This is a genomic window from Sphingobacterium anhuiense (genome assembly GCF_042686355.1).
GTDB classification, from domain to species: domain Bacteria; phylum Bacteroidota; class Bacteroidia; order Sphingobacteriales; family Sphingobacteriaceae; genus Sphingobacterium; species Sphingobacterium anhuiense.
Map to the genome: position 1 here is coordinate 115343 of NZ_JBHUPE010000002.1, position 115343 is coordinate 230685.

General features: G+C 36.9%; 91 protein-coding genes and 1 tRNA gene (2 of these 92 running past the window's edge). 41 read left to right on the plus strand and 51 right to left on the minus strand.

The window, feature by feature from the left end:
- Positions 1-622, plus strand: partial view of an MBL fold metallo-hydrolase gene (locus tag ACFS6I_RS03745; RefSeq protein ID WP_380918272.1) — the end only. It extends 776 nt beyond the left edge of the window; the window shows 622 of its 1398 coding nt (coding positions 777-1398); the start codon falls outside the window, past its left edge; it ends in the stop codon at positions 620-622.
- Positions 623-652: 30 nt separating this feature from the next.
- Here ACFS6I_RS03745 and ACFS6I_RS03750 read toward each other — a convergent pair whose 3' ends face one another.
- On the minus strand, positions 653-1513 hold the full coding sequence (locus ACFS6I_RS03750) for a hypothetical protein (RefSeq protein ID WP_183916313.1): 861 nt from the start codon (positions 1511-1513) through the stop codon (positions 653-655).
- 131 nt (positions 1514-1644) lie between these two features.
- On the opposite strand from ACFS6I_RS03750, the gene ACFS6I_RS03755 reads away from it, so the two are divergent.
- The gene (locus tag ACFS6I_RS03755) at positions 1645-3516 is read left to right on the plus strand and encodes a M1 family metallopeptidase (protein ID WP_208700475.1); all 1872 of its coding nucleotides are present in this window, start codon (positions 1645-1647) and stop codon (positions 3514-3516) included.
- A gap of 46 nt (positions 3517-3562) precedes the next feature.
- On the opposite strand, the gene ACFS6I_RS03760 is transcribed toward ACFS6I_RS03755, so the two are convergent.
- Both ACFS6I_RS03760 and ACFS6I_RS03765 read right to left on the minus strand, forming a co-directional pair.
- Positions 3563-4984: an RtcB family protein gene (locus ACFS6I_RS03760; protein ID WP_197086419.1), complete on the minus strand. Its 1422-nt coding sequence runs from the start codon at positions 4982-4984 to the stop codon at positions 3563-3565.
- Between the two features lie 167 nt (positions 4985-5151).
- Positions 5152-6246 (minus strand): slipin family protein, encoded by a 1095-nt coding sequence (locus tag ACFS6I_RS03765; RefSeq protein WP_021187999.1) that lies wholly within the window; start codon positions 6244-6246, stop codon positions 5152-5154.
- Positions 6247-7166: 920 nt separating this feature from the next.
- On the opposite strand from ACFS6I_RS03765, the gene ACFS6I_RS03770 reads away from it, so the two are divergent.
- Together ACFS6I_RS03770 and hemW are read left to right on the plus strand one after the other, a co-directional pair.
- Complete coding sequence (locus ACFS6I_RS03770; protein ID WP_132771601.1) at positions 7167-8192, plus strand: helix-turn-helix transcriptional regulator; 1026 nt, start codon at positions 7167-7169, stop codon at positions 8190-8192.
- A gap of 53 nt (positions 8193-8245) precedes the next feature.
- Positions 8246-9370 carry a radical SAM family heme chaperone HemW gene (gene hemW, locus ACFS6I_RS03775; protein WP_208700478.1) on the plus strand — a complete coding sequence of 375 codons (1125 nt, stop codon included), beginning with the start codon at positions 8246-8248 and terminating at the stop codon, positions 9368-9370.
- A gap of 35 nt (positions 9371-9405) precedes the next feature.
- On the opposite strand, the gene ACFS6I_RS03780 is transcribed toward hemW, so the two are convergent.
- Positions 9406-10650: a 3-deoxy-D-manno-octulosonic acid transferase gene (locus ACFS6I_RS03780; protein ID WP_208700480.1), complete on the minus strand. Its 1245-nt coding sequence runs from the start codon at positions 10648-10650 to the stop codon at positions 9406-9408.
- A 193-nt stretch (positions 10651-10843) separates the two neighbouring features.
- On the opposite strand from ACFS6I_RS03780, the gene galE reads away from it, so the two are divergent.
- Positions 10844-11872, plus strand: a complete 1029-nt coding sequence (gene galE / locus ACFS6I_RS03785; protein WP_021187996.1) for a UDP-glucose 4-epimerase GalE — start codon at positions 10844-10846, stop codon at positions 11870-11872.
- 96 nt (positions 11873-11968) lie between these two features.
- Here galE and ACFS6I_RS03790 read toward each other — a convergent pair whose 3' ends face one another.
- On the minus strand, positions 11969-13705 hold the full coding sequence (locus ACFS6I_RS03790) for a hypothetical protein (protein ID WP_208700482.1): 1737 nt from the start codon (positions 13703-13705) through the stop codon (positions 11969-11971).
- A 212-nt stretch (positions 13706-13917) separates the two neighbouring features.
- Here ACFS6I_RS03790 and ACFS6I_RS03795 point away from each other — a divergent pair, with 212 nt between their 5' ends.
- The gene (locus tag ACFS6I_RS03795; RefSeq protein ID WP_021187994.1) at positions 13918-14499 is read left to right on the plus strand and encodes a hypothetical protein; all 582 of its coding nucleotides are present in this window, start codon (positions 13918-13920) and stop codon (positions 14497-14499) included.
- 141 nt (positions 14500-14640) lie between these two features.
- Positions 14641-17976: a transcription-repair coupling factor gene (mfd, locus tag ACFS6I_RS03800; protein WP_380918277.1), complete on the plus strand. Its 3336-nt coding sequence runs from the start codon at positions 14641-14643 to the stop codon at positions 17974-17976.
- Positions 17977-18052: 76 nt separating this feature from the next.
- Here mfd and galK read toward each other — a convergent pair whose 3' ends face one another.
- The 5 genes from galK to ACFS6I_RS03825 all read right to left on the minus strand — a co-directional run bounded on the left by galK (position 18053) and on the right by ACFS6I_RS03825 (position 23688).
- Complete coding sequence (gene galK, locus ACFS6I_RS03805) at positions 18053-19204, minus strand: galactokinase (protein WP_232789363.1); 1152 nt, start codon at positions 19202-19204, stop codon at positions 18053-18055.
- A 3-nt stretch (positions 19205-19207) separates the two neighbouring features.
- Positions 19208-20257: a UDP-glucose--hexose-1-phosphate uridylyltransferase gene (locus tag ACFS6I_RS03810; protein WP_183916324.1), complete on the minus strand. Its 1050-nt coding sequence runs from the start codon at positions 20255-20257 to the stop codon at positions 19208-19210.
- Positions 20258-20436: 179 nt separating this feature from the next.
- On the minus strand, positions 20437-21711 hold the full coding sequence (locus ACFS6I_RS03815; RefSeq protein ID WP_132843503.1) for a metallophosphoesterase: 1275 nt from the start codon (positions 21709-21711) through the stop codon (positions 20437-20439).
- 18 nt (positions 21712-21729) lie between these two features.
- Positions 21730-22758, minus strand: a complete 1029-nt coding sequence (gene hemH / locus ACFS6I_RS03820) for a ferrochelatase (protein WP_208700484.1) — start codon at positions 22756-22758, stop codon at positions 21730-21732.
- An 81-nt stretch (positions 22759-22839) separates the two neighbouring features.
- Positions 22840-23688 carry a 4-hydroxy-3-methylbut-2-enyl diphosphate reductase gene (locus ACFS6I_RS03825; RefSeq protein WP_168127916.1) on the minus strand — a complete coding sequence of 283 codons (849 nt, stop codon included), beginning with the start codon at positions 23686-23688 and terminating at the stop codon, positions 22840-22842.
- A 150-nt stretch (positions 23689-23838) separates the two neighbouring features.
- Between ACFS6I_RS03825 and ACFS6I_RS03830 the strand changes: the two genes are divergently transcribed.
- Positions 23839-24258: a nucleoside-diphosphate kinase gene (locus ACFS6I_RS03830; RefSeq protein ID WP_132771610.1), complete on the plus strand. Its 420-nt coding sequence runs from the start codon at positions 23839-23841 to the stop codon at positions 24256-24258.
- A gap of 59 nt (positions 24259-24317) precedes the next feature.
- Here the strand turns inward: ACFS6I_RS03830 and ybeY are convergent, their stop codons facing one another.
- On the minus strand, positions 24318-24752 hold the full coding sequence (ybeY, locus tag ACFS6I_RS03835; RefSeq protein WP_021187988.1) for an rRNA maturation RNase YbeY: 435 nt from the start codon (positions 24750-24752) through the stop codon (positions 24318-24320).
- A gap of 1 nt (position 24753) precedes the next feature.
- Positions 24754-25167, minus strand: coding sequence for a Holliday junction resolvase RuvX (ruvX, locus tag ACFS6I_RS03840; protein WP_208700486.1), 414 nt, complete (start codon positions 25165-25167; stop codon positions 24754-24756).
- A gap of 111 nt (positions 25168-25278) precedes the next feature.
- On the opposite strand from ruvX, the gene def reads away from it, so the two are divergent.
- Positions 25279-26505, plus strand: a complete 1227-nt coding sequence (gene def, locus ACFS6I_RS03845) for a peptide deformylase (protein WP_165902449.1) — start codon at positions 25279-25281, stop codon at positions 26503-26505.
- A gap of 639 nt (positions 26506-27144) precedes the next feature.
- Here the strand turns inward: def and ACFS6I_RS03850 are convergent.
- The 3 genes from ACFS6I_RS03850 to dnaG are packed head-to-tail and all read right to left on the minus strand — an operon-like array spanning position 27145 to position 30556.
- Positions 27145-28182 carry a glutaminyl-peptide cyclotransferase gene (locus ACFS6I_RS03850; protein WP_183916328.1) on the minus strand — a complete coding sequence of 346 codons (1038 nt, stop codon included), beginning with the start codon at positions 28180-28182 and terminating at the stop codon, positions 27145-27147.
- Positions 28183-28195: 13 nt separating this feature from the next.
- On the minus strand, positions 28196-28558 hold the full coding sequence (locus ACFS6I_RS03855) for a YraN family protein (RefSeq protein WP_132771615.1): 363 nt from the start codon (positions 28556-28558) through the stop codon (positions 28196-28198).
- A 3-nt stretch (positions 28559-28561) separates the two neighbouring features.
- The gene (dnaG, locus tag ACFS6I_RS03860) at positions 28562-30556 is read right to left on the minus strand and encodes a DNA primase (RefSeq protein ID WP_208700488.1); all 1995 of its coding nucleotides are present in this window, start codon (positions 30554-30556) and stop codon (positions 28562-28564) included.
- Positions 30557-30692: 136 nt separating this feature from the next.
- Here dnaG and ACFS6I_RS03865 point away from each other — a divergent pair, with 136 nt between their 5' ends.
- The gene (locus ACFS6I_RS03865; protein WP_380918283.1) at positions 30693-32078 is read left to right on the plus strand and encodes a nucleotide sugar dehydrogenase; all 1386 of its coding nucleotides are present in this window, start codon (positions 30693-30695) and stop codon (positions 32076-32078) included.
- 205 nt (positions 32079-32283) lie between these two features.
- On the opposite strand, the gene ACFS6I_RS03870 is transcribed toward ACFS6I_RS03865, so the two are convergent.
- Complete coding sequence (locus tag ACFS6I_RS03870) at positions 32284-32604, minus strand: hypothetical protein (RefSeq protein ID WP_031286983.1); 321 nt, start codon at positions 32602-32604, stop codon at positions 32284-32286.
- Between the two features lie 155 nt (positions 32605-32759).
- A complete protein-coding gene (locus tag ACFS6I_RS03875; protein WP_380918286.1) occupies positions 32760-34871 on the minus strand; it encodes a M3 family metallopeptidase in 2112 nt (703 codons plus the stop codon).
- A 173-nt stretch (positions 34872-35044) separates the two neighbouring features.
- Between ACFS6I_RS03875 and ACFS6I_RS03880 the strand changes: the two genes are divergently transcribed.
- Complete coding sequence (locus ACFS6I_RS03880) at positions 35045-36145, plus strand: DUF4407 domain-containing protein (protein WP_380918288.1); 1101 nt, start codon at positions 35045-35047, stop codon at positions 36143-36145.
- Here the strand turns inward: ACFS6I_RS03880 and rmuC are convergent.
- Both rmuC and ACFS6I_RS03890 read right to left on the minus strand, forming a co-directional pair.
- Positions 36142-37476, minus strand: a complete 1335-nt coding sequence (rmuC, locus tag ACFS6I_RS03885; protein ID WP_380918290.1) for a DNA recombination protein RmuC — start codon at positions 37474-37476, stop codon at positions 36142-36144. The genes ACFS6I_RS03880 and rmuC overlap by 4 nt on opposite strands.
- Positions 37477-37522: 46 nt before the next feature.
- Complete coding sequence (locus ACFS6I_RS03890; RefSeq protein WP_132843498.1) at positions 37523-38707, minus strand: formimidoylglutamase; 1185 nt, start codon at positions 38705-38707, stop codon at positions 37523-37525.
- A 108-nt stretch (positions 38708-38815) separates the two neighbouring features.
- Here ACFS6I_RS03890 and ACFS6I_RS03895 point away from each other — a divergent pair, with 108 nt between their 5' ends.
- Positions 38816-39781, plus strand: a complete 966-nt coding sequence (locus tag ACFS6I_RS03895) for an NAD-dependent epimerase/dehydratase family protein (RefSeq protein ID WP_380918293.1) — start codon at positions 38816-38818, stop codon at positions 39779-39781.
- A 35-nt stretch (positions 39782-39816) separates the two neighbouring features.
- Positions 39817-41109: an HAD-IB family phosphatase gene (locus ACFS6I_RS03900; protein ID WP_021191862.1), complete on the plus strand. Its 1293-nt coding sequence runs from the start codon at positions 39817-39819 to the stop codon at positions 41107-41109.
- 35 nt (positions 41110-41144) lie between these two features.
- Here ACFS6I_RS03900 and ACFS6I_RS03905 read toward each other — a convergent pair whose 3' ends face one another.
- The 7 genes from ACFS6I_RS03905 to ACFS6I_RS03935 form a co-directional block, all read right to left on the minus strand.
- The gene (locus tag ACFS6I_RS03905) at positions 41145-41717 is read right to left on the minus strand and encodes a 5-formyltetrahydrofolate cyclo-ligase (protein WP_380918295.1); all 573 of its coding nucleotides are present in this window, start codon (positions 41715-41717) and stop codon (positions 41145-41147) included.
- 73 nt (positions 41718-41790) lie between these two features.
- Positions 41791-42351, minus strand: a complete 561-nt coding sequence (efp, locus tag ACFS6I_RS03910) for an elongation factor P (RefSeq protein ID WP_380918297.1) — start codon at positions 42349-42351, stop codon at positions 41791-41793.
- Positions 42352-42426: 75 nt separating this feature from the next.
- Positions 42427-43050: an ABC transporter ATP-binding protein gene (locus ACFS6I_RS03915; RefSeq protein ID WP_380918299.1), complete on the minus strand. Its 624-nt coding sequence runs from the start codon at positions 43048-43050 to the stop codon at positions 42427-42429.
- 11 nt (positions 43051-43061) lie between these two features.
- Complete coding sequence (gene lpxA / locus ACFS6I_RS03920) at positions 43062-43850, minus strand: acyl-ACP--UDP-N-acetylglucosamine O-acyltransferase (RefSeq protein ID WP_021191865.1); 789 nt, start codon at positions 43848-43850, stop codon at positions 43062-43064.
- 8 nt (positions 43851-43858) lie between these two features.
- Positions 43859-45253 carry a bifunctional UDP-3-O-[3-hydroxymyristoyl] N-acetylglucosamine deacetylase/3-hydroxyacyl-ACP dehydratase gene (locus tag ACFS6I_RS03925; protein ID WP_183916341.1) on the minus strand — a complete coding sequence of 465 codons (1395 nt, stop codon included), beginning with the start codon at positions 45251-45253 and terminating at the stop codon, positions 43859-43861.
- A gap of 40 nt (positions 45254-45293) precedes the next feature.
- Positions 45294-46337, minus strand: a complete 1044-nt coding sequence (lpxD, locus tag ACFS6I_RS03930; RefSeq protein WP_021191866.1) for a UDP-3-O-(3-hydroxymyristoyl)glucosamine N-acyltransferase — start codon at positions 46335-46337, stop codon at positions 45294-45296.
- 33 nt (positions 46338-46370) lie between these two features.
- Positions 46371-47621 (minus strand): HD domain-containing protein, encoded by a 1251-nt coding sequence (locus ACFS6I_RS03935; RefSeq protein WP_380918302.1) that lies wholly within the window; start codon positions 47619-47621, stop codon positions 46371-46373.
- A 295-nt stretch (positions 47622-47916) separates the two neighbouring features.
- On the opposite strand from ACFS6I_RS03935, the gene porX reads away from it, so the two are divergent.
- The 6 genes from porX (at position 47917) to ACFS6I_RS03965 (ending at position 53163) form a co-directional block, all read left to right on the plus strand.
- Positions 47917-49470, plus strand: a complete 1554-nt coding sequence (gene porX / locus ACFS6I_RS03940; protein ID WP_021191867.1) for a T9SS response regulator signal transducer PorX — start codon at positions 47917-47919, stop codon at positions 49468-49470.
- 13 nt (positions 49471-49483) lie between these two features.
- Positions 49484-49894, plus strand: a complete 411-nt coding sequence (gene tsaE / locus ACFS6I_RS03945; RefSeq protein ID WP_208700504.1) for a tRNA (adenosine(37)-N6)-threonylcarbamoyltransferase complex ATPase subunit type 1 TsaE — start codon at positions 49484-49486, stop codon at positions 49892-49894.
- Between the two features lie 154 nt (positions 49895-50048).
- Entirely contained in the window at positions 50049-50501 is a 453-nt protein-coding gene (locus ACFS6I_RS03950; RefSeq protein ID WP_232789365.1) for an RNA polymerase sigma factor, read from the plus strand.
- Positions 50498-51235, plus strand: coding sequence for a hypothetical protein (locus ACFS6I_RS03955; protein ID WP_380918308.1), 738 nt, complete (start codon positions 50498-50500; stop codon positions 51233-51235). Before ACFS6I_RS03950 ends, ACFS6I_RS03955 begins: the two co-directional genes overlap by 4 nt.
- Before the next feature lie 22 nt (positions 51236-51257).
- Positions 51258-52052 (plus strand): outer membrane beta-barrel protein, encoded by a 795-nt coding sequence (locus tag ACFS6I_RS03960; protein WP_021191871.1) that lies wholly within the window; start codon positions 51258-51260, stop codon positions 52050-52052.
- A 70-nt stretch (positions 52053-52122) separates the two neighbouring features.
- Positions 52123-53163 carry an ABC transporter ATP-binding protein gene (locus ACFS6I_RS03965; RefSeq protein ID WP_380918310.1) on the plus strand — a complete coding sequence of 347 codons (1041 nt, stop codon included), beginning with the start codon at positions 52123-52125 and terminating at the stop codon, positions 53161-53163.
- On the opposite strand, the gene ACFS6I_RS03970 is transcribed toward ACFS6I_RS03965, so the two are convergent.
- From ACFS6I_RS03970 to ACFS6I_RS03980, 3 genes are read right to left on the minus strand one after another with little or no spacing between them, the layout of a single operon-like run.
- Positions 53153-53668 carry a TlpA family protein disulfide reductase gene (locus tag ACFS6I_RS03970; RefSeq protein ID WP_168127923.1) on the minus strand — a complete coding sequence of 172 codons (516 nt, stop codon included), beginning with the start codon at positions 53666-53668 and terminating at the stop codon, positions 53153-53155. The genes ACFS6I_RS03965 and ACFS6I_RS03970 overlap by 11 nt on opposite strands.
- 12 nt (positions 53669-53680) lie before the next feature.
- Positions 53681-54532, minus strand: coding sequence for an alpha/beta hydrolase (locus ACFS6I_RS03975; RefSeq protein ID WP_380918312.1), 852 nt, complete (start codon positions 54530-54532; stop codon positions 53681-53683).
- 3 nt (positions 54533-54535) lie between these two features.
- On the minus strand, positions 54536-55747 hold the full coding sequence (locus ACFS6I_RS03980; RefSeq protein ID WP_021191874.1) for an alanine dehydrogenase: 1212 nt from the start codon (positions 55745-55747) through the stop codon (positions 54536-54538).
- Between the two features lie 128 nt (positions 55748-55875).
- On the opposite strand from ACFS6I_RS03980, the gene ACFS6I_RS03985 reads away from it, so the two are divergent.
- The 5 genes from ACFS6I_RS03985 (at position 55876) to ytxJ (ending at position 60560) form a co-directional block, all read left to right on the plus strand.
- On the plus strand, positions 55876-57801 hold the full coding sequence (locus ACFS6I_RS03985; protein WP_168127925.1) for a polysaccharide biosynthesis protein: 1926 nt from the start codon (positions 55876-55878) through the stop codon (positions 57799-57801).
- 79 nt (positions 57802-57880) lie between these two features.
- Entirely contained in the window at positions 57881-58558 is a 678-nt protein-coding gene (locus ACFS6I_RS03990; RefSeq protein WP_132843478.1) for a tetratricopeptide repeat protein, read from the plus strand.
- Between the two features lie 235 nt (positions 58559-58793).
- The gene (gene ribH, locus ACFS6I_RS03995; protein WP_021191877.1) at positions 58794-59282 is read left to right on the plus strand and encodes a 6,7-dimethyl-8-ribityllumazine synthase; all 489 of its coding nucleotides are present in this window, start codon (positions 58794-58796) and stop codon (positions 59280-59282) included.
- Between the two features lie 200 nt (positions 59283-59482).
- Positions 59483-60226, plus strand: coding sequence for a hypothetical protein (locus ACFS6I_RS04000; protein ID WP_380918315.1), 744 nt, complete (start codon positions 59483-59485; stop codon positions 60224-60226).
- Position 60227: 1 nt separating this feature from the next.
- Positions 60228-60560 (plus strand): bacillithiol system redox-active protein YtxJ, encoded by a 333-nt coding sequence (gene ytxJ, locus ACFS6I_RS04005; RefSeq protein WP_132771630.1) that lies wholly within the window; start codon positions 60228-60230, stop codon positions 60558-60560.
- 38 nt (positions 60561-60598) lie between these two features.
- On the opposite strand, the gene ACFS6I_RS04010 is transcribed toward ytxJ, so the two are convergent.
- Positions 60599-61012 (minus strand): RNA-binding S4 domain-containing protein, encoded by a 414-nt coding sequence (locus tag ACFS6I_RS04010; RefSeq protein WP_021191880.1) that lies wholly within the window; start codon positions 61010-61012, stop codon positions 60599-60601.
- Between the two features lie 115 nt (positions 61013-61127).
- Here ACFS6I_RS04010 and ACFS6I_RS04015 point away from each other — a divergent pair, with 115 nt between their 5' ends.
- From ACFS6I_RS04015 to folP, 4 genes are all read left to right on the plus strand, one after another.
- Complete coding sequence (locus tag ACFS6I_RS04015; RefSeq protein ID WP_132771631.1) at positions 61128-61946, plus strand: 2,3,4,5-tetrahydropyridine-2,6-dicarboxylate N-succinyltransferase; 819 nt, start codon at positions 61128-61130, stop codon at positions 61944-61946.
- Positions 61947-61966: 20 nt separating this feature from the next.
- Entirely contained in the window at positions 61967-62545 is a 579-nt protein-coding gene (locus tag ACFS6I_RS04020) for an L-threonylcarbamoyladenylate synthase (protein WP_132771632.1), read from the plus strand.
- A 7-nt stretch (positions 62546-62552) separates the two neighbouring features.
- Positions 62553-62960 (plus strand): DUF4920 domain-containing protein, encoded by a 408-nt coding sequence (locus tag ACFS6I_RS04025; protein ID WP_132771633.1) that lies wholly within the window; start codon positions 62553-62555, stop codon positions 62958-62960.
- A 97-nt stretch (positions 62961-63057) separates the two neighbouring features.
- A complete protein-coding gene (gene folP / locus ACFS6I_RS04030) occupies positions 63058-63903 on the plus strand; it encodes a dihydropteroate synthase (RefSeq protein ID WP_380918319.1) in 846 nt (281 codons plus the stop codon).
- A 67-nt stretch (positions 63904-63970) separates the two neighbouring features.
- Here the strand turns inward: folP and ACFS6I_RS04035 are convergent, their stop codons facing one another.
- Positions 63971-65272, minus strand: coding sequence for a UDP-N-acetylmuramoyl-tripeptide--D-alanyl-D-alanine ligase (locus ACFS6I_RS04035; protein ID WP_380918321.1), 1302 nt, complete (start codon positions 65270-65272; stop codon positions 63971-63973).
- 599 nt (positions 65273-65871) lie between these two features.
- Here ACFS6I_RS04035 and ACFS6I_RS04040 point away from each other — a divergent pair.
- Positions 65872-67308, plus strand: a complete 1437-nt coding sequence (locus ACFS6I_RS04040) for an MFS transporter (RefSeq protein WP_380918323.1) — start codon at positions 65872-65874, stop codon at positions 67306-67308.
- A 369-nt stretch (positions 67309-67677) separates the two neighbouring features.
- Here the strand turns inward: ACFS6I_RS04040 and ACFS6I_RS04045 are convergent, their stop codons facing one another.
- The 3 genes from ACFS6I_RS04045 to ACFS6I_RS04055 form a co-directional block, all read right to left on the minus strand.
- On the minus strand, positions 67678-70077 hold the full coding sequence (locus ACFS6I_RS04045) for a TonB-dependent receptor domain-containing protein (protein WP_380918325.1): 2400 nt from the start codon (positions 70075-70077) through the stop codon (positions 67678-67680).
- 123 nt (positions 70078-70200) lie between these two features.
- Positions 70201-71886 (minus strand): PspC domain-containing protein, encoded by a 1686-nt coding sequence (locus ACFS6I_RS04050; protein ID WP_380918327.1) that lies wholly within the window; start codon positions 71884-71886, stop codon positions 70201-70203.
- Between the two features lie 12 nt (positions 71887-71898).
- Positions 71899-72252, minus strand: a complete 354-nt coding sequence (locus ACFS6I_RS04055; protein ID WP_132771639.1) for a PadR family transcriptional regulator — start codon at positions 72250-72252, stop codon at positions 71899-71901.
- Positions 72253-72432: 180 nt separating this feature from the next.
- Between ACFS6I_RS04055 and ACFS6I_RS04060 the strand changes: the two genes are divergently transcribed.
- Positions 72433-72816: a VanZ family protein gene (locus ACFS6I_RS04060; RefSeq protein ID WP_132771640.1), complete on the plus strand. Its 384-nt coding sequence runs from the start codon at positions 72433-72435 to the stop codon at positions 72814-72816.
- A gap of 72 nt (positions 72817-72888) precedes the next feature.
- Here the strand turns inward: ACFS6I_RS04060 and ACFS6I_RS04065 are convergent, their stop codons facing one another.
- On the minus strand, positions 72889-73584 hold the full coding sequence (locus ACFS6I_RS04065; RefSeq protein WP_208700529.1) for a ComF family protein: 696 nt from the start codon (positions 73582-73584) through the stop codon (positions 72889-72891).
- 131 nt (positions 73585-73715) lie between these two features.
- Entirely contained in the window at positions 73716-74780 is a 1065-nt protein-coding gene (gene rlmN / locus ACFS6I_RS04070; RefSeq protein WP_021189386.1) for a 23S rRNA (adenine(2503)-C(2))-methyltransferase RlmN, read from the minus strand.
- Positions 74781-75103: 323 nt separating this feature from the next.
- On the opposite strand from rlmN, the gene ACFS6I_RS04075 reads away from it, so the two are divergent.
- Positions 75104-75586, plus strand: a complete 483-nt coding sequence (locus ACFS6I_RS04075) for a GNAT family N-acetyltransferase (RefSeq protein WP_380918330.1) — start codon at positions 75104-75106, stop codon at positions 75584-75586.
- Between the two features lie 58 nt (positions 75587-75644).
- Here ACFS6I_RS04075 and miaE read toward each other — a convergent pair whose 3' ends face one another.
- From miaE to ACFS6I_RS04095, 4 genes are all read right to left on the minus strand, one after another.
- The gene (miaE, locus tag ACFS6I_RS04080) at positions 75645-76226 is read right to left on the minus strand and encodes a tRNA-(ms[2]io[6]A)-hydroxylase (RefSeq protein WP_021189384.1); all 582 of its coding nucleotides are present in this window, start codon (positions 76224-76226) and stop codon (positions 75645-75647) included.
- Between the two features lie 84 nt (positions 76227-76310).
- Positions 76311-77348 carry an LLM class flavin-dependent oxidoreductase gene (locus ACFS6I_RS04085; protein WP_208700533.1) on the minus strand — a complete coding sequence of 346 codons (1038 nt, stop codon included), beginning with the start codon at positions 77346-77348 and terminating at the stop codon, positions 76311-76313.
- Between the two features lie 299 nt (positions 77349-77647).
- A complete protein-coding gene (locus ACFS6I_RS04090; RefSeq protein ID WP_380918333.1) occupies positions 77648-78274 on the minus strand; it encodes an AcvB/VirJ family lysyl-phosphatidylglycerol hydrolase in 627 nt (208 codons plus the stop codon).
- A 64-nt stretch (positions 78275-78338) separates the two neighbouring features.
- Positions 78339-80933 carry a phosphatidylglycerol lysyltransferase domain-containing protein gene (locus tag ACFS6I_RS04095; RefSeq protein WP_380918335.1) on the minus strand — a complete coding sequence of 865 codons (2595 nt, stop codon included), beginning with the start codon at positions 80931-80933 and terminating at the stop codon, positions 78339-78341.
- Positions 80934-81215: 282 nt separating this feature from the next.
- On the opposite strand from ACFS6I_RS04095, the gene ACFS6I_RS04100 reads away from it, so the two are divergent.
- Complete coding sequence (locus ACFS6I_RS04100; RefSeq protein WP_380918337.1) at positions 81216-82454, plus strand: glycosyltransferase; 1239 nt, start codon at positions 81216-81218, stop codon at positions 82452-82454.
- Between the two features lie 2 nt (positions 82455-82456).
- On the opposite strand, the gene ACFS6I_RS04105 is transcribed toward ACFS6I_RS04100, so the two are convergent.
- Positions 82457-83569, minus strand: a complete 1113-nt coding sequence (locus tag ACFS6I_RS04105; RefSeq protein ID WP_380918339.1) for an MBL fold metallo-hydrolase — start codon at positions 83567-83569, stop codon at positions 82457-82459.
- A 337-nt stretch (positions 83570-83906) separates the two neighbouring features.
- Between ACFS6I_RS04105 and ACFS6I_RS04110 the strand changes: the two genes are divergently transcribed.
- From ACFS6I_RS04110 to ACFS6I_RS04140, 7 genes are all read left to right on the plus strand, one after another.
- Complete coding sequence (locus ACFS6I_RS04110) at positions 83907-84302, plus strand: hypothetical protein (protein WP_380918341.1); 396 nt, start codon at positions 83907-83909, stop codon at positions 84300-84302.
- 166 nt (positions 84303-84468) lie between these two features.
- Positions 84469-85557 carry an efflux RND transporter periplasmic adaptor subunit gene (locus ACFS6I_RS04115; RefSeq protein WP_380918343.1) on the plus strand — a complete coding sequence of 363 codons (1089 nt, stop codon included), beginning with the start codon at positions 84469-84471 and terminating at the stop codon, positions 85555-85557.
- A 21-nt stretch (positions 85558-85578) separates the two neighbouring features.
- Positions 85579-88746 (plus strand): efflux RND transporter permease subunit, encoded by a 3168-nt coding sequence (locus ACFS6I_RS04120; protein ID WP_380918345.1) that lies wholly within the window; start codon positions 85579-85581, stop codon positions 88744-88746.
- Positions 88739-90184 (plus strand): TolC family protein, encoded by a 1446-nt coding sequence (locus tag ACFS6I_RS04125; protein ID WP_380918347.1) that lies wholly within the window; start codon positions 88739-88741, stop codon positions 90182-90184. The genes ACFS6I_RS04120 and ACFS6I_RS04125 overlap by 8 nt, the downstream gene beginning before the upstream one ends.
- Positions 90185-90425: 241 nt before the next feature.
- Positions 90426-92150 carry an amidohydrolase gene (locus ACFS6I_RS04130; RefSeq protein ID WP_380918349.1) on the plus strand — a complete coding sequence of 575 codons (1725 nt, stop codon included), beginning with the start codon at positions 90426-90428 and terminating at the stop codon, positions 92148-92150.
- A gap of 253 nt (positions 92151-92403) precedes the next feature.
- On the plus strand, positions 92404-93765 hold the full coding sequence (locus tag ACFS6I_RS04135) for a Gfo/Idh/MocA family protein (protein ID WP_380918351.1): 1362 nt from the start codon (positions 92404-92406) through the stop codon (positions 93763-93765).
- 466 nt (positions 93766-94231) lie between these two features.
- Positions 94232-95470: a thioredoxin family protein gene (locus ACFS6I_RS04140; RefSeq protein WP_380918353.1), complete on the plus strand. Its 1239-nt coding sequence runs from the start codon at positions 94232-94234 to the stop codon at positions 95468-95470.
- A 1280-nt stretch (positions 95471-96750) separates the two neighbouring features.
- Here the strand turns inward: ACFS6I_RS04140 and ACFS6I_RS04145 are convergent.
- Together ACFS6I_RS04145 and ACFS6I_RS04150 are read right to left on the minus strand one after the other, a co-directional pair.
- Positions 96751-98721, minus strand: coding sequence for a beta-N-acetylhexosaminidase family protein (locus ACFS6I_RS04145; RefSeq protein WP_380918355.1), 1971 nt, complete (start codon positions 98719-98721; stop codon positions 96751-96753).
- Positions 98722-99052: 331 nt separating this feature from the next.
- A tRNA-Glu gene (locus ACFS6I_RS04150) sits at positions 99053-99124 on the minus strand.
- A 126-nt stretch (positions 99125-99250) separates the two neighbouring features.
- Here ACFS6I_RS04150 and ACFS6I_RS04155 point away from each other — a divergent pair.
- Positions 99251-101761 carry a family 20 glycosylhydrolase gene (locus tag ACFS6I_RS04155; RefSeq protein ID WP_380918357.1) on the plus strand — a complete coding sequence of 837 codons (2511 nt, stop codon included), beginning with the start codon at positions 99251-99253 and terminating at the stop codon, positions 101759-101761.
- Positions 101762-101844: 83 nt separating this feature from the next.
- Here the strand turns inward: ACFS6I_RS04155 and ACFS6I_RS04160 are convergent, their stop codons facing one another.
- Both ACFS6I_RS04160 and ACFS6I_RS04165 read right to left on the minus strand, forming a co-directional pair.
- Positions 101845-102252, minus strand: a complete 408-nt coding sequence (locus ACFS6I_RS04160) for a DoxX family protein (RefSeq protein ID WP_315400086.1) — start codon at positions 102250-102252, stop codon at positions 101845-101847.
- A gap of 5 nt (positions 102253-102257) precedes the next feature.
- Positions 102258-103163, minus strand: a complete 906-nt coding sequence (locus tag ACFS6I_RS04165) for a S66 peptidase family protein (protein WP_380918359.1) — start codon at positions 103161-103163, stop codon at positions 102258-102260.
- Between the two features lie 99 nt (positions 103164-103262).
- Here ACFS6I_RS04165 and metG point away from each other — a divergent pair, with 99 nt between their 5' ends.
- Positions 103263-105332, plus strand: a complete 2070-nt coding sequence (gene metG / locus ACFS6I_RS04170; protein ID WP_380918361.1) for a methionine--tRNA ligase — start codon at positions 103263-103265, stop codon at positions 105330-105332.
- Between the two features lie 47 nt (positions 105333-105379).
- Here metG and ACFS6I_RS04175 read toward each other — a convergent pair whose 3' ends face one another.
- The 6 genes from ACFS6I_RS04175 to ACFS6I_RS04200 form a co-directional block, all read right to left on the minus strand.
- Positions 105380-106171, minus strand: a complete 792-nt coding sequence (locus ACFS6I_RS04175) for a GLPGLI family protein (protein WP_380918363.1) — start codon at positions 106169-106171, stop codon at positions 105380-105382.
- A 1-nt stretch (position 106172) separates the two neighbouring features.
- Positions 106173-108953, minus strand: coding sequence for an outer membrane beta-barrel protein (locus ACFS6I_RS04180; RefSeq protein ID WP_380918365.1), 2781 nt, complete (start codon positions 108951-108953; stop codon positions 106173-106175).
- 145 nt (positions 108954-109098) lie between these two features.
- Positions 109099-109548: an RrF2 family transcriptional regulator gene (locus tag ACFS6I_RS04185; RefSeq protein WP_021190852.1), complete on the minus strand. Its 450-nt coding sequence runs from the start codon at positions 109546-109548 to the stop codon at positions 109099-109101.
- Positions 109549-109712: 164 nt separating this feature from the next.
- Complete coding sequence (gene pafA, locus ACFS6I_RS04190) at positions 109713-111353, minus strand: alkaline phosphatase PafA (RefSeq protein ID WP_380918367.1); 1641 nt, start codon at positions 111351-111353, stop codon at positions 109713-109715.
- 33 nt (positions 111354-111386) lie between these two features.
- Entirely contained in the window at positions 111387-114188 is a 2802-nt protein-coding gene (uvrA, locus tag ACFS6I_RS04195; protein WP_380918369.1) for an excinuclease ABC subunit UvrA, read from the minus strand.
- A 143-nt stretch (positions 114189-114331) separates the two neighbouring features.
- Positions 114332-115343 carry the 3' portion of a M20/M25/M40 family metallo-hydrolase gene (locus ACFS6I_RS04200; protein WP_380918371.1) on the minus strand. 593 nt of this gene lie beyond the right edge of the window, so only the last 1012 of its 1605 coding nucleotides appear in the window; the start codon falls outside the window, past its right edge; its stop codon occupies positions 114332-114334.

Below are 115343 nucleotides of genomic sequence, written 5' to 3' on the forward strand. Positions count from 1 at the left end.
CGTACCCAATTACAAAGAATTAGAGACGAATGAATTTGTATCGCATTATCAAAATAATGTAACAGTTATTGATACACGCCATAAAATAGAGTTTGCAAAAGGATTTATCCCAAATAGCATTAACATTCAAAATAACAAAGCATTCAGCAATTGGGCTGGCTGGATATTAGATTATAATAACCCTTTTATACTCATTGTTTCAAAAGACCAATTAGAAGACGTTACACGAAAACTAATGCGCATAGGTATTGATCAGGCGATTGGTTTTATCACTCCCGAAACAATAACGACACTTGGCTTACCTCTTGAAAAGCAGAAAATTATTGATTTCGAAGAAATGAATAATGCTTTAAATAATCCTAATGCACAAATTCTAGATGTTCGCAATGAGAATGAATTTAAAACTGCACATCTTCCAAATGCAACACATTTATTCGTGGGAACGTTAACCGAAAATCTTCATAAAATTGACACCAACAAAGAACTTTATTTACACTGTCAGTCAGGAGATCGTGCTACTATAGCCACTTCACTCCTTTATAGAGCAGGGATAAAAAAGATTAAAAATTATAGTGGTTCCATGAAAGATTGGAAAGAAAAGAATGGCCAGCTTATTAAATAGAAAAAGCGGATTAATCCGCTTTTTCTATTTTTAAAGACTACGTTCAGGAATCTTGAAGTATGTGAGGACATTCGTCTTATTATCAACAATATCGCCCTTTTTATTTGTGCCCAATTTATGATTAACCACTGAAATATATTGATAATTATCAGCGTCAGATTCATAAATCGTGACAGTTGCAAACGTAGCACCCAAATCATCACTTTGAAGATACGTTTGTAGGCTTGTAAAATCTTTTTTTTGCAAATTCTGTTCGAGTATCTGCTTATCTTGGATATAAGCAATTTGTTTTTCCAGTTCCCTTTTTCTCATCCATTCATTACCCCTCTCAGAAAAAGGTTCAGTTGTCTTACCCGAAAAGGCTAATACCATAGGATAGATAATAATGGTAGCCGCCTCAATACCCCATAAAATCCACAAAGGCCAGCCACTCACAACATTTTTCTGTAGAGAAAAAGTTCCAACTGCATTTAATTCTTGAATCCCGCTAAAGGTATCCGTTGGGTGAAATAGAAAGTATAAAAAACCATCCAAATTAAAGGAAGACTTCACCCATATATCACCTCCCATTGTACCTTCCGCATTAAACATCAAAGAAACAAATAAGCACCATTGCGCATAACAGGCAACCAAAGTACAGATCAAAGTAAGCAAAAGTGCAATCATCCTGTTCCTAACTTTTCCTATCTTTAGAAGAACATCAATGACATAAAATAAACCATATGCTAATCCAAATGTGATTAAAAAATTGAAATACACAAGTGGTATAAACCATTGCAAAGCAATATAAACAATTGCTAAAATAACAGAAGCACATAATCCAGCAACAATAGCAAATAGGACTCCCCCAATCGGAGCTTTTCCTGAAGATTTATAATAGGTTTCCTCCATATAAATTTGATTAGATATATATCTAAAATAACAATTGAAAGATGTAAAAACAACCCTTTATCAAACAAATATTACAAAACAGCACTTCTTTAAGTTCCACAAATTCCTAATCATTTTTGTAAATTTGGACCATGAATTTGAAATACCTCTACACATTAATCGTAGGATTGTTCGTCTTTCAGACAGCAACAGCACAACGAAAAGGCTATTGGCAACAGACCGTAGATTATAAAATGAACATTGATGTGAATGAGAAGACATATCAATATGACGGAAATATGCAATTGAAATACAGTAATAATTCAGGACAATCACTCAAAAAAGTGTATTTCCACCTGTATTTCAACGCCTTTCAACCAGGATCAATGATGGACAACAGACTGGCAAACATTGCCGATCCAGACAAAAGAATGACCACCAATCTTGGAACAAAAGATAAACCCAAATACCAGAGCCGTATTGCTACATTAACAGCAAAACAAATTGGTTATCAAAAAATAAAATCATTAACGATGAATGGTAACAACACCAATTTCAAAGTTGATGGTACCATTTTAGAAGTGACCCTTCCTAATGAAATTGAAGACGGCGAAACCGCAATATTTGAGATGAACTGGGAAGCCCAAGTCCCTGAACAAATCAGAAGATCGGGACGCAATTCTAAAGAAGGAGTCGCCTTATCCATGGCGCAATGGTATCCTAAAATGGCACATTTTGATGAATTTGGATGGCACTTAGATGAGTATATTGGACGCGAATTTATCGCCCCATTTGGAGACTTTGATATCACCATCAATATCAACAAAAATTATATTCTAGGCGCATCCGGTGTTTTACAAAACCCTACAGAAGTAAAAGGCTATGTTGGAAAACCAAGGATTAAAGCAAAAGATAATAAAGTCCAATGGCACTATGTTGCTAAAAACATCCATGACTTTGTTTGGGCTGCAGATCCAAAATTTGTTGTTGACTCCGCGAAGAGCAACCAAGGAGTGCATGTTTATACAGTATATATTCCAGAAAGCGATTCTGTCAAAACAAATTGGAAAACAGCACTTGGATTAGCAACAGAGTTTTTTGATTTCAATTCTAAGACATTTGGAGCTTACCCTTGGCCAAATTATACCATTATCCAAGGAGGAGATGGAGGAATGGAATATGGAACTGCAACGTTGGTTACAGGTGGCCGTAATTTAAAAAGCCTAGTTGGTGTCATCTTCCACGAAGCAGCCCACTCGTGGTACCAGCACTTATTTGGCATTAATGAAACCGTAGACGAATGGTTTGACGAAGGTTTCACTTCTTATGTAGAAGAACTTGCCATGCAAAATCTATTTGAAAAACGTGGAGCCATTGAAGCTAACCCATCAATAGAAGCTTATCGTGCATATTACAAACTAGCTTTATCAGGAAAAGAAGAACCTGCAAGCCTACTTGCCGATTATTACAACACCAACTATGCATACAGTAATGAAGCTTACAACAAAGGCCAGGTACTAGCAGTACAGTTGGGTTATATTATCGGTAAAGATAACTTGGACAAAACATTTTTAGAATTCTATAAACAATGGAAATTCAAACATCCAACACCGAATGATTTTAAAAGAATTGCAGAAAATATATCAGGAATCAATCTGAAATGGTACTTCAACCTCTTTATAAACACAACTCGTAAGATTGATTATGCAATCAAAACGGTTACCGATAAAGAAATTATCTTACAGAACAAATCCGACTTTGCAATGCCTATTGATCTATTAGTAACCTATGAAGATGGCACAAAAGAACTTTTCTATATCCCATTACGTGAAATGAGAGGCGAAAAGCCATCGGAAAACTTCAAGATATACGAAGGTATTAAAAGAACAACATTGGAAGACTGGAACTGGACACAGCCATCCTATGAGATCAATTTAACAAAAAAACCAGCAAAAGTAATCATTGATCCATCGCTACGCTTAGCAGATATTGAATCCAACGACAATATCTGGGAAAAGAAATAACATAAAAATAAGAGGCCGGTTAATAAACCGGCCTCTTATTTTTATGTTAATCTTCCCGACTTCCATCATCAGCCATGCGCACAATCTTCGGAGAGAAACTCGCGATAATATCTACCAGATCTTCTTGCGCAGCCATCACCTCGTGAATATTTTTATAAGCCATTGGTGCTTCATCCAATCCGGCACCGATTAAAGTGATACCATTATCCGACAACATGGATTTTAGATCTTTACGGGCTATGGTTTTTATAGCTTTCGTACGACTCATCAAACGTCCAGCACCATGAGAAGCCGAATGAATTGCCTCCTCTTTTCCTTTCCCTCGTACTAAGAAACCTGGAGTGGCCATCGATCCAGGAATAATACCCAGCACCCCTTTCGCGGCAGGAGTTGCTCCCTTCCGATGTACAATCACCTCCTCGCCTTGGTGTAACTCCTTCCATGCAAAATTATGATGATTTTCGATCATCGCCAATCGCTCTGCACCTAATGCCCTACCGATTTTCTCATGTATTACCTCGTGGCAAGCCGAAGCATAATCACCAGCAAGATTCATCGCTAACCAATACTCTTGCCCTTCCGCAGTATCTAAACTCATATAAGCCAAATTCTGAGCTTCATAAGGTAAAGAACAAAGCTTTTTAGCCAATTTAGTATAATGATCGGCAATAGTTGCGCCCAATCCCCTAGATCCCGAGTGCGTCAATAAAGCCACATATCGACCTTTCTCAATACCAAGTGTACGATCTGTTTCTTTAAACTCCATGACCCCAAATTCAACAAAGTGATTTCCCCCACCAGAAGAGCCTAACTGCGTCCAAGCCTTATCCTTTAATTGACGAATAAAATCATTCGCTTCAAAAGCTTTATTCGCTAATACAGCGTGGTCAACACGTTCATGTTTTAAATAACCATGTCCAGCACCAAATTTGGTATTATCCATAATCACTTTCTTATATAAATCATGATGCAGATAAAGATGCTCTTCGGGTACATCAAAAATTGACAATGCCATTCGACAACCGATATCAACACCCACACCATAAGGAATGACAGCATGATGAGTAGCCAATACCCCACCAATTGGCAAACCATATCCTTGATGCGCATCGGGCATTAATGCTCCTGCAACTGCAACAGGAAGCTTCATCGCTAGATCCATCTGGCGCAATGCCCCCTCTTCAATCTGTGACTCACCATAAATAGTGTATTGTTGTTTCCCCTCCTTTAAAGAAATCGTAGCTTTAGCTACTTCATCAACATTTAAAAGTGCTGACGCTAGCGACTTGAATAGCCCATCCTCCAAATAGCTATCCGGAGTGGCCAATACTTCTGCAAACTTCAACAACATCTCTTCACGGGTAAACCCTAATCTCTTTTTATTAATTTTCAATGCTTCACCTAAAGCAAAATTCTCTTCATAGCCTAAAGCAATTAAGTCATTGCCATTTATTCTTTTATTTTCCATCATGATCTTACTCAAATCCATTGTACTGAAACCATTGCTTACAGATTGACAATCTTTCACATCGGTTATTCATTTCTCTTAAGCAAGGAACAGCACCTCTTTACCGCTGTCCCCTGCACCTCTTTATTTATACCTCCGTTTTACGCTAAAATAAAACGATAACTCTATCATTTCACAAACAGCTGCTTCAGCTGATCCACAATCTGACCATTACCCGAAACCGAAATATTGTTTATTTTTTCTGCAATCTTCTCCACATATTCCATCTCTTTCAATTTAAACAACATCGCGTTATCTTCCATTAATTTCGCTGTATTCAACAAGCTTCTTGTAGAAGCAGTTTCTTCACGCCGCGTGATGATATTGGCTTGAGCTTTTTTTTCCGCGACCAGTACCTGATTCATTATCTCTCGGATATCGCCTGGCAAGATGATATCTTTAACACCGGCATGAAATACCTTGACACCCAGCAATTCAACCTGTGAAGCAGTCTCCTCTAGCACATGTGCGTTGATTGCAGATTTATTGTCCATCAGTTCATCCAAAGTCATTCGACCTATATAAGAACGTAATGCCAATTGCATCAACATATACAACTGCTTCTCAAAATCTTTGTTTTCAAGCATTGCTTTCAGTACATCCACAACTTGGTACTGTATCGAAAAATTAATCCTAATCTGCGCCTTGTCTTTAGTCAAAATCTCTTGACCAGCAATATCCATAGTCGTCAATCGTATATCTACTTTTGAAATACTGATGGATGTCGCATTTTTCCACCAGTAATATGTACCCGCTTCCAATATCTTTGAAAATGCTCCATTAAGAAATAGTAAACCTTTTTCCGAAGGCTCCAACTTAAACTGCCGTACGTAGTAAGCCAGCGTCTGCTTCTCCAACAGTTGCTTATGTACTGTCGTTCCTATTTCTATATCAGTAATATCCTCCTTTTGAAAATGATAGGTTAATAAACCCTTCCAGAAAACATGCCTGCCCGCTGCTAGTACCTGCTTATAGTTGTTGTTAACAAAAACCAGACAGATCTCATTATCGGAAACTTCCACCAATTCCACATGCTCCGAAAAACCTGCAAGCTGCATCAATACATCGACATCCAAGCTACCTGGAAAAGGCTTCGACAAATCATATAATTCCAGTTTTTCACCAAAACCTAGCCAGTATTTTCCAGCAGGCACTACGCGGATATAACGATTTTTTTTAACAACTAATCCCAATTGATTGATATCTATACTTACTCTTTTCATTTCTAATTTTATTTTTTATTATACTCTTCCCCAACACAAAACACTGTGTTTTATCAGAATATACTATTGTTCTAACATTTTCTCGCGATCAAAAAGATCATCCTATTATTTATAAACGCTTCGATTCCTGTTTATTGAATATGACCGGAATATAAAAGTGGGCTAAAAGAAAAATAAAATGATGACAGCTTATCCCTAAATAAAATACAGCCCATTCCTGTATTACTTTTAAGTATTCCACTATCCTCAACCCTATTGTTGCCTTTAGAACCTATTTTATACTACAAAGACCCCATTCAATTGTCTGCCCTTTTCACAAAAAGAGAAAACCAAACGAGAGACGAAGCGCTTATTAAGTGGAAACTTTTTTAAAGAAAGTTTAAACTTGAACATGGAACTTTCGTTCCTCCAACCGATGGACACACTTTTGAGATGTGCGTGGGATTCGAACCCACCTTTTTGTTGTACTCTACCCCCTGAGTTACTCCGTTCGAGACGGAGGTAGGATTCGAACCTACGACCCCAACATGAGACAATAGTAGTTTTTTAAGTCAGCATATTATTTTCAACTGAAATAATACTACCCTGCTATACAGAAACAGGAGACGAGGACTTTAAAATAATCCACTATGTCATACACCTTTTCAGGTATATATCTTAAAAGCTATTCGCTTAATTTCTCAAAGAACTATTTGTCTTGATCGACATTACAAATGTGCACACCTAATCACGCAACCTTACTGCGTAGCAAAAAATACTTTTAAAAAACAATACAAAAAATACATATATAACTGAAAATCAAATTTATAAATTTGAATATATATAAAAAAAATCTTAACAAAAAACTTCATGCGCAAATACATTGCGCAGTAAAAATGAATTTTGTACATTTAACTTTGTAAAATTTCATCAAAAAGAAGATGTCCACCAATAAACTTGCATTAATACGCTACAAAACCATAGACAGTTGTTTATGTCAACGTCATCGCAAATGGACGTTAGAAGATCTCATTGAAAAAGTATCCAATGCCCTTTACGAACTGGAAGGTATCCATAATGGGATAAGTAAAAGAACGATTCAAGGAGACATACAGCTTATGCGTAGCAATAAGTTAGGATATAATGCTCCAATCATTGTGACAGATCGGAAATTTTACAGCTATAGTGATCCAAAATATAGCATCAGTAATTCACCCATCACCTCCTTAGATATGAAGAAGATGAAAGAAGCCGTGGATTTACTCAAGCATCTTAATGGATTTTCTTATTTTGACGAGATGAGTGATATGATCTTACGTTTAGAAAATACACTCATTAAATCCGTAGGAATTCAAAAACCTGTCGTGCAAATGGAAAGTAATAAGCTACTGAAAGGTTTGAACTGGATCAGTACCTTACATCATGCCATCCTCGAAGAAATACCTTTACTTATCACCTACAAATCATTTAAGTCGCTTGCACCAACGCAAGATGTTTATTACCCATACCTTTTAAAAGAATACCGAAATAGGTGGTTTTTAATCTGTAAACCAAAAAAAGGAAAATTATTACTCAACCTTGCCCTTGATCGTATTGTAGATATTGATGAAATGGCAAAAAATGGTTTCATAGCCTATGATGGAATTGATTTCGATCGTTACTTTGCCGATACAATCGGCGTAACAAAAAGCCACAAAGACCGAGGGCAAAAAGTAATTTTAAAAATTGACAGTTTCAATGCTCCTTATGTAGAGACCAAACCATTACACAGCTCTCAACAGATCATCGATAAAAATAATGATGGTAGTATCATGATTCGTCTTGATGTCGTTTTAAACTTTGAACTGGAACGAGAAATATTGGGCTTTGGCGAGAATATAGAGGTTATTGCTCCCCGTAATCTACGCGATCGGATCAAAAGAAGAGTTCATAAAAACATGCAACAGTATACCAAAGAAATAGAATAAATCCATTTAAATATGGATTTTCCTTTACCTTTGCCTTCATATAAAACGTACCCATGATCTACTTTCACATTCCATTCTGTAAGCAAGCCTGTCATTACTGTGACTTTCACTTCAGCACGTCACTGAAATATAAAGACGAAATGCTCAGCATGCTATACAAGGAAGTGGAACTTAGAGCTGATTATCTGGAATACAAAAATATTCAGTCCATTTACTTTGGCGGTGGCACCCCCTCTATACTAGAAGCGGAAGATATCTCCAGACTGATTGACAAAGTATCGCAGCATTTCGAGATTGACACCAATGTTGAGATTACCTTAGAAGCTAATCCCGACGATCTTAAGCGAGAAAAAGTAGCGAAACTGCGGCAAACAGAAATCAATCGTTTTAGTATCGGCATTCAATCATTTTTTGAAGAAGATCTAAGATGGATGAACCGGGCACACAATCAAGAAGAAGCCGAATCCTGTATTATGCGGGTTCAAGATGCTGGATTCGAAAATATAACCTGTGACCTGATCTATGGCTTTCCATTATTAACCGATGAAAAGTGGAAAATGAATATGCAAAAGCTACTGGATTTTCAGATTCCACATATCTCATCCTACTCGATGACTGTAGAAAAGAAAACAGCGCTCGATCATATGATCAAAACAGGAAAAGCAACAGCAATAGATAGCGATCAAGCGGCTGATCAAATGTTGATGCTGATTGATCGATTAACAACTGCAGGATTTGAACAATATGAAATTTCCAATTTTGCTAAAAATGGGATGTATGCAAAGCATAATACGAACTATTGGAAAGGAAAGCATTATTTAGGTATAGGTCCATCTGCACATTCATTTAATGGTACATCACGTTCATGGAATATCGCGAATAATGCCAAATATATACACGATATCTCCCAAGGAGTACTTCCTTTGGAAACTGAAGAATTATCAGCCTTAGATCGTATCAATGAATATACGATGACCTCACTAAGGACGATGTGGGGTATTAATCTCACAATAGTGGAAGATAAATTCGGAGCAGAGGTCAAAAAACAATTATTGAACAATGCTGAAGAGTTCATCTACAACAAGCAGTTAACTCAAGTGGAAAATCAACTGACCCTTACAGATACAGGAAAACTCATGGCCGATCACATTATGTCAGAACTGTTTATTGTAGACTAGATGATCAAAGTTCGATCATATTTCTCATAATCACCTTACTTCAATAATTTAGAAGAATAAAGATATTTCATAATAATTGCAGTAGCACCAGCATGCTGCTGCACAAAACATTTTGCTTGTTTCCCGGAATATTCTCTTTTTACACTATCCTGCAGACATGTAAACACTTTATACAGTTCTTCCCGATTTTGAATTGAAAACCCAGCGCCTTGCTCAATCAGATCTTTAGCCTCTTGAAATTTATGATATTTAGGACCAAATATAACGGGAATACCATAAGTAGCAGCCTCTAATGTATTATGAATACCAATTCCAAAGCCTCCGCCGATATAACTCATCTTTCCATAACCATATAGCGACGACAACATGCCAATATTATCAATAATCAACACTTGAGCATGTGCTACTCTTTCATCAGCATACGAAACATATTTAGAGAATTGTAAAGCATCAGGAAATAACGCTAAAATTGCCCTTATATGAGTATCATGAATTTCATGTGGAGCCAATATCAGCTTCCACTTCGGAAATTCCAACATTAAATCTTTTAATAACTGCTCATCTTCTTGCCAAGTACTACCCGCAACCAAAACTGGATATTCTGCGACAAATTGCGTAACCTCATCGATCTGTTTTCTCTGCTTAGGCAATTCAACTACACGATCAAATCGCGTATCCCCTGTTAACCCAACATTTCTAAATCCATGCTCTTTCAATAAATGAACACTTTCTTCATTCTGCATGAAAAAATAAGTCACAGCACTCAATATCTCTCGAAAAAAACCGCCATAAGGCTGGAAGAAAATTTGATCAGGCCTGAAAATGGCAGAAATCATCAATAATGGTATCTGTCTATTTTTCAGCTCAGAAAAATAATGATACCAATACTCATATTTTGTAAAAACTACAAACTCAGGATTAATCAGATCAATAAACAGTTTTGCATTTTTTGCTATATCCTCAGGTAAATAAAAAACGTAATCTGCTAAATTTGTATTTTTACGAACTTCATATCCCGAGGGAGAATAAAAAGTAATAACAATTTTTTTTAAGGGGAAATCTTTTTTTATCCCTTCCAAAACAGCCCTTCCCTGCTCAAATTCACCCAAAGAAGCAAAATGAAACCAGATGTGATTTTGACCCGTTTCAACCGTTTGATTCATGCGTGCATACCAGTCCCTACGCCCCTCTACCCAAAGCTTTGCTTTCGGATGAAAAGGCGCTATTAAGCGTAATAAAAGCCCATAAAGATGGATTCCTAAAGAATAAAGAAGACGCATGTTCGTAAAATAATACTTATATTCGTCAAAGATATTAAACCCTTTTCTAATTGTTGGAAATAAGTAGAAAATAAGGCTGGGAAACGAATTTTAATAACCGAAGTGGTGAGATTAAAAAAACGATGACATATTATCGATAGGTATCAACTGAGCATTTAGATCACAAAGACTTTACATATTATAACTATAAACAATGAGCAAAATACTTGTAACAGGCGGAACAGGATATATTGGTTCGCATACAGTTGTTGAATTACATAATGCAGGCTATACACCGGTTATCGTTGACAACTTATCTAATTCTAGCATCAAAATGTTAGATCAAATTGAAAAAATCATCGGTATAAAGCCTGAGTTTCATCAGTTTGATCTATGTGATGACACCAAAGTTTTAGAATTTGTTAAAAACAATCCAGATATCAACGGTATCATTCATTTTGCGGCATCTAAAGCAGTAGGTGAGTCCGTTCAGAATCCATTAAAATATTATCACAACAACTTCTTTTCCCTAATCAATCTTTTAGAAGCTTATCGTGAAAAGCCGATAAACTTTGTCTTCTCTTCCAGTTGTACAGTTTATGGAGAACCTGATTACTTACCTGTTGACGAGGCTGCCCCAGTAAAAAAAGCAACTTCTCCATATGGTAACACCAAACAGATTGCAGAAGAAATATTAGAAGAAACTGCAAATGCATATGACAATTTTAATATTATTGCATTACGTTATTTCAATCCTGTAGGAGCACATGAGTCAGCATTAATTGGCGAATTACCATTAGGAGTTCCTCAAAATCTTCTCCCATTCATTACCCAAACAGCTATAGGAAAACGCGATAAATTGACTGTTTTTGGAAATGACTTCGATACAAAGGACGGTTTCTGTGTACGTGACTTTATCCATGTTGTAGATTTAGCAAAAGCACACGTTGCAGCAATCAAATTATTGGAAAAAGGAAATCCTAAAGGAAAGTACGATGTATTTAATGTAGGCACAGGAAATGGATATTCTGTTTTAGAAGCTATAAAAGCTTTTGAAGAAGCTTCAGGCCAAAAACTAAACTATGTCGTAGGACCACGTCGTGAAGGCGATATCGTCAAGGTATATGGCGATGTCACAAAATCAACCAATGAGTTAAACTGGAAAGCACAATTAGGCATCTTCGAAATGATGGATAGCGCTTGGAAGTGGGAGAAATACCTGCAGGAAAATCCAATCGATTAAAAAAATAAAAGGAGTTAACGTTTAGTGTTAACTCCTTTTATTTTTTATCCATAAACAGATATTTGACTTTGAAAGTGGAGATCACCTATGACAGCGCTACGATTTTAAATTCGAAGACAATACGGTGTAACGGTCTTCCCCTATTTTCTTCTTCAATCTCTGTTTAGCTTTCTTCACAGCATCCTCAGTCACGCCCAATAAATTAGATATCTCGTTATTTTTTAAGCCTAACTTACCTAAAAATATGAATCTCAGATTTGATTCAGTCAATTCTGGAAATTTTCTAAGGATATCATTGTAAAAAAGCGGATACTCCTTCACAAAAGCTTCCTTAAATAAACTCCATTTATCTTCAGTCATTAAATGGGATTCCAACAATGCTTGTAGTTGCCCCCTTTCATTCTCAATAACAGAAAAAGAAGTTTGTTTTACAGTTTCTATTTCATCTTTCAAATTAGCGATATACTCATTCTTCTCTTTTAGATATATAGTAAAAGAAGATAAATTATTATTTGCTTCCATTAGCTTTTGGTCAGACAAATACTTTTCCATCTGCAGGCCTAATACACGCCTCTCATAGATAATTCTACGCACCTTCAGTTTTCTGTTAAAAAGAAAATACAAACTTATCGATAACGCCAATAATAATACAACAACAATACTGTACGCTCTCTTTTTAAACAATTCTTTCTCGAATTGTTCTTTGCCCAGTTCTATTCTATGAATATATTTCTGTTTATCCGCCAGCCATTTTAATTGTTGCAGTTTCTCATCGCTATTCCACAGCTGTAAGCTATCATTAATCTGAATCAGTCTCCTCCTGGCTAAAAGTTCGCTATGGTCATCCTGCCGCTTTACAGCAATTTGTAAACTAACTTCCGTAATCTCCTTTTCAGATTTTTTCAGATACACTTTTTGAGTAGCGTAATTACTAGCTCGCTTGATCGCGTTCTCAGCGAGGTCTAATTTACCCTGATCGACATAAATCCGAGCCAATAAGATATAAGCGTACATGGTATTCTGATTACTACTATTGCGCTCAGAATAAACAAGGTCTTCCAATACTAAATCGACTGCTTTTCCGAAATCCCCTTTCCCCCGATAAATGAGTGCCTGATTACCAAGTGCCTTACCCAATCGAACTTCGTCACCATTAAGTTTAGACAGTGACTCCACTTCTTTAAAATAACGAAATGCTGTTACAGTATCTGCCAATTTCAGATATGCCGTACCTAATGCATCAAGGATACTTCCCATTTCTCTGGATTGAGGTGCTGCATGTTTACGGGCAAGATTTAGATATTCCATATTAGCCTCAGCATCACCGATACTACCAAAAAAATAAGCCATATTACGTAGGGAAATATCAGGATTAGGAAGTTTTTTCAGAGATATCTGAGGCAGTAAGTCGCGTAGACCTAAGAAAACTGGAAATGCGTCCGTATAATTATGCAAATCATACAGATAAAACCCATAATTGACTTTTGTCCAAAATTCAAGTTCTTTATCTTTGCTATTTTTTGCTTTTTTTATCGCAGTTAAATACAGATTTGTACTTCTAGCATTGGCCGAATCATAAACATTGGCAAATCCTCTTGCAAGCATATTATCGTATGCAATGAGCAAGGACTCATCATCATATATCTTCGAATAAGAAATGATAGGCTTTAAAAAATTTTTTAAAGCAATAGTATCAGTCCCAAAATCCCGCTCTTGTTTGATTAAATATTCAATCCGACTCTTACTGGAAAACAAATCCTCAAGCTTAATAGAATCCGCAAAAGCCGTATTCGCAAAAACTAACGTACAGAAAAATATATTTAGCAGTTTCAAATCAATGGAAGATTATTAGGATGTAGGTATTTATCTACAAATATAAATAATTTTAGATGTAGTACGTCAAGAAGGTCTATTAAAATAATGTTATTAAAATTTTGATTTTATAGTAACATCAGGATGAACAATTAACCAACCGCTTTTTAAGGAAGGGCATACATCGTCGTTACTAATTTTAAAAATCATTAATTTTCACCTATCTTTAAATCATGTCAATTCATCAAGATCCCGAATTAAAAAAAGCTGTACTTAACCTTCCCTTAAAGGAAAAAGACAAGTTATTACTCCGATTGATTAGTAAAGATAAAATGCTAATCAAACAACTACATTTTCAGCTTTTAGAAGATGAATCTGACTTAGAACAGCGCATTGAACATCTGAGAAAACAGCTACAGAAACTTTTTGACATAGGTGAATCACAAGTGTACAATACGCCAAGTATGAGTAATTTCGTAGGATTAAGCAAATTGGTAAAACAAGCCAGCGGCATGGTTAACGAGCACGAAAAAATTACAAAAGATAAATTGAGTGAAGTAGAATTTCGTATTTACATTTTAGAAAGAGCCATCATGATGTACCCATCGTTATTTGGTTCATCTTACCAATCTGCCGCACATAAACTTCAAAAATATATAGCTGGCAGAATAAAACATGCTGTGTCAAAATATGAAAAAATTCATGAGGACCATCAGTTTGACTATAGAGAGCATTTCCAAGAAATACTTGATGCAGCAAATGCTACAGCATTAAAAGACTATATAAAAGTATTAAATGTAAATACAAACTTATAATACAGTTTTACAACACCGTCCAGTACCAATGACAATGTGACCTTACTAATTTTTTTGGTTATTTATAGCAGATAGCAAAAGCTTATTTTGTAACAACCCATCATTTTAACTAAATTCGCAATATTCCAAATTAGTGAACGCGTGGGAATTAAAGAAATTATAGAAAAATACGGTCAAAGTGAGTTGACACAAACTTTGACAAAAGCGATACAAGCTAAAAATCCAAAAGTCCATTTAAGAGGCCTTATCGGTTCATCTGATGCCGTTGTTGCAGTAGCGAGTTATACCCTACAAGAACGCCCCTACCTCTTTATCCTTCCAACACATGAAGATGCATCTTATTTCTTAAGTGATCTGGAAAGCCTTCTGGATAAACAGGTATTATTTTTTCCCGCCTCCTACCGTAAACCTTTTGATTTTACACAACTTGATGCAACACATGTTTTACAACGCGCAGAAACATTAAATGTACTAAATCATACTTCCGAATTACCAAAAATGGTTGTTACATACCCAGAAGCAATTGCTGAAAAGGTAATTAATAGAAGTGATCTGGAGAAAAACACGTTAGAAATAACCGAAAACACCAAATTAAGTATAGACTTTATCAATGAGTTTCTATTTGAATACGATTTCGACCGTGTAGATTTTGTTTACGAGCCTGGACAGTACGCCATTCGAGGAGGAATTGTCGATATATTCTCTTTCTCTAATGATCTTCCCTACCGAATAGAATTTTTTGGAGATGACATTGAAAGCATTCGAACATTTGAGATTGAATCCCAACTGTCTGTATCAAAAATTCATAAAGTAACCATCGTCCCCAATGTGCAGGCTAAATTCTTAAGTGCGCAAAATATTTCCCTTTTGGAGTATATTGACAAAGATGCAGTTGTTTGGATAAAAGATGTTCAGTTCACATTGGATACGATAAAAGATGGAAATAAAAAAGCAACCGAGTTTTGGAATGCTTTATCAGAAAAAGAAAAGAAAGACAATTCAGAGTGGATAAATCCCGCCTATGGATTCTCTGACGAAAAGAATTTCAATGCACTCCTTTTTGATTTCCCAATCGTCGAATTCGGAAAACAATTCTTCTATAAAGCCGAAACGACAATCAAATTTGATATCCACCCACAACCCTCATTCAATAAAGATTTCAATCTATTGATCCATAATTTTAAAGAGAATGAGAAAAATAAAATCGAAAATTTAATCTTCTCAGATTCGCCTAAACAAATAGAGCGGATATATAAAATCTTAGAAGATCTCGACAAAACAGTTACCTTTATTCCTGTCCATAAAGGATTCAGAGAAGGATTTAGGGACGATGATGTCAAATTAGCCTGCTATACAGATCATCAAATTTTTGATCGATATTATAAGTACAAGCGAAAAAAAGGTTATGAAAAAAGTCAGGCCATCACGTTAAAAGATCTGCGAGATCTTAAACCAGGTGATTATATTACCCATATCGACCATGGTGTCGGAAAGTATGCTGGACTTGAGAAAGTGGAAGTCAATGGCAAATCTCAGGAAATGATCCGATTGAGTTATGCTGACAATGACCTTCTGTACGTAAACATCAACTCCTTAAATCGGATTTCCAAGTATTCAGGAAAAGAAGGTTCTATTCCAAAAATGAATAAACTGGGAACAGATGTATGGGACAAGCTAAAGAAAACCACAAAGAAAAAAGTCAAGGACATTGCCCGAGACTTGATCATGCTCTATGCGAAACGTAAAGCACAGACCGGTACGGCCTTTAGTCCGGATTCTTATTTACAGAATGAGCTGGAAGCTTCTTTTATTTATGAAGACACACCAGATCAAGAAAAAGCTACTGCAGATGTAAAACGTGATATGGAATCGCCACATCCGATGGACCGTCTAGTATGTGGTGATGTTGGTTTTGGAAAAACGGAAATTGCTATACGAGCAGCATTTAAAGCTGTTGCAGACAGCAAGCAGGTTGCAGTACTTGTACCAACAACGATTCTTGCACATCAGCATTACCGAACTTTTACTGAACGCCTCAAAGATCTACCGTGTACCATAGATTATATCAATAGATTTAAAACAGCAAAACAAATTAAAGAAACATTGGCAAAATTAGCTGAGGGGAAAATTGATATTATCATCGGTACTCATCGCCTAGTAAGTAAGGATGTTAAATTTAAAGATCTGGGCTTGATGATCATTGATGAAGAACAAAAATTTGGAGTCTCCGTTAAAGAAAAATTAAAACTATTACGTGCCAATGTCGATTCACTGACATTAACCGCAACCCCTATACCCCGTACATTACACTTTTCGCTGATGGGGGCGCGAGATTTGAGTTTAATCAACACGCCACCCCCCAATCGTCAACCTGTTCAAACAGAATTGCATGTATTCAATGAAAAATTGATACAGGAAGCAGTATCCTTTGAACTGGAACGCGGTGGACAAGTGTTCTTTATTCACAACCGTGTTGCCGATCTTAAGCAACTAGGTGCTATGATTCAAAAATTAGTCCCTAATGCACGCGTAGGTATAGCGCATGGACAGCTTGAAGGTGATGATCTCGAAGATGTTATGCTTAAGTTTATCAATCACGATTTTGATGTATTGGTTGCCACAACCATTATCGAAGCCGGATTGGATATTCCCAATGCCAATACCATCATCATTAACCATGCGCATATGTTTGGTCTAAGCGATCTTCATCAGATGCGTGGACGTGTAGGTCGCTCAAATAAAAAATCATTCTGTTACCTACTTAGCCCTCCATTATCGACACTTACTCCAGAGGCTTATAAACGATTATCAGCAATCGAAGAGTTTTCAGAATTAGGGGCAGGATTTAATGTCGCTATGCGCGATCTTGATATTCGTGGCTCAGGAAATTTATTAGGTGGAGAACAATCTGGGTTTATTGCCGAAATTGGTTTTGAGATGTATCATAAAATTCTTGATGAAGCAATTCAGGAATTAAAAGAAGACGAATTCTCAGATGTCTTTGCCGATGATAAAGACCACAAATATGTCTCCTTTACGCAGATCGACACCGATATGGAAGTATTGATACCTGATGAATATGTAACCAATATTAGTGAGCGATATAACCTATATACGGAAATATCGAAACTCGAAAATGAAGACCAACTGACAGATTTCGCAGTATCATTAGAAGACCGATTCGGTCCGATACCACATGAAGTCTTTGAATTGTTTAATACTTTACGCCTACAATGGTTTGGAAAGCAGATTGGATTTGAAAAAATATCCTACAAGAAAAACACTTTAAAAGGATATTTCGTTAACAATCCAAAATCAACTTATTTCGAATCGGATCAATTTGGAAGAGTGCTTGCTTTTGTTCAGCAGCACCCAGAGATTAGTAATTTAAAAGAAATCAAAAAGCAACTTAGGCTGGCTTTAAGTAATGTGAATAGTATTAGTTATGCTTTAAAGCTTTTAAAAGAAATGGTATAATAGCATTTGCCATATGAGTACACGATCTAAAAAAAGGTATCTATCATTAAATAGAAACCTTTTTTTTGATTATTGATTACAAAACAGATGTACCATCATCTGTTTTCACCTGTATTACGGTCAATTCCTTACCAAATTTCGCGAAATATTCTGGTGAGATCTTCTCGATAAGTGCGGCAACAAAATTATTTTTCACAAGATTAATCGTGCAGCCACCAAAACCACCCCCCATTTGTCTTGCCCCCAGCACCTCAGGAAACTGTTTGATAAAATCCACCAAATAATCTGACTCAGCACAGCTCACTTCATATTCTTGACTCAAACCATGATGTGACTCCAATAGATTTTGTCCTAATGCTTTTAAATTACCAGCTTTCAGATGCTCACATGCCTCATGCACGCGTTCGCTTTCTTCAACGACAAAACGTGTTTTTGTATATACTTCAGCATCTCTATCTTTCACCATTTCATCCAACATCGAAACCGACACATCACGCATATTGACAACCTCAGGATATTTTTCCTTAACCCAATCAATAGCTTGCTTGCATTGTTCCACACGCTTGTTATACGCAGTATCTCCTAATGCATGTTTTACATTTGTATTCAGTAAAATGATTGTATAACCATCCAATATCAGAGGAACATATTCATATTCTAAAGAACGGCAATCGAGCTTTAATACCTGATCCTTTTTACCAAACGTAGAAGCAAACTGATCCATAATACCGCATTTTACTCCTGCATAAGTATGCTCGGCTAATTGTCCAATTTTTGGAATCTCCAAACGTGGAATATTTAACTCAAAAAGCTCACTTAAAGCTAAAGTCGTAGCACATTCTACAGCGGCAGAAGAAGATAGACCTGCTCCTAAGGGAACATCACCATCGATATAAAGATTAAATCCACCAACCAATAAACCCCTTTTCTGGATTTGATCAACAACCCCCAAGATATAGTTGGGCCAATGTAAATCTGTTGGTGCAATAGCATTTAAACTGATCTCGTAGACGGCCTTGTAATCTTCGGCATATAAAGAGATCAACTCATCATCTCTTTTAGATACAGCAATATATACCGCTTTATCGATAGCCGCTGGCAGCACAAACCCGTCATTATAATCGGTATGCTCTCCTATGATATTAATTCTACCTGGGGACCGTACAATAATAGGCTCAGCTTGAAAAATGGATGTAAATTTATTCTGTATAGATTCTTTAGTAATCATAAATTAAACGTTTTTATAATGAGTCGTTGAGCAGTTTCTTAATTGTTGAGCTGCAAATTCAGGCGTAATATCACGCTGTGGATTTGCCAGCATTTCATAACCTACCATAAATTTCTTAACCGTAGCAGAACGTAACAATGGTGGGTAAAAATGCATATGCCAGTGCCATTCCGGAAAGTCTCCACTATTCACCGGAGCTTGATGCATACCCGCAGAATAAGGAAATGATGTATTAAATAAGTTGTCGTAGCGTGTTGTCAACAATTTCAAAATTGAGGCCAGCTGTTCTTTCTCCTGATCTGTGAAAGCTAATATATTCTGTACAGGTCTTTTACTTACGATCATCGTCTCATACGGCCATGATGCCCAAAATGGAACTAACGCAACAAAACTGTCATTCTCTTCTATAATACGTTCATTTTTTCTCAATTCTGCTTGAACATATGCACTTAGCATGGTAACACCATGATTGTCAAAATATGTCTTTTGATTTTTCGACTCCTTCTGAAGTTCCACAGGAACATGATTTTGTGACCATATCTGACCATGTGGATGCGGGTTGCTACACCCCATTATAGCACCCTTATTTTCAAATATTTGAATATACTTTATCCACTCATGTTCAGCCAAAGCAGCAAACTCCTTTTGCCAAACATCTACTACCGCTTTGATTGCCGGAACTGACATTTCTGGAAGTGTCAGATCATGTCGTGGAGAAAAGGCGATAACTTTACAAATACCTTTTTCAGATTCCGCAATAAAAAGCTCATCTTCATTGATATCTGCCGTAGGCGTATCCTTCAAAAGTGCAGAAAAATCATTTACAAATACAAAACTCTCTTTATAATCGGGATTAACATCTCCATCAGCCCGTTCGTTCGTCGGACACAAATAACACTTCGGGTCGTATGATGGTCGTTGTTCTTGATTGTCATCTTCGACTTGTCCTTGCCATGGCCTTTTACTTCGATGTGGAGAAACGAGCACACGTTCACCAGTAAGTATATTCAACCGGGTATGAGGATCCGAATTAATTTCGAATGTTTGTTGCATGGTCTAATTTTTATTTCATAATTTTTGATCGTTAAAGATAGTAATTAGACTGTTAAGAAAATGACAATGACAATAAAAAAATAAGCACTCGATTGAGTGCTTATTTTTTTATTGTCATCAGCTAACATGTAGGAGAAGCATATTTAAATACCACATCCCTTATAAATGTTATTCTTTAATTATACGCGTGCTTTCGGATCATTCCCTTTTATAAGTTCAAAAATGGTGATCTCAGGCAATATTCCTACTCGACCCGGGTAACCTAAGAATCCATAGCCCACATTTACATAAAGTTGCTTATTGTTTTTTTCTCTATATAACCCGGCCCATTCTTTATACACATACTTTGCAGGACTCCATTGAACATTCTTAAGCCGAACACCAAACTGCATACCGTGTGTGTGCCCCGCGAACATGACGTCGATATCTGTATCTAGCACCTGAGCCCGCCAGTGCGAAGGATCGTGGGAAAGAAGTAATTTAACAGACTGTTCTTCTGTACCCAACAAAGCTTTTTGCAAATCGCCGTGCTTAGGGAATCGGCCGGTACCCCAGTTCTGTACACCAACAATAGCCAATTCTTCATTGTTAACTTTCAAAATCCGATTCTCATCATTCAAAAGATCCCAGCCCATTACTTTATGTGTCTCAATCAAGTCCTGAAGATTTTTTCTTTTAGCCGCTGAATCCTCTTTCCCAAAATAATAATCACCATAATCATGATTTCCTAAACTTGAGAACACACCTAAATCAGCCTTTACCCTTGAAAATATATCTTGATAATCGCGCATTTCTGAAGCGACATTATTAACTAAATCACCAGTAAAAAAAATAGCATCTGGTTTTTCATTCAGTAATAAGTCAACTCCACCATTTACGGCTTTTCTATTATAAAAAGAACCCGAATGCACATCAGAAATTTGTCCAATCTTCATCCCGTGAAAAGCTGCCGGCAAATTTGGCAAGTATAACTTTTGACGACGCACACGATAATCATACGCTCCCGAAATAATTCCCCAGCTTAAAGGCACCAATGGCGACGCACCAACCAAAATCCCCGCCTTTGTTAAGAAATCTGACCTTGTGATCCCTTTAACTGGCTCTTCAGCTATTGGCATTTCCAACACATTGACCGCTTGTTTGATCGTTTTTTTCGGGGTCAACAGTCTCGTTAGCCAAAGTCCTCCTCTCCTCAAATCATCCAGAATGAGAACAAAGAAAAAGAAGAATTTAGAAGCTGCTGTGAGAAAAAAAGCTACTAAAAAAACGGAACGAACTAGTAGTGGAATATTAAATTTAAAGGAAATGATAACTCCTAGAGAAAGCAAAATTGAATAACCCCACCAAAGAATCCCAAAAGTTTTAGTCTTTGCAAACTTGATCTTTGTTGCCTTTAATGCAAAAAAGATATAAAAGTCCAATAGAAGAAGTACAATTACATTTACTATTAACATCGTATTTTTAAGTTAGTATTAAGCATTCAAAGCCAAGTGCTTCAATGCTTCAATCCACTTAGGATCACCGTTTAGACTTTCAACCAATTGAACCTCTTCACCTCCCAAATGCTTAAACTCATTAGCATATTCCACGCCAATTTCATCTATTGTTTCAATACAATCGGCAACAAATGCTGGACTAAATACCAATAATTTCTTCTTGCCTTTTTGTGCCAAGTCCTCTAATAAACTTGACGTATAAGGTTGAATCCAAGGTTCTTTGCCTAATCTCGATTGAAAACAGATGCTATATTGTTCCTTTTCAAGACCTAATTCTTGCGCAATTGCTCTTGTAGTTGCATGACATTGTGACAGATAACAAAAAGAATTGACCGTATTTTTACACGAATCACAACCATCTTCCGGACAACTTAACTGCCTGGTTGGATCAACTTTCCCCAATTGACGTACAGGAAGCCCGTGATAACTAAATACAATATGGTCAAAATGAGCAATATCATGCTGTCTTGCATGATCTGCAAAGGTTTCAATCATGAGTGGCTCTTGACAATAACTACTTACAAAACTCATATTCGGTAAATAATTCCATTTACGAATCAGTTCCATCACGCGGTCAATAACAGATCCACTGGTCGCAGATGCATATTGCGGAAATAAAGGAATAACACGAATCGAATCCAGAAGCATTCCCTCCATATTTTTCAAAGCATTTTCAATAGAAGGATTCTGGTAACGCATGGCCAATTCGACATGATAATCCTCCCCTAAAGACTTCTGCAAGAGATCACGCTGTATAATGCTGTAATGCATCAAAGGAGAACCTGTTTCCTTATCCCAGATTGTTTCATAAATTTTAGCAGACTTCGGAGCGCGCGTAGGAGCTATGATTCCCCTAACTAAAAGTGTTCTATTGATATATGGAATATCAATTACCCTTCCGTCCATTAAAAATTCTGTTAAATATTTTCTTACATCTGATGTGGCAGGACTATCCGGAGTCCCCAGTTGAACTAATAAAATTCCTTTGGTAGCTTTCTTACTCATTTGAAACAAAAGTATGAAAATTAGATCGTAGATATTGCTATCTACGACAATATGAAATATTTATGACGCGTAATTGTGAGGTTATATTGCTTCTAAGTAAGCTTTGACTTCTTTCATCAGCCACATAGGTGTTGAGGTCGCTCCACAAATACCCACACGATCGCCTTCTTTGAAAACTGTTACATCAATCTCTCCAACTTCTGAAACAAAATAAGTATCAGGATTTTCTTTTAAGCAAACTTCAAAAAGAACTTTACCATTGGAAGATTTTTTACCCGAAACAAAAACAATTTTGTCATACATCTTGGCGAAGTGTACCAGATCTTCGTAACGATTAGAAACTTGGCGACAAATTGTATCGTTTGCTTTTACTTCATAGCCTCTCTTAATCAACTCATCTTTGATCTGATAAAACTTATCTACACTCTTCGTCGTTTGGCTATAAAGTGTAAAGGATGCTGGCAAGTCGGCATCATCCAGCTCAGCAATATCCTGAAAAACTAAAGCTTCATCATTAGTTTGTCCCTGCAAACCAACAACCTCAGCATGGCCATGCTTCCCAAAGATGAGGATCTTCTCATCCTGATCAAAAGAAGTTTTAATTCTATTTTGCAACTTAAGAACAACGGGGCACGATGCATCAATTAGCGTAATATTATTCTCTAGAGCGATCTTATAAGTTTCTGGAGCTTCACCATGTGCACGGATAAGGACTTTTTCATGTTGTAAAGTGGGAAGAACATCATGAGCAATGATCCGCAAACCCTTTGCTTTTAGTCGAGCAACTTCTTCATCATTATGTACAATATCGCCTAGACAGTACAAATAACCATCTTCCTCAAGAATTTCCTCAGCCATGTCTATTGCATAGACTACACCAAAGCAAAAACCGGAATCCTTATCAATATCAACTGTTAGATTTAATGCCATAATAGTACAAAGTTAATCATTTCTAGACACGCAAAGAAAATACTTTTTATCAAAGAAAAAGTTACATAAAAATAGTCGTAATGATAATATAATATGCTTATCTTTCAGTTATTGGTGGAAATCATTACTTTTGCAAAAAAAATAACATTAATGGCAACTAACAGAACTTTTACGATGATCAAACCAGATGCAGTAGCAAATGGTCACATCGGCGCTATTTTGAATGATATTATTGCTGGTGGTTTCAAAATCGTAGCAATGAAATATATTCAATTGACTACAGAAACAGCGGGTGCTTTTTACGCAGTACACAGCGCGCGTCCTTTCTACGGAGAATTAGTAAACTTTATGACTTCAGGTCCTATTGTTGCTGTTATCTTGGAGAAAGAAAATGCAATTGAAGATTTCCGTACTTTAATCGGTGCTACTAACCCTGCTGAAGCTGCAGAAGGTACCATCCGTAACAAATATGCAAAATCTATCGATGCTAATGCGGTTCATGGTTCTGATTCAGATGAAAACGCTCAAATCGAAGGTGCATTTTTCTTTTCTCAATTCGAGAGATTTTAGTCTTAATCAAATCATATAAAAAAGGCTTGCAATAGTATTATTGCAAGCCTTTTTTATATCTAAAAATCTCGTTTCCCAAGATACTCATTCTCTTTAGCCGTCATCAAGGTTTTATCTTCGGGTTTTTTATCATGGTATCCACATAAATGTAATACGCCATGCATAATCACGCGCTGTAACTCATCTCTACTATCAACTTTAAATTTAGCAGCATTTTCTGTAATACGCTCAACACTGATAAATATATCACCAGCAATCACATCATCATCTTCCGAGGAGTCAAAAGTAACAACATCTGTATAAGTATCATGATTCAAATACTGCTTATTAATTTCCAATAAATAAGCATCTGAACATAAGATAAAGCTTAGTTCACCAACACGCTTAAATCCTTCAGCCTTGATTGTATCCACAATCCACTGACGAATTTTTGCCTTTTCCTTTAATTTAAAATCAATATCTTCTACAAAGAATAGAATATCTTTTAATGCCATATTAAAATGCTTTAGTTTCCATATATGTCTGCAAGATCAAGGTTGCTGATATGGTATCCACAATACCCTTTTCTTGTCTTTTATTTTTTTTCTTACAGCTTTGAGCGATAACAGCAGCGGCCATTTTTGACGTAAACCGTTCGTCTATTTCAATAATAGGGATCAAAGGGTATGTTTTCTTTAACCGTCTTGCAAATCCTAAAATATGAATCGCAGACTCCGAATTCGTCCCGTCCATTTGCAAAGGCTTGCCCAATACAAACGTCTCCACCTGCTCTGTTTTAAAATAATCTTCTAAGAACTCCCAAATTTTATCCGGATGCACCGTCGTTAATGCTGTTGCAATTATTTGCATCGGATCTGTCACTGCAATACCGATCCTTTTTGTTCCATAATCAAAAGCCATTAATCTCATAACGATGCCTATTTTAAATATTTTGACAAAAATACGATTCTGTTTCTGTAAAATAGATTCCCTATTGATCAAAAAAAATCTATAAATTTGCTAGACTTTAAATTAAAATGAATGAAATACACCATATTAATTGGGCTTTTCTTAATTACTGTAAGTATAAAAGCAAATGCTCAAGATTACCAGGCGCTTATTCTAAAAGATCGCCAAGAAAAAGCTTTGAGTCTCTCCAAGTCAAAATTCGGTCCTTTACCGGCAGACCAGGTACAGTTTTTAGATTATTTCCCAGTAGATAAAGCATACCAAGTGACGGCGGACGTTACCTTATTAATAGGAGAAGAAACGTTCAAAATGCCCACTTACGATGGAACTAGCAACCCCTATAAACGTTATGCTATTTTAAATTTCACTTTAAACAATAAACCCTATCAACTGACAGTTTATCAAAGTGCGGCGCTATTTCAAAATCCACAATACAAAAACCACCTCTTTCTACCCTTTTTAGATTTAACAAACGGTCAGGAAAGCTATAGTGGTGGACGTTATATTGATTTATCAACGGAGGACATCATAAATGGCAAAGCAACTATAGATTTTAATACCGCTTACAACCCTTACTGTGCGTACAGCAATGGCTATCGCTGCCCTGTACCACCTCAAGAAAACATTTTAGAGACAAAGATTATGGCAGGAGAAAAAGCTTTTCATAAACAAAAAAACGAAAGACCAGTAGATATTCAGGCAGGACAAAATTTTAGCGCAGATGATCTTAAGATCATCAATAATGGTACAGAAACAGAAAAATTACGTGTGCTACAAATTACAAATGAGAAAGATCTGACTGTATTAACGACCACTTCTGTTGACCTTAAATTTGATGACCCATCGATCGCAATCTTAGAAAAAAGAATGTTTAGCACAGTCCAAGATCCAGAGCATGCTGGCGTTGGCATCGCGGCCCCGCAAATAGGAATAAATAAAAACTTAATTGTTGTACAACGATTTGATAAAGTAGGTGAACCTTTTGAAAGTTACATTAACCCTAAAATTATTTGGCGATCAAAATTCATCAGAAAGGGAGTTGAAGGATGCTTATCAATACCTGATCGTCGGGAAGAGGTACTTCGCAGTAATACCATCCGCTTACAATATATTAGTAAAGAAGGCAAAATAAAGGAGGAAAATATTGAGGGGTTTACTGCCGTTATTTTTCAGCATGAAGTAGACCATTTATATGGAATACTTTACCCAGACCGTGTGGAAGAGGCTCAAAAAGAAGAATTTGAACCCCTAAGTGATAAAATGCAGTTTTATATTAAGCCAAATACGTTACGCCCTTAATAAAAAAATGGATCGCTATGGATGTTATTAAAAATATCCATAGCGATCCATTGTTACTTGAGCATCACCGATTGGCATACAATCATAAATTTCTCCTTTACCATCGAGATCTGCTTGATAAAAGAAAAATATTTTGCAAAATGAATTAATTCAATAGCTATGACTTATTATCCCTAGCTATTAATTCAAACGATCTAAGTCCTGTTAGAAAAGGCAATGACCCTATAGCAACAAATACATTTCCTACCACCTGTATTTGGTAAAGCGTAAACAAATGACCTCCCTTCATGGCAGTTGAAACAACTTACTATCTAATAGGGATCATCTTATAATTTCCTTAAGTTTTTATAGTGTGATAATAGAGGGTTTGTAGAGGGTTCATAGAGGTAAAGCTCTATAAATCCTCTACAAACCCTGCCTTTAGGCTATTAAATATTCCTACTAAAATCTAACAAGATTCAAAGGTGTCTCTCATAAGATTCCCAGCAAATCTATATGTCTATCTAAGGGAGGTAATGCGTCCAAAACTTAAGACAAAAAAAAAGAGCATAAAATCTATTTATGCTCTTTTTTCAATCTTCATCGCATCAAAGCTACTGATTGAAAATAGATATTTTTTAATGTGACAAGGTAGGTAGCCTAACGGGCGATCATCTTGATTTCAAATAAAGTATTCCAAAGTTTTCCAGTGACAAACAATCTTTTACCTGCTTGATCATAGGCGATACCATTCAACTCATTATCGTATTGTGCATGCTGATAGATCCCAACTAAATTAATTCGACCTTCTACGATTCCAGTTTCAGGATTTATAATAGCAATAATATCCTTTTCATATACATTCGCATACACTTTACCATCAATATACTCCAGTTCATTTAGAAAATTCACCTGACCATTTTCGTCATAAACATCAACAGAACTCATTTCTTGCTGTGTATTCGGATCTAAAAAATATAATTTATTGGATCCATCAGACTTAATTAATCTTTTGCCATCGTAGGTTAAGCCCCAACCTTCTTTACTATCCTTATAAGGAAAAGTTTTCTCCAGTTCAAAACTTGATTTATTAAGAACAAAACCTTCCATATTTTTCCATGTCAACATCACGATTTTATCTCCCATGATGGTCATTCCTTCACCAAAATATTTTTCTGAATCAAACTCTTTTTTCTGTAGCACTTTACCCGTTTTTAAGTCAACGCGTCTCAAGGAGGTAAGTGTACCTCCGCCACTACCTGTTGACTCATACAAAAACCCATTTTCATATTGTAACCCTTGGGTAAATGCTGTCGTATCATGTGGAAATTTATTGACAATTTCGAACCCATATTCTTTTGGAGCTGGTGGTACAATAGTGATGTATGCGTTTGCACTATCAATACTTGTTCCTTGATATACCTTTGCAGAAATATTGCGTGTACCCAAGGCTAAGTTCTTACTGTCTACCTGCACTGCAGAAGTATCTTTTCCAGAAGCAACCATCTTATCATCGATATAATATACAACCGAGTCCAGATCAGGTGAATTAAATTTGAGCTGAAATTGAATTGGATCACCTAGCTGAATTGATTGGCTAGCATCGGGTTTAGCAAACTCCAGTTTACCTGACTTCTTCGTTTTACAGGCACTTAAACCAAGTACTAAACCTAAGAGGATATAGGTTGTTTTTTTCATATTAAATCTACTTTTATTCATTCCAAAACGCATCTTTGATGTGTTCTAATTGTATGTTATCTTTATCTGTGATGAGAACTGATATAATGTCAAAGCGAATTTCTCCAGTCACATCATATTTTTTCAAATATACATCTGCAGCTCTTGTCAATTTTCGTTTCTTCTGCCAGTCAACAAACTCAAACGGTTCTCCGTAATCAAGCTTACGACGAGTTTTTACCTCAACAAAAACTAAAATACCGGCATCTCTGACTATCAAATCTACTTCTAAATTCTTATATCGCCAATTTCTTAACAAAATTTCACACCCTAAATCCTGCAGAAATTTTTCCGCATAAGACTCTCCTAATTTGCCGAATTCAAGATGCTTGGCCATACTTTACTTGACTACGGTATTTCCGAGTAATCCTCCTAACATCTTCTCGGCATCTTTAAGTTTTTGATATTTGAAAATTAAAACTTCGACATTCGCGTCATCCTTTTCCGTCTTTAGCTCTTCACGGATCTTGACCATTTCACGGGTTATTTTACGTTTTTTGATACGGTAAATCGAAGTGACAACAAGCACTTTTAAATGCTCATATTCTTGAGTTACATAGATTTTACGTTTATCATCATTCCAGTTTTCACTCAGATTGTACTTGGACGCAACACAGTTAATAGCAAGCTCAGCAACAGCAGCGTCTTGATTAGAGTAAAACTGCTTAGCCTCCGGTATTTCAAATTTTTCAACCGCCTCACGATAAACATTTAAGATAAAAGCTGCGGCCTTGTCCTCAAAATTGACATCAGCGATATTACTTAGTAAAACCCCTGCTACTGGTATATCTCCGTCCCCTTCCCAGGTCGCCAGATAGTCGCCATAATTGATAAGAATCCGTATAATTTCACGTTCTTGAAGTATTTCTGAAGTAATCTGCTGCGCAGATGTCTCTGGTGCCAGCGGCGCGGCACCACCTCTTTCTTCATCGGTCATGAAAAAATCTGCAGGAGGTCCATCCATTGGTGGAGCCCCTGCCCCCATAACCGGAGTACTCTTCTTACCGAAATCCTTATCTGCTTTCTTAGATTTTGAAATTCGGATCTTATTTAATTCTGAAAGTAAGATTCGCTCTTCAATATCCAATAAATTACTGCACTCCCGTATAAAAACTGAAACTTTAATTTCATCCGGAATCAATGCGATACTCTCAACGACATCACGGATCACCTCTGCCCTTTTTATCGGATCATTATTGGTATCGCGAAGTAAAATTCTAGTTTTATAAAAAATAAAATCTTGTTGATTCTCTTTGATATAGGACTTAAATACGGAAGAACCATAAGTCTTTACATACGAATCGGGATCATTACCATCTGGGAAAAGCAAAATCTTAACATTCAAACCTTCCTCCAGCAACATATCCGTTCCCCGAAGAGAAGCTTTAATTCCAGCTTCATCTCCATCATAAAGAATTGTTACATTTTTTGTGAAGCGCGCAATAAGTCGAATCTGTGCTGTCGTCAATGATGTACCTGATGAAGATACCACATTTTCTACACCTGCTTGATGGGTAGATATTACATCTGCATATCCTTCTACCAAATAGCAGTTATCCTCCTCCATGATTGCTTTTTTCGCAAAATTGAGTCCATAAAGCACATCTGACTTATGGTAGATATCACTCTCTGGTGAGTTTACATATTTGGGAACTTTCTTATCTGTCTTTAATGTCCTTCCTCCGAAACCGATTACTCTTCCAGTCAAATTATGGATAGGAAACATAACACGTCCGCGGAAACGATCGTATAAGCTTTTATCATCGCGCTCGATCGCGAGCCCAATTTCCTTCAGATAGTCAGGATGAAAACCCGCTTTGGTCGCTGCATCAACAAGTGCAGTCCAATTATCGGGGGAATAGCCCAATTCAAATTTTTTAATGATATCTTCCCGATAGCCACGTTCCTTAAAGTAGTGCAGGCCAATAACCTGCCCCATCTCTGTGGTCCACATTTCATCTTTGAAAAATTTACTGGCCCATGCACTCAACACATATAAACTTTCTCTCTTATCTTGAGCCGCTAACTGTGCTGGCGAGCGTTCAACCTCTTCAACCTCTATACTGTATTTATTAGCGAGGTATTTAATGCCTTCCGGATAAGAAAATTTCTCCAGTTCCATCACGAACTTCAACGAATCTCCTCCAACCCCGCATCCAAAACATTTATAGATTCCTTTGGAAACAGAAACGTGAAAAGATGGCGTCTTCTCATGATGAAAAGGACAGTTACCAATAAGCGATGTACCCCTCTTTTTCAAGTCTACAAAATCACCTACAACCTCCTCTATTCGAGCAGCATCCAACACCTTATCTATTATCTCTTGCTTGATCAATTTCGTATCCTTTTATAATCAGTAAATTTAATAAATATATAAGCAATTACAACATCAAATTCATCGGCATTCCTGCTATCCAAACTAAATATTTTACTATTTTTGCAATACCATAAGAATGCTGAAATAGAAAGCTATGTCATTTAATATCAAAAAAATCTGTTGTATCGGTGCTGGATATGTAGGCGGACCGACGATGTCTGTTGTTGCTCAACAATGTCCTCATATCCAAATCACCATTGTTGATGTCAATGTCGAACGTATTGCGGCCTGGAATGACGAAAATTTGGATAACCTTCCGGTCTACGAACCAGGGCTAACACAGATTGTCGCTGAGGCAAGAGGTCGTAATCTATTTTTCTCTACTGATGTCGATAAAGCTGTAGATGAAGCAGATATGATTTTTATTTCTGTCAATACCCCTACCAAAAACTACGGAAAAGGAAAAGGGATGGCTGCTGATCTCAAATACATTGAATTATGTGCGAGACAAATTGCTTCTGTTGCAAAAACAGATAAGATTATTGTCGAAAAATCTACTTTACCTGTGCGTACTGCAGCAGCATTAAAAAGTATTCTCGACCATACAGGCAATGGTGTTAATTTTCATATCCTATCCAATCCAGAATTTTTAGCCGAAGGTACTGCTATTCAAGACTTATTAGCCCCGGACCGCGTGTTAATTGGTGGAGAAAATCAAGAAGCAATTGATACGCTCGTAAAAATTTACCAAAATTGGGTTCCTGACACTAACATTTTGACGACTAACTTATGGTCTTCGGAATTATCTAAATTGACGGCAAATGCCTTTTTGGCACAACGCGTTTCATCGATAAATTCGATCTCTGAACTCTGCGAAAAAACAGGTGCCAATGTAGATGAAGTTTCTAAAGCAATTGGCATGGATACCCGTATTGGTTCAAAATTTTTAAAGGCATCTGTTGGGTTTGGCGGTTCCTGTTTTCAAAAGGATATTTTAAACCTTGTGTATATTGCAAGAAGTTATGGTCTGAATGAAGTCGCAGATTATTGGGATCAGGTCATCATCATGAATGATCACCAAAAACAGCGCTTTGCAGATAATATCATCCAAACTTTGTACAATACAGTATCAGGAAAGAAAATTACATTCTTGGGATGGGCTTTTAAAAAGGATACAAATGACACTAGAGAATCTGCAGCTATTTACGTTGCTGATTACTTATTAAGTGAACAAGCTGAAATCACGATATACGACCCTAAAGTCACAGCCGAACGTATCTACGCTGATCTCGATTATTTAAATACAAGAAGTCCTGAAGAAAATAGAGCACTTGTAAAGGTCGTAAATGATCCCATTCAGGCATGCCAAGACGCCCATGCTATTGCTGTGTTAACGGAATGGGATGAGTTTAAAAACTATGACTGGTACACCATAAAACACCAAATGAAACGACCCGCTTTTATATTTGATGGCAGAAAACTGTTAAACAGAAAGTACCTGGAAGATCTAGGATTTAAATATTATGCTATCGGCGAATAAGTCTATGCATTTCTGTAATAAAAAAAGGGTTGTTTTCAAACAACCCTTTTTTATTTACCAATTTTTTATGTATTGGGTTCGAGAGAAGTCCGAATATTATTTATTTGATTCGTATATAAATGAACATCGGACTTTAATAGTGCCTGTAAAGCCTTTTAAAAGAATAGAAGAAGAAAGTGGAAAAGGCCTACAGGACTTTTTATCTTTAGCTGGACATCATCTGATATATTTCGCTCATGTAAGTGGATTCTGACAGTGCATCCGAAAAATCATTCCATTCGGTTTCATTAAAAACAAAAACAATTTCTGGACAAGGTGTATCAATCAATACGCGCATATCACCATCAGGAAAGCTAAAATAGTTTCCTTTCACATTACTTCTCATCGTTGCGGAAACAAAGGACTCAAACTGAAGATAACCTAAACTTAATAGGAAAGAGTCTTGCCAGATATAAAATGTTTTACACTTCGTGCAATAACTGATATGAGATTTGCCTTTATGGCTGAGAACGACTGATTGACACATATGATTCGCTTTTATTTAAAACATGATACCTTGTGTGTATTTAGACTAATTATAAATAATAATCAAATGTAAAGATTAATTCCGAATCTGACGAATAAAAAAACAAAAAAAGGAGCAAAAATAATTTTGCTCCTTTTTTTTGTTTTTTTATGTGTTTAATTCAAGCCACGCTTAATTAACAAATATTTCGCATCTGGCTCCGCTCCTCTGAATATTTTGTACATCTGAGCAGGATCTCCTGTACCACCTTTTTCTAAGATATTACGGCGGAATGAATCTGCTGTTGGCTGATCATACAATGACTTTTCTTTAAAAGCTGCAAAAGCATCCGAATCCAATACTTCGGACCAGATATACGCATAATATCCTGCAGAATATCCTCCTTCAAAAATATGTTTAAAATAAGTACTTCTATAACGCGGAATAATAGCATCAATCAAACCTATTTTCTTCATTGATTCCTTTTCAAAGGCATTGATATCACCTTTTATAGGAGTAGTCGCAGCATGATAATTCATATCTAACAAAGAAGCTGCAAGGTATTCAACAGTTGCAAAGCCTTGATTAAACGTACCTGCTTTCTCCATTTTAGCAATTAAAGAATCTGGAATTGCTTCTTTAGTTTTATAATGCTTAGCATATTCTTTCAATACCGCGGCGTCTGCTGCCCAGTTTTCCATAATCTGAGATGGAAGCTCTACAAAATCTCTAGAAACGGACGTTCCGGCTAAGCTTTTATATTTTACATTTGATAATAAACCATGTAAGGCATGTCCAAATTCATGAAACAAAGTACTCGCTTCATCAAAAGTTAATAATGCCGGTTGGTCACCAACAGGTTTTGTGAAATTACAAACGATCGAGATTACAGGTGCATTACGTTTTCCCTCTTTCTTACTTTGATTACGGTAAGATGTCATCCAAGCACCGCTACTTTTCGAAGCGCGAGGAAAGAAATCGGCATATAATAATCCTAAGTGAGAGCCATCTTTGTCCTTAACTTCATATACCTCAACATCCTTATGGTATACTGGCACATTATTTAAAGCAACAAAAGTTAATCCATATAATTTATTAGCAACAGCAAATGCGCCTTCTCGCACAGTCGGTAAACTAAAGTACGGTTTGATTTCATCCTCGTTTAATGCAAATCTATTCTTACGGATAATTTCAGTATAGTAACTCCAGTCATAAGGCGCTACTTCAAAATTTCCACCTTCAGCTTTAATTTCTTTATTAATATCAGTCGCTTCGCCTTTTGCTTTATTAAGAGCAGGTGTCCATAGTTTGTTTAATAATGCATATACATTAGTAGGATTTTTGGCCATTGACTCTTCCAATACATAAGCTGCGTATGACGGATATCCTAGTAACTTAGCTTTTTCTAAACGTAGGTTAGCTATTTTTCTAAGGACTTCCTTATTATCATTTGCGTTATCGTTATTACCACGCATTTGATATGCTTCCCAAATTTGCTTTCTTAAATCTCTGTTTTTAGCATATTGCAAGAATGGCATAACAGAAGGATTCTGCAAAGTAAATAACCATTTCCCATCTTTTCCTTTAGCTTTTGCTTCTTCCGCGGCCGCAGATTTCAATGATTCTGGTAAACCATCTAATTGGTTTGCACTATCAATAATCAATTCAAATGCGTTAGTTTCGGCCAATACATTCTGTCCAAAATCAACAGTTAACCCTGCTAATTCGGAATTGATTTTTTTTAATTTAGTTTTATCAACATCTTTTAAATTTGCCCCTGAACGCACAAAATTCTTATAAGTATCCTCTAATAGTTTAAGATCCTCAGCATCCAATCCCAATGATGATTTCTTATCCCAAACTGTTTTAATACGATTGAATAATTTGCTATTCATTGAGATCTCATCGTAATGACCCGTTAATATAGGAGCCATTTCTTTATCTAATGCATTAATACTATCATTTGTATTAGCCTTGCTTAAATTATCAAATACACGCGAAACGTTACCTAGTAAACTTCCTGCATTTTCGATTGCTAAAATTGTATTCTCAAAAGTAGGTTCTTCTGTATTATTTACAATTGTATCAATTTCTAAATTATGAACTTTAATAGCTTCTTCATAAGCTGGTTTGAAATGTTCGTCTTTGATTTTATCAAATGGAGGAACATTAAATGGAGTATCATATGCTAATAATAGCGGATTATCTGTCATTTGTTTCTTTTCCTCGCAACCAACAAAGGCAGTTGCCACAATTAAAAAAAATGGCAAAAGTCGTTTTTTCTTCATTATATATCTTTTTATTCTCGCAATAATTTGGGCAAAGTTACAAATATTTGTGTAAGTAATACTTTTTAGAAAGATCAAAATAAGTATTGTATATTTATCACAATATTGTAATAACCAGAAAAGTACTGAAACTATTTTATAATTTTGTTGTCTCATAGCATAAATCTTCATTAATGAATAATATCAATCATTTTTTCTTGTACTGCGCAGGTGTACATGAAGAGACATTAAAAAAATATCCGCAAGAACATAATAAGTATGTGGCTATTGCTGCTACTATTTTCTTCACGGGTCTTTTTGCCTCCCTTTCTGGTGGCTATGCTATGTATTTTGTTTTTAGTGGAACCTATCTGGATTGGCTTTTAGCAATTGTATTTGGTATCATATGGGGTCTAATGATCTTCAATATGGACCGTTATATTGTATTGAGTATTAATAAATCGAAAACAGGTGGCTTTCAATTCTTACAGGCTTTACCGCGGATATTACTTGCCATATTAATTGGTATCGTTATTTCAAGACCTTTGGAGCTTAAAATTTTCGACAAAGAAATAAGAGAAAATTTAAAGACAACCTATATTGCCAATGAACGGGCTAAGATAGACAGTCTAAATATTATTTTTAACAAAAAATATACCCTTGATCTTACTCAACTTAAATCACTTACCACAGAAAGGGATTCCCTTGATGCAAGAATCAAAGCCGATCGACAAAAGCTCAACTTTGAAATCTTCGGTAATAAAACAACCGAAACATCTGGTGTAGTAGGATACGGACCGTATGCAAAACGAAAAGAACTTGAATTAGAAAAATCAACGGTATATCTTGACAGCTTACGTAGCTCAATTATAGCTAAGGAGCGCTTAATACTTGACAAACAAAAAGCGGAAGGTATATTAAATCAAAAAGGGCTTTCAAATGCGAGTTTGGATAGTGCTGTTAATTTGGCTGGATTTGCTGACCGAAATTCAGCACTTGGAAACCTTAAGTTTAAAGCTAACGGACAAGTGGATGAAGCAACTGCAAATGCGGTTACTTTCATCGGATTACTTTTTATTTTCCTTGAGTGTTTACCGGTATTCGTTAAGCTTCTTTCAGGAAGAGATGCTTATGATAAGGCGATCTACAATCAACGCATAATCGATGAATATGAATCGGATGCTTATACTGTTACGGAGAAAGCTGCTATAGACCATTTAAAGGATGCTTCTATCGATATATCGATCAATAAAAGGCTTAAGAAAATGAACGAAGAAATAGAAGAAGAGGTTTAATCCTCTTCTTCTATTTCTTCATCTAAATATTTGGAATCAATTTGCTTATTTGCCTTAGCACCTAATTTCTTCAGATTCTCCACTCGCTTAATTACATTACCAGCGCCGAAAGATAGTTTTTTAGAGGCATCTTCATGGCTTTTCAATGCTTTTTGCAATTGTGCCTGTACTTGATCCATATCTGTTAAAAATCCGTGGAATTTGTCATAAAGTGCTCCGGCTTCCTTGGCAATTTCAATAACATTACGTGTCTGTCTTTCTTGTTTCCAGATACTAGCTATGGTACGTAAGGTTGCTAAAAGCGTAGATGGGCTTACAATAACGACCTTTCTATCCCATGCATCACTAAAAAGATCTGGTTTTTCGGAAACCGACATACTCAAAGCAGATTCTATCGGCATAAAGAGTAAGACAAAATCTGGAGATTCAATACCATACAATTCATGATAATTTTTTGCAGAAAGGTCTTTGACATGATTTTCCACAGATAAAATATGCTGTCTTGCGAACACTGCACGATCGATATCATCTTCTGCATTTACCCAACGCTCGTAAGCTATCAAAGAAACTTTTGAATCGACAATTAGATGTTTATTTTCGGGCAAATCAATAATGGCATCGGGTTGCATTCGTCTCCCATCAATATCTGTAAATGATGCCTGCAATCTAAATTCACGATCCTTCACAAGCCCCGAGCGTTCCAGAACACGTTCTAAGATTACCTCGCCCCAATTTCCCTGTTTCTTTGCGTCACCTTTAAGAGCACGCGTCAAGTTGGTCGCTTCATCCTTAATCCGCAAACTTTGCTCCATCAGCTGTTGCACCACACCTTTCAAAGAGTTTCTTTCTGCGGCTTCCTGCGAATAAGTTTTATCCACTTTCTCTTCAAAAAGTTTGATTTTTTCTTTTAAAGGATCTAAAATCAATCCAATGGACTTCGAATTGGTTTCTGTAAATCGAAGTGTCTTTTCTTCTAAAATTTTATTGGCAATGACCTGAAACTCGGTATTAAATTGGCTTTTAATAGCAGCAATCTCCACTTTCTGCTCCTGAAACTTATCTTGCTGCGCCTCATAAAAAGAACGTGTGCTCTCTAAAGAACGTTCAACGATCAGTACATGCTCCCGTTCTTTTTCCAGTTCATCACGCAACATCGCCCGCTCTTGCAATAAACTCTGTTCACGTTGCTGCACTTTTGCCAGTTCTATTGCCATTAATTCCTTCTCCTGTCTCCACTGATTATCATCTAGATGTGAATCCTTCTTTTTCAAAGAAATTACAATTAGAACAACTAATAAAATGATAACGATAATAATATACACTGTTTCCATAAATTCACTTAACTAAATAAAAAATGGTCTTTTCAGACCATTAAAACTACTGTAACTTTTGATGAGTTCGCCACCAAAGGTCAGGCATTTCACCTGTAACAGCCATCTGATAGTCCTCATATCGACAAGGAACTAGATGATACCTTTCATTAACAGAACGTGACCCAAAATATGGAACTTGCATCCACCAGCGATCTGATTTTTTACTTTTAACAAATACCAATTCATGTTCCTCATTTTCCAGGGTCGTTCTATAGATAATATAAGACGATTTTGGTAATAAAGGGGTATCTTGCTTACGGTTATAAAAGCCATCTATAAAGCACCAGATCATCTGGGATACCAACATGGCTGTTTGCTGCATGGGATCATAAGATGGGTTAAATTCATAGAACCCGATTGAAGAACATTTATCTGACATCCCTGCGTAACGTGCAATCTGGCAGGCTTCATCGCCAAATAAACCATTTGGCATTGCATTCGCATTGCCCGAAGCTTCAGAAGCACGGATAGCTCCAATATCAAAACTAACCATATCAGCGGCTCGCACCAGCGGTTCAGATTGATCCATTCGACCGGCTATTGCCCCGAGCCTAGTAGCATTGAAGAATAACTTATCGTACATATTCAGCGATTCTTTACTTACCAAATAGGTCTGATATGCAATATTATTTAAATTAAATAAGTAATCGGGTTCGTGCAGAATAATATGGTTCAAATATGATCTTGAATCCAGTGCAACCTGTTCACCACTTTCCTGGTTCAGATCAAATCGACCATCTATTACGGCCACTTCCACCTTTTGCCCCAGATTTTGATAGCCTAAGTATTGTGCGTAGGTCAGATCCTGACCACCACCAATTATTATAGGAAGGATATCATCGGCTAATAATTCTTCAACAACTGCTCTAAGTGCTGCGTAAGTATCTTTTATCGTTGCCCCCTCTTTAATATTACCGAGATCAACAGCGTTGATTGCATAATCCCCTTGGTAAAGCTGATACAAATGTTTTCTTATCGCATCAGGAGATTTTGCACAGCCCTGATTATTAACAGCAGCACGATCTTCTTCTACGCCAATTATAGCCAATTGTGGCTTATCGTCTTTATCCCAAGTCGGAAATTGATTGTCATAAAAACGAACAACATTGCCAAGTTGCGAACGAAAAAATCCTTCTTCAGGAAATAGCTTTTGGGTAACAATCGGACTAAAAAAAACGGATAATGACATATGATGAATTTGTATTGACGGTAATCAAAAATTAAAACCTTGCCTTAGACAAATATCCATTTATTAACTTACTTTTGAAAACATTATTTTTAACGTTATCTTTAACATGTGATATTAATAACAGGAGGAACCGGATTTTTAGGGGCTACATTGATCAAGCAATTGATCGATTTAGGAATTGATGTGATAGCTACGAAACGCTCAAACTCGATAATTCCAGAACAGCTATTATCATCGTCTTTAATCCAATGGATTGACGCTGATATTTGTAACTACTTTGATCTTGAAGAAGCATTCCAAAATATCACTGAGGTGTACCACTGTGCCGCTGTCGTATCTTACCAAAAACAAGATGCGGCGAACATGAAAAAAGTAAATGTTGAAGGGACCGCTTATGTTGTCAACCTTTGTCTAGCACATCAGGCCAGACTTGTTCATGTCAGTTCTGTTGCTGCATTAGGATCCAGTAAAAATCAAGCTCCTGTTAGTGAAAAAGACTATTGGGAATATGAGTCTTCGTTATCCAACTACGCAATTTCAAAATATGAAAGTGAAATGGAAGTTTGGAGAGGTATTGCAGAAGGTTTAAATGCTGTTATCGTAAATCCATCTGTTATCATTGGAGCTTCCTCTGGTGCAAAAGGTTCCGGTGCGATATTTTCATTAATCAAAAAAGGATTAAAATATTACCCAACAGGTACAGTTGGTGTGGTTGATGTCGAAGATGTGGCTTCCATTATGCGCAATCTAATGGCACTAAAAAATATATCAGGAGAACGTTTTATTATCAATAATGTGAACCTCAGCAATAAAGAACTACTGGAGAAGGCAAGTGCCTTGATGGGTAAAGCAGCTCCTAAAATAGCAGTCCCCCCTGCTGTACTCATGATCGCAGCTACGCTAGCGACTGCAGTTGCATCAATAAAAAAGGAAAAATCGACACTTACAAAAGATAGTGCTAGGGCGTCTAGCGAGAAGCTAGCCTATACAGATGCAAAATTACAACAAGCATTAGCTTTTGAATATAAACCTTTAGAAACGACCTTAAAAGAGATAGCTGTACGCTATAATTGACAATAAATAATCTAATCCTAAACTCAAACTAAACCGTGAAAAATTATTACATCATTGATTTTGACAGTACCTTTACGCAAGTAGAGGCTTTGGACGAATTAGCAAAAATTTCGCTAGAACATCATCCTGACAGGGAAAAGATATATCTTGAAATTGAACGCTACACCAATCTTGCAATGGAGGGTAAACTTTCATTTCGTGAAGCATTAGCTGGTCGTGTCCAATTACTACAAGCAAATAAAAGTCATCTCGACAAACTTATTACACACCTGAAAAAGAAAGTCTCTACTTCATTCTCAAGAAATAGAGAGTTTTTCAAAAAAAATTCGGACACCGCTTGGATTGTATCTGGAGGATTTAAAGAGTTCATTACGCCAGTTGTTATTCCTTACAATATCAAAAAGGAAAATATCTACGCGAACACCTTTATATTTGATGAACATGATAATATCATCGGATTTGACGAATCAAATCCTTTATCGGATGAAGGCGGTAAAGTAAAATTACTACAGGAATTAAAAATAGATGGTACTATTTACGGTATTGGTGATGGGTATTCTGATTTTCAATTAAAAGAATCTGGGCTTATTGAGAAATTCTTTGCATTTACTGAAAATATTTCCAGAAAAACAGTCACTGAAAAAGCGGATTTTATTACACCTAGTTTTGATGAATTTCTATATGTCAATAATTTACCCCGCGCTATTTCCTACCCTAAAAATCGGATTCTTTGTCTGATCGTCGGAGAGGTTCCTGAAATTGCTTCTCATATATTAAAAAGAGATGGATTTTCTGTGCGCACGAAAGACACTTTTGAAGAAAAGTATACAAAAGACGTCGGCATGCTTTTACTTGGAAAAGATATCTCTGTTTCTGAAGATCAATTATCCCGTGCCGATAAGCTCAAAACGATTGGCGTTTTAGGTGATGCAAAAAATCATCTTAACAAAGATATTTGCAATGCAAAAGGCATTGTTGTTTTTGATGACAAAAAAGACAAAAAGAGAAACGCCGAATTTATTCCGAGAAGAATGGCCGACTTCATTAATAATGGAGATACCTACATGAGTCGCAATTTTCCAAATCTATTGCTTCCTAAAGTAAAAGATGTTACACGTTTACTTCATATCCATAAAAATGTACCTGGCATCATGGCGCAGATTAATCTTGTCTATGCTCAAAATGATATCAATATCATTTCTCAATTTCTGATGACTAAGGCTGATATAGGGTATGCTGTCACGGATATCAAAGGTGAATATGACCGGGATTTAATCAAACAACTTAAAAAAGTTCAGAATACCATAAAATTTCGAATTTTATATTAAAATAAAAGCGGGAACTTATAGTTCCCGCTTTTATTTTAATAATAATATATTGTTTTTGGTGTCACACAGACATCCAAAGGAATATCGTGCGGATCGATATCCTCGATTATCGCTATAGGTTCAAAAAATGAAAGACCGACCTTTTGAACATCAGGTCTGCATAAAGATAAAAAGCGATCGTAATACCCTTTTCCATATCCAATCCGATTCCCAGCCTTATCTGAAATTAATAAGGGAACCAGCACCATGTCAATACTCTTTTCATCAACATAAACTCCTTCTACAGGTTCGAGTATGCCCCATTGATTATGGGCTAATGCCAACTTATCATCATAAAGATAATGACTCATCACATTAGACTGTAAATTCGATTTGGAGATAACAATTTGAATCTCCGGAAACTTATCCTGCAAATATGAAATGAGTAGCAGCGTATTAGGTTCATGAAATTTCAGTATTGGCAAAAAGACATGACAAAATTTCACGTTTTGCCATTCCAAACGCTTTAAATTTTCTAACAGACCCAAATTTAGATCACTCTCTTCCGACGGAGCTAATTGCGATCTTAAATGCCGATAATATGTCCTGAGTTCATTTTTGGTCATCATAATACAAAAAAAAACGGCCTTGCAGCTGGGTGCTAACAAGACCGAATAATCAACCTAAACCTAAATCTTAATATTATTTAACACGCTCGATGTAATCACCTGTTTGCGTATCAATTCTTACTTTATCTCCTTGATTAATAAAAAGAGGTACTTTAATTTCAACTCCAGTTTCCACTGTTGCATTTTTTAATGCATTTGTTGAAGTATCTCCCTTTACTGCAGGCTCTGTGTATATTATTTCTAATTCAACACTTTTAGGAGCATGCGCCATAATTGCTTCATCACTTTCAAATGCTACAATTACGTTCATACCCTCTTTCAAGAATCGTGCCGAAGTTCCAAACAAGAACTTAGGGATATTAAACTGTTCGTAAGTGGTATTGTCCATTACAACGAAAAAGTCTCCCTCCTCATATAAATATTGATAATCGTTTGTTTCAACACGAGCAATCTCAACACTTTCGTCAACTCGAAAACGGTATTCTACTAATTTACCAGTTTTCACATTACGCATTCTCGCTTGATAGAAAGCACGTAAATTACCTGGTGTACGATGTATAAATTCCTCAACAGCGACTAACTCACCGTTGAATCTTAAAACATTTCCTGACTTAACGTCTGATGCTTTTGCCATGATTTAAACTTTTATAATTATTTTCTGAGTCACAAAACTACAAAATCTAATCTTTTAATAAAAATCTAATAATTATCAACTTTTATAATCTGAAATAGACAGGGTCTGGTCACAAAAATTATATTCCTTCTCTTGGTTGGAGCAAATGATAAACAATCGATCTGCACGCTTTGTTTTATCAACCAATTCTAAGTACCATCCTTCACCAGCGGTATCCAAATTACTAGTTGGTTCATCCAATAACACGAAAGCAGAATCACTGCAACAAGCTAAAGCCAATTTGACACGTTGCTTCATTCCTGATGAAAAAAATTTCAGTTCTTTGTCTATTGCATTTTCCAGACCTAATAATTGTACAACCTCAGGTTCACTATATCCGCTTAGATAATTCTTAAATTTAAAATGAAATTGTATTTGCTCTCGTAACGTAAATTCTTCTATTAATTCTACATAGGGCGTAGCGAGCGAAAGATATTGAAAAACAGACTCAACATCCACTGCTTTATCACTCATTTCATAATAAATACTTCCAGCAGAAGGCGCTAAACTTCCCGAAAGCACTTTTAACAAAGTGGACTTTCCTGAACCATTAGGTCCAAGTATGGCGTATGACTTTCCGGATTCAAACTCATATGTAATGTGTTTAAAAATCCATTCCCGATTATAACGCCGACCGACATCTGTTAAAATAATTTTCAAATGATCTAAAATTAGACAGCCCTTTGATTAAATCCTTTAATAACACCTCGATTAGAGTTGCGGATAAAACCTAATATCTCGTCACGAATTTCAGTTGCCTGAAATTCAGCCTCAATGATCGCCGCCGCTTTTGTTAAATTTCTATTTTGAACAAATAGAACACGATAAATATTTTGAATTTCAGCAATCTGCTCTTCTGAGAAGCCTCTTCTCCTTAATCCAACAGAGTTTATACCTGCATAAGAAATAGGCTCACGTGCCGCTTTGATAAACGGAGGTACATCTTTTCTTACTAATGTACCACCTGTCACGAAAGCATGCGATCCAATGGTACAGAATTGATGAACTGCTACCATACCTGCCAAAACTACATAATCTCCTACGGTAATATGTCCCGCTAGTGTACTGCTATTTGAAAATATGCAGTAATCACCGATTGTACAATCGTGTGCAATATGACTATACGCCTGAATAAGGCAATTTTTTCCAATTACTGTTTTAAATTTATCTTTTGTTCCTCTATTGATAGTAACGCATTCGCGAATAGTAGTATTATCCCCAATCTCAGCAGTTGTAATTTCACCGTCGAACTTCAAATCTTGAGGTTCACCTGAAATAACTGCTCCTGGATAAATTTTACAATTTTTACCAATACGTGCCCCATCCATAATTGTCACATTGGAACCGATCCACGTTCCCTCCCCAATAACTACATCCCTATGGATAGTAGCAAATGGTTCTACAACAACATTTTGAGCAATCTTTGCTTCTGGATGTATATAAGCTAACGGCTGTATCATCTCTACTATTATTTTACTTTCACAATCTGAGCCATTAACTCAGCTTCGCAAACAACTTTTTCACCTACCATAGCTACACCTTTCATTTTAGCAATACCTCTGCGGATAGGTTCCGTCAAATCGCATCTAAAAATAATCGTGTCACCTGGACTTACCTGCACTTTAAATCGTGCGTTTTCAATTTTTAAAAATAACGTCAACCAGTTCTCCGGGTCAGGAACAGTATTCAATACTAGAATACCTCCGGTCTGTGCCATCGCTTCAATTTGCAATACCCCTGGAAAAATTGGCGCACCAGGAAAATGCCCCATGAACAAGTCTTCATTCATTGTAACATTTTTCAGGCCAACTACATGATTTTCTGTTAATTCTAATATTTTATCAACCATTAACATCGGTTGACGGTGAGGTAAAATCTTCATAATCTGCACTGTATCATACACAGGAGTCATATTCGGATCGTACACCTTAATCTTTTTTGTATTTTTATCCTTGCGGATTTGCTCTTTGATTTTCTTTGCAAAAGCAACGTTAGCGGCATGACCTGGTCTTGCTGCCATAACATGTCCTTTCAGTGGTCGACCTACTAAAGCTAAGTCACCAACCATATCTAATAACTTGTGACGTGCAGGCTCATTTTGATGACGAAGCTGAATATTGCTCAAGATACCTTCTTTTGCAACAGTAACATCATCACGGTTGAACAAATGTGATAATTTCTTCAATTCCTCAGGAGATGTTTCTTTATCAACGATAACGATCGCATTGCTTAAATCGCCACCTTTGATCAAACCATTATCAACCAACATTTCTAATTCATGTAAAAAACAGAAAGTTCTTGACGAAGATATTTCTTTTGAAAAATCTTCAATGGTATTAATAGCAGCATGCTGACTTCCTAATACAGGCGAATTAAAATCAATCATACACGTTAAACGGTAACCATCTAGTGGCATTGCCATGATTTCTACCTTACGTTCAGACTCTATATAATGTATGGCATGCTGAATTTCAAAATAATCACGATCAGCTTCTAACTCTTCGAAACCAGCTTCCTCAAATTTATCAATAAATATTGCTGAACTACCATCTAAAATAGGTACTTCGGGTCCATCAATTTCAATTAATACGTTATCAATCTGTAAACCTACCAGAGCAGCCATTAAGTGTTCAATAGTACTCACACTTGCCCCATTTTGAGAAATCGTTGTACCTCTCGATGTATCTGTGACATTATCAGCATCAACCAGTATTTCTGGCTGACCTTCCAAATCAATTCTTTTAAACTTATACCAATGATTTTCAGGAGCTTGCTTTATTGTCATAGATACAGTTTTACCTGTATGTAAACCGACTCCAGATATGACCACATCTTGCTTGATGGTTCTTTGTTTTACATTCATTTCTAACATATATTTAATCAAAAACGACCAAAAGGTTCTTTTAAGATTTCAAATTTTCCTTTAATAATCGCTCCAACTCCCTGACACGTTTTTCAAGATCAGGTAATTTCGCATAAATGACTTGCGATCTCATATTGGATTGAAAACCCAATACAGGGCTCCCCGCCCACTTTTTATTCGCTTCGGTAATCGATCTATTGATTCCGGCTTGAGCCTGTACCTGACTTTTGTCAGCAACAGTAATATGGCCTACAATACCAACCTGGCCACCCAAAATTACGTTTTCACCGATCTTACTACTTCCAGAAACACCCGTTTGAGCGGCAATTACAGTATTCTTTCCTAATTCTACATTATGGGCTATTTGAATCAAGTTGTCCAGTTTAACACCTTTATGTAATATTGTAGATCCCATTGTAGCACGGTCAATAACCGTATTGGCACCAATTTCGATATCGTCTTCAATAATCACATTACCAATTTGAGGAACCTTAGCATAGGTACCATCATCCTGCGGAGCAAATCCAAAACCATCAGAACCAATTACAGTTCCTGAATGCACAGTAACATTATTTCCCAGCACACAATCTTGGTATATCTTAACGCCAGGAAATAAGGTCGTATTGTCACCGATAATCACATTATCACCAATATAAACCTGCGGGTAAATTTTAACATTTTTACCGATTTTTCCACCTTTGCCAATATAGACAAAAGCTCCGATATAACCATCCTCACCGATGGTAGTAGTATCATGTATATATGACGGTTCTTCTCTGCCTTTTCTATCCAGGCGAACTTCATTATAGATGTTCAATAATGTAGAAAATGCCGTATAAGCATTTTTTACGCGGATCAACGTTAAAGTTGATTTGGGGGCTGATAATAATTGTTGATCTTCATTAACAATTACAATAGAGGCATTAGTCTCATATAAAAATTGCTCATATTTAGGGTTCGATAGAAATGAAAGATCCCCTAAAGAAGCTTCTTCTATTTTCGCTAAATTTGAAACTTCTACATCAGGATTCCCCTCTATCGATCCATTTAATAAGGATGCTATTTGTTGAGCAGTAAATTGCATGCTACAAAGCTATGTTTTTTTATTATATTTTAATTATTTTTTAGCTGGAATTGCTATATATCCAAGCTCTTTGGGATAACACAGTACAAACTTCTGCACTTTTTTTGCTAACGCCTCTAAATTCGACAAATCTGATGCTTCAGCAATATCGCTAATCTCACATGTCTTCATCAATATCTTAATCGGGTCATTGTGGCTATCATAAGCACTGTTCTGAATCTCCTGGGTGAAAACGTAATATTGCAATTCGTCATCACTTACCTGAAAATATTCTTTAACGCGACGATAAACCTCATCCATCAATTCTTTTGAGAAAGGCATATTACTCATAATAGTCCGATACAATTCACGGCTCATCAATTTCTGACACATCATACGCAAAATAGAATCTTCATGATGGGCCCATGTCTTAATACCAGACATAATATCAGTATCATCCAAAAGTGTAAACCAGTCCAAGTGTAAAGCATCTTCTAAAAAATTGTTCTTATCAATTTTTTGAGTCAAAAACCAGTTAAATGCTGGTGTCGCAAACAATGTGTTGCCACTACTTGCTAATTGCTTTGCCCGTTGCAGTATTTTGATTAATAACTGTTCTGCGCCCACTACGGTTTTATGGAGATATACCTGCCAGTACATTAATCGACGCGCTATTAAAAACTTTTCAACCGAGTAAATTCCTTTTTCTTCTATAACGATCTGATCATCAACCACAGCTAACATAGCTATAATTCGATCATATGAAATAACGCCTTCTGATACTCCTGTGAAAAAGCTGTCTCTATTTAGATAATCCATTCTGTCAGCATCCAATTGACTGGAAACTAACTGATGGAAAAATTTTCGGTGATATTTATTATTAAAAATAGTAATGGCCAGATCAAGCTTTCCTCCGAACTCATTATTGATACGGTCCATTAAAAGAGAAGATAGTAATTCATGCGAAACCCCATCTATAATCGTATGTTCTAAAGAATGAGAAAAGGGACCATGGCCAATATCATGCAGCAAAATAGCCGCAAGTGCCGCCTCTTTCTCTTCCTCACTGATATCGACACCTTTACCTTTTAGCGTATCAATCGCCAACGACATCAAGTGCATAGCCCCTATCGCATGTTGAAAGCGGGTATGCAGCGCTCCAGGATACACCAAATGGGTCATACTGACTTGCTTAATATAGCGAAGTCGTTGCAGATAAGGATGCTGTATAAGCTCAAAAATCAATCCCGATGGAATGGAAACAAATCCATAGACAGGATCATTTAATATTTTTTTCTTATTCAATTTATGAATGCATTTCTTCTAACATATAGCGCTAAAACAATAGCTAACTTTAATTGTTCATCAAATGAGTTAAAGATGAGCCAGTTTATTTTCCTGTCCTAGGAGTTAAATTATAAATACAAATATAATTAGTTTAAGTGGTTAACAAGTGTTAAAAATAATAGGTAAAGCTCCTTTTTTATTTAAGTTCGTATAGTTTAAATGAAAATATCAAAAAAAGTGATTATTACTCCAGCTACCTAAACACTAAAACAATTGGAATTTAATCGATTTTGATTATAGCAAATATTACAATATGCAAAAAACACATATACTTTGGGCTGATGATGAAATTGATTTTTTAAAACCTCATATACTCTTATTAGAAGAAAGAGGCTATAAAGTCAAAACAGTAAATAATGGAAATGATGCGGTGGATGCTTTTAAAGAAGGTGTTTTCGACCTAGTATTTTTAGATGAAAATATGCCGGGTTTAACAGGTTTAGAGACATTAGCAATCTTAAAATCCATTAATCCTACCGTACCTACTGTACTGGTCACAAAAAATGAAGAAGAACATGTCATGGAGGATGCCATAGGCTCTAAAATTGACGATTATCTTATAAAACCCGTTAACCCGAAGCAAATTCTCCTGACTATCAAAAAACTGACGGAAAACAAGAGACTTGTTAACGAGAAAACATCGATGGCATATCAACAGGACTTTAGAAACCTTGGTATGGTATTAAATGATGATCTGAATTATCAACAATGGTCCGAGGCATATAAAAAGCTGATCTATTGGGAGCTTTCGCTCGAGAAACTCGAAGATGCGGGCATGCATGAAATCTTGACAATGCAAAAATCGGAAGCAAATGTTCAATTCTGCAAATTTATCGAAAAGAATTACTTGAATTGGATGAAAGCTCCAGATCAAGCTCCAATACTTTCGCATCAATTATTTAAGAAAAAGGTATTTCCGCAATTAACGGAAGATAAACCTACATTTTTCTTTTTAATTGACAATTTGCGTTACGATCAATGGAAAGTGATCAACGAAGTAATCACCGATTATTTTAGACTAGAGGAAGAAGATACTTACTACAGTATTTTACCGACCGCGACTCAATATGCCCGAAATGCGATTTTCAGTGGACTGACGCCTTTAGAAATGGAAAAGCGATTTCCAAAAATGTGGCAGAACGATGAAGATGAAGGTGGTAAAAATTTATATGAAGACAAATTTTTAGAAGACCAAATCCAGCGTGTCTACCGGAAGCCTATAAAACACTCCTACACAAAGGTCTTAACCTTAGATCAGGGGAAAGATGTCGTGGACAATCTGAGCAATTTAATCCAGAACAATCTGAATATATTAGTCTACAACTTTGTCGATATGCTTTCGCATGCAAGAACAGATATGGCTATGATTCGCGAGTTGGCAAACAATGAAGCGGCTTATCGTTCTTTAACCCTTTCTTGGTTTGAACACTCGCCCTTATTTGAAGCCTTGAAATGGCTGTCCCAGCGTAATGTTCGAGTGATCATCACAACAGATCATGGAACAATTAAAGTAAAAAAACCGAGCAAGATTGTTGGTGACCGTAATACAAATACCAATTTACGCTATAAACAGGGTAAGAATCTAAATTTTATTGACAAGGACGTCTTCTTAATTAAGAATCCACATGACGCTCAATTACCAAAGTTGCACATGAGCTCCTGCTTTGTCTTTGCAAAAGAGGATTCATACTTCGTATACCCGAACAATTACAATCAATTTGTCAATTATTTTAATGAAACTTTTCAGCATGGGGGTATTTCATTGGAAGAAATGATTATTCCTTTCGCTACTTATACTTCCAAATAAGTAATTTTGCAGCATGATAATCGAAGTCAATCAACTTTCAGAATTAGATCATGCTGCAGAACTACTTTTAAAGTCTTTTCCTGATGATCGTGTATTTCTCTTTTACGGTCATATGGGTGCGGGAAAAACAACCTTTATAAAAGCACTTTGCAAAGCATTGCAAGTACAAGACAACACCTCAAGTCCCACATTTTCAATTGTAAATGAATATAGCGCACCACAGGGCACAATTTTTCATTTCGACTTTTACAGAATAAAAGAAGAAGAAGAGGCCTATGACTTTGGCTATGAGGATTATTTTTATTCTGGAAATTATTGTTTTATCGAATGGCCGAATAAAATCCCAAACTTACTGCCTGATGATGCAAAAACAATTAAAATTGAGATTACATCACCTACAAGTCGAAAAATAATTATAAAATAGTTGCGCCCCATGCAACCTTTCCTAAATATCTTACGTCTTCCTAATATAAACTGATTAAATTTTGGAAAACGTAAGTATAGATTCAACATGGAAAAAATGTCTCACTGGAGATAGAAAAGCTCAGTACCATCTATATCAATTTTTTTCTAAAAAAATGTTTGTTGTTTGCTTACGCTATGCAAAAGACAGCTTAGAAGCGGAGGATATACTGCAAATCGGATTTGTAAAAGTCTTCACTAAAGGACACCTGTTTTCAGAAAATGGGTCTCTCGAAGGCTGGATACGAAGAATTATGGTCAATACGGCTATTGAAATACAGCGAAAAAACAAAATTGCTTATGTAGAGTCTCTCGATAACGACATTATTCATGAAATTCCGAATAACAACGCTACCGATCAGATACATTACAAAGATTTAATGTCAATCGTTCATCAATTACCCATTGGTTATCGTACAGTCTTTAATCTCTATGCTGTAGAAGGCTATACACACAAAGAAATTGCCGAAATGCTCAATATAAGTGAGGGAAATTCAAAATCGCAGTTATCAAGAGCAAGGCAGTGGCTGAAAACAAGATTATTAAAAATTGAGGCATTTACGTTATGAAAAATGAAGAAATCGACAAATTATTCCGCGATCATATTGACAAACTTGATATACAGCCTAGCGCTGATATCTGGAATAAAATAGAAGCGGATCTTGATGAACAGAAAATTGTACCAATCAAGAAAAAAATAAAGTGGTTAAAACCGCTTGTTAGCATCGCCGCGACCCTCATTTGTATTGGGATTTTTAGTCTATTGGTCATGAAGCAGTCAGCAAGCACCGTGGAAACCACAAACATTGTTAATCGGAAAAAAGATACAGCTACCCAAAAAGAACAAAAGGAGCCAGTAGAAGATTTGATAGAAACTAAAGAAGAGCCTGTCCAATTTGCCGTCAAAACTGTAGCCGAAAAAACTCAGGATACGCAAACTGATTATCAAATAAAATCAATGCCACCGAAAATTGCACAGATCAATGAAGCGGTAGCGCTTAAAAAACTAAAAATAACAGCAGAACAACCGATGCTAGTAGTTGTGGATTCACAAGCACAAATAGCACATGCAATGGAATACATCCCGATCAAACCCATTATTGAAAACCCGGACGAAGAAGAAAGTATGATGGCTTCAACCAGCGAAAGCAAACAGAATGTTGTTACTAAGGTGCTCAACATTTTGAGCAAAACCATCAATCAAGGGAATGGTTCAGAAGTTCAGTTCAGCAATGATGACGAGGGAACATTACAGATTGATCTACTTAATAGTCTCGTTAAAAATAAAAAAAGAAAAAAGTAAAACCTAAATAAACTCTTTCCATATGAAAAAATATTTTCTATCGTTCGCAATCATCGGTATCCTAACATCCTGCCTTCTAGTAAAAGCATATGCACAACAGGACAGCACTAAAAAAATTAATATTTCAACAAGCATTTTAGGCAAAGAAGACAGTGATAAAATTGATGACAAAAACACACCTGCTGTTTCAAAGTATCCAAAAATATTTGGTGGTATTACTTTTTCTCGCATAGATTGGGGATTTTCAAGGTTAATTAATGATGGTAGCTTTACATTAAATGAGAATAACGAATTTTTAGAATATAAAAAAGCCTCAAACTTTGGTTTTGATATTGCTCAATTTGGCCTTAGGTTCAATGATCGATTCAAAACGTATATATCGACAGGTTTTGAATGGAACTATCTGAGATTGAAACATAATGTTTTGCTGGATCAGGACGCTACTCCTTTGGACTATTCCTACCCGGATGACATCACTTACAAGAAGAATGTATTTACATCAACCTACCTACGCGTTCCGTTAACATTTGAATTCAGAAGTAAAAGGTTTAAAAATGGTGAGCGTGCGAAACTTGCTGTCGGCGCAATGACCGGAATTTTAATAAAAGGTAGTCAACGTTTAAAAAGTAATGAACAGGGCAGCCAAAAATTTAAAGATAATTACAATTTGGCCAGCTTCCAGTATGGTGCCTTTGCGCGACTCGGATATGATTCAATGGGCGTTTTTGTCAAATATTATTTCAATGATATGTTCGAAAATAGTCCTGATCAACAGGGTTTAAATAATTTTACTTTTGGCCTGACGCTAGGTTTTTAGGGTAGAATAATATTAAAATGCTTAATTTTAAGCCGAATTATAACATTCGGCTTTTTTTATTTTGCAAAATATGTCACAATCTTCTTGTCAGTATGTTCCCTTTGATAAAGAGGTCCTTGGACTTCCTTACATCCATCTTGAAAATCTTAGTTTTTCATTTTTAGAAAATTCGGAAAGTTTAGCCGTACAGCAAGCAAATATAGGAATCCAAGAAGGTAAAATCACGGCTATTATCGGAGAATCTGGCAGTGGGAAAAGTACATTACTTCGTCTCATCTATGGTCTATTAGAGCCATTAACCGGTGAAGTTCGTTACAAAGGCTGGTTAGTTCCAACAAGAAAAGATAAACTTATCCCAGGGCATCAAGACATGAAGCTGGTTTCCCAGGGTTTTGATGACTTAAACACATTTGCAAATGTTTGGGATAATGTCGCTTCCCAATTGCCAAATACAAATATCGAAGCCAAACAAACTAAAACTGCTGCAATCCTGAAAAGACTGCGGATTGACCATCTTGCAAAGAAAAGAATTGCTGACATCAGCGGTGGAGAAAAACAACGTGTTGCGATCTGCAGAGCATTGGTAAATGATCCACAAGTACTATTGATGGACGAACCCTTCAATCAGGTTGATGCCTCTTTCCGAGACACATTGCAACAAGACATCAAACAAATTGTGGTCGAGACAGGCCTTACGATCATACTTGTTTCCCATGATCCGACAGAAGTATTGGCACTGGCCGACGATCTTATTGTAATGAAAGATGGTAAGATATTGGATCAAGGCCATCCACGGGAACTTTACGAAAGACCAACTAATCCATACACAGCACTTTTATTAGCTAAAAGCAATATTCTGAGTAGCACAGATGCGAAATTGCTTCAAATACAAAGTGATACAACCGTCATCATTCATCAAGAATGGGTATCTATAACGGCATCGGAGACAACGCATGATTTCACATTAACCGATATCCGCTTTAGAGGTTTTTATTATGAATTAGTAATTACAAATCATGCCTTACAACTACATGCCATCAGTACTACTCCTGTTTCAATCCAAGTAGGACAACCTGTAACCGTCAAGATCGCGCAATATATCAGTCTTTAAGTAAAAGACGATCAATAAGAGCAATCAATTGATCAAACTCTTTTTTCTCATACCCAAGGGACTGGTAAATAACATTGCCCTGGGCATCGAGTACGACATTGCGTGGAATACCTTGGTCTGCAAATAAACCAAATACATTTCTTTTCAAGTCCGGATAAAATGGTAGGGAATATTTGTGTTCGGCAACAAAGGGATCAATTTTATTCCAATCCTGCTCACGCGCCAGTACCATTAATTCAAATTTGGGGTTATCTTTATATTTTTCCCATATTTCCTTCTGCAAGCGAGGCAATTCCTCTCGACATGGAGGGCACCAGGTTGCGAAGAAATTAAGCAACACTACTTTTCCTTTCAGATCGGAACTGGCAATAGAAGTTCCATCTTTCTTAGGAACTGCAAATGCAGGACTTGCTGCATTTAGAGGCACTTTCCACCCTCCATCAGAGGTTTGTGCTTCGGCTATTAAAAACAAAAAACTAAAAATAAGTCCTAAAATATGTTTCATTTCAATAATATATTATAAATGATTTACCCAATCTACAAAACTATCTAACCAAGCTACTGAACTTGTCTTATTAATCAAACCAAAACCGTGCCCCCCCTCCTCATAAGTCAATAGCTTATTTTTAACATGAGCTTTATCCAGTGCTTTGATCATCACATAACTGTTTTCAATCGGAACCGCTTTATCATCCTTTGCGTGAACAAAAAATACAGGACAAAGATCTGAGGTCACATGCTGTTCAGATGAAAATTTGGCAATCTGCTCTGGAGATGGATTCTCTCCGAGAAGGTTGATTCTAGAACCATTGTGCGTAATAGCGTCAGTCATGGAGATAACGGGATAAATCAATCCGGCAAAATCGGGCGCTAAAGATAACTGTGACGGATTAGAAATGAAACCACGTTTTGAACTGACAAGCAAAGTAGATGCAAGGTGCCCTCCTGCTGAAAAACCGATAACTCCGACTTTATGCAATAAAGGAAAACCACTGCGGATGAACTGCATAGCACGCTGCGCATCTTGTATTGGTCCAATGCTCTTATCGACCATGATATTGGGCGAAGGTAATCGATATTTAAGAACAAAAGCCGTAAAACCAGCTTTGTTCAACTCTTTTGCAACATCGTGTCCTTCATGATCCATAGCAATATGTGCATAACCACCGCCTGGAATAATCAACACACCCATACTCTTATCTAAAGCTGCATTTGGCTTGTAAACAAATATTTCTGGAATATTTCGATTGTATCTGGCCGTATCTGTATTGATAGAATTTGGGATCTTGTCATTATATAAGGCAAACTTTTCTTGCGCTGTTGCTTGAAAAACAACTGAAAAAAGAATAATCATTAAAGTAAGTTTCATGAATTACAAATTGGTCACTATAATTAAATCCAGATCTTTGGCTGTCATTTCAAATTTTGAAGCAATATCCTTATTGGTCAATATTCCCTGGTATAAGTAGGTTGCACTTCTAATTCCTGCACTTTTCCAAATGACATTTTTGACACCTCCCTGCTCAGCAATATCAAGTAGTATTGGTGTAAAAATATTTGTTAATGCATAGGTTGCAGATCTCGCCACCCGAGAAGCAATATTAGGGACACAATAATGAATGACATCATATTTTCTAAAGGTCGGTGTATCATGTGATGTGATATTTGAAGTTTCAAAACATCCCCCTTGATCAATGCTTACATCTATAATAACAGAATTAGGTTTCATTTCTGAAACCGTTTCTTCAGAAATGACACAAGGAGTTCTCCCATTTTTTGAGCGTAAAGCACCGATGACCACGTCGCAGGTTTTCACAGCTTTGTTCAAAATTGTAGGTTGGATAATAGAAGTGTATACCCGACTTCCTAGATTATTCTGGAGACGTCTTAATTTATAAATGGAATTATCAAAAACTTTCACTTGTGCACCCAGTGCAATAGCTGTCCTTGCCGCATATTCTCCAACTGTTCCGGCACCAATAATGACCATTTCTGTCGGCGGAACACCTGTAATACCTCCCAACATTAAACCTTTACCACCAAAACTATTGCTTAAATATTCAGAAGCGATTAAAGTTGAAGTAGCACCAACAATTTCTCCCATTGCTCGGACTACTGCCAAACAGCCCCCTTCATCGCGCAGATATTCGAAAGATAAAGCAGTAATTTTTTTTTGAATAAGCGCTCTCAGAACAGGTAGCTCTAATAATGAAGGCTGTAGTGAAGACATCAATATCTGATTTTGCTTCATCATTCCAACTTCCTCAAAAGTGGGTGCGCAGATTTTCACAATACAATCCGCTTGATAAACTTCCTCAGCAGATGAGACAATACGAGCACCTTGTTCACTGTAATGATGATCCAAAAAATTAGATCCTAAACCGGCACCGGTTTCCATAATAACTTCATGGCCATTTTCTACCAAAAGACCGACTGACAGTGGTGTCAAACAAATCCTTCTCTCCTGAAATGCAATTTCCTTGGGTATACCAATAAACAATCTTTTTTCCCTAGAAGCAGTCGCTGATAAAGTCTCTTGTGGCTGTATCATTGCTTGACTTGCCAATTTACTTAAGTCACTCATTTATTTTCATGCATTACTTTTTAAATTTACTACTTTTATTTAAGCTAAGCAAAAGAAATTAAGCACTTATATGCCTAGCTGTTTAGAAAAAAAGTTACATTTGTCCAACTAAGCACTAAAACAAAACTATGTTTAATAAACTTAATATTGTTCCACGTTGGATTATTTTTGTATTAGATATCTTTACGGCAATATTTGCCTTTACCTTGGCAAATATCATCTATTACAGTTTTGATTTTGCTTTCATAAATACATCTGAATTTGCGATCAGACTGATTTATGCAATGGGTGTCACAGCAACTTCCTTTTATTTATTTAAGATGCACACTGGCATTATACGCTATACCAGTGCTGTTGATTCCATTCGAATTCTTACAGCAATTGTATTCGCAGTACTTGTTTTCTTCGTTATCAAAACGGTATTACTCGCAACTGGAGATCAACACACTCTACCTGGCTCACTCATTATTTTATATGCCTTATTTTGTTTCTTATTGCTCACGACATACCGAACATTTATTAAAATATTCTTTGTTTATACAAAAAATATAAGAAGTGACAGACGCAATACGTTGATCTACGGCGCTGGCGACCTTGGTATTGCCGTTAAAAGAACGTTAGATCACGATACCCGTTCCAAAAATGCCATTGTCGGTTATCTAGATGACAATGAACAAAAAATCGGAAAAGTAATTGATGGAATTAAAATTTTTGACCCGAAGAAACTAGGACAGGTTATTATCAATCTGAACATTGAAGAGGTCATCATTGCTTCTCACAATATCCCCTTAGAATCTAAAAATGATATCATTGACATCTGCCTTGAGAAGAAGGTGACCATATTGACTTTACCTTCTGTCAAGAAAATCATGAATGGGGAGTTAAACCCAAATCAGATTCAAAAAATAAAAATTGAAGACCTCCTTGAACGAGCTCCAATAAAGATAAGCAATGACAACATTTTAAATCAGTTAAAAGGCAAGCGTGTTCTGGTAACCGGTGCTGCTGGTTCTATTGGAAGTGAAATCGCGAGGCAGTTGGGCAAATTTGAACCACAGATGATTATTTTGTGCGATCAAGCAGAATCACCTTTGCATAACTTACAGCTGGATTTACAGGACGAGTTTCCATTACAGGTTTATCATTCATTTATTGGTGACGTACGTAGTATTGACCGTATGAAGCTCATGTTTGAAACTTTCAAACCGCATTATGTTTATCATGCTGCAGCTTACAAGCATGTTCCGATGATGGAGAACCATCCTTTAGAGGCAGTACACACAAATGTTGTTGGCACTAAAAATATCGCAAATCTTGCTGTTGAATATGGTGCGGAAAAATTCGTGTTTGTGTCAACAGACAAAGCGGTAAACCCGACAAATATTATGGGTGCAACGAAAAGGATTGCTGAGATATATGTCCAATCCTTCAACCACTTTTTACAAAGTAATGAGCAAGTCAATGCTAAAACCAAGTTTATTACGACGCGCTTTGGTAATGTATTAGGCTCAAATGGATCTGTTATACCACGTTTTCGAGATCAAATTGAAAAAGGAGGTCCCGTAACCGTTACACATCCCGAAATAACGAGGTATTTTATGACAATTCCAGAGGCCTGCCAATTGGTATTAGAGGCTGGATCGATGGGAGAAGGTGGTGAGATTTTCGTTTTTGACATGGGCAAATCTGTTAAAATCATCGAATTAGCGAATAAAATGATCAAACTTTCTGGTTTTATTCCAAATCAAGATATCGAAATTAAGTTCACAGGTTTACGTCCCGGAGAAAAACTTTACGAGGAGCTTCTGAATGATTTAGAGAACACAATGCCAACGCATCATAAAAAAATTATGATTGCAAAAGTTCGGGAAAACGATTTTCAACAGGTTAATCATCACCTTGAGAACTTAGTAACCGGTATTAAACAGCAAAATAAGCATAATGTTGTTTTAGAAATGAAAAGGATTGTGCCAGAATTTAAAAGCCAAAATTCAATCTACGAACAGATAGATAAAGAAATTGAGGCAGAGAAAGACTTAATTAATAGAGTTTAACGTTTATTATAATTACAAAAGCTTGCATATTTACCGTAAAATTGTATTTTTGCAATCTATATTTTTTCATTGAATCATAATGTCTAAAAATCAAAACCAAAATAACGCTGGACAAGCGAATAAACCTTCACAAGGTTCATCTTTTCAGGACAATCAAAAAAGCATCACTTTTATCGTCGGTGGTATTTTTGTGTTAATTATATTGTATTTTGGATATCAAAAACTTTATCTACAACCGAGAGCTGAGAAAGCAGCGAACGAAATATTTAAAGCTGAAGAATATGCTGCAATAGATTCATTACAAAATCGTGCTATTGAAGGAGACGGTTCTTTTGCAGGATTTAAAGAAATTGCAGATGAATATTCAAATACAAAATCTGCAAACATTGCAAATGCATACCTAGGTGGCTTATATCTACGTCAAGGAAAGTATAATGAAGCGATCGAAGCTTTAGAAAATTATTCGGCAACCGGAAGTCCAATTCTAGACCCATTGGTTACTGGATTGAAAGGTGACGTACATTCAGAATTGAAAGATTATAAGAAAGCAGCTGGATTTTACAAAGAAGCAGCTGATAAATCGGCGAACTCGTATACGACTCCATTATTTTTGAAAAAATTAGGTTTAGTTTACGAAGCTCAGAATGAGTTCAAGCAAGCTGAAGAAACGTATAAAAAAATAAAGACTGATTTCCCTGAAAGTCAAGAAGCAGCTATGATCGATGGTCTTATTGGTCGTGTTCAAGCGCATTTGTAGAATTGACTCAAATACATATAAAAAAAGGTTGCCCAAAGGCAGCCTTTTTTTATGCTATATATTTCTCATATGAGCTATTATGACAGCTAAAATACGGTGCAATAACGTCACTCCAATTATAATTGAAATAACTACAAAGCATTTCCTGAAAACAATTCCCAATGCATAAATTTACGTTGATATGAGCGCAATTATATTGTGTTTCTAAGCAAATTTATCTAAGTTTGTTCTACATATGGCAAGTAGTATTAAAAATTTATCGGACTTTTCACACATTACAGTTGCAAACGCAAATCCTTTTAAATTTGGAATTGTTGTTGCACAATGGAATGCGGAAATAACTGGGGCTCTTTTAAATGGTGCAATTTCTGGTCTAGAAAAGCATGGAGCACAAGAAGAAAATATAAAAATCATCGAAGTACCGGGTAGTTTTGAATTAATAACGGGTGCAGATATTTTGTTACGCGATGATTCATTTGATGCAATCATTTGCTTAGGCTGTGTGATTCAAGGAGAAACACGTCATTTTGATTTCATCTGTGACGCGGTTGCCAATGGCATCAGTAACGTCGCATTAAAATACAACAAGCCTGTTATTTTTGGAGTATTGACAACTGACAATCAACAGCAAGCATTGGACAGAGCGGGTGGCAAGCATGGGAATAAAGGTGAAGAAGCAGCAATCACTGCTATTCAGATGGCACATATTAGTGCGCAGTATTAATATGTCTTTTTTTTAATTTAAAAAAATAAGAGATCTAAACACGAGAGCCAGACAAAAGCTATTCAGATCAAAACTTGGCTAGCGAAATGCAAACAAGAATAAGATAATATTGTTATCACTATAGTATTTGATCGACTTCAGTGTCTTGTATAAGATATTGAAGTCGATTTTATCTTTTATAAAGATCTATATTTTATATAATGAAGACTATACTAAAAATTGCTTTCTTATACATCATCATGCAAATGAATGCTATCTTGGGAATAGCACAAGAAAGTAATATACAAATGAAGCTGGAATCCTCCATAGGAGGAATTGAAAACTGGCAGAATACTAAATTTCTCTTATTCTCCTGCACAGGGAATGATAATGCGAATCTGCTTAACAGCTCTTCCGACAGATCATTATTATGGAATAGAGAAACTGGAGAATGCCGCTTTGAAGGACAATCAACAAAAAATGAGAAGCTGGTTTATTTATTCAATTTCAAACGCAAGCAGCCCCTCAAACTCTTTGTTAATGCTGTTGAGATTAAAACCATAGAGACGGCTCTGCAACGCGACATTCAGCAACAGGTCAATGAAGACCTAAAGCTCTTGTTATTGCCGCTAATAACAGAATTAAAAGGTATAAACTTTACTGATATAAAAGTAAAACTTTTGAATAATGAGAAATTGTTGAGCACGTTTGTTAGCTATGATGGGAGTTTCTATGACGGTCCTATAAAAGGAAATTTACTCATCAATGAAAATACGGGTGAAATAAAAGCTTTTGAAAACACCATAAGTATGGTCAATTATCAGGTTGATCAATATAAAGATGCAGGTTCTGGCCTAAAGCTTCCAACTTCGTTTATCGCACTAAACAATAAAAAGAAAAGCTGTACATTTACAACTGTTTCTACATTCGAACACGTAGAAGCTTCAAAATTTACTGAATTATAATATGATTAACTGGATTCCTCTTAATAGTTTAGACCAACTACAGGAAATATTGGGTAGTGAGCAGGTCACTGCAATTTTTAAACACAGTACTACCTGTGGCATTAGCGGTATGGCGAAGAAAAACTTTGAACGCTTTGCTAATTTAACAGATAAGTCTTACGATGTTTATTATTTAGATTTATTAGCTTTCCGAGAAATTTCGAATCAGATTGCTTCCATTTGGCATATCGAACATCAGTCGCCGCAGCTCTTGATTATAAAAGGCAAAGCATGCCTTTTCAATGCATCGCACGGAGATATTGATTTCGATGATCTTGTCACTTATATAAAATAGAAAAAGCTACTAAGTAGCTTTTTCTATTTTATATGTATTTATTTACTTTGTCCATCATCTTCCCACCAATCTTCTTTCAAATCATCAATCTCACGACGGTCTCTTTTAGTGGGTCTGCCAGCTCCCCGATCTCGAGTTAAAATTGGAGCATGGAATGCCGATTTATAAGCGGTTGTCTCCTCTTCCGGAGTTTGATCTTCATAAAACTGTACGGCCGTCTTCGCATCAACTCTTCTTTCAAGAAGTCCTAGAACTTTTACGATCTTACGTTCGATTCCTTTTTGAACCTGATAGATATCCCCTACTTTAACAACGTAGGAAGGCTTAATATTCTGCCCGTTCAATTTTACCCGCCCAGCCTTACAGGCCTCGGTAGCCAGACTACGTGTTTTAAAAAGACGTATTGACCACAAATATTTATCGATTCGAAGTTTTTCAGTTTCTGTTGCCATTTGTACAAAAATAGTCATATTGACTTAAAATCTGCTCATTATCCATTATAAATTGAACAAATTTTAACATATTTGTCTTCAATAAAAAGAACTGATAATTTTTGAATTATAAAAGATGCCTGAACAATTAAAAAAACTTATCGAAGATGCCTGGGAGGATAGACAACTTCTAGAATATAAAGAATATGCGGAAGCAATTCGTACTGTGATCTTAAAACTTGATGCTGGTGAATTGAGAGTCGCTGAGCCAATCGGTACGAGATGGCATGTTAATGACTGGATTAAAAAAGCTGTAATCTTATACTTCCCGATCCGTGAAATGAGTGAGTCTTCTGCAGGTCCATTCGTTTACTACGATAAAATGAAATTAAAGACGAACTACAAAGAAATTGGTGTTCGTGTTGTACCTGGAGCATCTGCTCGTTTAGGTGCATATCTAGCTAAAGGTGTAATTTTGATGCCTTCGTATGTCAATATCGGAGCATATGTTGGTGAAGGCACTATGGTCGATACTTGGGCTACTGTGGGTTCTTGTGCACAGATTGGCAAAAATGTTCACTTAAGTGGCGGTGTAGGTATTGGTGGTGTATTAGAGCCGGTACAAGCTGCTCCGGTTATTATCGAAGACAATGTTTTTGTTGGTTCTAGAGCAATCGTTGTAGAAGGTATCCGTGTTGAAACTGAGGCTGTTTTAGGTGCTAATGTGGTATTAACGGCATCCACTAAAATTATTGATGTATCGGGCCCTGAGCCAGTGGAATACAAAGGTTATGTACCTGCTCGTTCGGTTGTTATCCCTGGTTCTTACACCAAAAAATTCCCTGCTGGTGAATATCAAGTTCCTTGTGCACTTATCATTGGTAAACGTAAAGAGTCTACAGACAAGAAAACATCTTTAAATGATGCTTTACGTGATCACAACGTAGCTGTATAATTTCCTAATTAAAATAAAAAATGAGTCAATTTGTAGATAGAAACGATATTAATCAAGCTTTAGAAGTTCTCAAAAATGGCGGTTTGATTTTATACCCAACAGATACGATCTGGGGTATTGGTTGCGATGCCACAAATCCTGAGGCTGTGGAGAAGGTTTTTCAGTTAAAAGGAAGAGCAAAGGAAAAAAGCCTTATTATTCTACTACATAATGACAATCAATTGGCAAGTTACGTTACTGAAATTCCAGAAGTAGCTTACCAATTGATTGAATACACAGAGAAACCATTAACTATCGTGTACTCTGGAGCTAAAAACTTAGCTCCAAATGTTATAGCAGAAGATGGTTCAATCGGAATTCGTATTGTTAATCACGACTTTTGTCAACAGCTTTTACAACGTTTTAGAAAACCGTTGGTATCTACCTCTGCGAATATTAGTGGCGAAGATTCGCCAAAATGTTTTGATGATATCTCTGAAGAGATTAAAAATCAAGTGGATTATGTTGTTCAGTTTGGACAACATACTAAAAGTGACGGGAAGTCATCAAGTGTGATGAAGTTAGATCCTAGCGGGAAGTTTGAATTTCTACGAAAATAAGATCAGTATGAAAAAATTACTATTACTTGTTGCTTTAGCCTTTGGTATTTCTTGGAACGGCCAAGCTCAACAAAAAGAAATTACTCCTGCAGAAATTGGTGTACAATATGGTAAAAAAGTGGATAAGTCTAATGCTATTACAGTTGACAAACTTGAAAAATCATTAGAAAAATCACCTAAATTCACCGGTAAAGTCACTGGAAAAGTTATTCAGGTCTGCACCAAAAAAGGGTGCTTCTTGACACTTCAAAGAACGGGTGACAAAGAGCCTATTACAGTACGCTTTACTGATTACAGTTATTTTGTACCTGCTGATTTAGTTGGTAAAAATGTGATTGTAGATGGTTATGCCAAAGTAAAAGATACGACAAACGAAATCACTTTTGTTGCTGATGGCGTATTAGTTGTTAAATAGATCGTTTAATAAATTAAAGGAGGTCATTTTCATTAACGAAAATTGACCTCTTTTTAATTTTAGCATTTATTAAATAAGCTTGATACATTTGTACAAGATGAAAATGATCAAAACTACCCCTGCGCAATCCATCAATTTAAAAGGTCGCATCATGACATTTGACCGTCCCGTCATCATGGGAATTTTAAATGTTACTCCGGACTCCTTTTTTGATGGTGGGCAAAATAATAAGAATATTGAACAAATACTGATCAAGACTCAGGCCCTTTTAGATGCTGGAGCCGACATCATTGATATCGGTGCATATTCCTCTCGACCTGGAGCCACATTAATTACTTCACAGGAGGAACTAGATCGAGCACTACCTGCTGTCCACGCTATTTCAAACACATTTCCTGACGCGATACTTTCAATAGATACATTCCGTGCCGATGTTGCTGCGGCCTGCGTACATGCCGGCGTACATATGATCAATGACGTCTCGGGAGGTACAATTGATCCGGAAATGTTCCCGACAGTTGCAAAATTGCAAGTGCCTTATATCTTGATGCACATGCGTGGCATTCCCGAAAATATGCAACAATTAACTGTTTATCAGGATATCGTCACAGATGTCGCTACATATTTTGGTGAGAAGATTGCTGCATTAAGAAAATTGGGCGTCAAAGATATTATACTGGATCCGGGTTATGGTTTTGCAAAAACAATTGAACAAAACTACGAGTTGCTTTATCGGGTAGATGAACTTCACTATTATGGGCTTCCTATACTTGGTGGTATATCCCGAAAGTCAATGATCTATAAAAAACTTGGTCTAACTCCACAAGAAGCACTAAACGGAACAACAGTTCTCAATACACTTCTCCTGACTAAGGGTGTACAGTTACTTCGTGTGCATGATGTCAAAGAAGCTAAACAGATTGTCGATCTATTATTTCAATAGTAAATTGATTAGAAAATAAAAAGGAGCCGATCAGCTCCTTTTTATTTTCTAATATCTTTTCAAAAATCTATAAAACATCCATCAGCTTTTCAAAAGCCATTCCACGGGATGCTTTCAGTAATATTGTTGCATGCGAAATCGGATTACTCAATAAAGCGGCTTTCGCATCACTTGTTGTTTCGAAAAATTCTCCACCTACATCTTGATGCTCATAAAATGCTTTACCGACAAAGATCAAACGCGCTCCAGAAATGGTTTTCGCCAATTCCACCACTTTTTTATGCTCATGAGAAGATTCTTCACCTAATTCAAACATATCTCCCAGTATAACAACTTTATGAGTAGCCTCAATGATACGCATATTTGTTAATGCCGCTTCCATACTCGTTGCATTAGCATTATAATAATCACAGATCACTGTATTACGATCTGTCTTTGTTATCTGAGAACGGTTATTTGTTGGTTTATATTCTGAAATAGCGTTATTGATAAGGTTAAGAGGCACATGAAAATAATGTCCAAGAGCTATCGCTGCCAAAAAATTCTCCGTATTATAAGAACCTGCCAACTGCGTATCGGCATGAAAGATCTCTTCAGATTGTTGAAGATGCCATTCAATCTGTAATAATGGATCTGCTTTAATTAGGTTTCCAATAATAGCATTTGACTCGGAAAAACCATATTTAACCACTTTATCAATATGCCGTTGCTCAGCCATTTCTTTAAGAAAAGGATTATCTCCCTGTAGAAATAACGTTCCTTGATTAGCTTCCAACCAGTCATAGAGTTCACCTTTTGTTTTCTTTACCCCTTCGAAGGAACCAAATCCCTCTAAATGTGCTTTACCTACATTGGAAATCAGACCATGAGTGGGTTCGGCAATCCTGCATAAAAAATCAATTTCACCAATATGATTAGCTCCCATTTCGATGATTGCAATTTCAATATCGTGGTCAATAGCCAATAAAGTTAATGGAACACCAATATGGTTATTTAGATTTCCCTTTGTAGCATATGTCTTATATTTTTTGGACAGAACGACATGCAGTAACTCCTTAGTCGTTGTCTTACCATTCGTACCCGTTACACCAATAAAAGGTATATTAAATTGTTTGCGGTGATAATGTGCTAAAGCTTGGAGAGTTTCTAAAACATCATCTACGAGTATAAATCGATCATTTTTTTTATATTTCTCTTCGTCAATGACGACATAAGCGGCTCCCGATATCAAGGCTTGTTCCGCAAATTCATTTCCATTGAAATTTGATCCCTTTAAAGCAAAAAAAAGCGAATCAGGTAGAATATTTCGTGTATCTGTTGATACACTGGGGTGTTGTTTGAATAAGTTATACAGTGCTTGCAGTTCCATTCTTAAAAACTTTTACTTGATTACCTCAATAGTAGCAATCATCAAACAAATATAATAATTTAGAGTTCTATAAATCAGTACAAAAATTTCAAATAATCCTTAATCCCAATCAGCGCAGGTTATTCATTTTATCGCAGTATAGATGTGCTTATACTCAAAAGATGAAGATCCAAATAATTATGTTCATGATCTATTGTGGGAATTCTATGCAGATTAGTTGGACTGCAAACTGATTCCTTATAATTTATGCAGAGATAATATCACATATAAAGGTGTGTGAAATGATCCAGAGTCGATTAACACAATTATGGAACGTAACCGTAAGGCGACAGCTAAATAATGCTTCCAGTTTTTACCATTAAGCACAAAATGCTTGTATAAGCCTAAATAATCTCTGAAAACGTTTGCGTAAAAATAAGATGCTAATTTTGCTCTACCTATTATTATAAGCATTAACTTTAAAATATATCTATTGTAATTCTTCGACACATACAGCACTGATCCGGTTACATAGAGATGATCATATAGATTCATAAAGTTACAGTAACAACAAACTTATATTTCTATTTTCAAAGTAGAAAGAATAGAGTAAACCAAATATGAACAATAATAAACCAACAAAGTACCGCTGGAGTGTTTGTGCTCTCCTATTTTTTGCCACCACTATAAATTATTTAGATAGACAAGTCTTATCCTTAACATGGAAAGATTTTATAAGCCCTGAATTTCATTGGACAAATAATGACTACGGTAATATAACAGCTCTTTTCTCGATCTTTTATGCCATAAGTATGCTTTTTGCAGGTCGGTTTGTCGATTGGATGGACACAAAAAAAGGCTTTCTTTGGGCGATCGGTATTTGGTCAGTTGGTGCTATTATTCACGCTTTTTGTGGTATCGCTACTGCGGGACAGTTAACCGGTAACTGGTTTCTAAATTTTGAGGAGTCTAAAGCAGTAATTGGAACAATTAATGACGTCGGTTTAGTAATCAGTACCAGTGTTACGCTATTTATTTTTGCACGCTTTGTATTAGCAATAGGTGAAGCGGGAAACTTTCCTGCCGCCATAAAAGCAACTGCAGAGTACTTTCCTAAAAAAGATCGCGCCTTAGCGACCAGTATATTTAATGCCGGTGCGACTATTGGCGCACTGGTCGCTCCTATTACAATCCCAACAATTGCAAAGTATTATGGATGGGAAATGTCTTTTATTATTATTGGTGCTTTGGGTTTTGTATGGATGGGATTTTGGGTATTCATGTACAAAAAACCAGAAGAGCACCCTAAGGTTAATGAAAGTGAGCTGCGCTATATTCTGCAAGATTCAGCTCATCATACCGAAGAACAAAAATCTAATGAGAAATTAAAAGTATCTTTTTTGGAGTGCTTTAAACATAAACAAACGTGGGCTTTTGCCTTAGGAAAATTTATGACAGACGGTGTCTGGTGGTTTTTCTTATTTTGGATGCCTGCCTATTTAAGTGCTGTTTATAACATTAAATCATCTGATACAGAAGGACAATTAGCAATTTTTGTTTTATACATCATTACTTTATTCTCAATCTACGGAGGTTATCTTCCAACTCTATTTGTCGAAAAAAAGGGCATGAATCCGTATGAAGGTCGAATGAAAGCGATGTTAATTTTCGCATTTATTCCTTTGATCGTTTTATTTGCACAGCCCTTAGGTTATATCTCCTATTGGGTTCCTGTCATTTTTATTGGAATTGCTGGTGCTGCACACCAATCCTGGTCTGCAAATATCTTTTCTACTGTTGGAGACATGTTTCCGAAAAAAGCTATTGCCACTATTACCGGTATCGGAGGATTAGCAGGAGGCTTAGGAGCCTTTATTATTAATAAAATATCAGGTGTTCTTTTTGACTATGCTAAAGAAACTCAACTGAAATTCATGGGATTTGAAGGTGAACCAGCTGGATATTTCATTATCTTCTCATTTTGTGCGGTCGCTTATCTTATTGCGTGGGCAGGAATGAAAGCATTAGTTCCTAAAATGAAAATTGTAGAATTATAATAAATAACACAAACAGTGGAATCAACATCGAAGGAAACTCCGTAACTTCAACGTTAGAATATTATTTACAGGAGGGATATTCTATCCCTCCTGTATTTTTTTCGGTCTGGAATAAGTCTACGAACACGAACTCCATACAGATCTTAAATTGACCATGTATCAAGCACACAGCTGCTCATTAATTTTCTCTCAAAATAGCAGCAAGCCATCTTATATTTAACCTAACTTATATTTAATAGCGAGATAAAATAGTGAGATTATTCGAATACTGTTGTAAACAAGTATGATCTGAGTGATGATATTGCAAAAAAAACCGCAAGTATTTTCATACTTACGGTCAACATATTACATAAACATTGAAACTATCTATTATTGGGCACGCTGTTTTTCTTCATTATCCGTGCTCTTTTTCTTAGTCACATTTTTCAAATTTCCAAACTTATAAGAGTAGGTTAAACGTGCCACTCTTCGGTCCTGATTCTGTCGGATCTTTGTGTTGAAAGATGAGAAATTCGTTGATAGGTTTTGATTACTGGTATTAAAGACATCGGAGACTGCGAGTTTAAGCGAACTTCTCTTGTCTTTAAAGTTTTTAGTAAAGCCAATTTGTGCATCCCAACGACTTTCCAATTTATAAATGTTATAAGTAAAAGGTGAAAAGTAGCGTAGATTCATCTCTGCAGACAATGAAGGTGACAGCTTAAATGTACTCATTGAATTCACCTGAAAAAGGAAACTTGAATTGTTAACCACCGCTCCTGCAATAGCTCCGTCAAAATTCATGTATACAGCCGTGATATTGTTGTAGGAAGACCAGAACTTTGCAATCTGAACTGGCATACTTAAATTCAAAAATGCCGAATTATTTTTTCCTAGATTTTCACGCGTTACCCAAGTTGTTTTCTTAATTGAATCTTGGCCCATACTTTCCACGATAGCATCGGTCTGCGCATTGTAACCCAATGTAACCGTATATTTCTTATATAAAGTATAATTCAAATTCAACTCATTTGCATACTGTGGATTTAAGTAAGGATTACCACGCTCAGAAGTGTACTTATCGATAAAGTAATCAAAAGGATTGAGTTGTCGATAATTAGGTCTTGTGATCTTACGTGAATATCCCAAAGAGAAAATATGGTTTTCATGCGCATCGTAACTCAAATTAGCTGATGGGAATAGATCAAAGTAATTACGTTTAACCTGTTTATTTTCTGTAATGGAGTGTCCATCAGACAGTGTATATTCCCCTCTTAAACCGGCCTTAATACCCCATTTACCAATCTGGTTATCATAATCAAAGTAACCTGCGGCAATTTGCTCTTTATAAACAAAATGATTTGATCTATTGACGATATTTGTCCAGACATTATCCAGTTGCTCTTCAAACAGAAGATTATTATCAGATTTCACATTTGAATACTTCACGCCGGTTTCTATATTCGAGGTTTTATTCAGCGGTTGATTATAATCCAGTTTTGCGACGTATATATCAATTCCTATTGGCATCTCACTTCGCAATAGTTCTGGATCACGTATCAATTGATCGTTTTGATTAAACAATCTATTATCATAATCAGCCTTTTTACTATTTTTGAATTTACTCCAATCTAAATCCAGTACCAATTTTTTACCTGTCGAGTCGATCTTAAACTCATTATTGAAATTAAGTGAATAACGATTAAAACCCTCTTTGAACTGTGTCATAGAGATCAACGTCGAATCAATTGTCGTTAAAGGTCCAATGAGAGATTTACTATCGTTATCATTAAGCTCCACATTATTGCTTCCGTTAAATTGTAAAGACATCACATTCCGATCGGAAGTTTTCTGCTCTATGCCAAATTTGTATGTATGCGTACGATCTTTAATATGCAGATTTGATTTTTGATCAAATAAAGTCTCGATGCCGTCATTAGAAATGATACGCTCTATATTTAGTCTGTTGACATATTTATCATCACTATAAGAATAAGATCCAAAATAGGTTGTATTATTCTTTTTGTAATTTAAAGATAAGGCCGAATTACCTCTAAACTTCTGTCCTAATCCTGCTGTGGCAGAGAAATTACCATTAAATCCCTCCATCTTATTTTTTTTCATCACGATATTGATCGTTCCCACAGCACCTTCTGCATCGTCCCTCGCGCTACGTGATTTGATTACTTCAACAGATTTGATCTGATTTCCATCAGTACTTTTCAAAAGCGTAGTCAATTGTTCTCCAGTCATATAAGTTTGTCGGCCGTCGATAGTAACCTTTACTCCAGACTGCCCCATTAACTGCAGATTATTGTCGTTGTCCAAACTAACTCCAGGAGCGCGCTGTACGATATCGAGTCCATTATTACCCGCGGCTAAAGGCGAATTCTCGACATTTAAAATCAATTTCCCCTGTTTATTTTCGACCAATGGCCTCTTGCCTTCGATCGTCACCTCAGCTAAGGTATTTGTACTGGGACTCAATTTCAAATCTGCAATCTGTTGCTGTGTTTTATTAAAAGCAATAACTGCAGATCGGGATACACTGTACCCGATCATTCTTGCTTCCACATAATAAGATCCTGCAGCAACATTTTCAAAAGCATATTGCCCATCTTCTTTCGTAATTGCTGTTTTTAAGATAATATCATTAGTACTATTGATCAGATAGGCTGTAACTGCGCCCATGGGTTCATTTTTTTCATTTACGATCTTACCCGATATTCCAATAGCAGCCCAAAGCAGTTGGCTACTGATTGCAAATAAGATTGTTAATAATAGTTTCATTTTCATTGTATTGTTTAGGTTGTTATATTCAAAATAGGTGTAATGAATAATTAGTATGCGGTTATCGTATAATGTTACAGTTTGCGAGTTTTATTAAAATAATAGGTGCTAAGCACCTATTATTTATTTTTTCTTTCCTTTTGTTTCAACCACCACACCAGTAGGAGAAATACTGATAATGGTATCTTTTCTGCTAACTGCAGTATCTACAGTTACCACATTTTCATCCGTCTCATCTTCCGCTTCAGGTGCAAATTCAGATTTTTCAGGTAGAGCACATTTCAAACCCAGATTTGTCATTACCCATTCCGTTTCTTTAATATCATCATTTTCATAACGCTCATAGCATTCCCAGTAAGATATATCTGCATAATTGCGCTCTAAATCCCTGTTCAGCATTACTTTTGCACCAACTGGAAGGTAGATCGTAACATTCACTTTTTGATCTCGATACAATTCTTTCTCACCTAATTTAAAGTGGCTATCAAAAATAATGTTCGCGCTATCCTGAACGGCTTTATAATTGATTGCAGACGCACGTTTAGTTGCCAAATTATAATTAGCTCCTTTTGCCGAATACTCATATTTGATATAAGGCATTTGCGTTGAATCTACCCTTTCAAATCGAATTCGGATATCATCCTGAAGATATTCGAATAAGTTGGTACCGACCTTTAGATTTGAACGGCCGTGATCTCCATTTATTTTGATGACACGCACATCACGGGCATTGATACGATAGATAGATCTTGGAGCCAAAGGTTTTTCTTCTACGATCATACTTTCTTCTCTAAAATCTTTAGCCACCGAACCTGCATAATAGATAATGCTACCTAAAGAAATTAACCATACTAGGAATAAAGAAGTCGTTAAGTAATTATTCATCGGCTTGCGGTCAAACAACAAGCGAATAATGAGGTAAAATAAACCTGCAAATGGAATTGCAATAGCCAAGAATGCTGCCGTTAATGCCCATGGAGCCTGCTGAGGATCGATCAAATTTAATGGTTCAATAATCCCTCGGTCCGTTACGCCTGCTATACCCAAGCTAAAAAAGATCAAGGCAATTAACAGCGATATTAAGCTTAAGCCTATTGAAAAAGCAACGATCAGACCGATCACTTTTGCAAAGATTTTAATGATCTCTCCAAATGCTGTTCCAGCATTTTCTACACCTCTATTGAATGTGTTGCCGGCACCAGAAAAATTCTCTTTTAGACCGCTCAATTCCTCTTCAAAACTTCGTTTAAAATTCTGGATATTAGGCGACTCTCCGCGCATTTCCATACGATCTGCTCTGGTAATTGCGATTGGCATTACAATCCACAAGATAATATACACCAGAAATCCTGAACCGAAGATTACAACGAATAACACAAATAAAAGTCTAATCCATCGAGCCTCTATGCCAAAATAATGTCCCAGACCACTACACACACCACTGATTACCTTATCTTCTGGATCACGCATCAACTTTTTACCCGTACGAAAAGTGCTGTATGCCTGATTTGTTTTTTGATCTGAATACTGTTGATCCGTATCGTTGATCTCAAAATCACTCACACTTCCCATCTGTGCGATGACGGCATTGACATCATCCATATTCAGTACTTCTTTGATTCCGAGTTGAATCTTCTCTGTAAACATCTCTGCAATACGATTTTCGATATCTTCCAAAATCTCTTTGCTGTCTTCCGAACTTCCGAAATGCTTTTTAATATCAATCATATAATTGCGCAACACATCATATGCGTCCTCTTCTATATGAAAAACGATACTATTTATATTGATAATTATAGTCTTGTTCATGGTATTTATAGGTTATATTGATTTGTCAATTGTATTAATTCTGTCCGCTAGAGATGTCTCCACTGCAAAAACCAGTTCTTTCCATGTAACATCCAATCGCTCAAGAACCTGTATTCCTTCTGCTGTGATTTCATAATATTTACGTGGAGGTCCAGAAGTTGATTCCTTCCATATATAACTCAGCAAACCGTTATTTTTAAGCCTAGTCAACAAAGGATATAAAGTTCCCTCTACAACCAAGAGCTGTGCTTTTTTCAGTTCGCTGATGATATCCGATGCATATATTTCCCCTCGGGAAATAATAGAAAGAATACAATATTCCAGTATTCCTTTCCGCATCTGTATTTGTGTATTTTCAGCTATCATAACAATACAAAGATATATGTTTTATTATGTACTATGCAATACATAGTACTATATAAATTTAAAAAATAAAATTAAAACGCTGTAAATCAGCTAAATAATTTTCATATACGTCTAAATACATTATTTCACTTTTCTTATATTTATCACTATTTTAGCACGAAAATTGATTATAAGGAGTGCATGATAAGATTATTATTAGATTATAAGTGGGTAATGCTTTGGGCTGTAGTGGTTATAGCACTGTGTTGTATGCCAGGACAAAGTTTTGAGAAAGTTCCTTCCTATCCGGGGATGGACAAGCTCGTTCACGCAGGTATGTTTTTCGTATTTTGTACGTTAATTTATAATGGTGTATTGGTTCAGTTCAAAGGTCGCCCTACAAAATGGCTTCCCGTTATTGTCGTAAGTATTTTAGGTATCCTTTTCGCCTTACTGACTGAAGCATTGCAATTGTATATATTCACCTATAGATCTGGTGATTGGTGGGATCTCTTTGCAGATAGCGTAGGCATTGGTATGTCGGGTTTTGCTTACTTGCTTTTTTACGTGAGACGTAAAAAGTAACAGATCAAATATTTAACATTCTAGATCAGATACTGTTTAGAAATTAACTGTGAAGTAGTTATCTGAAGTATACTAAGCCCTCGCTAATGTCAGAACAGAAATCCGGCAACCCGCCGCAATAAGTTTTTCCGCGGCGGCGGTTAATGTAGCTCCTGTGGTCAGTACATCATCTACCAAGAGCACATGTTTATCTGCTAAAATAGTTTCATCTGGGCAAAAAAACACATCCTGAACGTTGTCGTATCGTTCCAATCTTGATTTTTTAGTTTGACTTGTCCCTTCGCCAACTCGCGTTAATCCATGTTCCAAAACGGGTTTTGACAATGCAATACCAAGACCTTTTGCTAAATAAAAGGATTGATTATACCCCCTTTTCTTCAACTTCTTTTTATGCAAAGGAACGGGCACAATGACATCAACATCCTGAAAAGTGTGACTGTTAGACAGCGTCTCACCATATTTCCTTCCAAGGAAATATGCAAGTTGAGGTTGATTGGCATATTTGATTTGATAAAGTATCCGCTCTACCCGCGAGTCCTGCCGCAACAGAAATAGAGCCGAGGCATGTTCAAAATGAAATTTTCCCCACAATTGGCGCGCAACTTGATTATTAAGATCTAAATGAAAATCTGTGATAGGTAAATGAAATAGACAAGAAGTACAGATATACCTTTCTTGACTAACTAAAACATGGCCACAGCCTGCACAAATTTTTGGGAAAAATAAGGCTACAAAGTCTGATAAATAAAGAAATAATTGGTTTCTCATTTTTGATTATGCCTATACTAACTTAAGTAAATTTGTTCTATTTACAATTAAAATTATAAATAAAACAAATTTATCACAGTCTCTATCATCAATTAGTATATTGAGAAGAGGTATAGTCTAATCCCTTATTATTAAGCTTCTTGAGCTTCTTTATCTTTAATTGCTAACTGACCACAAGCGGCGTCAATATCTTTACCACGGCTTCTACGAACATTTGTTATAATACCTTGATTTTTCAGATAATTAGCAAATACCTCAATCTTATCGGCATCGGCATTGACAAAACTTGCTAAAGAAATCGGATTGTATTCAATAATATTAACCTTACAAGGAACATTTTTACAAAATCTTGCTAACTCTTTAGCATCCTCGAGCTCATCATTAAAATTATCAAAAACGATGTATTCAAAGGTTATTGGGCTTTTTGTCTTCGCATAAAAATACTTCAATGCATCTGCTAATGCTTCTAATGTATTTTGCTCATTGATGGGCATGATCTCATTACGCTTCTTATCATTTGCGGCATGTAAAGACAATGCTAAATTAAATCGGACTTCGTCATCCCCTAATTTTTTAATCATTTTAGCAATACCAGCGGTAGAAACTGTGATCCGTTTTGCCGCCATATTCAATCCATCTGGCGAGGTAATACGCTCTACCGACTTCATCATATTCGCATAGTTCAAGAGTGGTTCACCCATCCCCATATAAACAATGTTGGTCAATGGTTGCTGATATTTCTCTTCGGCTTGTTTTGCGATCAAAACAACTTGATCATAAATTTCATCTGCATTCAGATTACGTTTACGATCCATATAACCCGTGGCACAAAATTTACAGGTCAAACTACACCCAACTTGAGAGCTCACACAAGCAGTCATACGTTCTGGAGCAGGGATTAATACACCCTCAATCACATTTCCATCATACAAAGTAAAACTACTTTTGATAGTTCTATCAGAACTGACCTGTGATTGTTTGACTTTAACAGCACGAATAACAAAATTCTCTTTTAGCTTTTCCCGTAAAGGTTTACTTAGGTTGCTCATCAAATCAAAATCCACACAGGATTTTGCCCAAATCCATTCGTAAATTTGCTTTGCACGGAACCCTTGCTCACCCATTTCAGTAAGCTTCTCTTTAATCTGATCTATCGACAGACTACGAATATCAATTATTTTACTTTTCTCAGTCACAGCGCAAAGGTAAGGTTATTTCTATAAAAAACTTATTTTTATAATGTCATAAAAATCAGAACTCGCTGAATTATAAATTATTACTTGCGATCAAAGGGATACAAATGTTAACGAAACCAACATCATTCTTGACCAACTTTAAAAAAAAATCTTCTTAACTAAATGAAAAACAAGTTTATAATGCGTTCATACGAGATTTAGATCACAGATAAAATATACATTCCCGCTCGAATGGATGCAAAACTTTTCCTAGTTTTGAATCATCAGTTTTGATCAACTTCAAAAGAAGTATCAGAATATAATACCTTAAGCTCACGCTACAGATGGAAATACAGAAACTCGAACAGAAGCATTATCCTTATGTTGCCCGCATTTACCAGCAGGCAATCGATGCAGGAAACATCACTTTAGCGACAAAAACTAGTTCTTGGAAAGATTGGGATAAAGATCATCTCGAAAATATGCGCTTTGTTGCCATTGAGAACAATACTATAATCGGTTGGGTAGCATTATCTCCTGTACTACAGCGAACAGGTTATCATGGTGTAACCGAATTAAGTATTTATATCGATCAGGATCATCAAGGCAAAGGAATTGGCAAAGTATTGATGCAACATATTATTGACACTTCTGAAAACGCGGGCATTTGGACGATCATGTCCTTTATTTTTCCTGAAAATGATAAAAGTATCTTGTTGCACAAAAAATTCGGATTTAAATTATTAGGCACTCAGCAAAAAGCTGCCCAGCTAAACGGAATTTGGATGGACAACTGCATTTTAGAGCGGCGGTCAGCACTAATATAAACGTAGAGCCCCATTTTTCTAATAAAAATGGGGCTCTTGCACAATAGATTACTATTTATTATCCATGTATGGCTTCTTTCGTTCCATACGATTGGATCAAATTTCCTTCAAATTCTAACCACTCTTTCCAACGCTTATCGACATCGACATCCGTTGAGAATTGACGTGCGAAATTAAGAAACGTTGTATAGTGATTCGCCTCAGAAACCATTAGATCATGATAAAACTTCGCTAATTCCTCATCCTTTATATTTTGAGACAATACTCTAAAGCGTTCACAGCTTCGAGCTTCAATCATGGCCGCAAATAACAAACGATCTATAAAAGCCATGTTACGGGAACCGTCCTTTTTATTGAATTTCATCAGTTGTCCCACGTAATCATCTTTACGTTCTTTACCCAACGTATAGCCTCTTTCTTTAATAATATCAATGACCATTTGGAAATGTTGCATTTCTTCAATAGCAATCGCTGTCAATTCATGCACCAATTCTTCATGTTCCGAATTGTACATAATTAATGAAATAGCATTTGAAGCTGCCTTTTGCTCGCACCAAGCATGATCAGTCAGAATCTCTTCTAAATTTCCTTCTGCAATATTTGCCCACCTCGGATCCGTTAACAATTTCAATCCTAACATTTTGTCCTCTCTATTTTTAAAACACAAAGTTAAGCATATCTCTCCGATATAAAAATGTTGAATACTACTTTAACTAAGGTCTTATTATCCCTTATTAAGGGCAGCTCTAACCTGAGGAGCGATCTTTGTTCCAAAAACCTCAATTGCTTTCATCATATCAATATGATTTGGTGCACCAACATCCATATGTGCAGAAAAGCGCGTCAAACCTAAAGATTCCTGTATTTTTAAGATTTTATCTACAGCATAGTCCGCATCTCCAATAATTAAATGACCATGTGATGAACGTCCAAAGTCATATTGAGTCCGTTGGTATGGTGGCCATCCACGATCGCCGCCTATGCGGTTCATTTGTGCTGCATAAATAGGATAGTAAGCATCTGCAACTTGTTGTGAATGATCACCAAAAAGAGCATGCATATGTACACCTACCTGAAAATTAGCCATATCATGACCATTATCGGCATAAGCTTGTTGGTACATTTCTACCAGTGGCTTAAAAGCTTCGTACGTTCCTCCAATAATAGCAAACATAACGGGTAAACCTAATTTCCCAGCGCGAATAACAGATGAAGTTGTACCTCCTACCGCAACCCAAATTGGTAATTTAGGTTGAACAGGTCTTGGAAAGATCTGTTGATTTACTAATGTAGGACGAAATTTACCCGTCCAATTAATCGTATCCTGATTATTTAGTTTGACCAATAGGTCCAATTTTTCTTCAAATAATGCTCCATAATCATTTAAATTATAACCAAACAAAGGGAATGATTCAATAAATGATCCTCTACCTGCCATAATCTCCGCACGTCCATTTGATAAAACATCAACTGTCGCGAAGTCTTGAAAAAGTTTAACCGGATCTGCAGAACTTAACACGGAAACTGCACTCCCTAATTTTATATTTTTAGTAACAGAAGCGGCTGCCGCTAATATAATTTCTGGAGCTGAAACAGCATAGTCCGGACGGTGATGCTCACCCATTCCAAAAAAATCCAGCCCTACTTCATCCATCAATTTTATTTGTTCAATAATCTGATGTAACTTTTCCTGTGAAGATTGTATTTGCCCTGTTTTGGGATCAATATGCAAATCGCCAAACATTCCTATTCCTAATTCCATATTATTCTTTTTTTAAGATTAAACAAACTTATCAATTTTCTATCTCTTAAAAATTGATCTACAACAAGAAAAAACTAGAAAACACTTTTTTGAAAACATGATGACAGTACAGCCATCAAACTAAAAGAAAATGAGCGTACATGTTCAACAATCAACTTAAAATAAATCCAGAAGCTAACTGAATAATACTACCATGCCTTTAAAGAAGATCGCAGAACAATCTTTGTGGATCCATCTAAGCGACAACACTTAAAAAAATGAATAAGCATAGCCATTTTATTAGTCATTTTTTAGACAGATTACTTGAATGCAAAATGCTTTACTGTTGCTTTTACGACATCTGCCACAAGACCATCAAAATGATGATTTCCCTTCATATAAATAGTTTCTAAATTTTTTAACCGAATATTCTTAATCGGGAAACTCACTCCATCTTCACCAAGCAAAATAGCCGTTCTAACATTGACCATTTTATTGATCTCGGCAACAACATCCATACTTCTTTTAACCTCGCTCCTCCCAAACAGGTCTGAAACATGAATCTCCAAATCTGTAGAAGTTGATGGTTCCAGAAGTGCCACAGCCTGCAATCGCTCCTTCCATTCTGCGGTTAATTTATTAACCAAAAAAGGAATAACATCCGCACCAAAGGAATATCCGACAAAATAAACGAGGTGATTCTTTTTACCAACCAATAATTTTTCAAGCGTGCTGCTTAGTTCCTTCGCAATCTGATCCGCGGATTTCTTATCCCAAAAAAAGCTCTTCGAGTTTACAGCTCCAACTGTATATCCCTGTTTTCCCAAGAGCTCGCAGTAACTCGTTGAAAAACTATTAAGACCTCCATCACCACTTAGATAAAGGACAATAGGGCTATTTGCATTACTGTTCCAAATCTTAAGCGGGATATCTTTCTGCTGTCCCATTACTGTTAATTTTAACAAAAACAAGAGGATAAATAACCCTAATTTATTGCGCACCATCTGTATCCTATTCATTATCTGGCTTCATTACTTTAGACAAAGCTTGAGGCAACTGTAATAGGTCAAAATCATTGCCAAAAATTAAATACTTATTTTCCCAGATCGTCGCATACTTTTCTTTAAAATCTCTCAAACTCTGATAGTGTTTAAAAGAGCCCACTTTGTCGGCCGCAAATTTCATAATCTGCTCTGCAGGGTTATCTGGAGATTCAATACCACTCATCGGTACCATTCCCAGATTGATATATTTAGCACCTTTTTTCCGGGCATAATCAACCAGATTTATAATTAGAGCATCCATACATCCTCCGGGAGCATGCTCCACTTTACGGATAAGATCATACGTACACTCCCCTTCAGTAAAATCTGGTATAATATTCAAAAAGGCGACAATCTTATTTTGATCATCTTTTACCGCTATAACATCTTGTTCAGCAATTGCTGCTGCCTCAAACTGTCCTTGCGAAAAGATCATTTCTTTCTTATCGAACACCGTAAGCCATTCATCAGAAACAGCCTTCAGTTCAGCTACAATAGCATCCGAATGCGGGGCGGTTAGCAAAACAGTCGCATACCCTTTTTTTTCTAAGCTATTTAAAGAGTTTCGAAGCGATTTTCTATTCTTACCTTCTAAAGAAAATGATGCGACCTCCATCAAAGCCTCCTGCCCTATAATGATCTTCCGCTTTCGAAGCTCCAGAAAATAAGGCAAGCTGTTTTCATCAACGCGGTAATACACGGACTTTAACCCCAAAGAGGTACAATAAAGTTCGAACTCTGCAATTACTTCATCTTTATCGTCAAATGCACATACAGGTTCATCTAAAACAATCGCAAAAGCCTGACTGATACGGTAAGAGACAAAACCATCTGTCCGCTCAGAAAAATACAATTGTTTATCTGGAGCAATTTTGAAATAATCCATCGGCGACCCTCCATACAATTTGAGTAAACGCTTCGCCTTATCCAGCACGTTCTGCTCATGATCTTCTTCATGAATAATCCTAGGACACAAGAAAGTATAGATCAATAACATCCATGAAAATAGACCCAGAAAGTGTGTAATATTCAAAAACTCTTGACCAAAAGTTGTTAACGGATTGAGTTCGTCATTAAATAACAAAAAACTCTGCATGGTATGATATATAGACTGCTGCCAGGTAAAATCAACGCCAAAATGCTTTTTGTCAATCACATAAAAACAGACAAAGCCAAACAAACACACCCCTGTCAAGGCAATGAAAAAGGTCGCAAAACCGATACGCATCCAATTTTTATTGGTCTTAATCCGGTACTGCTTTTGGTTCGTAACCAGTAATACAATAATAAACAAGGACACCAATGCTTCTTCATAATCTAGTGCCTTACCAATATGTCCTAGTAAGGATAGAAAAGAAAATATGAGAGCAATCCAAAAAGCCGATCTGTAGCCCTTAATCAGATAAGCGGCACTGACCATCAACCCTAGTCCTAAAACCAATACCATCAACTTAGATGCATGCATCGCTTCGATAGGAAGGTAATATTTTTCAAGCCGCATCCGTTCCACCAGTGGCGGGGTTGCTACCGAGATGAGGTTGATGATCCCTAAAAAGAAAATGGCAATGGCGGGTAAAATTCGTGCTATGATCTGCCTTCCACGCCAGATAAAAGAAAAAACCCCAAAAATTAAGGGCAACCAAAATTCAAATGACCGATAGATAATTGTCAGCCCTAAGCCTTCTTCTTTACTATAACCATAAGAAGTAAAGATATATAACATCGTAAATTCTACAGCACCTAAACCTCTCAAAAAGGGAGAGACCATCATCAGAACGACTGTAATGGTATAGGCCACAGCTGCAGCTTCAAACGAAACATGTGTCTGTAGCGCATACATACTAATAAATGCATGAGCAATACCACAGAACTCAATAGCGACAGAAACCAGAATGGTCATCCATAGATATCCTTTGTGAATATGTGCAGAAAACAGCTCATGAATATTACCGATCAGCTTCGGAAATTTAATCTCCAGCCATCTATACAATCCATTTTTTACTCTAATCGACCAGAAAAACAGAAAGGATAAACCGAGTAACAAACCAAGTACGACCAAAGATATCCAGGCATTATCAAAGTTTTTATGATCAAAAATGGTATACAGAATAATAGGGACGCCAATAATAAAAACAGTCAGTAACCCGACATACCCATATATGGCGCCTGATTGATGAATTTTGGTCGAATTAAGTTGTTTCTTTCGTAACTGCGAAGTCGTATAGGCCAATGAACTGACCCCTCCGGCGGGAAGGAATACACTCAGTAGATTCCTTTTTAAAAAGAGTTCAACCGCATCCCATAGATTCAGTTTCAATCCGATAGATCGGAAACTAAAAATATACATCACTCCTTGTAACAAAATATATAATAAAGTGATTCCAAACCCAACTATTAACCAATTAAAATCTGCTGAAGCCAGCTGGGGACCTATGGAGGCTATTTCTTTACGTTCGCTTCTAAAGAAAACAAAGGCCAATAATACAATAAAAATAGCCAATAGCTCCTTCCAGTACGTTTTTGGAGACAGCTTTTGGATACCACTTAGCAATGATTTCTTCATATGAGTATGCTATTTTATCTATGATAAATATAACGAGTATTTACCCTCTTTAAATAAATAAATTGTGACCATTGTTTTAAACGTAGATAAATTTATCTCCATATGACAACAGATAGCCTGATAACGGCAAGAATCAAATTGTAGAAAAAAATGTATTCAACACCATCCCCTTATTTTCCTTTTGAGCTAAGTTTCTTTTTGTAAATAATATTACAAGATGAAAAACAAGCAATTGAAAATATAATGAATAGAGTATTGTGCTTTTTGCGTAAATTTCCATCGATGGAAAAACAAGAAATTCTTTTTATAGGTTTAGTCTGGCCGGAACCAAGTTCTTCTGCGGCTGGATTTCGTATGATACAGCTACTAAAAAGTTTTCAAAAAAATGATAACACCATCACCTTTGCAAGTGCTGCATCTAAATCTCCATATAGTGCCGATCTAGTCGCTATGGGTATTAATGAAGTGGAGATCAAACTCAATGATGCTAGCTTCAATGATTTCGTTCGAGATCTTAATCCCAATATTGTTGTATTCGACCGCTTCATGACCGAGGAGCAATACAGTTGGCGGGTAGCACAAGAGTGTCCAGATGCTGTCAGAATACTCGACACCGAAGATTTACACTTCTTAAGACACGCCCGCCAGTCCAATGCTAAAAATGGTGAACAGTTTGATCAAACCTTATTGTATTCCGATATTGCTAAACGGGAAGTTGCCGCAATCTTACGCTCGGATATCTCGCTCATTATCTCCGAACTTGAGATGCAATTATTGACGAATCAGTTTGCGATCAATCCATCCATCCTCTATTACCTACCCTTTTTGGAAGAAGAAATTGATGAAGCATGTATAGCGAGCTGGAAGACTTATGAAAACCGTGCTGATTTTATGTTTATCGGCAACTTTATACATGAGCCGAATTGGAACACCGTACAGTATTTAAAAACCGAAATTTGGCCCTTGCTCAGGAAACAGCTTCCTAAAGTAAGTCTGAATATTTACGGTGCCTATCCGAGTCAAAAGGTACTCCAACTTAACAATCCTAAGGAACGATTCTTTGTTCATGGAAGAGCAGACCACGCCCAAGATACCATGTCCAGACACCGTGTCCTATTAGCTCCTATTCAATTTGGTGCCGGTGTTAAAGGTAAATTTATAGATGCTATGCAAACGGGAACCCCATCTGTTACAACAACTATTGGAGCTGAAGCAATGTCGGGAGACCTGCCATGGAACGGGTTTATCGCAAATGAACCGAAACTATTTGTTGAAAAAGCAATCGAACTTTATAACAATAAAACAATCTGGTTAGAAGCACAGCAAAACGGTATCACCATCATTAATCAGCGATATTCACGCACGAGGTTTGAAGACGATTTTCTAATGACCATCCGTTTCATCAAAGCACAGCTTCAGGCCCATCGACAGCAGAATTTTATGGGACAGCTGCTGCTCCACCATTCTTTATTAAGCACGAAATATTTATCCTTGTGGATCGCTGAAAAGAATAAGAAATAAGCTTATTTAAGCCCTTCCCACCATTTATCATATCGTTTATCTAGCTGTTGCAAATAAACAATCTCCCCCATTTTGGGTGTTAACACAGGAATATCTGCTTCTTCAGCATACTTACAGACCAGAGAAAGCGGTTCCTTCCAGTCGTGCAGTGCCAATGCAAACTTGCCAGAATGTACTGGTAGAAAATGTTTAGCCTGAAGATCAACAACCTCCTTTAAAAGTTCGTCGGGCATGGAATGGATATAACGCCATGTTTCATTATACTGACCATTTTCTAGGATCGCTAAATCAAAAGGGCCATATTTATCGCCGATAGTCTTAAAATGTTTCCCATAGCCGCTGTCTCCACCTAAAAACAGCTTATACTTTTCTGTCTGTAAAACAAATGATGTCCAAAGTGTTGTATTACGCTTAAACTTCCTTCCTGAAAAATGACGTGCAGGTGTCGCTACTATCTTAAACTCCTTTTCAAAAGATGTCTCATCATACCAGTCCAATTCCGTAACCTGATTTTCAGCAAATCCCCATCGCTCGAAATGAGCGCCAACACCAAGCCCACAGATCACATTTTTAATTTTTGAACGTAACTGTATCATGGTTTTATAGTCCAGATGATCATAATGATCATGGCTAATTAACAAAAGATCAATCGGCGGAAAATCATCAGCCTGATAAACATAAGATAGATTGAATGGCTTATTGCTCCCTGGAACAGGAGAAGCATTATCCGAAAAGACGGGATCTACAACAATGATCTTACCGTCAATCTTCAAGAGATAAGAAGAGTGTCCAAACCAGATAAGCAAATCAGCATCAGGTAAATTTTTAAGATCCTGCTTCATAACCGGAAGTGGCATCTTAGGGGTTCGAATAGCTCGATCTTTAAATAAAAAAGCATACATCGCTCCGACAAAGCTTTCGCCCTCTTTCAATGATGGAGTATGTTCCAAATTTTGAAACTGCGAATCCCTAAAATTCGGAGACTTCATCACACGTTCCAGACGTGTTCCGGTGATTTTTCCTCCAAAAAGAGGCCTCATTAAATAAACATTACCCATTACAATTAATATAATTACACTAGCAAGAACTATCTTTAAACGTTTACCGATCTTCATTTCAACCAAACTTAGATAAATTTGTATTATTTACTGTTATTATAGAATGACACGATACAAATTCATTTACTGGAAACTTCCTTATTTGAAGCCATGATCGTGATCCACTTATAAATCCAGCTACCACGATCTAGAATGATGATAAAGCGGAAATATAGAATCTGAAATTCAATCTTTGACTTGATATCATGAATAAAATCCCATAGCATATTAAACGGATAACCCTACATTATACTTTATCTCGAAATCATAAGATTATTTTTTTACAAAAAGCTGACAGTTAAAAAGTGTTAATATGGTGTAACATGTCGTTCTTGATACTACTTTTACCGCAAATATGAGAGCGCTGTATTTACTGGTCCTGATCTTCAATTTATTCCTATTACAGGGAGATGGAATTGTTTTGACCAACAGTCAATTTCATAGCAGCACAGAGGCTGTTTCTTCCTTCCTAGGTAAGTCTCCTGAAACAAAAATAAAAAGTTCACATATCCATTCCATCTTCAGTAAAGCGTTAAATGAACGCACATATGAAATGACAGAAGATGATGTCGAAGATGAACTTGTTTTTGAATCGCATACGATTACTGTTTTCAAAAACATTGCTTTGCTCAGTTATGCACTGGCACTGATTTTTGTTCTTAAAAATTTAAAGAACCTCCTATCTGTTTTTAAGACACAGCATTTTACTTCTACAAACAAATACATTTTACAGCGCGTCCTTCGCCTGTGATATCTCCCACTCTTCAGCATTAAAAAAAATAGCTTAAATAGGCATCATAGCATGGTATATTTTCCAATCGCTATCTGTACTGTTGTTTAGCATTGTGTTCTGAAGAGCCTCTTCCATCCTGGAATATTACCCAATTTATTACAATATATTAATAACTATTTCATCCATGAAAAGAATTAGCACAGGCATGCTTATAGGTCTGTATGCCTTATTGGTCCTAACAAGCTGTTCCCAAAAAAAAGAAGAAAAGATTGAGAAAGTCCAGTATCAAGTAACCAGTCCAATATTAATTGATACCACCCTCTCTAAAAACTATGTCTCCCAGATTCAATCGATCCGTAATATCGAGATCCGAGGTCTTGAAAAAGGATACTTACAACAGATTTATGTCGATGAAGGCCAGACTGTACAAGCGGGTCAGCTTTTATTTAAAATAATGCCTAAATTCTACGAAGCTGAGTATCTAAAAACGCAGGCACAAGCTAAAGCGGAAGAAATAGAACTTGAAAATACGAAAGCATTAGCAGATAAGAACATCGTTTCTAAAAATGAATTGGCATTGGCACAAGCGAAAGTTGATCAGGCCAAAGCAGAAATGTCATTGGCAAAACTTCATGTAACGGCAACCGAGATTCGGGCTCCTTTCGCAGGAACTATCAACCGGATTCCCTTGAAACTTGGTAGTTTGGTCGACGAAGGTGAACTTCTTACCAGTTTATCCGACAACAGTCAGGTGTATGCTTATTTTAATGTATCGGAATCTGAATACCTCGACTACCAGACGAATACGGAAAATAGAGCCAACAATGAAGTGAATTTACTTCTTGCAAACAATCAGTTACTGAAATACAAAGGAAAAGTAGAAACTATAGAGAGCGAATTTAATAATGAAACAGGAAGTATTGCTTTTAGGGCACGCTTTCCTAATCCAGATAAACTTCTTAGAAATGGCGAGACAGGGCGTGTACAAATGCTTGTACCGCTGAAACATGCCTTGATAATCCCACAAAAAGCTACTTACGAGATTCAGGATAAAACCTATGTCTTTGTCATTGACAAAAATGGAGTTGTTAAATCTAGAAACATCACCATTAGCAATGACCTTCCTGATCTTTATGTTATCTCTTCGGGACTAGCGCCCACAGATAAAATATTGATCGATGGCGTTCAAAAGGTTAAAGATGACGATAAGATAAAATTCGAATTTGTAGCGCCGCAGGAGGTTATGTCCCATTTGCAAATACACGCTCAATAATTCACCTCTAAAAAATTAACGATGTTTAATAAATTCATTCATAGACCAGTTCTGTCCATCGTCATTTCCTTGATTATTGTGTTTCTTGGAATATTGTCGATGCTCAAACTGCCCATCACGCAATTTCCGTCCATCTCTCCACCTAAAGTAAACATAACGGCGGAGTATCCCGGAGCAAATGGCGAGCTGATGGTAAAATCGGTATTGATCCCCCTAGAGCGTGCGATCAATGGTGTACCCGGCATGAAATACATTACCTCAGATGCAGGTAATGACGGAGAGGCTTCTATTCAGGTTATTTTCAACCTGGGAACAGATCCCAATCTCGCTGCGGTCAATGTACAAAATAGGGTTTCCTCTGTTATCAATAAATTACCGCCTTTAGTCGTTCGAGAAGGTGTAAAAATAACCCGTGAAGAGTCTAACATGCTCGTCTACGTCAATTTATTCAGTAAGGACCCCAAAGCCGATCAAAACTTCCTCTTCAACTACGGTGATATCAATATCCTATCCGAGCTGAAACGGATTGATGGTGTTGGAGTTGCCGACATTCTAGGTAACAGAGAATATGCCATGCGTATCTGGTTAAAACCAGATCGCATGCTGGCTTACAAAATATCTGCTGATGAAGTACTAAAAGCACTTGATGAACAAAGTTTAGAAGCTTCTCCTGGTAAAACGGGCGAAAGCTCTGGAAAGAGATCACAAACATTTGAATATGTACTCAAATATCCAGGACGTTTCAATACCAAAGAGGGGTATGAAAACATTATCCTCAAGTCAACAGCAAGTGGCGAAATACTGCGTGTAAAAGATGTAGCAGACGTCGAATTTGGGAGTTCTTTATACGACATCTATTCTACGCTAAATGGCAGACCTTCCGCAGCAATTGTTATTAAACAGTCTTATGGAAGTAATGCGAGTGATGTTATTAAAAACATAAAAAGCAAATTAGCAGAAATAAAAGAAACGAGCTTTCCAAAAGGCATGGATTACGAGATCAGTTATGATGTTTCCAAATTTCTTGATGCATCTATTGAAAAGGTTATCCATACCCTTCTAGAAGCCTTCGTCTTAGTTGGTATCGTGGTATTTCTCTTTCTAGGAGATTGGAGGTCTACCCTTATTCCTGCTATGGCAGTTCCAGTTTCTTTGATCGGTACATTTGCGTGTATGTCTATATTTGGAATTACCCTCAATCTTATTACCCTATTTGCACTGGTCATGGCTATTGGGGTTGTGGTCGATGATGCCATTGTCGTCATTGAGGCTGTACACGCCAAGATGGAGGAAAAAAATCTCACACCTCTCAAAGCGACGGAAGAAGCGATGCATGAGATAAGCGGGGCTATCGTAGCGATCACACTTGTTATGGCGGCAGTATTTATTCCAGTAGCATTCATGTCAGGACCTGTTGGTATCTTTTACAAGCAGTTCTCCATTACCATGGCCACAGCCATTATTTTATCTGGTGTGGTTGCGCTAACACTTACACCTGCGCTTTGCGCCATGATCCTAAAAAATGAACATGGACATCCAAAGAAAAAAACGCCATTAAATAGGTTCTTGACAAGCTTCAATAATCTTTTCACAAAAGGAGCTAATCGTTACCAAGATCTACTTCGTAAGATCGTTAATAAAAGACTGGTCACATTCGTACTCTTGGCAGCATTTTGTTCTGCGATCTTCTTTTTAAACAACAGCCTACCTTCGGGCTTCATTCCAAATGAAGATCAAGGCATGTTTTATGCCATTATTCAAACTCCTCCGGGGTCTACACTAGAACGCACCAATCAAATTGCTGAAAAACTTCAGGCAATAGGTATGGGGATTGAAGGTGTCAAATCTATTTCTTCTCTGGCGGGTTATGAAATTCTAACGGAAGGTACCGGAGCTAATACTGGAACCTGTCTGATCAATTTAAAAAGTTGGGAAGACCGTAAAAACTCCGTTCAGGATGTGATGCACGAACTCGAAGAAAAGTCAAAAGATATTACGGGAGCTACGATTGAATTTTTTGGACCTCCGGCAGTACCCGGATACGGTGCCGCAGGTGGATTTGAATTGCGCCTTTTGGATAAAGCAGGTTCTGGTGACTTCAAAAAAATGGAAACCGTAAGTAAAGATCTTGTAAAAGAATTGAGTAAACGCCCCGAACTGGCATCTGTATTTACCTTTTACAGCGCTAGTTTCCCACAGTTTATGTTGCATATCGACAACGAAAAAGCCGAACAAAAAGGAGTTACGATCGACAATGCAATGAGCACACTGTCCACATTGGTAGGAAGTAATTACGAAACCAGTTTTATCAAATATGATCGGCAGTATAAGGTCATGGTACAGGCATTGCCGCAATATCGCGCACAACCGGATGATATCCTGAAACTGTATGTAAAAAACAATCGGGATGAGATGGTTCCATATGCAGCATTTATGACACTGGAAAAAGTATATGGTCTTTCCGAAATTACAAGACACAACATGTACAACTCTTCAGAAATCAGCGGTTCTGCGGCTCCTGGATATAGCAGTGGTGAGGCAATTAAGGCTGTTACTGAAGTAGCCAAAGCATCCCTACCAAGAGGATACGGTATCGAATGGGCAGGGATTTCAAAAGATGAAGTTTCCCGCGGAAACGAAGCGATCTATATCTTTCTGATCTGTCTTACTTTCGTCTATATGATCTTAGCAGCGCAGTACGAAAGCTTTGTTTTGCCACTTGCAGTTGTACTTTCTTTACCTGCCGGTATTTTTGGCGCATACTTCTTACTGAAAGTATTAGGTCTTGAAAACAACATTTATGCGCAGGTAGCCATGGTCATGCTCATCGGTTTGCTCGGTAAAAATGCGGTACTGATCATTGAATTTGCGGTACAGAAGCATAATGCCGGCAGTTCGGTTCTTGCCGCAGCAATCGAGGGGGCAGGGGTGCGATTCCGTCCGATCTTGATGACATCCTTTGCATTTATTGCGGGTCTTATTCCGCTGGTATTTGCTACAGGACCTGGAGCTATTGGAAATAAAACCATAGGAAGTGCTGCCGCAGGCGGTATGCTCATAGGAACCGTATTTGGTCTACTCATCATACCAGGTCTATACTATATTTTCGGAAAAATTGCATCGAAAAGTAAATTAACGTCTTACGAAGACGAGAATCCATTATCAGAAGAAATCGATCACAATGTATAATATTAAGATAAGAAAGTGGATCGGAATAGCCGTTATGTGCTTTATAGTCGCAAGCTGTAAAGTACCCGCTATTCCAATTGTAAAAGAGAATAAGGTACTTCCTGTAGCGTTTAATGACTCGACAGCTTCCTCTCAAGACAGTTCAAACATGATTGTTACGCCATGGCGCGACTTCTTTTCAGATCATTACCTGAGCGGTCTGATTGATACCGCTTTGAAAAACAATCAGGAGCTTATGATCACTTTGCAAGAGATAGAAATTGCGAAGAGCGAAGTTCGGTTTAAACAGGGACAATTACTTCCTACTGTTGAAGCGAGAATCGGAAGCGGTGTCGAAAAAGTTGGACGCTATACAAGTCAAGGTGCGGGGGATGCGAGCACTGATATCGCACCCGGAAAGAAATTCCCTGATCCGCTCATGAATTACGAAGCTGCTCTTACCGGAAACTGGGAAATAGACATCTGGGGTAAATTGCATGATCAAAAAAAGGCTGCTATAGCCCGCTACCTCTCGACAATGGAAGGGAAAAACTTTGTTTTGACCAATTTAGTTGCTGAAGTGGCCAATAGCTACTACGAGTTACTTGCTTTAGATAACCAACTCGACGTCGTACAAGAAACTATCAAGCTTCAGAAGAGTGCACTAGAGGTTATCCAAGCACAAAAAGAGGCCGCAAGATCAACCGAACTTGCGGTTCAAAAATTCAAAGCTGAAATGCTCAATTCGCAAAGCTTAGCGTACGAGATTAAGCAGGATATTCAGGAAACTGAAAATAGGGTTAATCTTTTATTGGGACGCTTTGCACAAAAGATCCCACGGGATAAGAATAGCTTTCTGACGATGATATCACCCGCGGTTCATAGTGGTATCCCTTCCCAGTTATTAGCCAATAGAGCAGATATCAGAAAAGCAGAATTGGATCTAGCGGCCGCAAAATTGGATATTAAAGTTGCCCGTGCAGAATTCTATCCCTCTTTTAACATTTCTGCAACTTTAGGTTTAGAGGCTTTTAAACCCTCCTATTTTGTAAAAATGCCGGAGTCTATGTTATACTCTCTTGCTGGAGAACTTGCCATGCCTTTGATCAATAAAAATGGTATTAAAGCTGAATTTAGCAAGGCTAGTGCACTGCAGCTACAAGCGATGTACAACTATCAGCAGACGATATTAAGTGCTTATGCTGAGGTTTCAAACCATCTTTCCAAGATCAGCAATCTACAAAAAAGCTATGATCTTAAATCACAGCAGGTAGACGCTTTAACAAAATCAAATGATATCTCGAATGATTTATTTAAATCTGCCCGGGTCGATTATTTTGAAGTGCTGATGACCCAGAGAGATGCATTAGAAGCAAAGTTAGAGCTGATTAAAACAAAAAAAGATCAGTTGAATACTGTCGCAAATACCTATCGTGACCTTGGCGGGGGTTGGAAATAAGATGAATATTTAAGGTAAAAAAGCAGACATCAAGGGGCTTACGGTTAATCTGTAGGCCCCTTTGCTTTATAGTTTTTTATCACGAAATTAAGAGCAACTTCTCTTCTCCAACTACGACGCTGTTTTATTGTGCTTCAGCCATAATTTTTAAAACTTTAAAAGCAAAAAACAGTTTATAGTAGAAACTATTGATTAAATTCAATAAAGGTTTAAAAAAAGTTAATTTACTAATACTAACGCTATGTGGAAGAAATACAATATAAACATCATCTTTTTTGCTTTGATCATTACAGGTTGTAAAAGCACTAAGAATGATGCGGACATCCTCTATTACGGAGGTCCAATCTTAACCATGGAAGACGGTAATCCTCAAGTGGAAGCACTTGCTATTAAGGATGGGAAAATTCTTTTTGCAGGTACTAAGAAAGAAGCCATGAATTATGCTGGTTCTAAAACCGCTGAAGTAAATTTAGAAAACAAAACGTTAATGCCCGGATTTATTGATGCACATAGTCATGTTACTTCGCGAGCAGGCATGTCTCAGGCTGTTGACCTTTCTCCAACTCCTTACGGTACAGTAAACAGTATTGCAGAACTGCAGACCACACTTAAGGATTATATCAAAAAACATCAGCTGGATCCAACTACTCCAGTGATGGGGAATGGATATGACGACGCGATTATTAGTGAGCATAGACATCCGACACGTGCAGAACTGGATGCTGTAAGTACAACAAATCCTATAATTGTGATTCACACTTCAGGTCATGCCAGCGTTATCAATACGGCTATGTTCAAGTTACTACAGATTCCGGAAGATGCTAAAGATCCGCAGGGAGGACATTATGGACGTGATCCGAAAACTAATCGTCTAAATGGCAAATTGGAAGAAAATGCCAGTTTCACGGCACTAATAAAGTTAACTTCAATGTTACCAAAACCGACCGAAACAGATGGTTTATCACAGTCGCTTAAAGATTTTTTAGCGGCGCAGGATGAATGGTTTAGTTATGGACAAACCACAATTTGTGATGGCCGAACTATGGGTGTAGGACTTACCTTACTTCGAGAAGCAGCAGCCAAGAAGCTAATAAAGGCAGATATCGTTTATTTTCCTGATTTTGAAGCCAACAAAAAAGAGTGGGAATCATTTTTACCACATTACATGAAATATGAAAATAACCTCAAATTTGGAGGTTTCAAATTTTCCGATGACGGCTCTCCACAAGGAAAAACAGCTTGGTTGACACAACCCTACTTAGTTCCTCCTGAAGGACAAAACAAAGATTATAAAGGCTTCCCAATTTTTACGGATGAAGTTCTTTATGAAGATTTAAAAACGATTTTCTCAAAAAACATCACCGCCCAGCTACATGTGAACGGAGATGCTGCTATTGATCAGGCATTGCGTGTAATAGGAAAATTAAAAGAAGAAGGTATTTATAAACCGGAAATCCGTGCCACACTCATTCATGTGCAAAACAGCAGACCTGACCATATTGCCAAAATTAAAGAAGTTGGTGTCATACCTTCATACTTCTCTGGACATGTTTATTTATGGGGTGATTGGCACTACAGCAGTGTCTTCGGGCCTGAAAGAGCTGCTTTTATAAGTCCTGCAAATGCTGCAAAAAATGCTGGTATTACATTTACCATACACCATGATGCTCCTGTTACGCCACCGGATCTGATAACAGGTGTGTATTCTGCTGTCAATAGAATAACACGTTCGGGTATGGTCCTGGGTCCAGATCAACGTATTCCGGTTATCGATGCGCTAAAAGCGATCACCATCAATGCCGCTTATCAATACCAAGAAGAGGATATAAAGGGTTCATTAAAAGCAGGAAAACTTGCAGACCTTGTGATATTAAATAAAGATCCATTAACCATTGATCCGAAGGAACTGCGCTCTATTCAGGTATTAGAAACCATCAAAGAAGGTAAGACGGTATTTAAACGATAAACATTAAGTAAGGATCTGTATAAAAAAGCTAAAGAGGGTTTAAATGTAAATCCTTCTTTAGCTTTTATCTTAAATACGCTAAAGATCTGATAGTTTATCACCTATTTACAAATATAAAATAGTGTTAAATCTCCTTAAATAGCTAAATTTCATAACGATAGAATCACCTTATAAATTTATTGCGAAATAATAATAAAATAAACATTTTGATCAGTTGTTTGTTTTCTCTTAATAAACCCTAAACCAACAAATTATGCCTGATTTCAACCTGAACCGTAGAAAATTTATTCAAGGTGCTACTGCTGTTTTAACTTTATCTGCTCTTCAAGCAAAAGGCGTTTTCTCTACAAGTACACTTAAAAATATGCGGGTCGGATTGATTGGAGCAGGTTGGTACGGGAAAAGCGATCTATTTAGACTCATGCAGGTACGCGATATTGATGTTGTAGCAATCTGTGATGTGGACAGCAAACATCTGGAAGAAGCTGGAAAATTGATCAGTGAACGCCAAATATCCAGAAAAGTACCAAAACTTTACAATGATTACAGAGCAATGCTCGACGCACATAAACTGGATCTGGTACTCATCGGAACTCCCGATCACTGGCATGCGCAACAAGCAATCGATACCATACGTTCAGGGGCACATCTTTATCTCCAAAAACCGATTAGCATTGATGTTCTGGAAGGCGAAGCGATACTGAGCACAGCAAGAAAACACAATAAAAAAGTACAGATAGGTACTCAGAGAAGAAGTACAGCCCACCTTATAGACGCAAAAAACAGAATAATAGATCAAGGGTTGCTTGGTAAAATATCACATGTAGAGATGTGCTGTTATTATCATATGCGTAAAAATGGAAATCCTGCAGTAGAACCTGTTCCTGACTTTCTGGATTATGAAATGTGGACAGGCCCGGCTCCATTGCGTCCTTATGATGGTTTACCACATGGTGGCTGGTGGCGCACTTTCATGGAGTATGGTAATGGTATTACCGGCGATATGGGTATGCATATGTTCGACACTGTTCGTTGGCTTTTAGGACTTAAATGGCCAGAAAAGATTACTTCAACAGGCGGGATATTTGTGCAAAAAGGCGGAAAATCCAATATTGCGGATACACAGACTGCTATATTTGAATATCCTGACTTAAATTGCGTTTGGCAGATGCGGTCCTGGGGAACTCCTGCAGATCCAGAATACCCTTGGGCATTTGTTATCTATGGCGAAAAAGGTACTTTAAAAGGCAGTGTCATGAAATATGAGTTTATTCCGGTTGGTAAAGGAGAGCGTATAGCGATGGATGTCGTTTATGAGAAAGAAAAATTTCCCGCAGATCTCAATGAACCCAGAATCGAACTGCACACCGCTCCTGCTACCCGCCAACATATGCTGAATCTTTTATCTGCGATTGAAAATGACCATCTCCCTATTGCTGATATTGAAGAAGGACATATCTCAACTGCAAGTTGTATCCTCGCCAATCTATCCATGTTATTGAATAGGCCATTGGTCTACGATCCTATTAAAAAAATATGTATTGATGATCCTGAAGCAACCAAATTATTAAGAAGACCTTATCGAGCACCTTGGAAACATCCATTTTTGGGATAAATCTTAAACTTAGAAAACTGGTGTAATCAAATTGTATATTAACATAAATCTTAATAATCATCAAATATTTTTTTGCTTATTTAAACTAAAAAAAAGTATTGACTCATAACTAGTACTAAGGAATTATTCTATATGAATCAATGATCAAATTGGAATTCTTTTCAGATGAACGATTGGTGAGAATAGTGAGTTTATATCAACTGTGGCCTCCTTGATATAATAGTCCCGTTCGCTGGGTTCATCGATACGCATAAGCAAACAGATATTTGTCCAGCTAAGATTCACTACGCGCTGCGTAGATAATTGGTCAAATTCGGGGAACTGACCATTATTAACTGGGGTATGATATTCCGAGCATTGACTTATTGATTAATCCTCGGTTTCGGCTCTACGGGTTCTGAAGATTTTGTAATATTTTTTGGTAAGCTTTTATTTCAGTAAATTCACATATAAATATCAACGGATTATGAGAAAATTAATTTTAATGCTATTCTTGGTTCCATCATTACTATTCGCTCAGAGCGACGGGGTAAAATTTGAGCATGGTCTCAATTGGAATCAAATTAAAGAAAAGGCAGCCAAGGAAAACAAATTTATTTTTGTCGATTGTTTCACCACTTGGTGTGGCCCCTGCAAGTACATGACAAGCACAATCTTCCCACAGGCGAAGGTAGGTGATTTCTTCAACGCCAAATTTATCAATGCCAAAATCCAAATGGATAAGACCGAAGGGGATAATCAAGAAGTAAAATCCTGGTACGCGGAAGCAGATCGTTTTGCCAAAGATTATAAAGTAGTAGCATATCCTACTTTCTTGATCTTTGATTCAAAAGGCAAGCTTGTACACCGAATTGTAGGGGGCGGTGATGCGGATGGATTTATTGCTAAAGCTCAAAAGGCATTGGATCCGAATACCCAGTATGAAACCCTATTGGCAAAATTCAATGCTGATCCACAAAATACAACGATTGCAAAAGCTATGGCCCAAGTGGCAAAAGAAGCTTATGATAAAGAAACACAGGCAAAGGCTGAGAGCATTGTATTATCTTCGCTATCAACAGATCAGATTTTTACAAAAGACAATTTAGAGTTATTGATTTCTTCTGCGAGCATTAAGGATTCGAAAGCATTTAACTTAATAAAAGATAACCCAACCAAGTTTGATGCCATCAGCGAGAAGGTTAAAGCAAATGATTTCTTAGCTAAGCTATTGATCAGTGAAGCTGTCAATACCAAAATACTGGCTAAGGAAGATGTAGATTTTGCTGCTATAGAAAAAGAACTGGCTCAGAAATACCCTACAGTCAATACCGAAAAAACGAGTTTGGAAATGCAACCGCGTTATTTCTCTTATACTAAAAACTATCCTGGATTGAGAGATAGTTTTAATAAGTATATTGCCAAATACGGTTCGACGGTCACAGCAATGGAATTAAACCAGATGGCTTGGTCTATCTTTGAAAATTGTGATGACCCAGCTTGTTTAAAAGCGGCTTCAGAATGGAGCAAATTATCACTGGAGAAGGAGAAAGATACACCGATGTATCTAGATACCTTTGCCAACCTTCTTTATCGTCTAGGTGACAAAGATCAAGCAATCAAAACACAAGAGAAAGCGATATCACTTTTGACTGCAAACGATAAAAAAGAGGATTATTTAGCAACGCTTCAAAAAATGAAAAAAGGCGAAAAAACTTGGGAATAAACAATATCCCAAAACAAAAAGTCCAGATCGACGAAGTTGATCTGGACTTTTTTTATTTCAATAGGAATAATTAGCTTACAACTATTTGCTTTTCAAAAAGTTAAATGAGTATTGCATTCATCTATCACTCTGAATAATCCAATTGGAACCTAAAATCGTGGTAAGGATCATCAAAAAATGATCTGCAATCTAAATTTTATTTGTCAATATTTGAGATGAAGTCTACTTCCGAATAACTATTTATATCATGAGATTTTAGAAAAAAAACTTTTAATAAAAAAATTCCATGGTCAATATCGCGGTATGGCGAAAGGAATCTCCGGACGCACTTGACCATTTCGCCACGTGGTGAAATTATACAGCCACCATTCCGATGCATTTTCCCGAGTATCCATATTAATCCGTCATCTCGGTGAATCACTTAGTCCTTCCTCCTCCCCCTTTCATGAACCTCAAAAACTCTTAGACATATTGCAAAGCCACACTGTCAACGGTGTGTTGCATTTCCCCGGGTGACCAAAACATTTCCCCGCCGCTCTAAATCACATCGACCTAGGTTTAAATGCTTTTCTCCATCGTCGAAACCGCTACGCCATAGCGCGAAGACATGCTCCATTGCACACTAACCATAAAACTGACGGTTACCTAGCTTCCCTGAAATGCGCCAATTCTTCATTATTTGACACTTCGTCCTACTACTTCTTATCGCAGTTTACTTACTGCACATCTCGTTGTCAAGTCATCATTAGCTTATTGTTCACCTGTTGCATCCTTGATATAATAGTCCTGTTCGCTGAATTCATCGATATGCATAATCAAACGGATATTTGTCCAGCGAAGATTCGCTACATAGAGAATGGGGCAAATTCAGGGAATACTTGGTAGAGCTTCCTCATGTTCCACAAATTGGCTTCTGATAAGATTTTTAAGAGTTATTCCAATAGCCGGTAAATGCCCCATGAGAAAGATAAAACAAATATATGTTCACTATTTCACACATGTTCATGGAACGTGAACATGTGTGAAATAGTGAACAAAAAATAAGTAACAAACTATCTAATTTGCTGATTATTAATCAACATAAGGCTTCACTAAAGTATTACAGATTTTACAAATATCGACCTTCCGCTCCTTTCTTATTTCTATCTTAAAACCCATTTAATATCGAGTCTGAAATCAAGTTACAACAAAAAAGAACAGCTAAAGGAATTACCTTTAGCTGTTCTTTAATGAAAGATTTGATATCTTCTCGTTGGATTAATCTGACCAACAAGTATGATCTACTTACTACCTTTTGCTATATAAAGTAATTTTGGTACATCCTTAATAAATACATCCAATACTCCGTCAGCAATTTTAACTGGTCCTTCAAAGCGAGTCGCGCCTGGAGTTGATGGAATAACAGCTGCCTTTTTAGCGAGTTCTTGAGCTTTATCAAAATAACTGACACTGTTGCTTTTACCCATTTGTACCTCCTGCAAACCTGTGACAACAGATTCTAAAGCCTCTCCCCATATTGCCATCGCATCTAACCACGGTCCAGCTTCACGAACAAAACCCTTATCAATTGTTCCTGAACGAATAATATTTGGAGCATTTCTAAATTCATGAGCATGATTTATGAGACTTTTAATAGCCTGCGCACGGTCATCTTTATTACCATAAGAAAAAGCATCTCTAAACTTATCTAAAATTAACTTTAATGCTGGTGCTTGCACTTGCCAAGGGTGTGTTCCAAATGTTGGGGCTAAATGCTGGGTATCGAAAAACAGCAATAGTGCCTGAGTGGTTTTTGGATTATTTCCAGCTAATTGACGCGCAGCAAATGTCCAAGTACGAGAAGCATCGTAATCTTGATCATTCCAGGCAAAAGCAGCGACTCCCGATATGGCTACTCTACTAGCAGCTTCCTGATTCATTGGATTGGATAAAATGCCAGCAAGCTGTTTTGATAACCCTGCTTCCCTTCTATCATATGGCGCTAAAAGAAGCCTTCCTTTAGATTCTGCATAGTCATTTACAGGATAATTGTCCCAAAGCAATGTTGGTTTTCCAAACACCTTAGTAGCGGCTTTTGCATCATTTATTGAAATTGATGGCGGAACGACATCAGTTCCTGTCCATTGAACAACGATATCTTGATTTAAATTTTTACGTAATGCGGCTTTATACGGGGTTTCTTTAGCATCATAATACTCTGTGGGAACCATAATTAAATTTGGCGCCTCAGGATCTACTCCCTTAATATAGTCCTGCAATTTATTTAATAATGAAGATTGTGCTACCGCGGCAGCTTCAGGACCAGATTTCCCAAAAGTGATCGAGTCTTGATTACAATTCCATTTTTGATACTCAATATCATCTAATGCCAAATAAAAACTACGCACACCCACACTTCTTAACGCATTTACCTTGTCTTTTAATAGATCAAAATCTGTTTTACATGAAAAACAAATCGTTGGACCAGGCGATATTGCATAAACAAAGTTGATATGATTATCGGTTGCAATCTTTGCTATACGGCCAAGTTCTGATAATGTGTCCGCTGGATAAGGCTGTCTCCATCTATCTCTAGCGTAAGGATCATCTTTTGGCGTATACACGTAGGTATTGGCTTTAACAGAGGATAAAAATAATAAATGTTGCTCACGCTCTAGCATAGTCCAGGGTTTCCCGTAGAACCCTTCCACCGAACCGCGGATAGGCTGAGCTGGGTAATCTTGAATCAATAGTGATGGAAAGAAAGCGCTTGTGATTAACTGTGCGAAGCTTTGTGTGGCATGAAATAGACCATGCGCATCATGCCCCATTAGTGATATTAAAAAACCTTGATCTTTTTTTCCACTAGAAATTACATAACCTTCTTTATGAGCATCTAAAATTGCCTGGTTGTTGCTAAGAAGTGCTGTTCCGTCCCCACTTTTGCTCTCCCCTAGAACCACTACTGTACCTCGAATTGACTTTGGAATCTTTTGGGTTGTATTCACATTCTTCACTCCTGCCTTGTTCAGCATCTTCACCACTGTGGTCTTAGTATACTCACTAACCTCTGGTAATGCAACTAAAGTAATGGTCTGTCCAAGAGGAAAGCTCTCGCCTTGAAGTTCCATAAACACAGGTGAGGGAAATATAGAAGGAAGGGTTGATACCGTAGCGGTTTCAAAATTCTTTTGCTGAGCATACCCCAATTTTAAACTTGCGCTTAAAATAACTGCCCCTAATAAACCATATATAATTTTTTTATTCATCATTAAATTAAGTTTAATTTCTATGCTAATTAATAGCATAAATTCCAAAAATAATATAATTCACCCATATAACTTCCATGTATGTGATTTATTACATAATCAAACTCCCCGTACGCGCATCTTAAATTTAAATTGATTAGTATGACAACGATGCCACAGATAGAGAATAAAAAGATGCTACATCTGCTTCTTTGGGGATAGATTAATTGATGAAAAAAATGGAATTAAATAGGGTATTAATTTATAGAAATCACACAAAATACCTTAGCATAAAATAGGACATATGCCAAATAAAGCGCATAAAAAAAGCGACTCTTTTGAAGTCGCTTTTTTGTAGCCCGTAGGGGAATCGAACCCCTGTTTCTAGAATGAAAATCTAACGTCCTAACCCCTAGACGAACGGGCCTTTTTGTGTTTCGGTGTGCAAATATAGAAAGGTTATTGAATATTTCAAAATAAAAATGAAAAATTATTTATTTCTCTAAAAATTGTATCTTTAGATCACACAACAAACTAAACAACTTATAGATTCATGAGTTATCAACCGTATAAAAAGTCCATTTGGCTGTCTACTACAATGGCATTATTGACAGCAAATCTCTTTGCCCAGTCTCCTGCAAACATTGAAAATAAGATTTCAGTACGCTGGGAAGTTCCAACAGGAATAAGTTTAAAGAAAAACCCGACGTCAAAATTAATCATTAAAAACACAGACAGTCAGCAAATTGCACTTAAAGATTGGTCACTATGGTTTAATTTCATCCGTGGAATAGATGCAAAATCTGTTGATTCCCGTTTTAAATTGTCACATCGTAATGGAGATTTATTCCAGATCGAATTTGCAAAAAACAATCTAACACTACAGCCCAAAGATACCATTGAAATCAATTTTACAACACTCGGTGGCCTGATAAATTATACGGATGGACCAATCGGGCTTTACGTAAGCTATGATGGTAAAGACACCTATGCGGACATCAAAAACTATGAAGCGCAACGCAATACCTTTACAGCAGAACAGCGTAAAGCCTATTTAGAGCAGAAGTTTGCGAGCAATGAACTTCTTTCTAAAGGCTCACAGCAGGATATTCTACCGCTACCTGCGCAAGCAAGCTTTGATAAAACAAAGTCATTTAAATTGACAAATACTATTTCAATCAATAGCGATAATGATTTTAATAATGAAGCCGCTTTATTCATTCAATTTCTAAAAGATCAAACTGGAATACAGGCACAGAAAAGCACGAGTAAAGACGCCCAAATCAAGATCGTTAAAACTGCAGGCTTTGAAGACGAGGCTTATGCACTGAATATCGATAGCAAAGGAATCGAAATTAAAGCAAGTACTCCTACGGGTGCATTCTACGGTTTACAGTCATTAAAATCTTTAATTCCTGCCGCAGCATGGAGCCCGACGAATAAATCATTGAATTTCCCATATGCTCAGGTAAAAGATCAGCCCCGTTTCCCGTATCGTGGTCTCATGCTGGATGTGGCACGTAATTTCCATAGCAAAGCTGAGGTACTTCGTATTTTGGATGCAATGGCGCAGTACAAACTGAATAAATTTCACTTCCACTTCATCGATGATGAGGGCTGGCGTTTAGAAATTCCAGGATTACCTGAATTGACTGAGGTCGGTAGTGTACGCTCTGCCAACTTTAAAGATGGAAAAGCCATACAACCGGCCTATGGATCTGGAGCGGTAGCAAAAGAGAAACAATATCTGAGCACGCAGGACTATATCGAGATTTTACGTTATGCAGCCGCAAGACATATTGATGTCATTCCAGAAATTGAAACTCCTGGACATGCACGTGCTGCGATAAAATCAATGGAAGCGCGTTACAATAAACTTAAAAAAGCCGGAGACCTAAAAGGTGCGGAAGAATATTTATTACATGATCCAGAAGACCTATCGGTATACAACTCTGCACAGAACTGGAACGACAACGTTTTAAATCCTGCCTTACCTTCTTCGTACCAGTTCTTAAGTAAGGTAATCGATGAAGTGAAAAAAATGCATGAACAAGCCGGTGTACCTTTAAAGATTATCGATCTAGGTGGTGATGAAACGCCTGCTGGCGTCTGGGAAAAATCTCCAAAGATCGAAGCTTTCATGAAAGAAAATAACATCACATCCGTGCATGATGTGTGGCCATATTACATTAACCGTATTAATGAATTATGCCACTCTAAAGGATTGATCATGTCGGGCTGGGAAGAAATGGGGATGAAAAATTTCGGAAAGGGAATGGATGTAAATCCAGCACTGGCCGATCATAACATCAACTTAAACGTCTGGAATAACCTGATCGGTGGTGGACAGGAAGATTTAGCGTACCGCCTAGCGAATGCAGGTTACAAAGTTGTGTTTACTTCTGCTTATAACAACTATCTGGACATGACCTGGGACCATAACTTTGCTGAGCCGGGACATAGCTGGGTAGGATTGGTTGATATTAACAAAACATACTCGTTTGCTCCGGAGAACTATTTTATTAACCTGTTCAAAGACAATTCAGGAAACGAGTTACCGAAAGATTTCGCAAAAAATAAGGTGCATTTAACGGAAAAAGGCAAAGCAAACTTTTTGGGTGTTAAAGCTGGACTTTGGTCTGAAAAAATAAATAACGATACGCGTCTTGAAGAAATGATTTTTCCACGCTTATTGGCAGTTGCCGATCGTGGATGGGCTCCGGAACAAAGCTGGGAAAATGGCGAAAATTTTGATCATCAGACTTACCAAAAAAGCTATGCTGGATTTATGCAGAAGTTAGGTAATGATGAATTGAAGAAATTAGATAAATTAAATAAAGGGTATCATTATCGTGTACCTGCTGTCGGAGTAAAATTGATCGATGGAAAGTTAACAGCCAACACCGACTACCCTGGTTTTAAAATTTACTACAGTGAAGATAACACGGAACCTACTTTAAAATCAAAAGAATATAAAGGTGCGATTCCATTTAATAGCAAGTCGACCTACAAGTTTAGAGTAATCACTCCTATCGGAGACTTGGGAATTGTTTCGACATACTAAAATAGAACGTTCACAGAACAAGAGAAAAGGCTTAACGCACGATGTGTTAAGCCTTTTCTCTTGTTACAATAAGTTCAACTGTATTATTTCTTATCAACAGAATACTTTCCCGGACCGATAAATAATAGACCAATAAAAACACAGCATAATTCAATGGCATGAGAGGCTCCTTTAATGCCATCTCCTTTTCCGAAATGAACAAGGGCCGCAACAATCATTGTGAACGCTAAAAAAAGTAAAGTAGGTCTAGTCCAAAGGCCTATCAATAAAAACAAACCTCCTACTCCTTCGGTAACGGCGGCCATAAATCCCCAAAAAATGGGTAAGAAATGAATGCCTAATACTCCCATAGAACCCCCAAGCTTGGTCCATGTTTCTACTCCGCCCATCATTTTCGGGAATCCATGCACAATCATCATCACGCCTAAACCAACACGCATGATCAATAAACCGAAATCTTTATATTTTCCTAAATTTTGAAATAGTGCCATAATATTTAATCGATATATGTTAATGAAACCTTATTTTTTGTGGTCTTTAATTTCACCTTCTTCCCAAAAATTAATGCATGATTATCATCAATATGACCGGCAGGATAAGCGAATGCAATAGGAAAATCTGCTTCCCTTACTTTGTCCATCACAATTTCAGAGACAGACTGTCCAAATGAAGGATCAGCATCTTTCGTTCCGGAAAAACCGCCGACAATCAGGCCTTTCAATTTTTTAAATTTCCCGGCCCGCTTCAATGCCCATAACATACGGTCGACACTGTAGAAAGTCTCTCCGACATCTTCGATAAACAAAATTTTACCATCGTAATTGACATCAGACTCAGATGCCAGTACGGATAGTAGAATAGCTAAATTTCCTCCAACAAGTATTCCTGTTGCTTCTCCTACTCTATTTGGAAATTCTCTCTGCTCATAGCTGTAGTCTACCGACTGCCCGAAAAGAGCGGCCTTCAATGTATCTAAAGAAGCTTTAGTACCTGCTTCAAAAGATTTTGGCATTTGCCCATGTATGGTAGGAATGGCAAATTGCTGTTGAATATGACTATGTAAAACAGTAATATCACTAAAACCAACAAGCCATTTAGGCTGTTTTTGAAAAAGCGAAAAATCAAGTTGATCAATAATCCTTACGCAGCCGTATCCACCTCTTGCCGCAAAAACAGCTTTGATCGTCTCATCGTCCAAAGCCCATTGCAAATCGGCAGCTCTTTCATGATCATCTCCCGCAAATTGATGGTAAGTGGCTGTGACAGTCTTTCCCAAAAGGACCTCCAGGCCCCATGATTCCAAAATTTTAACGGCGGCATCTATATTTCCACGAATAAAACTTGCAGGACAGACAATTGCGACTTTATCGCCTGCTTTAAGAAATTCAGGTATTTTCGTCATAATCTTTATTTTAATACCGCAAATTGAATTATCTTTGTCAAAGAAACAAACATTTATAGTGTTTTTTTATTTCGCTAACTACTAATTTACTGTATAGCATTGAGTAATTTATCCAAAAAACGTTACACCATTACATCTGCATTGCCTTATGCTAATGGTCCTTTGCATATTGGTCACTTGGCCGGCGCATATATTCCTGGCGACATTTTCGTGCGCTATTTACGTCTTAACGATAAAGACGTTGTCTATGTCTGTGGTTCTGATGAACATGGCGCGGCGATTACCATCCGTGCAAAAAAAGAAGGTATCACACCACAGCAAATTATTGATAAGTACAATTCACAAATTAAACAGAGCTTTGAAGAGTTCGGTATTGCATTTGATATCTATCACCGCACTTCTGAACCTATCCACCATGCGTTGTCTCAAGAATTCTTCACGAATTTGTACGATAAAGGTGAATTCGTTGAGAAATTCTCGGAACAATACTATGATGAAGATTTTCATCAATTCTTAGCTGATCGTTATATTGTTGGTACTTGCCCTAACTGTAAGTCGGAAGGTGCTTATGGTGATCAATGTGAGAAATGTGGTACTTCGTTAAGTCCAACAGACTTAATCAATCCAATATCGACATTGAGCGGAAAAACACCGGTATTAAGAAAAACAAAACACTGGTACTTGCCCCTAGATAAATACCAACCTTGGTTAGAGAAATGGTTGATCGAAGGTAAAAAAGACGTTTTGAAATCAAATGTTTTTGGTCAATGCCAATCTTGGTTAAAATCAGGTTTACAACCTCGTTCTATGACCCGCGATTTGGACTGGGGAGTAGATGTTCCACTTCAAGAGGCTGCTGGTAAAAAACTTTATGTTTGGTTAGATGCTCCGATAGGCTACATTTCTGCTACCAAGCAATGGGCTATTGATCATGGTAAAAACTGGGAAGATTATTGGAAAAAACAAGCAAATCCTGATGATGACTCTTGTTTAATCCATTTTATTGGAAAAGATAATATCGTATTCCACTGTATCATCTTTCCCGCAATTTTACATGCACATGGTGAATATATTTTACCGGATAACGTACCAGCAAATGAATTCTTAAATCTTGAAGGCGACAAATTATCGACCTCTCGTAATCATGCTGTTTGGTTACATGAATATTTAGAAGAGTTTCCGGGTAGACAAGATGAATTACGTTATGTATTGACTTCTATTCTTCCTGAAACATCTGATAGTGAATTTACATGGAAGGATTTCCAAGCTAGAGTTAACAATGAACTGGTTGCTATCTTTGGTAACTTTGTCAACCGTGTCATGGTACTTTCTCACAAATATTTTGATGGCAAAGTAGTTAGCGGTTCTCCGTTAAATGAAGTTGATCACAATGTTTTTGCTGAATTAGCAAAATTCCCTGATGCGATCACCGGCTCTATACAGCAATATCGTTTCCGCGAGGCATTAGCACAGTTTATGAATGTTGCTCGTTTAGGAAATAAGTATTTAGCAGATGAAGAGCCTTGGAAAGTAATCAAAACGGATGAGGAACGTGTAAAAACGGTTCTGAATGTGGCCACACAAATAGTCGCAAACTTAGCGGTATTAGCACAGCCTTTCCTTCCGAAAACTGCTACAAAACTTTTCGAAATGCTTGATTTCCCAAGTACAAATTGGACAAATGCAGGTAAAGCGGATTTAATTGCTGATGGCCACCAATTGAGTGAAGTCCAACTATTGTTCGAAAAAATCACAGACGAGCAGGTTGAATTTCAATTAAACAAATTGGCTCAGGCAAAAATTGCAAATGCAGCAGCAAATGTGAAAACTGAACCGGCTAAAGCAAATATTGCTTTCGAAGATTTTACGAAACTTGATATTCGTGTGGGTACGATCTTAGAAGCAGAGAAAATTGCTAAAACAAAGAAATTATTAAAAATCAAAATTGATACTGGAATTGACCAACGTACGGTTGTATCCGGAATTGCAGAATTCTTCACTCCTGAAGAAATCATTGGTAAGCAGGTATCTATTTTAGTAAATCTGGAGCCTCGCGATATCAAAGGAATCACCTCTCAAGGGATGATCTTAATGGCTGAGGATGCTGATGGCCGTTTGGACTTTGTGAATCCAACCTCGGCAATCAAACCGGGTAGTACCATTCGATAAAAAACTATATTTAAACAAGAAAGGGAACGATGAGTTCCCTTTCTTGTTTAAAATAATATCGCTTTCAGCTTTTTATTGAATTCCTTTTCGTCCATCCAATCATAAACTGATGATTTCAGTTTTGCGATAACTGCAGTTTTTGGCTCGGCCACCACTTTCTTTTTCTTTGTCAGCACATTGGAAACTGGAGTATTGGTTAATTCCACCTTTGTTGCAAATATATTAATGTTCATACTCGGAATGGATACGCCCAAAATCATCCCTGGTAAACCATGAATAAGTTCTGGACCTGTTGGGCTGGGAATCTGTCCTGCAAAAAATGCCACTACATAAATTGAATCTTGAATAATACCATTCGCCCTACGGCAATCGTAGCCTGCGATATTTCGGTACTCATCCGTATACTTCCACTTCACATTAGGTAACGAATCTTTCATTAATAATTCTTCATCTCCAAAAGGAAGCAATTTTAAGAAACTATTATCTTTAACATTGATATAGGTCTTGGAATCACTTATAAACGGACTGTACCAGGAGTAATTGCGATAATTCGGCGGGTAATCCTCTTGAATAGTCTCAAAGATCGTTTCATCATCAAAAAATTTTAGACTATGATGCGTAATCATCTCTGCGGGACCGGATTTCATCGCCTGCTCAACACTGATTTTATCCCAACCATTAAGATCAGGTTTGTTTAAAAAATTACGTTTTAGAAAGTTATGTAAATGGAATTTACGTTCAAAAGTTACGGTGCCACTGCTGGGAAAAAAGGCGTATTGAGCGGACACACTTGTTATAAATCCGATAATTAAAAACATTGATACAATATATTTTTTCATTTTATTTTCCTCCTTTCATGGTTGTAAAATTATAAATCACCTTCAACATTCCATAGCGGCGCAATACCTCATTACTGGACTGAATAAAAGAAGACCCACTCTGATACCGGTTAATACCACTATTCTTATTAAAGATATCATTTACAAAAAGTTGTGCTTCTAAAGATTTGTCCTTTAAGAATTTTTTCGAAATAAAACCATTCATGTTGACGATATTTATAGATTGTAATGTCTGAGTTGAACTTTGATAGTTTTGACGGCCTTCAATCGATATTTTAAACTCTTTTGGTAAATAATAAGTGGCCCTACCAAACGTATTCATTTTAAAAGATGTTCTGCTTAACTCAGGTTGTAAGGATGAACTTAAATTTTCAACGCCTGGACTAACTGATAGATAAAAATCTAACTTATTAGCCTTAGAACGATTAAATCCGATATTCGGAGCTAAGCTCCAACTTTCATTCTGATTTAAACTAGGCTCTCCCTTTCCAAGTGATAGATAACTATATTGACTATTGTACTGTACATTAGCGCCAAGGTTTAAATTCAGTCCCCATTTTTTATGCACGACAAAACGATATCCAGATCCGCCATATATACTCCAGTTAGCCTTATCAATATTAACAGACTGAATATCCTGACGACCATCTTCATAATAAGTTACCTTAGTGGATATATTATTGATTCCTTGAGAACCATTCAAATAAACATAGATACTTTGATCCTTAAGTTGCTTGTAAGAATTAAATTCTACAGAGTAATTATTACTAAAACCAGCCTTTAGATCGAAATTATCGAGGTATGTCACTAATTGTTGTGAGTTTTGCTTTAAAGGTTCTATTTGAGTCAGTGAAGGTTGAATAGTTCTTCCTGAATATCTTAAATAAACACTTTTACTTTTTGTAAGATTATAATTAGCCGATAAGGTCGGGCGTATAGAAGTTTGATTGCGCTGAAGCACAGTTGTTAAATTATTGTACTCACGCTTCACATCTTCAAAATCCAATTGGTTACTTAGATTGACCGTTAACTTACTGTCTTTATAATTGAGTGAAGTACTTAAACCATTTTTTGTACTTGTAAAATCAAAATCATTGAGTATCGCCAGATCGAGCACAGTATATTCACCAGTAATTGAATCCTTATCAAAAGATTGATTTAGAGTCTCCGATCGATTATTTAAAAAAGAATATCCAATAGATCCTGTCAATTTTTTAGATAAAGGCTCTGTAAAAGTCAATGATGCTCCTAAGTTCGTATTCTTATTTTTATTTCTTTTAAACTGGTCTATCGTATCTGTACGGTCATCTTTAAAAAGATATGCACTAGAAAAATAATTTGTATTGCTATTATTCTGATCGGTATTGGTATTGACCGCTAAAGTCAATGATCTTCTTACCTTCTTAAAACGGCGGGTTAGCAAAAGATTAAGATTTAATTGATCCTGATCAGTTCTTGAATTATTTTTAGAATATGTTTCCGTAATTCCCTGCCCTTCCAAAGTTTTTTGGTCCGCAAATGTTTCTGAAAAGTTATCTCTTTGCGATTTATTGAAACCCATTTTCACAGTCATATCGGTTAAGGAATCTAATTTATAATCATACCTTAGGTTTGCTCCATTTGTCTTGGTCTCATTGTCCGAACTCGTCACTGAATTATCAATACGTGCTTGTTCAGGAAGGTTATTTTGGGCAGAGTAAGTACTCGTATTGGTTACATTAAGCTGATTGCGCTTAAAATTGACATTGATTTTATGCTTATCATTTGCCGTTTTATCAGAGTAACTTGCTCCAAAATTTAATGCCTTGGGTACTCCGCCTCCATAAAATCTTCCATCAAATCCTCCCTCTGAACCATCTCCACCAGAAATCATAATACCGCCGCCGTCCATCACTTCCACATTACTGCTCCCTACACCATACTTCTGTCCATCTTCAAATCCAAGTCCCACCATACCATCATTGGCAGCAATACCATAAACAGCTATTTTCTGGCTCCCTTTAAATTTATTGACCATCACTTTGCCCCCATAGTAGTTATCGGTACCTCCACCAACGGTAGCTTGCCCAAACATTCCTTTCTTACTATCGGCCTTTAACTTGATATCAATAGTCTGTGTGCGTTCGCCGTCATCAACACCTGTACGATCTGCCAGGTCTGATTTCTTTTCATACACCTGTACCTTACTGACCATATCCGACCGAATATTTTTGGTGATGAGCGTCGGATCATCACCAAAGAACTCCTCTCCGTCCAATAATACTTTCTTCACTTCTTTTCCATTAGCCGTAATCTTTCCGTTTGCATCCATGGTCATACCAGGCAAGACTTTTAAAAGATCTTCCACTTTAGCATCTTTTTCGACTTTAAAGCTTCCTGCATCATATTCAATGGTATCCCCTTTAATGACAACAGGGATTCTACCTGTCACTTGTGCCTCTTCCAAAAGCAATGCTGCTTTTGATAGTTTAATAGTTCCAAAAGCAATGGGCTCTTGACCTACAGTGACATCCTTGACAACATCCACATATTGAGGAAAGGAGACAATGAACCGGTAAGTTCCTGTATCAATTTTAGGAAAGGAAAAGGATCCATTTTCATTTGTTCTAACGAACTTGACAAGAACGGAATCTTTCGCATTTAATAATACAACAGCCGCTTTACCAAGTTTCCCCCCATCCTTCGAATCTACAATCTCTCCCGATACTTTTGTTTGTGCATGTGTTGCATTGGTCAGCATAAATGAGCATAGTAATAATATGCTCCAATAGAATTTGGCCATTAGGTTCGGTTTATAATGATATTAAAAACTAAAGATATAGTTTTAATACGATAAAGTCGTATGCTTTTTGTTAAATTTTCGTTAAAAATAAAAAAGGCCGAATTAATCAAATAATTCGGCCCTTTCAGTAAAAAGTTTAATTTATCTAGCTATCTTCTGTAGTGTCTAGGTTTAATTGTTTTTCCTTGTTTATTAGACTCGCAACACTCGTATCGTTTAGTATTTGTAACATTGCATTACGAACCTCAACAAAAGTGTCGCGTATACCACAGGCATGCTCTGTGGTACATTCATCACATGAACGATAGAAATTGAGACTGACACATGGCAATAAGGCAATAGGTCCGTCGATCAATCGCATCACCTGAGATAAATAAACATCTTCTGGTGCTTTATTTAGACTGTAACCACCTCCTGCACCTTTCTTGCTATACAAAATCCCTGCATTACGCATTTCCAACAATATCTGTTCTAAAAATTTCTTCGGAATGTTTTCTTCCTCTGCAATTTTTACAATCTGCATGGGATCTTTACCGTAGTTCCTACCTAAAACCATTAAGGCTTTAATGGCATATTTTGTCTTTTTAGAAAGCATATTATTTATTCAATTTTATCTACAAACTTAGATAAAATTGTTTTATTTACAATCTTATTGCATTGCTTATAAAACAATTTTACCTCCCTCTTCTCTTCAATCAGTAAATTTATATAGCAGAAATCTAACAAATTTTACCTGTAATATAGCATTTAAAAGCGATATTACTGTCCTAACACTTCTACTATAGGAGTACCGATACTGCCATTTGGCTCCATAACATGCAACAACGCGGCTAAAGTTGGAGCAATATCAGTAACGTTTACAGCTTTATTAGAAACGCCATGTTTGATACCCCATCCCATAAATACTAATGGTATATGTGAATCAAAGCTTGACCATGTACCGTGCGTTGTACCTGTAGAACGAGGAGATCCCTCATACCATTGTGGTTCAACAACAATCTGAATAACACCACTTCGCTTCATATGATATCCGTTAATTGCTTTTTCGCGGATCGCTAGAGGAGCTTGAAGAACATCACCTTTGGACATATCAAAAACAAATGCAACACCATCCTGTTTTTTCAAATACTTGATGATATCCGTTTTGATGGCTTCTTCATCTAGTTTTAAAGTTTCAATCTTCTCATTGTCTAAATGTACTTGATAGTTCATTAGACTCTTAACCAATTTTTCTTGACCAAACTTAGCTTTCAAATTATCATTCAATGCTGTTAAGATCTGTCTGCCTGGAAAATATCCCCCATTCCCTTTCATGTCCATGAAATAACGTGAATTATAAGATGCGGCATGATCTGCTGTTAAAAAGAATGTGTAATTACCTTTACCAACTGATTTATCCAAATAGTTGAAGAGATCTGCAAGTTCATGATCCAGCTTTAAATAGATATCTTCAATTTCTACAGAAGAAAGGGAATAACGATGTCCCACATAGTCAGTAGCAGATAAGCTTACACAAAGAAAGTCCGTACTTTTCGTTGGGTTATTTCCAAGTTTTTCATTTTCTATAGCTGCTTTAGCTAAATCTAATGTCAATGTGTTTCCCATAGGCGTCGTCTTAATCAACTCATACCCTTCACTAGCCATCAATTTGGAAGTTGCCCTTGGTAATGTTGGACTTGCCTCTCCAGCAAATTTTCCTTCATAAATATTATCATCAGCAATACTTGAAGTATAGGTCGATAACGGGTAAGATGGTTTCCAATCTTGTTTTAAATACTTTTCAGCAAGTTTTTTCTTATTAAAATCTGTTACCCAGTTTGGTAATTTATCCATGTAGAAATTGCTCGTAATCCAATTACCTGACTTAGATTCAAACCAATAGGCTGCATCAGCAAAATGACCAGCAGGTAGAATACCGCCACGGTCTTTAATAGCAATGCCGATAACCTTTGATTGAAAATTGGTCGCCAATTTCAATTGATCTGTAATTGTAGAAGCGAGTAAATTGCGTGGAGACTGCTTTCCTTCAGCCTCTGTTGTACCTACCCCAACGACATTGTCATCCTGAGTACAATACATTGGTTTACCAGTTTGCTCCATAATCCAATCATTACCTGAAATACCATGTATAGCAGGTACTGATCCTGTGTAAACAGAGCTATGGCCGATAGCAGTATACGTTGGAATGTAGTTGATCAGCGTATTTTCGCATGAAAATCCCTCATTCAACAATCTTTTAAAACCACCTTCACCATAACGTTCAGCGAATCGGTACAGGTAATCCCAACGCATCTGGTCAACCATAAGACCCACGACTAATTTAGGACGTTCTGGCGACTGTGCAAAGGTTGTCAAACTACTCAACCCTACGCACATCATTATTAACATTTTTTTAATCATGTCTTTTATTTTGTTTAGGCTATAAATGTAAAATTAATTCGTTAAATGAGTCTGTAAATATTGCCCTGTATAAGAATCTTTACATTTGACCAAATCTTCAGGAAGTCCTGCAAAAACTAATTTCCCTCCTTTATCTCCGCCTTCAGGACCGATATCTATCACCCAATCTGCCGATTTGATCATATCCATATTATGTTCGATAACCAAAATACTATTCCCTAAATTAATCAGTGCCTCAAACGATTTCAAGAGCTTCTTAATATCATGAAAATGGAGACCTGTTGTTGGTTCATCAAATATAAAAAGTGTTTTCTTACTGTTATTTCCTTTAATTAAGAATGAAGCCAGTTTAATACGCTGTGCTTCTCCACCAGATAGTGTACTCGATGATTGTCCCAATTTCACATAACCTAGTCCAACATCTTGTAAAGGTTGAAGTTTAGATAAGATTTTAGGTTGATCAGCAAAGAAAACAATAGCCTCATCAACACTCAATTCCAAAACATCTGAAACCGATTTACTTTTATACTGGACATCAAGTACATGCTGTTTAAAGCGTTTGCCTTCACAAGCTTCACAAGGCAGCACAATATCGGCCATAAATTGCATCTCAATCTTGACTTCTCCTTCGCCTTGGCATACGTCACAGCGACCACCCTCCACATTAAATGAAAAGGCGGCGGGTTTTAGTCCTGCAGCTTTAGCTGCCGGTAAATTTGAATATAAAGCTCTAACTTCATCCCAAGCTTTTACATAGGTAACGGGATTTGATCGTGAAGAACGACCGATCGGATTCTGATCAACCATTTCAATTTGTTCAACGCGATCAATATCTCCTTCAATTCCATCGTAAACTCCTGTCTGCTCACCGGAATAATTCCCGATCGCTTTTTGCAGCGCTGGATATAAAATCCGTTTTACAAGTGATGTTTTCCCAGAACCGGAAACACCGGTTACAACAGTAAAATTATTAAGTGGAAAAGTCACATCGATACCCTGCAGGTTATTTTCATGCGCTCCTTTAACGGTAATGGAATTGTTCCATGTACGGCGTTGAGCCGGAATGACGATCTGATCTTGTCCGCTTAAATAACGACCTGTTAAACTTTTTTTATCTTTAATGATATCATCGTAGTGACCCGCAAATACCAATTCACCACCATTTATACCTGCTTCCGGACCAATATCGATCAGATAATCGGCAGCCTCCATCATTTCCTTTTCATGCTCGACCACAATGACTGTATTACCAATATCCCTTAGCGATTTTAAAACACCTATAAGCCTTTGTGTATCGCGAGGATGTAAACCTATACTCGGTTCGTCCAAGACATAAATTGACCCAACCAACGAACTTCCTAAAGAAGTCGCTAAATTGATACGTTGCGATTCACCTCCAGAAAGAGAGTTGGATAAGCGATTTAAAGTTAAATAGCTCAATCCTACATCACATAAAAACTGTAACCGGCTTTCAATTTCAGATAATAACCGCTTCGCAATTAAAAGATCATTTCCTTTTAGTTCTAACCCTTGGAAAAACTCCAATGCTTTATCTAAAGGCATTAATACGATATCTGTAATGGATCGATCACCAACTTTAACGTAGGTTGCATCCTGACGAAGACGGGAACCATGACATTCTGGACAATCTGTCTTACCACGATAGCGGGATAACATGACCCGATATTGGATTTTGTAAGTCTGTTCCTCAAGCTCTTGAAAAAATTGATTTAAACCTGAAAAATACTTATTACCCGTCCACAGCAATTTCTTTTGTGCCGCTGTTAGATCAGAATAGGAACGATGGATAGGAAAGTCAAACTTTAATGAAACTTTGATCAGTGCCTGTAACCATTCGCCCATCTTCTCCCCTCGCCAAGGTGCGATAGCACCATCATATACCGATCGGCTTTTATCTGGGATGACAAGATCTGGATCAATACCAATCACTTTACCGTATCCTTCACAACGGCGACATGCTCCATATGGGTTATTAAAACTGAAGAAATTAGCTGTTGGTTCTTCAAACAAGATTCCATCAAGCTCAAAACGATCTGAGAAATGATGTAACTCGTCTCCTACGGCTATGGAGCAATTACCTTTTCCTTCAAATAAAGCTGTTTGAATAGAATCCGAAAGACGATTTAAGGTATCGTCATCCGAGTCGATACGAAGACGGTCCGTAACGATTTCTATTTCACCTTCTTTAATCGCTTTATTATCTACTTTCTTGTCATCGATAATGCTTTCTATTTTCTGTAGCTCACCTTTATACTTGATACGAACAAAACCTTTCTGCAATAAAAGCGAAAGTTCCTCTTTTAACTTACGATCGTTGGTAGGAATTAGTGGAGCATAAATGGTAATAGATGTTCCCTGCTCTAAAGCCGTTGCAAAATCTACAATACTGGATACTGTATCTTTCGTAACAAGTTGTCCAGATACGGGAGAATAGGTTTTGCCTATACGTGCATATAATAGTTTCAGATAATCATAAATCTCAGTCGATGTACCGACAGTAGAGCGTGGGTTGCTTGTAATAACGCGTTGTTCAATCGCTATCGCCGGTGCTATACCCTTAATGTAATCAACTTCAGGTTTATTCATCCTTCCCATAAACTGACGGGCATAGGACGAGAGACTTTCGACATAACGACGTTGCCCCTCGGCATAGAGCGTGTCAAATGCTAAGGAAGATTTGCCCGAGCCTGACATACCTGTAATAACAACCAGTTTGTTCTTAGGGATATCGACATCAATATTCTTTAAATTATTGACTCTTGCCCCTTTTATTTGAATATAATTTTTCGGACTATTATCCTGTGTCTTCGCCATTTATAAATTCCAATCTAATTTGTTTCAATCTGACATACAGATAAAAACAAAAATAAGGATTTAAAAATCCTTATTAATAACATGAACTAATAAAAGCCCAATATTTTACAAATTCTTAATAAAGAATCTATTTCAAATGTTACCTAATATCCAACTCCTGTTCTCCTTGGCTGTCTAATAGGGGGCCAAATACCCGGTTTACCATCACTTCCCGCCGGAAGCACCCGTTGCTCCCGATTAACCAACTTACCTTCCTCAGAGGCTTTATATGCCATCACAGCAGTAAGAATTACATTATACTTGAGATCATCAAACACTAACTTATCATAAGTATCCAAATTGGTATGCCATGTATTTGAAAAATAACCCCAAGACAATGAGCTTAGCATAAAAGCTGGTACTCCTGCCGCAACGAAGGATGAGTGGTCTGATCCGCCGCCACCTGGCGATCCAGGAAATTCAGTTTTTATATCTTTTGTAACATACGCAGGTACAGCAGACATCCAGCGGGATACAAAGTCATAAGCATGAACAAAGCCTGAGCCATTAATTCGCTCGACACGGCCTGTGCCATTATCTAAGTTGAAAACAGCTTGTGTATTTTCGATTATCTCCGGATTGTCCAAGACAAATGAACGGGAACCGTTTAAACCCTGTTCTTCACTTCCCCACAAACCGATTAGTATAGTTCGCTTAGGATTTGGTAAGATCTTTTTCAAAATACGTGCGACTTCCATCATAGCGATAGTTCCGGTTCCATTATCTGTTGCTCCTGAACCTCCCTCCCAAGAATCAAGGTGAGCTGAAAGAATGACGTATTCGTTCGGAAATTGACTTCCTTTAATTTCTGCAATAGTATTAAATGATGGTACGTTTCCTAAATCCTTTGAAGCAGTCTCGACACTGATCTTTGTACTGATTCCCTTTTCGGTTAAACGGTATAACATACCATAATCTTCTAAGGAGATATCGAGCGATGGCGCCTTATATGACCGTGCTCCAAATATTTTATTCGCGCCAAATTCTTTTGACCAATTACTGGTCAATATACCCACTGCACCTGCATCTTCCAACATGGCTGGGATAGAATTTGCTGATACTCCAGAAGCTTTGATACGGTTGTTCCATAAAACTGCTAGGGAGTCCCGAGACACT

Bases quoted from the DNA above. Each gene is read 5' to 3' on its own strand.
- ACFS6I_RS03750 (WP_183916313.1), bottom strand. From the start codon at position 1,513: ATGGAGGAAACCTATTATAAATCTTCAGGAAAAGCTCCGATTGGGGGA.
- ACFS6I_RS03755 (WP_208700475.1), top strand. From the start codon at position 1,645: ATGAATTTGAAATACCTCTACACATTAATCGTAGGATTGTTCGTCTTT.
- ACFS6I_RS03760 (WP_197086419.1), bottom strand. From the start codon at position 4,984: ATGGAAAATAAAAGAATAAATGGCAATGACTTAATTGCTTTAGGCTAT.
- ACFS6I_RS03765 (WP_021187999.1), bottom strand. From the start codon at position 6,246: ATGAAAAGAGTAAGTATAGATATCAATCAATTGGGATTAGTTGTTAAA.
- ACFS6I_RS03770 (WP_132771601.1), top strand. From the start codon at position 7,167: ATGTCCACCAATAAACTTGCATTAATACGCTACAAAACCATAGACAGT.
- hemW (WP_208700478.1), top strand. From the start codon at position 8,246: ATGATCTACTTTCACATTCCATTCTGTAAGCAAGCCTGTCATTACTGT.
- ACFS6I_RS03780 (WP_208700480.1), bottom strand. From the start codon at position 10,650: ATGCGTCTTCTTTATTCTTTAGGAATCCATCTTTATGGGCTTTTATTA.
- galE (WP_021187996.1), top strand. From the start codon at position 10,844: ATGAGCAAAATACTTGTAACAGGCGGAACAGGATATATTGGTTCGCAT.
- ACFS6I_RS03795 (WP_021187994.1), top strand. From the start codon at position 13,918: ATGTCAATTCATCAAGATCCCGAATTAAAAAAAGCTGTACTTAACCTT.
- galK (WP_232789363.1), bottom strand. From the start codon at position 19,204: ATGATTACTAAAGAATCTATACAGAATAAATTTACATCCATTTTTCAA.
- ACFS6I_RS03810 (WP_183916324.1), bottom strand. From the start codon at position 20,257: ATGCAACAAACATTCGAAATTAATTCGGATCCTCATACCCGGTTGAAT.
- ACFS6I_RS03815 (WP_132843503.1), bottom strand. From the start codon at position 21,711: ATGTTAATAGTAAATGTAATTGTACTTCTTCTATTGGACTTTTATATC.
- hemH (WP_208700484.1), bottom strand. From the start codon at position 22,758: ATGAGTAAGAAAGCTACCAAAGGAATTTTATTAGTTCAACTGGGGACT.
- ACFS6I_RS03825 (WP_168127916.1), bottom strand. From the start codon at position 23,688: ATGGCATTAAATCTAACAGTTGATATTGATAAGGATTCCGGTTTTTGC.
- ACFS6I_RS03830 (WP_132771610.1), top strand. From the start codon at position 23,839: ATGGCAACTAACAGAACTTTTACGATGATCAAACCAGATGCAGTAGCA.
- ybeY (WP_021187988.1), bottom strand. From the start codon at position 24,752: ATGGCATTAAAAGATATTCTATTCTTTGTAGAAGATATTGATTTTAAA.
- ruvX (WP_208700486.1), bottom strand. From the start codon at position 25,167: ATGAGATTAATGGCTTTTGATTATGGAACAAAAAGGATCGGTATTGCA.
- def (WP_165902449.1), top strand. From the start codon at position 25,279: ATGAAATACACCATATTAATTGGGCTTTTCTTAATTACTGTAAGTATA.
- ACFS6I_RS03850 (WP_183916328.1), bottom strand. From the start codon at position 28,182: ATGAAAAAAACAACCTATATCCTCTTAGGTTTAGTACTTGGTTTAAGT.
- ACFS6I_RS03855 (WP_132771615.1), bottom strand. From the start codon at position 28,558: ATGGCCAAGCATCTTGAATTCGGCAAATTAGGAGAGTCTTATGCGGAA.
- ACFS6I_RS03865 (WP_380918283.1), top strand. From the start codon at position 30,693: ATGTCATTTAATATCAAAAAAATCTGTTGTATCGGTGCTGGATATGTA.
- ACFS6I_RS03870 (WP_031286983.1), bottom strand. From the start codon at position 32,604: ATGTGTCAATCAGTCGTTCTCAGCCATAAAGGCAAATCTCATATCAGT.
- ACFS6I_RS03875 (WP_380918286.1), bottom strand. From the start codon at position 34,871: ATGAAGAAAAAACGACTTTTGCCATTTTTTTTAATTGTGGCAACTGCC.
- ACFS6I_RS03880 (WP_380918288.1), top strand. From the start codon at position 35,045: ATGAATAATATCAATCATTTTTTCTTGTACTGCGCAGGTGTACATGAA.
- rmuC (WP_380918290.1), bottom strand. From the start codon at position 37,476: ATGGAAACAGTGTATATTATTATCGTTATCATTTTATTAGTTGTTCTA.
- ACFS6I_RS03890 (WP_132843498.1), bottom strand. From the start codon at position 38,707: ATGTCATTATCCGTTTTTTTTAGTCCGATTGTTACCCAAAAGCTATTT.
- ACFS6I_RS03905 (WP_380918295.1), bottom strand. From the start codon at position 41,717: ATGATGACCAAAAATGAACTCAGGACATATTATCGGCATTTAAGATCG.
- efp (WP_380918297.1), bottom strand. From the start codon at position 42,351: ATGGCAAAAGCATCAGACGTTAAGTCAGGAAATGTTTTAAGATTCAAC.
- lpxA (WP_021191865.1), bottom strand. From the start codon at position 43,850: ATGATACAGCCGTTAGCTTATATACATCCAGAAGCAAAGATTGCTCAA.
- ACFS6I_RS03925 (WP_183916341.1), bottom strand. From the start codon at position 45,253: ATGAATGTAAAACAAAGAACCATCAAGCAAGATGTGGTCATATCTGGA.
- lpxD (WP_021191866.1), bottom strand. From the start codon at position 46,337: ATGCAATTTACTGCTCAACAAATAGCATCCTTATTAAATGGATCGATA.
- porX (WP_021191867.1), top strand. From the start codon at position 47,917: ATGCAAAAAACACATATACTTTGGGCTGATGATGAAATTGATTTTTTA.
- tsaE (WP_208700504.1), top strand. From the start codon at position 49,484: ATGATAATCGAAGTCAATCAACTTTCAGAATTAGATCATGCTGCAGAA.
- ACFS6I_RS03950 (WP_232789365.1), top strand. From the start codon at position 50,049: ATGTTTGTTGTTTGCTTACGCTATGCAAAAGACAGCTTAGAAGCGGAG.
- ACFS6I_RS03955 (WP_380918308.1), top strand. From the start codon at position 50,498: ATGAAAAATGAAGAAATCGACAAATTATTCCGCGATCATATTGACAAA.
- ACFS6I_RS03960 (WP_021191871.1), top strand. From the start codon at position 51,258: ATGAAAAAATATTTTCTATCGTTCGCAATCATCGGTATCCTAACATCC.
- ACFS6I_RS03965 (WP_380918310.1), top strand. From the start codon at position 52,123: ATGTCACAATCTTCTTGTCAGTATGTTCCCTTTGATAAAGAGGTCCTT.
- ACFS6I_RS03970 (WP_168127923.1), bottom strand. From the start codon at position 53,668: ATGAAACATATTTTAGGACTTATTTTTAGTTTTTTGTTTTTAATAGCC.
- ACFS6I_RS03975 (WP_380918312.1), bottom strand. From the start codon at position 54,532: ATGAAACTTACTTTAATGATTATTCTTTTTTCAGTTGTTTTTCAAGCA.
- ACFS6I_RS03980 (WP_021191874.1), bottom strand. From the start codon at position 55,747: ATGAGTGACTTAAGTAAATTGGCAAGTCAAGCAATGATACAGCCACAA.
- ACFS6I_RS03985 (WP_168127925.1), top strand. From the start codon at position 55,876: ATGTTTAATAAACTTAATATTGTTCCACGTTGGATTATTTTTGTATTA.
- ACFS6I_RS03990 (WP_132843478.1), top strand. From the start codon at position 57,881: ATGTCTAAAAATCAAAACCAAAATAACGCTGGACAAGCGAATAAACCT.
- ribH (WP_021191877.1), top strand. From the start codon at position 58,794: ATGGCAAGTAGTATTAAAAATTTATCGGACTTTTCACACATTACAGTT.
- ACFS6I_RS04000 (WP_380918315.1), top strand. From the start codon at position 59,483: ATGAAGACTATACTAAAAATTGCTTTCTTATACATCATCATGCAAATG.
- ytxJ (WP_132771630.1), top strand. From the start codon at position 60,228: ATGATTAACTGGATTCCTCTTAATAGTTTAGACCAACTACAGGAAATA.
- ACFS6I_RS04010 (WP_021191880.1), bottom strand. From the start codon at position 61,012: ATGGCAACAGAAACTGAAAAACTTCGAATCGATAAATATTTGTGGTCA.
- ACFS6I_RS04015 (WP_132771631.1), top strand. From the start codon at position 61,128: ATGCCTGAACAATTAAAAAAACTTATCGAAGATGCCTGGGAGGATAGA.
- ACFS6I_RS04020 (WP_132771632.1), top strand. From the start codon at position 61,967: ATGAGTCAATTTGTAGATAGAAACGATATTAATCAAGCTTTAGAAGTT.
- ACFS6I_RS04025 (WP_132771633.1), top strand. From the start codon at position 62,553: ATGAAAAAATTACTATTACTTGTTGCTTTAGCCTTTGGTATTTCTTGG.
- folP (WP_380918319.1), top strand. From the start codon at position 63,058: ATGAAAATGATCAAAACTACCCCTGCGCAATCCATCAATTTAAAAGGT.
- ACFS6I_RS04035 (WP_380918321.1), bottom strand. From the start codon at position 65,272: ATGGAACTGCAAGCACTGTATAACTTATTCAAACAACACCCCAGTGTA.
- ACFS6I_RS04040 (WP_380918323.1), top strand. From the start codon at position 65,872: ATGAACAATAATAAACCAACAAAGTACCGCTGGAGTGTTTGTGCTCTC.
- ACFS6I_RS04045 (WP_380918325.1), bottom strand. From the start codon at position 70,077: ATGAAACTATTATTAACAATCTTATTTGCAATCAGTAGCCAACTGCTT.
- ACFS6I_RS04050 (WP_380918327.1), bottom strand. From the start codon at position 71,886: ATGAACAAGACTATAATTATCAATATAAATAGTATCGTTTTTCATATA.
- ACFS6I_RS04055 (WP_132771639.1), bottom strand. From the start codon at position 72,252: ATGATAGCTGAAAATACACAAATACAGATGCGGAAAGGAATACTGGAA.
- ACFS6I_RS04060 (WP_132771640.1), top strand. From the start codon at position 72,433: ATGATAAGATTATTATTAGATTATAAGTGGGTAATGCTTTGGGCTGTA.
- ACFS6I_RS04065 (WP_208700529.1), bottom strand. From the start codon at position 73,584: ATGAGAAACCAATTATTTCTTTATTTATCAGACTTTGTAGCCTTATTT.
- ACFS6I_RS04075 (WP_380918330.1), top strand. From the start codon at position 75,104: ATGGAAATACAGAAACTCGAACAGAAGCATTATCCTTATGTTGCCCGC.
- miaE (WP_021189384.1), bottom strand. From the start codon at position 76,226: ATGTTAGGATTGAAATTGTTAACGGATCCGAGGTGGGCAAATATTGCA.
- ACFS6I_RS04085 (WP_208700533.1), bottom strand. From the start codon at position 77,348: ATGGAATTAGGAATAGGAATGTTTGGCGATTTGCATATTGATCCCAAA.
- ACFS6I_RS04090 (WP_380918333.1), bottom strand. From the start codon at position 78,274: ATGGGACAGCAGAAAGATATCCCGCTTAAGATTTGGAACAGTAATGCA.
- ACFS6I_RS04095 (WP_380918335.1), bottom strand. From the start codon at position 80,933: ATGAAGAAATCATTGCTAAGTGGTATCCAAAAGCTGTCTCCAAAAACG.
- ACFS6I_RS04100 (WP_380918337.1), top strand. From the start codon at position 81,216: ATGGAAAAACAAGAAATTCTTTTTATAGGTTTAGTCTGGCCGGAACCA.
- ACFS6I_RS04105 (WP_380918339.1), bottom strand. From the start codon at position 83,569: ATGAAGATCGGTAAACGTTTAAAGATAGTTCTTGCTAGTGTAATTATA.
- ACFS6I_RS04110 (WP_380918341.1), top strand. From the start codon at position 83,907: ATGAGAGCGCTGTATTTACTGGTCCTGATCTTCAATTTATTCCTATTA.
- ACFS6I_RS04115 (WP_380918343.1), top strand. From the start codon at position 84,469: ATGAAAAGAATTAGCACAGGCATGCTTATAGGTCTGTATGCCTTATTG.
- ACFS6I_RS04120 (WP_380918345.1), top strand. From the start codon at position 85,579: ATGTTTAATAAATTCATTCATAGACCAGTTCTGTCCATCGTCATTTCC.
- ACFS6I_RS04125 (WP_380918347.1), top strand. From the start codon at position 88,739: ATGTATAATATTAAGATAAGAAAGTGGATCGGAATAGCCGTTATGTGC.
- ACFS6I_RS04130 (WP_380918349.1), top strand. From the start codon at position 90,426: ATGTGGAAGAAATACAATATAAACATCATCTTTTTTGCTTTGATCATT.
- ACFS6I_RS04135 (WP_380918351.1), top strand. From the start codon at position 92,404: ATGCCTGATTTCAACCTGAACCGTAGAAAATTTATTCAAGGTGCTACT.
- ACFS6I_RS04140 (WP_380918353.1), top strand. From the start codon at position 94,232: ATGAGAAAATTAATTTTAATGCTATTCTTGGTTCCATCATTACTATTC.
- ACFS6I_RS04145 (WP_380918355.1), bottom strand. From the start codon at position 98,721: ATGATGAATAAAAAAATTATATATGGTTTATTAGGGGCAGTTATTTTA.
- ACFS6I_RS04155 (WP_380918357.1), top strand. From the start codon at position 99,251: ATGAGTTATCAACCGTATAAAAAGTCCATTTGGCTGTCTACTACAATG.
- ACFS6I_RS04160 (WP_315400086.1), bottom strand. From the start codon at position 102,252: ATGGCACTATTTCAAAATTTAGGAAAATATAAAGATTTCGGTTTATTG.
- ACFS6I_RS04165 (WP_380918359.1), bottom strand. From the start codon at position 103,163: ATGACGAAAATACCTGAATTTCTTAAAGCAGGCGATAAAGTCGCAATT.
- ACFS6I_RS04175 (WP_380918363.1), bottom strand. From the start codon at position 106,171: ATGAAAAAATATATTGTATCAATGTTTTTAATTATCGGATTTATAACA.
- ACFS6I_RS04180 (WP_380918365.1), bottom strand. From the start codon at position 108,953: ATGGCCAAATTCTATTGGAGCATATTATTACTATGCTCATTTATGCTG.
- ACFS6I_RS04185 (WP_021190852.1), bottom strand. From the start codon at position 109,548: ATGCTTTCTAAAAAGACAAAATATGCCATTAAAGCCTTAATGGTTTTA.
- pafA (WP_380918367.1), bottom strand. From the start codon at position 111,353: ATGATTAAAAAAATGTTAATAATGATGTGCGTAGGGTTGAGTAGTTTG.
- uvrA (WP_380918369.1), bottom strand. From the start codon at position 114,188: ATGGCGAAGACACAGGATAATAGTCCGAAAAATTATATTCAAATAAAA.